Annotated in this window: 83 protein-coding genes and 2 tRNA genes; 46 read left to right on the top strand and 39 right to left on the bottom strand. The window is 68.1% G+C overall.

What is annotated here, in order from left to right:
• Nucleotides 1-40: 40 nt before the first annotated feature.
• Nucleotides 41-520, top strand: coding sequence for a GAF domain-containing protein (locus UK23_RS12520; RefSeq protein ID WP_052684600.1), 480 nt, complete (start codon nt 41-43; stop codon nt 518-520).
• Nucleotides 521-523: 3 nt separating this feature from the next.
• Here UK23_RS12520 and UK23_RS12515 read toward each other — a convergent pair whose 3' ends face one another.
• Nucleotides 524-748 (bottom strand): hypothetical protein, encoded by a 225-nt coding sequence (locus tag UK23_RS12515; protein WP_156213052.1) that lies wholly within the window; start codon nt 746-748, stop codon nt 524-526.
• A gap of 359 nt (nt 749-1,107) precedes the next feature.
• Between UK23_RS12515 and UK23_RS12510 the strand changes: the two genes are divergently transcribed.
• Nucleotides 1,108-2,052, top strand: a complete 945-nt coding sequence (locus tag UK23_RS12510; RefSeq protein ID WP_045311620.1) for a DMT family transporter — start codon at nt 1,108-1,110, stop codon at nt 2,050-2,052.
• Between the two features lie 111 nt (nt 2,053-2,163).
• On the opposite strand, the gene UK23_RS12505 is transcribed toward UK23_RS12510, so the two are convergent.
• Nucleotides 2,164-2,237: transfer RNA gene (locus UK23_RS12505), tRNA-Pro, on the bottom strand.
• A 19-nt stretch (nt 2,238-2,256) separates the two neighbouring features.
• Nucleotides 2,257-3,210 carry a metallophosphoesterase gene (locus UK23_RS12500; RefSeq protein WP_045311619.1) on the bottom strand — a complete coding sequence of 318 codons (954 nt, stop codon included), beginning with the start codon at nt 3,208-3,210 and terminating at the stop codon, nt 2,257-2,259.
• 68 nt (nt 3,211-3,278) lie between these two features.
• Between UK23_RS12500 and UK23_RS12495 the strand changes: the two genes are divergently transcribed.
• A complete protein-coding gene (locus UK23_RS12495; RefSeq protein WP_045311618.1) occupies nt 3,279-3,749 on the top strand; it encodes a GatB/YqeY domain-containing protein in 471 nt (156 codons plus the stop codon).
• Between the two features lie 39 nt (nt 3,750-3,788).
• On the opposite strand, the gene UK23_RS12490 is transcribed toward UK23_RS12495, so the two are convergent.
• Entirely contained in the window at nt 3,789-4,496 is a 708-nt protein-coding gene (locus tag UK23_RS12490) for a haloacid dehalogenase type II (RefSeq protein WP_045311617.1), read from the bottom strand.
• A 53-nt stretch (nt 4,497-4,549) separates the two neighbouring features.
• Between UK23_RS12490 and UK23_RS48560 the strand changes: the two genes are divergently transcribed.
• On the top strand, nt 4,550-5,197 hold the full coding sequence (locus UK23_RS48560; RefSeq protein WP_052684599.1) for a GntR family transcriptional regulator: 648 nt from the start codon (nt 4,550-4,552) through the stop codon (nt 5,195-5,197).
• Between the two features lie 102 nt (nt 5,198-5,299).
• Here the strand turns inward: UK23_RS48560 and UK23_RS12480 are convergent, their stop codons facing one another.
• Complete coding sequence (locus UK23_RS12480; RefSeq protein ID WP_045311616.1) at nt 5,300-7,753, bottom strand: penicillin-binding protein; 2,454 nt, start codon at nt 7,751-7,753, stop codon at nt 5,300-5,302.
• A 237-nt stretch (nt 7,754-7,990) separates the two neighbouring features.
• On the opposite strand from UK23_RS12480, the gene UK23_RS12475 reads away from it, so the two are divergent.
• Nucleotides 7,991-8,281 carry a WhiB family transcriptional regulator gene (locus tag UK23_RS12475; protein WP_045311615.1) on the top strand — a complete coding sequence of 97 codons (291 nt, stop codon included), beginning with the start codon at nt 7,991-7,993 and terminating at the stop codon, nt 8,279-8,281.
• Nucleotides 8,282-8,284: 3 nt separating this feature from the next.
• Here UK23_RS12475 and UK23_RS12470 read toward each other — a convergent pair whose 3' ends face one another.
• From UK23_RS12470 to UK23_RS12460, 3 genes are read right to left on the bottom strand one after another with little or no spacing between them, the layout of a single operon-like run.
• Nucleotides 8,285-9,412 carry an ArsA family ATPase gene (locus UK23_RS12470; RefSeq protein WP_045311614.1) on the bottom strand — a complete coding sequence of 376 codons (1,128 nt, stop codon included), beginning with the start codon at nt 9,410-9,412 and terminating at the stop codon, nt 8,285-8,287.
• Entirely contained in the window at nt 9,409-10,401 is a 993-nt protein-coding gene (locus UK23_RS12465) for an ArsA-related P-loop ATPase (protein ID WP_045311613.1), read from the bottom strand. The genes UK23_RS12470 and UK23_RS12465 overlap by 4 nt, the downstream gene beginning before the upstream one ends.
• Nucleotides 10,402-10,445: 44 nt before the next feature.
• Nucleotides 10,446-10,697 carry a hypothetical protein gene (locus UK23_RS12460; protein ID WP_045311612.1) on the bottom strand — a complete coding sequence of 84 codons (252 nt, stop codon included), beginning with the start codon at nt 10,695-10,697 and terminating at the stop codon, nt 10,446-10,448.
• A gap of 68 nt (nt 10,698-10,765) precedes the next feature.
• Here UK23_RS12460 and UK23_RS51465 point away from each other — a divergent pair, with 68 nt between their 5' ends.
• The 4 genes from UK23_RS51465 to UK23_RS12445 are packed head-to-tail and all read left to right on the top strand — an operon-like array spanning nt 10,766 to nt 13,140.
• Nucleotides 10,766-10,921: a DUF4177 domain-containing protein gene (locus UK23_RS51465; protein WP_156213051.1), complete on the top strand. Its 156-nt coding sequence runs from the start codon at nt 10,766-10,768 to the stop codon at nt 10,919-10,921.
• Nucleotides 10,918-11,373 carry a RidA family protein gene (locus tag UK23_RS12455; RefSeq protein WP_045311611.1) on the top strand — a complete coding sequence of 152 codons (456 nt, stop codon included), beginning with the start codon at nt 10,918-10,920 and terminating at the stop codon, nt 11,371-11,373. The genes UK23_RS51465 and UK23_RS12455 overlap by 4 nt, the downstream gene beginning before the upstream one ends.
• A gap of 1 nt (nt 11,374) precedes the next feature.
• Nucleotides 11,375-11,977: a hypothetical protein gene (locus UK23_RS12450; RefSeq protein ID WP_045311610.1), complete on the top strand. Its 603-nt coding sequence runs from the start codon at nt 11,375-11,377 to the stop codon at nt 11,975-11,977.
• 11 nt (nt 11,978-11,988) lie between these two features.
• Nucleotides 11,989-13,140 carry a hypothetical protein gene (locus UK23_RS12445; protein WP_052684598.1) on the top strand — a complete coding sequence of 384 codons (1,152 nt, stop codon included), beginning with the start codon at nt 11,989-11,991 and terminating at the stop codon, nt 13,138-13,140.
• Here the strand turns inward: UK23_RS12445 and UK23_RS12440 are convergent.
• Both UK23_RS12440 and UK23_RS12435 read right to left on the bottom strand, forming a co-directional pair.
• Nucleotides 13,134-13,940 carry an MBL fold metallo-hydrolase gene (locus UK23_RS12440; RefSeq protein ID WP_231114473.1) on the bottom strand — a complete coding sequence of 269 codons (807 nt, stop codon included), beginning with the start codon at nt 13,938-13,940 and terminating at the stop codon, nt 13,134-13,136. The two genes, UK23_RS12445 and UK23_RS12440, sit on opposite strands and share 7 nt — an antisense overlap.
• Nucleotides 13,937-14,731, bottom strand: a complete 795-nt coding sequence (locus UK23_RS12435; protein ID WP_045311609.1) for an NUDIX hydrolase — start codon at nt 14,729-14,731, stop codon at nt 13,937-13,939. The genes UK23_RS12440 and UK23_RS12435 overlap by 4 nt, the downstream gene beginning before the upstream one ends.
• A gap of 39 nt (nt 14,732-14,770) precedes the next feature.
• On the opposite strand from UK23_RS12435, the gene UK23_RS12430 reads away from it, so the two are divergent.
• Together UK23_RS12430 and UK23_RS12425 are read left to right on the top strand one after the other, a co-directional pair.
• Nucleotides 14,771-15,127: a hypothetical protein gene (locus UK23_RS12430; protein ID WP_045311608.1), complete on the top strand. Its 357-nt coding sequence runs from the start codon at nt 14,771-14,773 to the stop codon at nt 15,125-15,127.
• Nucleotides 15,128-15,141: 14 nt separating this feature from the next.
• The gene (locus UK23_RS12425) at nt 15,142-16,032 is read left to right on the top strand and encodes a Gfo/Idh/MocA family protein (RefSeq protein ID WP_082114599.1); all 891 of its coding nucleotides are present in this window, start codon (nt 15,142-15,144) and stop codon (nt 16,030-16,032) included.
• Here UK23_RS12425 and UK23_RS12420 read toward each other — a convergent pair.
• Nucleotides 16,029-16,451 (bottom strand): HIT family protein, encoded by a 423-nt coding sequence (locus tag UK23_RS12420; RefSeq protein WP_156213050.1) that lies wholly within the window; start codon nt 16,449-16,451, stop codon nt 16,029-16,031. The genes UK23_RS12425 and UK23_RS12420 overlap by 4 nt on opposite strands.
• 57 nt (nt 16,452-16,508) lie before the next feature.
• On the opposite strand from UK23_RS12420, the gene dnaN reads away from it, so the two are divergent.
• The gene (gene dnaN / locus UK23_RS12415) at nt 16,509-17,600 is read left to right on the top strand and encodes a DNA polymerase III subunit beta (protein ID WP_045311607.1); all 1,092 of its coding nucleotides are present in this window, start codon (nt 16,509-16,511) and stop codon (nt 17,598-17,600) included.
• A 97-nt stretch (nt 17,601-17,697) separates the two neighbouring features.
• Here the strand turns inward: dnaN and UK23_RS12410 are convergent, their stop codons facing one another.
• The 3 genes from UK23_RS12410 to UK23_RS12400 all read right to left on the bottom strand — a co-directional run bounded on the left by UK23_RS12410 (nt 17,698) and on the right by UK23_RS12400 (nt 20,557).
• Complete coding sequence (locus UK23_RS12410; protein ID WP_045311606.1) at nt 17,698-18,954, bottom strand: MFS transporter; 1,257 nt, start codon at nt 18,952-18,954, stop codon at nt 17,698-17,700.
• 481 nt (nt 18,955-19,435) lie between these two features.
• Complete coding sequence (locus tag UK23_RS12405; protein WP_030469453.1) at nt 19,436-20,110, bottom strand: Crp/Fnr family transcriptional regulator; 675 nt, start codon at nt 20,108-20,110, stop codon at nt 19,436-19,438.
• Between the two features lie 207 nt (nt 20,111-20,317).
• Nucleotides 20,318-20,557 (bottom strand): hypothetical protein, encoded by a 240-nt coding sequence (locus UK23_RS12400; RefSeq protein WP_045311605.1) that lies wholly within the window; start codon nt 20,555-20,557, stop codon nt 20,318-20,320.
• Nucleotides 20,558-20,693: 136 nt separating this feature from the next.
• Between UK23_RS12400 and nth the strand changes: the two genes are divergently transcribed.
• From nth to UK23_RS12380, 4 genes are read left to right on the top strand one after another with little or no spacing between them, the layout of a single operon-like run.
• Complete coding sequence (nth, locus tag UK23_RS12395; protein WP_045311604.1) at nt 20,694-21,401, top strand: endonuclease III; 708 nt, start codon at nt 20,694-20,696, stop codon at nt 21,399-21,401.
• Nucleotides 21,398-21,958, top strand: a complete 561-nt coding sequence (locus UK23_RS12390; protein WP_045311603.1) for a TlpA family protein disulfide reductase — start codon at nt 21,398-21,400, stop codon at nt 21,956-21,958. Before nth ends, UK23_RS12390 begins: the two co-directional genes overlap by 4 nt.
• Nucleotides 21,955-22,614: an NUDIX hydrolase gene (locus tag UK23_RS12385; RefSeq protein WP_045311602.1), complete on the top strand. Its 660-nt coding sequence runs from the start codon at nt 21,955-21,957 to the stop codon at nt 22,612-22,614. Before UK23_RS12390 ends, UK23_RS12385 begins: the two co-directional genes overlap by 4 nt.
• 15 nt (nt 22,615-22,629) lie before the next feature.
• Nucleotides 22,630-23,817 (top strand): MarP family serine protease, encoded by a 1,188-nt coding sequence (locus UK23_RS12380; protein ID WP_045311601.1) that lies wholly within the window; start codon nt 22,630-22,632, stop codon nt 23,815-23,817.
• On the opposite strand, the gene UK23_RS12375 is transcribed toward UK23_RS12380, so the two are convergent.
• Nucleotides 23,795-24,505, bottom strand: coding sequence for a TetR/AcrR family transcriptional regulator (locus UK23_RS12375; RefSeq protein ID WP_045311600.1), 711 nt, complete (start codon nt 24,503-24,505; stop codon nt 23,795-23,797). The two genes, UK23_RS12380 and UK23_RS12375, sit on opposite strands and share 23 nt — an antisense overlap.
• A gap of 72 nt (nt 24,506-24,577) precedes the next feature.
• Here UK23_RS12375 and UK23_RS12370 point away from each other — a divergent pair, with 72 nt between their 5' ends.
• Nucleotides 24,578-26,062, top strand: a complete 1,485-nt coding sequence (locus UK23_RS12370; protein WP_231114472.1) for an FAD-dependent monooxygenase — start codon at nt 24,578-24,580, stop codon at nt 26,060-26,062.
• Here UK23_RS12370 and UK23_RS12365 read toward each other — a convergent pair.
• The 4 genes from UK23_RS12365 to acs all read right to left on the bottom strand — a co-directional run bounded on the left by UK23_RS12365 (nt 26,034) and on the right by acs (nt 30,659).
• The gene (locus tag UK23_RS12365) at nt 26,034-26,951 is read right to left on the bottom strand and encodes an alpha/beta fold hydrolase (RefSeq protein WP_045311630.1); all 918 of its coding nucleotides are present in this window, start codon (nt 26,949-26,951) and stop codon (nt 26,034-26,036) included. The genes UK23_RS12370 and UK23_RS12365 overlap by 29 nt on opposite strands.
• The gene (locus tag UK23_RS12360) at nt 26,948-27,388 is read right to left on the bottom strand and encodes a phage holin family protein (protein WP_045311598.1); all 441 of its coding nucleotides are present in this window, start codon (nt 27,386-27,388) and stop codon (nt 26,948-26,950) included. The genes UK23_RS12365 and UK23_RS12360 overlap by 4 nt, the downstream gene beginning before the upstream one ends.
• Complete coding sequence (gene nhaA / locus UK23_RS12355) at nt 27,385-28,551, bottom strand: Na+/H+ antiporter NhaA (protein WP_045311597.1); 1,167 nt, start codon at nt 28,549-28,551, stop codon at nt 27,385-27,387. The genes UK23_RS12360 and nhaA overlap by 4 nt, the downstream gene beginning before the upstream one ends.
• Nucleotides 28,552-28,676: 125 nt before the next feature.
• Nucleotides 28,677-30,659 (bottom strand): acetate--CoA ligase, encoded by a 1,983-nt coding sequence (acs, locus tag UK23_RS12350; RefSeq protein WP_045311596.1) that lies wholly within the window; start codon nt 30,657-30,659, stop codon nt 28,677-28,679.
• Nucleotides 30,660-30,918: 259 nt separating this feature from the next.
• Between acs and UK23_RS12345 the strand changes: the two genes are divergently transcribed.
• The gene (locus UK23_RS12345) at nt 30,919-31,647 is read left to right on the top strand and encodes a hypothetical protein (protein WP_045311595.1); all 729 of its coding nucleotides are present in this window, start codon (nt 30,919-30,921) and stop codon (nt 31,645-31,647) included.
• Here the strand turns inward: UK23_RS12345 and kynU are convergent.
• On the bottom strand, nt 31,637-32,737 hold the full coding sequence (gene kynU, locus UK23_RS12340; RefSeq protein WP_231114471.1) for a kynureninase: 1,101 nt from the start codon (nt 32,735-32,737) through the stop codon (nt 31,637-31,639). The two genes, UK23_RS12345 and kynU, sit on opposite strands and share 11 nt — an antisense overlap.
• The gene (locus tag UK23_RS12335) at nt 32,734-33,549 is read right to left on the bottom strand and encodes a tryptophan 2,3-dioxygenase (protein ID WP_045311593.1); all 816 of its coding nucleotides are present in this window, start codon (nt 33,547-33,549) and stop codon (nt 32,734-32,736) included. Before UK23_RS12335 ends, kynU begins: the two co-directional genes overlap by 4 nt.
• 106 nt (nt 33,550-33,655) lie before the next feature.
• Here UK23_RS12335 and UK23_RS12330 point away from each other — a divergent pair, with 106 nt between their 5' ends.
• Nucleotides 33,656-34,096, top strand: coding sequence for an Lrp/AsnC family transcriptional regulator (locus tag UK23_RS12330; protein ID WP_196777713.1), 441 nt, complete (start codon nt 33,656-33,658; stop codon nt 34,094-34,096).
• Here UK23_RS12330 and UK23_RS12325 read toward each other — a convergent pair.
• The 3 genes from UK23_RS12325 to UK23_RS12315 all read right to left on the bottom strand — a co-directional run bounded on the left by UK23_RS12325 (nt 34,085) and on the right by UK23_RS12315 (nt 36,431).
• Nucleotides 34,085-34,996 (bottom strand): N-acetylmuramic acid 6-phosphate etherase, encoded by a 912-nt coding sequence (locus UK23_RS12325; protein WP_045311592.1) that lies wholly within the window; start codon nt 34,994-34,996, stop codon nt 34,085-34,087. The two genes, UK23_RS12330 and UK23_RS12325, sit on opposite strands and share 12 nt — an antisense overlap.
• Entirely contained in the window at nt 34,993-35,913 is a 921-nt protein-coding gene (locus UK23_RS12320; RefSeq protein WP_082114597.1) for a MurR/RpiR family transcriptional regulator, read from the bottom strand. Before UK23_RS12320 ends, UK23_RS12325 begins: the two co-directional genes overlap by 4 nt.
• A gap of 71 nt (nt 35,914-35,984) precedes the next feature.
• The gene (locus UK23_RS12315) at nt 35,985-36,431 is read right to left on the bottom strand and encodes a carboxymuconolactone decarboxylase family protein (protein WP_045311590.1); all 447 of its coding nucleotides are present in this window, start codon (nt 36,429-36,431) and stop codon (nt 35,985-35,987) included.
• A gap of 49 nt (nt 36,432-36,480) precedes the next feature.
• Between UK23_RS12315 and UK23_RS12310 the strand changes: the two genes are divergently transcribed.
• Nucleotides 36,481-37,818: a PLP-dependent aminotransferase family protein gene (locus tag UK23_RS12310; protein ID WP_045311589.1), complete on the top strand. Its 1,338-nt coding sequence runs from the start codon at nt 36,481-36,483 to the stop codon at nt 37,816-37,818.
• Here the strand turns inward: UK23_RS12310 and UK23_RS12305 are convergent.
• The 4 genes from UK23_RS12305 to UK23_RS12290 form a co-directional block, all read right to left on the bottom strand.
• Complete coding sequence (locus UK23_RS12305) at nt 37,801-39,324, bottom strand: serine hydrolase domain-containing protein (protein WP_045311588.1); 1,524 nt, start codon at nt 39,322-39,324, stop codon at nt 37,801-37,803. The two genes, UK23_RS12310 and UK23_RS12305, sit on opposite strands and share 18 nt — an antisense overlap.
• A gap of 7 nt (nt 39,325-39,331) precedes the next feature.
• The gene (locus UK23_RS12300) at nt 39,332-40,537 is read right to left on the bottom strand and encodes an exo-beta-N-acetylmuramidase NamZ domain-containing protein (protein WP_156213049.1); all 1,206 of its coding nucleotides are present in this window, start codon (nt 40,535-40,537) and stop codon (nt 39,332-39,334) included.
• Nucleotides 40,534-42,192: a glycoside hydrolase family 3 protein gene (locus UK23_RS12295; protein ID WP_045311627.1), complete on the bottom strand. Its 1,659-nt coding sequence runs from the start codon at nt 42,190-42,192 to the stop codon at nt 40,534-40,536. Before UK23_RS12295 ends, UK23_RS12300 begins: the two co-directional genes overlap by 4 nt.
• A 630-nt stretch (nt 42,193-42,822) precedes the next feature.
• The gene (locus UK23_RS12290; RefSeq protein ID WP_082114596.1) at nt 42,823-43,617 is read right to left on the bottom strand and encodes an HAD-IB family hydrolase; all 795 of its coding nucleotides are present in this window, start codon (nt 43,615-43,617) and stop codon (nt 42,823-42,825) included.
• Nucleotides 43,618-44,064: 447 nt separating this feature from the next.
• Here UK23_RS12290 and ssd point away from each other — a divergent pair, with 447 nt between their 5' ends.
• From ssd to UK23_RS12250, 9 genes are all read left to right on the top strand, one after another.
• On the top strand, nt 44,065-45,099 hold the full coding sequence (gene ssd / locus UK23_RS12285; protein ID WP_045311625.1) for a septum site-determining protein Ssd: 1,035 nt from the start codon (nt 44,065-44,067) through the stop codon (nt 45,097-45,099).
• A 494-nt stretch (nt 45,100-45,593) separates the two neighbouring features.
• A complete protein-coding gene (locus UK23_RS12280) occupies nt 45,594-46,382 on the top strand; it encodes a hypothetical protein (RefSeq protein WP_045311587.1) in 789 nt (262 codons plus the stop codon).
• Complete coding sequence (locus UK23_RS12275; RefSeq protein ID WP_045311586.1) at nt 46,379-47,494, top strand: TadA family conjugal transfer-associated ATPase; 1,116 nt, start codon at nt 46,379-46,381, stop codon at nt 47,492-47,494. The genes UK23_RS12280 and UK23_RS12275 overlap by 4 nt, the downstream gene beginning before the upstream one ends.
• Nucleotides 47,488-48,258, top strand: coding sequence for a type II secretion system F family protein (locus tag UK23_RS12270; protein WP_045311585.1), 771 nt, complete (start codon nt 47,488-47,490; stop codon nt 48,256-48,258). Before UK23_RS12275 ends, UK23_RS12270 begins: the two co-directional genes overlap by 7 nt.
• Nucleotides 48,255-48,782: a type II secretion system F family protein gene (locus tag UK23_RS51460; protein ID WP_052684597.1), complete on the top strand. Its 528-nt coding sequence runs from the start codon at nt 48,255-48,257 to the stop codon at nt 48,780-48,782. The genes UK23_RS12270 and UK23_RS51460 overlap by 4 nt, the downstream gene beginning before the upstream one ends.
• Before the next feature lie 10 nt (nt 48,783-48,792).
• Entirely contained in the window at nt 48,793-48,954 is a 162-nt protein-coding gene (locus UK23_RS50155) for a DUF4244 domain-containing protein (protein WP_269112271.1), read from the top strand.
• Between the two features lie 10 nt (nt 48,955-48,964).
• Nucleotides 48,965-49,264 carry a TadE family type IV pilus minor pilin gene (locus UK23_RS12260; RefSeq protein ID WP_045311583.1) on the top strand — a complete coding sequence of 100 codons (300 nt, stop codon included), beginning with the start codon at nt 48,965-48,967 and terminating at the stop codon, nt 49,262-49,264.
• Nucleotides 49,261-49,686 carry an Rv3654c family TadE-like protein gene (locus UK23_RS12255; RefSeq protein ID WP_052684596.1) on the top strand — a complete coding sequence of 142 codons (426 nt, stop codon included), beginning with the start codon at nt 49,261-49,263 and terminating at the stop codon, nt 49,684-49,686. The genes UK23_RS12260 and UK23_RS12255 overlap by 4 nt, the downstream gene beginning before the upstream one ends.
• A 197-nt stretch (nt 49,687-49,883) precedes the next feature.
• Nucleotides 49,884-50,504: a bifunctional DNA primase/polymerase gene (locus UK23_RS12250; RefSeq protein ID WP_045311582.1), complete on the top strand. Its 621-nt coding sequence runs from the start codon at nt 49,884-49,886 to the stop codon at nt 50,502-50,504.
• 453 nt (nt 50,505-50,957) lie between these two features.
• On the opposite strand, the gene UK23_RS12245 is transcribed toward UK23_RS12250, so the two are convergent.
• Both UK23_RS12245 and UK23_RS12240 read right to left on the bottom strand, forming a co-directional pair.
• Nucleotides 50,958-51,725 (bottom strand): aminoglycoside adenylyltransferase domain-containing protein, encoded by a 768-nt coding sequence (locus UK23_RS12245; protein ID WP_045311581.1) that lies wholly within the window; start codon nt 51,723-51,725, stop codon nt 50,958-50,960.
• Between the two features lie 181 nt (nt 51,726-51,906).
• Nucleotides 51,907-54,204: a DEAD/DEAH box helicase gene (locus UK23_RS12240; protein WP_045311580.1), complete on the bottom strand. Its 2,298-nt coding sequence runs from the start codon at nt 54,202-54,204 to the stop codon at nt 51,907-51,909.
• A gap of 215 nt (nt 54,205-54,419) precedes the next feature.
• On the opposite strand from UK23_RS12240, the gene UK23_RS12235 reads away from it, so the two are divergent.
• The 12 genes from UK23_RS12235 (at nt 54,420) to UK23_RS12180 (ending at nt 67,768) form a co-directional block, all read left to right on the top strand.
• Nucleotides 54,420-56,732, top strand: coding sequence for a sodium-translocating pyrophosphatase (locus tag UK23_RS12235; protein WP_045311579.1), 2,313 nt, complete (start codon nt 54,420-54,422; stop codon nt 56,730-56,732).
• A gap of 64 nt (nt 56,733-56,796) precedes the next feature.
• Complete coding sequence (locus UK23_RS12230) at nt 56,797-57,369, top strand: hypothetical protein (RefSeq protein WP_045311578.1); 573 nt, start codon at nt 56,797-56,799, stop codon at nt 57,367-57,369.
• A 29-nt stretch (nt 57,370-57,398) separates the two neighbouring features.
• Nucleotides 57,399-57,974 carry a hypothetical protein gene (locus UK23_RS12225; RefSeq protein ID WP_045311577.1) on the top strand — a complete coding sequence of 192 codons (576 nt, stop codon included), beginning with the start codon at nt 57,399-57,401 and terminating at the stop codon, nt 57,972-57,974.
• Nucleotides 57,975-58,120: 146 nt separating this feature from the next.
• Complete coding sequence (locus tag UK23_RS12220; RefSeq protein ID WP_156213048.1) at nt 58,121-58,582, top strand: hypothetical protein; 462 nt, start codon at nt 58,121-58,123, stop codon at nt 58,580-58,582.
• Between the two features lie 69 nt (nt 58,583-58,651).
• The gene (locus tag UK23_RS12215) at nt 58,652-59,251 is read left to right on the top strand and encodes a hypothetical protein (RefSeq protein WP_045311575.1); all 600 of its coding nucleotides are present in this window, start codon (nt 58,652-58,654) and stop codon (nt 59,249-59,251) included.
• Nucleotides 59,251-59,832, top strand: coding sequence for a hypothetical protein (locus UK23_RS12210; RefSeq protein ID WP_156213047.1), 582 nt, complete (start codon nt 59,251-59,253; stop codon nt 59,830-59,832). The genes UK23_RS12215 and UK23_RS12210 overlap by 1 nt, the downstream gene beginning before the upstream one ends.
• 4 nt (nt 59,833-59,836) lie before the next feature.
• Nucleotides 59,837-60,394 carry a hypothetical protein gene (locus UK23_RS12205; protein ID WP_045311573.1) on the top strand — a complete coding sequence of 186 codons (558 nt, stop codon included), beginning with the start codon at nt 59,837-59,839 and terminating at the stop codon, nt 60,392-60,394.
• A 123-nt stretch (nt 60,395-60,517) separates the two neighbouring features.
• The gene (locus tag UK23_RS12200; RefSeq protein ID WP_045311572.1) at nt 60,518-61,090 is read left to right on the top strand and encodes a hypothetical protein; all 573 of its coding nucleotides are present in this window, start codon (nt 60,518-60,520) and stop codon (nt 61,088-61,090) included.
• A 140-nt stretch (nt 61,091-61,230) separates the two neighbouring features.
• Nucleotides 61,231-63,999, top strand: a complete 2,769-nt coding sequence (gene topA, locus UK23_RS12195) for a type I DNA topoisomerase (protein ID WP_045311571.1) — start codon at nt 61,231-61,233, stop codon at nt 63,997-63,999.
• Nucleotides 64,000-64,015: 16 nt separating this feature from the next.
• Nucleotides 64,016-64,441, top strand: a complete 426-nt coding sequence (locus tag UK23_RS12190) for a hypothetical protein (RefSeq protein ID WP_156213046.1) — start codon at nt 64,016-64,018, stop codon at nt 64,439-64,441.
• A 69-nt stretch (nt 64,442-64,510) separates the two neighbouring features.
• Entirely contained in the window at nt 64,511-66,547 is a 2,037-nt protein-coding gene (locus UK23_RS12185; protein WP_045311569.1) for an MFS transporter, read from the top strand.
• Nucleotides 66,548-66,571: 24 nt separating this feature from the next.
• A complete protein-coding gene (locus UK23_RS12180; RefSeq protein ID WP_045311568.1) occupies nt 66,572-67,768 on the top strand; it encodes a DNA polymerase III subunit delta' in 1,197 nt (398 codons plus the stop codon).
• On the opposite strand, the gene UK23_RS12175 is transcribed toward UK23_RS12180, so the two are convergent.
• Genes UK23_RS12175 through kduI form a run of 3 tightly spaced genes read right to left on the bottom strand, consistent with a single transcriptional unit; the run spans nt 67,765 to nt 70,048 of the window.
• Complete coding sequence (locus UK23_RS12175; protein ID WP_045311567.1) at nt 67,765-68,502, bottom strand: IclR family transcriptional regulator; 738 nt, start codon at nt 68,500-68,502, stop codon at nt 67,765-67,767. The two genes, UK23_RS12180 and UK23_RS12175, sit on opposite strands and share 4 nt — an antisense overlap.
• A complete protein-coding gene (locus UK23_RS12170; protein ID WP_045311566.1) occupies nt 68,499-69,224 on the bottom strand; it encodes an SDR family oxidoreductase in 726 nt (241 codons plus the stop codon). Before UK23_RS12170 ends, UK23_RS12175 begins: the two co-directional genes overlap by 4 nt.
• Nucleotides 69,221-70,048 carry a 5-dehydro-4-deoxy-D-glucuronate isomerase gene (gene kduI / locus UK23_RS12165; RefSeq protein WP_045311565.1) on the bottom strand — a complete coding sequence of 276 codons (828 nt, stop codon included), beginning with the start codon at nt 70,046-70,048 and terminating at the stop codon, nt 69,221-69,223. The genes UK23_RS12170 and kduI overlap by 4 nt, the downstream gene beginning before the upstream one ends.
• A gap of 133 nt (nt 70,049-70,181) precedes the next feature.
• Between kduI and UK23_RS12160 the strand changes: the two genes are divergently transcribed.
• Entirely contained in the window at nt 70,182-71,771 is a 1,590-nt protein-coding gene (locus UK23_RS12160) for an L-lactate permease (protein ID WP_045311564.1), read from the top strand.
• Nucleotides 71,768-72,964, top strand: coding sequence for a glycoside hydrolase family 88 protein (locus UK23_RS12155; protein WP_156213045.1), 1,197 nt, complete (start codon nt 71,768-71,770; stop codon nt 72,962-72,964). The genes UK23_RS12160 and UK23_RS12155 overlap by 4 nt, the downstream gene beginning before the upstream one ends.
• Here UK23_RS12155 and UK23_RS12150 read toward each other — a convergent pair.
• Entirely contained in the window at nt 72,915-74,282 is a 1,368-nt protein-coding gene (locus tag UK23_RS12150) for a hypothetical protein (protein WP_045311563.1), read from the bottom strand. The genes UK23_RS12155 and UK23_RS12150 overlap by 50 nt on opposite strands.
• A 108-nt stretch (nt 74,283-74,390) precedes the next feature.
• Between UK23_RS12150 and UK23_RS12145 the strand changes: the two genes are divergently transcribed.
• A tRNA-Thr gene (locus tag UK23_RS12145) sits at nt 74,391-74,464 on the top strand.
• 61 nt (nt 74,465-74,525) lie between these two features.
• Here the strand turns inward: UK23_RS12145 and UK23_RS48555 are convergent.
• The 3 genes from UK23_RS48555 to UK23_RS12130 form a co-directional block, all read right to left on the bottom strand.
• Nucleotides 74,526-75,392 carry a hypothetical protein gene (locus UK23_RS48555; RefSeq protein ID WP_052684595.1) on the bottom strand — a complete coding sequence of 289 codons (867 nt, stop codon included), beginning with the start codon at nt 75,390-75,392 and terminating at the stop codon, nt 74,526-74,528.
• Between the two features lie 32 nt (nt 75,393-75,424).
• Nucleotides 75,425-78,946: an NACHT domain-containing protein gene (locus UK23_RS12135; RefSeq protein WP_156213044.1), complete on the bottom strand. Its 3,522-nt coding sequence runs from the start codon at nt 78,944-78,946 to the stop codon at nt 75,425-75,427.
• A gap of 105 nt (nt 78,947-79,051) precedes the next feature.
• Nucleotides 79,052-79,627, bottom strand: coding sequence for an HNH endonuclease family protein (locus UK23_RS12130; RefSeq protein WP_196777712.1), 576 nt, complete (start codon nt 79,625-79,627; stop codon nt 79,052-79,054).
• 142 nt (nt 79,628-79,769) lie between these two features.
• Here UK23_RS12130 and UK23_RS12125 point away from each other — a divergent pair, with 142 nt between their 5' ends.
• A complete protein-coding gene (locus tag UK23_RS12125; protein ID WP_045311560.1) occupies nt 79,770-81,350 on the top strand; it encodes a DUF885 domain-containing protein in 1,581 nt (526 codons plus the stop codon).
• Nucleotides 81,351-81,357: 7 nt separating this feature from the next.
• A complete protein-coding gene (locus UK23_RS12120; protein ID WP_052684594.1) occupies nt 81,358-82,797 on the top strand; it encodes a DUF885 domain-containing protein in 1,440 nt (479 codons plus the stop codon).
• Here UK23_RS12120 and dctA read toward each other — a convergent pair.
• Together dctA and UK23_RS52610 are read right to left on the bottom strand one after the other, a co-directional pair.
• Nucleotides 82,744-84,021, bottom strand: a complete 1,278-nt coding sequence (dctA, locus tag UK23_RS12115; RefSeq protein WP_231114470.1) for a C4-dicarboxylate transporter DctA — start codon at nt 84,019-84,021, stop codon at nt 82,744-82,746. The genes UK23_RS12120 and dctA overlap by 54 nt on opposite strands.
• 47 nt (nt 84,022-84,068) lie before the next feature.
• The coding region (locus tag UK23_RS52610) for a hypothetical protein (RefSeq protein ID WP_045311557.1) at nt 84,069-84,270 on the bottom strand (202 nt) is incomplete at its 5' end.

Here is an 84,270-nt window from a genome sequence, read left to right as displayed (position 1 = left end):
TCTACTAGGTCCACGGCCTGGCGGGAGTTAACGTTGATGCATGTCCGACACGATGGAACGCCTCGCCGGGGCTGCCACGTTGGAGGAAGTGCAACGGATCGTCCGCACCACGGCCCGTTCCTCGCTGGCTGCTCACGGCGCCACGTTGGTGCTGCTGGATGGCGATCTCTGCTACTACGCGGACGAGGACTCGATGAGCCCTCTCTGGAAGGGCCAGCGCTTCCCCGCGGTGAACTGCATCAGCGGCTGGGCGATGATCAATCGCCAAACCGTGGCGATCAGGGACATTCGCTTCGACGCGAGGATTCCTCAAGAAGCGTATCGCCCGACATTCGTCCGAAGCCTGCTGATGGCTCCGATTCTGCGCCCCGAACCAATCGGCGCGATTGGCTGCTACTGGGCCGTGCCGCACACCGCCACGCCCGCCGAGACCGAGACTCTGGAGACGCTGGCCCTCGAAGCCGGCGCCGCACTGGAACGCTTCCCGGAGGGCCTGCCCGCGCGGGGCTTCTTCAGCTAGATGTTATTGCCGGCCGAGCTCTTCCTCGAAGATCTGGTCGACCTGCTTGCCTGCCCGCGACAACGCCTTGACCGCGGTCACCACGACGACGAACGCGCCCGCCACCGCGGCCGCGACCCACACCGACGTGAGCATGTAGACGATGGCAAGCGCCTGAAGCACCACAATGGACTTGGCGGCTAGGACGATCCACGACCTATGGACAGGCTTGGCGGCGGCGGAATCCATCACAAGCATCTCCCGACTTTTTCAACGAGTGCCGAACCACTGCCTTCGTCGTTTGGATCAAGACAGCCGTTACGCACCGTGAGTTGAACCGTCAACCTTCACTCGTAAGGGTTAACGCTACGTGCACGTTCCGTATAGTTTGGTGCGGAACGGTGGCGCTGCGTCATGCAAACACGGTGACCGCTACGGCCGCTCGTGTCGAGCTACACCACACGATCGGGTGGTATTAGCGAACGGCAGTGACCTTTCGCGTGAATGTCGCCGCCATTCGACCCTGGCCGGATCGTGGTGCGTCCACTCATGAGCCTCATGGCCGATTGCCGCCAGCGCACCGGGTCCCGCACCGCCACCCTGATCGCATGCTCGACCGAACACGCCCCGGGATCGCGCCCAGCGTGCCCGCCAAGCCTCCACACCAGCCAGCTCGATCCGCACGGGTGGTGAGCCAGTTCGTGCTGCTCGCGATCGCCTGGGGATCGAGTTTCCTGCTCATCAAGCTCGGTCTGCAGGGCCTGACCCCGCTGCAGGTGGTCGCGGGCCGCCTGAGCACCGGCGCTCTCGCCCTCGGCGTCGTCACCGTTCTAAGCCGCCAACGCCTGCCGCGCGAGCCGGTCGTGTGGGCACACCTGGCCGTGGTCGCGGTGGTGTTGTGCGTCGTCCCGTTCACCCTGTTCGCCTGGGCCGAACAACACATCGACTCCGGACTGGCCAGCATCTACAACGCCACCACTCCGCTGATGACCGCCCTCGTCGCGCTCGCCGTCCTCCCGGCTGAGCGACCCACGCGCACCAAGCTCATCGGGCTCGCCGTCGGCTTCCTCGGCGTCCTGATCGTGCTCGCCCCCTGGCGGATCCTGCTCGGTGGCGGCGTCGTGGCCCAGCTGGCCTGTCTGCTCGCGACCCTCAGCTACGGCCTGGCTTTCGTGTACTTGCGCCGGTTCGTGTCCCCGCGTGGTCTGAACGCGGTCCCGGTCGCCACCGTCCAGGTCGGCCTGGCCGCGACGATCATGCTCGTCCTGGCCCCTGCCTGGATCGCCACCCCCGGCGCCTTGAGCTGGGTCGTCCTCGCCGCCGTGGGTGTCCTGGGCATCGTCGGGACCGGGCTGGCCTACGTGTGGAACACCAACGTCGTCGCCGGCTGGGGCGCGACCAGTGCCTCCACCGTGACCTACCTCGCCCCCGTGGTCGGTGTCGTCCTCGGCGTCGTCGTCCTCGGCGAAGCGCTGCACTGGAACGAACCCCTGGGAGGAGCCGTCATCATCGCCGGCGTCGTCCTGGCCCAACGCCGCCCGGCGCACCGATGACCGGGAGTTGTTCTTCCCAATTTCTCCCACAACTGCCCGGAAAGGCCATAAAACACAAATCAGCCCCTGTCCACATTGGATGCGAACAGGGGCTGACCTGTGTTATTTCAATCGGGGTGACAGGATTTGAACCTGCGACCTCTTCGTCCCGAACGAAGCGCGCTACCAAGCTGCGCCACACCCCGGCTGGGAACGAGTAGAACTCTACATCATGTCCGCCCCAGCTCCGAATCGGACCCCCTCATTTCGCCCCTGACCAGGCGTGACGGGCCGCGGAACCAGCGTCAGCAGGGAAGCCTCCGGAGGGCAGCAGAACCGCACCGGCGCGTACGGCGAAGTGCCCATCCCGGCGGAAACGTTCATCCACATGTGCGAGCCCCACCGCGAAACCCCGCGCGCACGGCCGCGGTCCAGTTCGCAGTTGGTCACCAGAGCGCCGTAGAAAGGCACGCGCAGCTGTCCGCCGTGGGTGTGCCCGGCCATCACGAAGTCGTAGCCGTCCGCGGCGAAGGGATCCAGCACGCGCGGCTCCGGCGAGTGCGTGACGCCCAGCCGCAAGGCCGCCGAAGGGTCCGGCTCACCGGCGATGTCGGCGTAGCGGTCGCGCTTCAGGTGCGGGTCGTCCAGGCCGGCGGCGAAGATCGTCTGACCACCGACGTCAATCGACCGGCGCACGTGGGTCAGGTCCAGCCAGCCGCGCTCGATCATGCCCGCGCGGAGGTCGCGCCACGGCAGCGTCACGCCGTGGATGCGCTTGGTCTTGGCGGACGGCAGCAGGTAGCGCACCGGGTTCTTCAGCCGCGGCGCGTAGTAGTCGTTGCTGCCGAACACGAACACGCCCGGCTTGTCGAGCAACGGGCCGAGCGCGCGCAGTACGCCAGGGACGGCGTCCTTGTGCGCGAGGTTGTCGCCCGTGTTGACCACGAAGTCCGGGTTCAGGTCGGCCAGGGAGGCGACCCAGCGCTGCTTCGACACCTGGTTCGGCGTCATGTGCAGGTCTGAGATGTGCAGCACACGGATCGGGCGCGCGCCGGGGGACAGGACCGGCACTGTGGCTGTGCGCAGGGTCCAGTGCCTTCTCTCGATTCCCGCCGCGTACGCGACGGTTGCGGCGCCTAGAGCGGTCGTGGCGAGGAGGGCTCGGCCGAGCTTGTTCACGTGTCAAGGGTACGGAAGGCGGTTAACTCGATCGGCGCGGCATCCTGCGGGCGGTACCGTTCTGCGCCATGGCGGAGTTGAAGGCGCGGCTGAAGAACGACCTGACTGTGGCGATGAAAGCCAGGGAGACGGTCACGGCCGGTGCGTTGCGCATGGCGCTCACGGCGGTCACCAACGAAGAGGTCTCGGGCAAGCAGGCCCGCGAGCTGAGTGACGACGAGGTCGTGAAGGTGCTCGCTCGCGAGGCGAAGAAGCGCAAGGAGGCCGCGGAGGCCTTCGACGGTGCCGGCCGGGCCGAGAAGGCCGACCTGGAGCGCCAGGAGCTCGCCGTGCTGGAGGTCTACCTCCCCAAGCAGCTCGACGACGCCGAGCTGGCGTCCATTGTGGACAAGGCTTACGCCGCCGTCGCCGAGCAGCTCGGTGAGGCGCCGGGCCAGAAGCAGATGGGCCAGGTCATGAAGGCCGTCAACGCCGAGGTCGCGGGGCGCGCCGAGGGCGGCCGGGTGGCCGCCGCGGTGAAGTCCAAGCTCACGAACTGACGTTGTGCCGCAGCGGCGAAACCGCTGCGGCACCCACAGTTAGACCACTGCGTCCGCGAACTCGCGCATCGACCCGAACTCCAGGTCGTAGCTGAAGTCACCGGCCGGCTGCGGCGTCGCGCCCCAGCCGGGCTTGTCGCGCCGCCGGTTGATCCACACGGACGGCAGTCCCTCACGACGGGCCGGAACGTGGTCGTGGAACAGGCTCTGCGCCACGTGCAGCAGCCCCGAACGCTCGATGCCCAACGAGTCGAGCGTCGCGTCCAGCGCCCGGAAGTGGTTCTCCGCGGGCTTGTACCCGCCGACGTCCTCCGCCGTGATGATCGCCGCGAAGTCGCCGCGCAGATGCCGGTTGCTGCCCGCGAACCCGTCCCGGTGCACATTGGACAGAATGATCAGCTGGTAGCGGGAAGCCAAGCGCGCCAACGCATCCGCCGAGTCGGGGAACGCGGGCCAGTCCGGTACGGACGCACCGAGCCGCGCGGCCCACTCCGGGCTCACCGAGCGCCCCAGCTCCGCACCGGTCCGCCGGAACGCCTCCGCGAGCACGTCCGGGTACAGCCGGAATGGTGTCTCCGCCTCCACGGCCGCTTCGTGCGAGCTGTACGCGAGCAGCAACTCCTCGTCGGACAGCGAGAGCCCCTCGGAGCGCGCCCAAGGCGAGAGCACCGCGGCGAGACCGCTCTCCCAGTCGATGAGCGTGCCGTAGCAATCGAAGCTGAGCGCCTGGAACTTGGTGAGGTCCATGAGAACGAACTGTAGTACAGTTCAACTGTAGGGCAACCGGTTAAACTGGCCACATGTCAGCCCTCGACGGCCTCGAAGTGCGCCGTACCACCACGGCGCAGCAGCTCGCCGACGGCCTCTCCGAACGGATCATGGCCGGGGCTTTCGGCCCTGGTGACAGGCTCAGGGAGAGCGCGATCGCGGCCGAACTGGGCGTCGCGCGCAACACCATCCGCGAGGCCGTCCGCATCCTGGAGCTGACCGGTCTCGTGCGCTACGAGGTCAACCGCGGCGCCGTCGTCATCGCTCCGACGAAAGAGAACGTCGAGGCCCTCTACACCGCCCGCGAACGCCTCGAAACGGCCGCGGCGGCCCGCACACCGAGCTCAAAGCAGCTCGACGCGATCACCACAGCGTTCGATGAGCTGGTCAAGGCCACCAAGACCGGGGACACGGGCGAGATCGTCGACAAAGACCTCGTGTTCCACCAGAGGATCGTCGAACTGCTCGACAGCTCACGCCTCGACGAGTTCTTCGCCGGCCTGACCAAGGAGCTGCGCTTCTACCTCACCGTGCTCACCAAGGAGGAGAAGCCGGAGGAGGTCGTCGTCGAGCACCAGGTGATCCTCGACGCGATCAGATCCGGCGACCGCGACAAGGCGGTCGCCGAGATCCGAAACCACATCGACGCCAGCGTCCAGCGCCTCGAAGCCATGCTCTAGTGCTGCGACCGCCAACCTTCGCCGCGTCTTCGGCACTCAGCAGGGCGCCTCGCGGCACCGGTCTGAGCACCGAATACGGGGCAAAGGTTGACGGCCACAGCACTAACGAGGTTCGCCAGGCTCGGTCGGAATCGTGATCGGTGGCGGCTCGTTCGGGTTGCCGGGGTTGGGCGGCGGCTGGTTCGGGTTGCTGTTCGGCGGTTCCGTCGCCACCGGCGGCGGCACGTAACCGGAGCTCACCGAGAGCGTGATGATCGTGCCGCGCAACGCGTTGCCGCGCGGCGTCTGGCTCACGACCGTGCCCTTCGGCTGCTCGGAGTTGACCGTCTGCTGGCTCACCTTGTAGCCGGCCTGCTCCAGGATCCGGGTGGCGTCGTTGGCCTGCCGGCCCACCACGTCCGGAACCTGGATCTCCTTGCCGCCCTTGAGGTAGCGCGGCTCGACCGGGGGCAGGTTCGAGACCGGGATCGACCCGTGCACCTTCGTCATCGTGTCGAACCAGGTCTTCGCCGGGATCGTGCCGCCGAAGATGTTGCCGCCGCCGCACAGTCGCGGCTGGCCGGCACCGGCCAGGCAGATCGGGCGTGGCGAGGTGCCGTCGTTGAACGTCTGCACGGCGCCCGCGAAGTCCGGGGTCGCGCCGATGAACGCCGCCGACTTGTACTCCTCGGTGGTGCCCGTCTTGGCGATCATCGGGCGGGTCCACTTGGCGGCACGGGCGGCGGCCGCGGCGGTGCCGTTGCCCTGGTCGTCCTTGCTCATGCCGGTGGCGAGACCGTTCGCGAGACCCTCCGCCACGACCTGCTCGCACGGCGCCTCGTTGACCGGTACGGCCTTCTGGTTGCGGTCGAGCACCTTGGCGATGGGCGTCGGCGGGCACCACTTGCCGCCGCTCACGATGGTCGCGGCGACGTTCGCGAGCTCCAGAGTGGACACCGGCGCCGGCGACAGCGTGAAGGAGGCGTTGCCGCCGTTCTGCTTGTAGAACTCGGTCTGCGAGATGCGGTTCTGCTTGTCCTTGGCCTTCGGGTCCGGCCGGGTGCCCTGGAGGTTCGTCGCCATCGTCTCGCGCATGCCCAGGCGCGAGGCCATGTCGACGACCGCGTCCATGCCGGTCTGCTCCTCGAGGATCACGAAGCCGGTGTTCGGCGAGGTCGCGAGCGCCTGCTGCAGCGACATCGACGACGGGTAGCTGCCGTCGAAGTTCGACAGGCAGTACCAGCGGGTGCCGGGCTCGCCGGTGCTCGGGCAGCGCTGCGCACCACCCTTGAAGACCTTGGAGACGTGGTGGGTGGGCGTCGCCATGACGTTCTCGATGCCCATGCCCTTCTCCAGCGCCGCCGCGGCCGTGAAGACCTTGTAGACCGAACCCGCGCCGAACTTGTTCTCCACACCGCTGGGCAGGTCGAACGTCGTCTGGTTCTGGTCCGCCTTCAGGCCGTAGTCGCGGTTCGCGACCAGCGCCAGCACCTCGTGGCGCTCCTTGCCGGGCCTCACGACGGCCATCGTGTTCGCGATGCCGTCGTTGTTCTTGGCCACGCCCGCCTCGGCAGCCGCCTTCGCCTGCGAGGTGACCGTTCTGTCCAAAGTGGTCTGAATGGTGTAACCGCCGGTGCGCAGCTGCTCCTCGCTGAAACCCGCACGCTGCAAGTAGTTCACGACGTACGAGCAGAAGAAACCGTTTTCCGGACCGGCGCCGACACAACCGTTCGGAGGCGTGCGAACCGGGTTCTGCAGTCCCAGTCCTTCCTTCTTCGCGGCCTCACCGGCATCGCGCGAGAGCTTGTCGTTCTCGACCATCCTGTCGATCACTTTGTTGCGCCGCTCCAGCGCTTTGTCCGGATACGCTTCGGGGTCGAGTGCTGACGGGCTGTTCACCATTCCGGCGAGCATCGCCGCCTGAGGAACCGTCAACTTGTCGGGAGTCGTGCCGAAGTAAGCCTGCGACGCCGCCGCGATGCCGTAAATCGTCGATCCGAATGGAACGACGTTCAGGTAGCGGGCGAGGATCTCCTCCTTGCCGAGCTTTCGCTCCAGCTGCAAGGAGATCCGGGCCTCGCGCATCTTGCGCGCGATGGTCTGCTCCTGCGCCTTGGCCTGCTCCAGCTTGTTGTTCCGCGCCACGACGTGGACCAGGTAGTTCTTGACGTACTGCTGGGTCAGGGTGGACGCGCCCTGCGACACCGAGCCGCTGACCTGGTTCGTCAGCCCGGCGCGGATGGTGCCCTTCCAGTCCACGCCCTGGTGCTCGTAGAACCGGCGGTCCTCGACCGAGATCAGCGCCGCCTTCATGGTCGGCGAGATCTTCTCGGGCGGTGTCAGGACTCTGTACTGGTCGAACAGGTACGCGATCGGCAGCCCGTCCTTGTCGGTGACCGTGGTGATCAACGGAGGATCCGTGGTCACGAGGTCTGCGGAGATGCTGTCCACGGTGTCGCTGGCGCGGTTGGACACCAGGCCTGTCGCACCCACGACGGGGAACAGCATGCCGGCGAGGAGAACCCCAGCCAGCAGGCACAGGCCGAGCATCTTGAGCACGCCATTCCTGACTCGCACGCGGGTCAGCGTACGCCGTACACGAACGGGTGAAGGTGATCAGTAAGGGCCGTTACTCAGCATGAGTAGACATACGCAAGACAGGTAACAACTCGGTGGCCCAGGGTTGGACGTGGAACCGAACGGCACTACAGTCCGTCAACGTCCAAGGAATGCAGCCGTGGCTCGAACGCTACGGCATCCGTGGCAGGGGTGTGGCGGATTTCCACATTTGGACAGCACTGAGGAGTGGGGGATATGAACCAGGGGGATTGGCGTATCAACGCTTCGTGCCGAGATGAGGAGCCGGATCAGCTCTTCGTCCGAGGTGCGGAGCAGCGCAAGGCGAAGCTCGTGTGCCTGGGTTGCCCAGTGCGCATGGAATGCCTGGCCGAAGCGCTGGACAACAAGATCGAGTTCGGGGTCTGGGGAGGCATGACCGAGCGCGAACGCCGTGCTCTGCTGCGCCGCCGTCCGGACGTCGACTCGTGGTTCGAGCTGCTCGACAACGCACGTCAAGAGCACCTCGAAGACACCCGAGTCGGGTAACGGTTACTCCCCGGCGAGGCGCCGGCCTATCTCTCGGAGGCCGTCAAGGTCGTGCACGTCCGCGGGCAACGCGGGCACGCCGACCAGCGCAACACCGGGGTGAGCACGTGTGAACCGGGCCAGCAGTCGCCTTTCCCGATCGGCGACTGCTACCCGGTCCGCATGCAGCCTGAGCACTGCCGCAGCGAGCGGCGCGTCACCGGTGCGGTCCAGATCGTCCGCCGCGGTGAGCGCGTTGGCCGCGGGCAGGTCCGTCGCGATGACGGGGTGAGTCCTGTTCGCGACGAGCCCGCACAACGGCATGTTCTCCGCGCTGAGCCGCTCAACGAAATAGCTCGCCTCGCGCAATGCGTCCGGTTCCGCCGCCGCCACCACGACAAATCCGGTGCCCGGTGAGCGGAGCAGCTCGTACGTGCGCTGGGCGCGTTCGCGGAATCCGCCGAACATGCTGTCGAACGCCTGGACGAAAGTTGACGCGTCCTGCAACAGCTGGCCGCCGACGATCGTCGACACCGCGCGTGTGAAAAGGCTGAAACCGGTTCCGACGATCTTGAGCAGCCCTCGGCCGCTCGCCCGCGCGGGAGCCGAGAGCATGCGGATGAACCTGCCGTCGAGCACCGTCGACAACCGCTGCGGCGCGTCCAGGAAGTCGAGCGCCGATCGCGACGGCGGGGTGTCGACGATGATCAGGTCCCACTCGTCCTGCGCCACCAGCTGGCCCAGCTTCTCCATCGCCATGTACTCCTGCGTGCCGGAGAACGACGAGGAAATGGTCTGGTAGAAGGGGTTCGACAGGATCTGGTCGGCCCGGTCGCGGCCCGCGTGGGTCAGCACCATGTCGTCGAACGTGCGACGCATGTCCAGCATCATCGCGAACAGCTCGCCCTTGGGCTCGAAGCCCTCGACGACGACTTCGCGCGGATGGTTGTCCAGTTCTCGCAGGCCCAGCGACTGCGCGAGCCTGCGGGCCGGGTCGATGGTCAGCACGACGACGCGCCGGCCCCGTTCGGCCGCCCGCAACGCCAGCGCCGCCGCCGTCGTGGTCTTGCCGACGCCACCGGATCCGCAGCAGACCAGCACTCGGGTCGCCGGGTCGTCGAGCAGCGGGTCGAAGTCGAGCTTCTCGGTCACCGCACACCCGCCGCGACCAGCACCTCGGCCAGCTCGTACAGCGCTGCCACGTCCACCCCGTCGGTCAGTTCCGGCAGTTCGAGGGTCGGCAGGTCCGACTCGCTGAGCAGGTCCATCGCCTGCTGTTGTGACTGCACCCTGATGGCGTGCTCCACGGTCTCGTCGACCAAACCTTCGAGCGTGAACTCGTCGAGATCGAGCCCAGCGGCTTTCAGCCCGGCGAGCACGCGGGACGAGTCGACCCTGCCCTCGGCGGCGACCGGGACGGAACGGGCGGGCAGCCGCGCCGGGTGGACCCGGTTGACCAGCACCGCGCCCGGCCGCAGATCCGCGCCGTCCAGCTCGGAGACCGCGTCCAGGGTCTCGCGCACCGGCATCTCCTCCAGCAGCGCCACCAGGTGCACCGCGGTGTCGCCGGAGTGCAGCAACCGCACCACGCCGTCGCTCTGCCCCTTGATCGGACCGACCTTCGCGAGGTCGGCCATGGCCTTCGTGACGTCCAGGAACTTGACCACGCGCCCGGTCGGCGGCGCGTCCAGCACCACCGCGTCGTAGAGGTGGCGGCCGTCCTTGCCGGTGCGGTTGACGCACTCCTTGACCTTGCCGGTCAGCAACACGTCACGCAGACCGGGAGCGAGCGTCGTGGCGAACTCGATCGCGCCCATCTTGCGCAGCGTCCGGCCCGCGAAGCCCAGGTTGTAGAACATCGCCAGGTACTCGAGCAGCGCGGCCTCGGCGTCGATCGCGAGCGCGTGGACCTCACCGCCGCCAGGAGCGGACGCGATCCGTTCCTCGGAGTACGGCAGCGGGGCGCGGTCGAAGAGCTGGGCGATGCCCTGCCGGCCCTCGACCTCGATCAACAGCACCCGGCGGCCTCCGGTGGCGAGCGCCAGGGCGAGCGCGGCGGCGATCGTGGTCTTCCCGGTGCCACCCTTGCCGGAGACCACGTGCAGGCGGGCTCGGGTCAGCTCCTCGGTCCACGACGTCACACGTCCAGACTAGGTGTGAAATCGGTCGAAGGTGGACTGGTCGGTCAATCCATCATGGTGAGGAAGAAGACGGCCATCGCGGTTGCGGCGACCAACGCCCAGGCGACGACGGACGGCAGCCACAGCGCGATGCTGAGCGTGATCACGGCCACGACCACCAGACCGATCAGCCCGGCCTTGACGACGTCCGCGTGGTGACTGTGCTTGCGATCACGTACCTGGGCCATGGCGACGAGCACCATCACCAGCCCACCCACCCCGAACAGGCTGGTAGCGATGATCCGCCACGTCTCCATGTGATCAAGGTAGTCCGAACGGCCGGAACCACGCATAGGTCGTTCGGGTGGCAAGTTAGGCTCCGCGCATGACGAAGTGGGAGTACGCGACCGTGCCGTTGTTGATCCACGCCACGAAGCAGATCCTCGACCAGTGGGGCGAGGACGGCTGGGAGCTGGTCACCGTGCTGACGAACCCGACCGGCGAGCAGCACGTCGCGTACCTGAAGCGGGCGAAGGCATGAGCACCTGGAGCACCCGCCTGAAGGAGCTCGGCATCGAGCTGCCCGGCGTCGCCGCCCCGCTCGCCGCCTACGTGCCGGCCACGCAAAGCGGTTCCTGGGTCTTCACCTCGGGTCAGCTGCCGTTCGTCGACGGCAAGCTGCCCGCCACCGGCAAGGTCGGCGCCGAGGTCTCCCCGGAGGAGGCCAAGCAGTACGCCGCGACCTGCATCCTCAACGCTCTCGCCGCGGTCCACGCGCTCGTGGGGATTGACTCGATCAAGCGAGTCGTGAAAGTTGTCGGTTTCGTAGCCTCCGCCGAGGGCTTCACCGGCCAGCCGGGTGTCGTGAACGGCGCCTCGGAGCTGCTCGGCGAGATCTTCGGTGACGCGGGCAAGCACGCCCGGTCGGCCGTGGGGGTGGCCGAGCTGCCGATCGGCGCTCCGGTGGAGATCGAACTGATCGTCGAGGTGTGACATGTCGGACACGTGCCACGAACTGCTGCTGCGGCTCGCCGGACGCCTTCCGGACGACCTGCTGTGGCGGTACCGGGACTGGGCGGCTTCTGACGCGTATGCGGTGCTCGCGCGGTCTTTGCCGCGAACTCTGCTGCACGGACGCATCCCTCTGACTGATCATGAACTCCGCCTTTTGCAGGACGCGCTGGTGCCCTATGGGGCGGAACCCGGTGCTGTCAGTTCGGTCAAAGGGCTGGACGAACTGCCACCCACCGACTACACCTTTTCCCCGGAATCACCCGATCGGGTGCCGATGGGGGATTCCGCGACCGTCGTGCTCGGTGCCACGCTGCGAGGCCGGCACGGGGTCGGTGAGGTTCGCTCCTGCTGGCGCATCGGTCCCTCCGGGATCAACCGCGTCCTGCTGGTAGCCGCCACCACCGGCCACGCCCGGCTGACCGGCGAGTTGCAGCGCGTGCTGCGGGCATTGGGCGAACACGACCCCTGTGTGGAGGTCGTGCCGTCCGGTCTCGACCTGCCGCCCTATCACCGGGCGGCGCTGGCGGCATCGGAGCTGGTGTGCGCCGGCGCCGAGTCCGAGGAGCACCTGGTGCTCAGCTAAGGAGAGTTGACGTGACGAACGACGGTGTCGGCCTGCCGGTCCGTCTCCACGATCTCCTGCTGTCGATGGCCGGGCGCGTTGATGACGACGCCCTGTCTCAGGCACGAGAGTTCCTCGCCGTCGGAGAGCTCGACCGGGCGGTCGAGCTGCTCGTCGGCACTCTTCTCGCGGGCAGCATCCCGGTGCTGCCGGACGAGAGAGCAGCCATCACATGGGCGCTGCACGAGGTGCGTTCCGACGCGGCGCTGACCGACCGCCTGCCGGTCGTCGAGGTGCTGCCGTTCGTGCGCCACCGCTTCACCGCGGAGCACGACCCGGCCGCGGACCTCGAGGGCGTGCTGACCCGCGCGGTGTCTGTGCTGCCGGACATCCGCTCGGTGCGCTGCGTCTGGCGTTCGTCCCCGGCTGGCTCCACGCCGGGTCCGCTGCCGCAGCGCGTGGTGCTCGTGGACATCGGTCCGCAGGGCTTCGCGCCCGCGACCTCGTACCGAATCGACGCGGTGCTTCGGAAGGCGGGCATCCGTGCTTCCGTCGAGGTTCTGACCGTCGGCACGCAGCTCAGCGACTACCACGCCTCCGCGGTGACGGCGTCGCGTGCGGTGCCGATCTCGGGAGCGCCCGTCTCGGCTCCGCCTCCGCCGCCCAGCGCGCCGGCGATGGCCCACGAGCCGACCGCTGCCTGGTTCGACCAGTCAGAAGAACTTCCCGCTCCGGCGCCGGTGGCCGAGCCGACACCGGCGCCGGAGCCAGTGGAGGAGAAGACCGGCTCACGTCGCACCCGCACGAACAACACGACGGCGCTGGAGGGCTCTCAGCCGTTCCCGCCGAAGCCCGTGAAGCGGATCTCGATGGCCCCGGCCGAGCCGGAGATCGAGGCCCTGCCGGAGCCCATGCCGATCAACCGGGCCGAGGTGACCACGGAGCTGAAGCCGGACGAGCTGGCCGCCCTGCAGGCCGCGCTGGCCGAGACGCCGGAGCCGTCGTCCGTCGACGCGAACCTGAGCGAACGGGAGCGGGCCCTGCTGCAGCAGCTGCACGAGGAGCTGGCGCAGCGGGAGCAGACCGGGGCGAAGGCGACCGACACCGGTCGCTGGCAGATCGACCGGTCCTCGGCGCGTCAGTCGGCGTTCGGCACGTCCAACAACGGACACCAGCCTCAGTAGGTTCGCAGGTACTCCAGCTGGGCCCGCACGGACCACTCCGCGGCGGGCCACAGCACCCTGTCGACGTCCTTGTAGACGATCTCGACGACCTGGCGCGGGGTGGGCGTGCCGCCGAGGTGTTCGACGGCCTTGCGGACCTGTTCCAGGCGTTGGGTGCGGTGGGCCAGGTACATCCGCGCGGCCTCGCCGGCGTCCTTGAGTTCCGGTCCGTGGCCGGGCAGGACCGCGGTGTTCTCCGGGAGCTCGGCCAGCAGTTTGAGGGACTCGAAGTAGTCGCCGAGCTTGCCGTCCGGGTGGGCGACGATCGTGGTGCCGCGGCCCAGGACCGTGTCGCCGGTCAGCACCGCCTCGCCATCGATCACGAAGCACAGCGAGTCGCTGGTGTGGCCAGGAGTGCCGAGGACGCGCAGTTCCAGGCCCGCGCTGGTGATCACGTCGCCGTCCCGGAGTCCTTCCGACCCGTAGGTGAAGGTCGGGTCGAGCGCGCGCACCGGGGCGTTGACCAGTTCCCCGAACTCCTTTGCGCCCTCGGAGTGGTCGGGGTGGCCGTGGGTCAGCAGGATCTCGGCGATCCGGCCTTGTTCCGCGATCTTCTTGAGGTGTGCGTGGTCGAGCGGGCCCGGGTCGATGACGACGTACTCGCCTGCGTCCGGGGCTTTGAGCAGCCACGTGTTGGTGCCGTCGAGCGTCATCGGGCTCGGGTTGTCGGCCAGCAGCACGGCGGCGTGTTCGGTCACCTGACGAAGCTCGCCGTACCTCGGGTGCGCGGCACGGGCGCCGATCAGCGGGGAGCCGCTCACGGGAACACCACCCGGATCGTGTCGCCGTCGCGGATCAGCTTGGGGATGATCTTCTCGACGCTGCGTTGTTCGGCCATGACCTTCTCGACGCTGCCGAGCGCGCCGACCTCGTCGAGGGTGCGCCAGGTCGGCGGCATGAGCATGCGGCGGCCGTCCTGGGCGTCCTGGATGGCCTCGGCGGGCGTCTGCCAGCTCGCGTCGGACGCCTCGGTGGTCTCGCCGTCCGCGCGTTGGCCGGTCGGCAGTGCGGCGACGAAGAAGCGGGTGTCGTAGCGGCGGGGTTCTTCGAGCGGGGTCACCCAGTTCGCCCACGGGCGCAGGAGATCCGCGCGGAGCACGAGCTTTTCGTTCGCGAGGAACTGGGCGAGTGAAATTTCGCGGTCGACCAGGTGCTGACGGGCTGCGGAGTAGGCCTTCGTGTCCGCGACGACCGAGTTCTCGTCCGGGCCCGCGAGCAGGACGCCGGACTCCTCGAAGGTTTCCCGGACCGCCGCGCACACGAACGCGCGGGCCGTCGCGGGGTCGACGCCGAAGACCTCGCCCCACCACTGCGGCGGCGGTCCTGCCCAGGCGACGGATGTGTCGGCGTCACGTTGATCAACGCCACCACCGGGGAAGACGGTCATGCCGCCCGCGAACGCCATGCCCTTCACCCGGCGCAGCAGGAACGCTTCGAGGCCTTGGTCGCCGTCTCGCAGGAGCACCACGGTGACGGCATCGCGGGGCGCGGCGGGTTGAGCTGGTGGCTCGGCGGGTACCAGGTTTCCCGGCAAGGTCATGTCGTCGGGCATTCTCCGAGCGTACGACCGCGCTTACCCGAGGATGGTGTGATGGCGACGAACGTCTCCGGCTGCCTGGTGAAGATCCTGCTGTTCCTGCTCGGAGCGATCCTGGGCACCGGCATGACCGCGGTGGCCGGCGTGGTGATGTTCGTGCCGGACCGCACGACCGTGATCAGCGTCGAGCCGACCCCCACTGCACCCGGCGTGTACGTGAAGAAGGTCGAACGGCTCGTGGGCGGCACCTACTACGAGATCTGGCTGGGCCCTTCCGCAGACCGCGGCCACGTCGTGACGGTGCCCAACGGCTGGGAACACGACCCGGACCGCGAGGTCTCATCCGACGGCGTGCGCCTGAAGTTCGACAACGGGGGCGAGATCTTCGTGCCCAAGGCCAGTTACTCCTGAGGCAGGATGTGCGAGTGGACGAACAGCTGCGCGTAGGACTTGTCGGTGCGGGCCCGTGGGCCCAGATGATCCACGCTCCCGGTATCGCGAACCACCCCGGCACGACGCTGACCGGCGTGTGGGCGCGTCGTGGTGAGGCGGCGGCTTCGCTCGCTGCGGCTCATGGTGCGGAACCGTTCGAGGACTACGCCTCGATGCTGTCCACTGTGGACGCGGTGGCCTTCTGCGTGCCGCCGGACGTGCAGGGCCCGATGGCGATCGAGGCCGCGCGGGCCGGCAAGCACCTCGTGCTGGAGAAGCCGATCGCTTCGTCGGTCTCCGTCGCCGCCGAGCTGGTTTCGGCCGTGGAGGAAGCGGGTGTCGCGTCCCTGGTCGTGCTGACCCGCCGCTACGCCCCGGAGACCAAGGAGATGCTCGCCCAGCTGCACCGCACCGGCGGCTGGACCGGAGCCGACAGCCGCTGGCTCGCGGGCGCCCTGCTGGACGGCCCGTTCTCGAACTCGCCGTGGCGCCACGAGAAGGGCGCGCTGGACGACGTCGGCCCGCACGCGTTCGATCTGCTCGACGCGGCTCTCGGGGAGATCACCGACGTGATCGCGGCGCACGTGTCGGAGACCGGTTTGTGGCAGCTGATCCTGCAGCACGCAGGCGGCGCGACCAGCACCGTCTCGTTGTGCCTCTCGCTGCCGATGCAACCGCCCTTCGCCGATTTCACGATCTTCGGAACCAACGGCCACCGAACGCTGTCCAACCGTGACACCCCTGCTCTGGACTGCTTCACCAACCTGCTCGACGACTTCGTGGCCATGGTGCACAGCGGCACCACGACCCACGAGTGCGACGTGCGCCGCGGCCTGCACCTGCAACGGATCATCGATCTCGCCAGGCGCAAGGCCGGGGCCTAGAAGTACCTGCTCAGAACCGTGCTGAGTGCGCCGACGTCACCAGTCGGCGCTTCAGCCCAGTCCTCGTGCCACGCCAACGCTTCCGGCGTGCCCTGATGGCGGACGAACACGTGCTGGTGGAAGTGCGCCACCTGCCGCCCGGCCACGGCCGAGAACACGAACTCGGGAGCCAACTCCGCCCGCAGTCCCATCGCCACGAGCCGCACCGCCCGAGCCACCGCCTCGACTTCCGGGACCGTGAGTGAATCCAAAGTCGCCACATGCCGACGCGTCTCCACGAACAGATGTCCCAGCATCCCCACGGGCTGGTGCGAGACGACGACCAGCTCGGACGACCACACCACCGGTCCGACCAGCGGTCCAGAACCGCGGTGCTTGGCACAGATCAGACATCCGTCCGTCACCGGCTGAGACGACATGCTTGCGCTCCGTTCCGCCGTCCGAAATTGTCAGACCCTCTCGCTAGCGTCCCAGTCATGGACCTCACCGTCACGACAGCCGAGCTGGCCGGGGCCGCCGCCGAGGTGGCGCGGCTGTTGCCCGCCCGCGTGCTCGACCCGGTCCTGGCCGGGCTGCGCATCAAGGCCGGGACTCACGTCGAGGTCGCGGGCAGCGACCAGGAGCACGGCGTCCGGCTGACCGTGAACGCGACAGTCCACACCGAAGGCGAGGTGCTCGTGCCCGCGAAACCGCTGGCGGCGACCCTCCAGGCGCTGGACGACCCGCAGGTGCGGCTGAAAGTAGAAGGCCAGCGGCTGGCGATCCGCACACCGACGTCGAGGTTCGCGCTCCCGTTGCTGGACCTGAACGACCACCCCGGAATTCCGAACCTGCCGCCCAGGCAGGGCACCGTCGACGCCGGCCACCTCAAGACCATCGCGGCGGTGGCGGGCGCGGCGAGCAAGGACGACGCGTTGCCGATCTTCACCGGCATCCGGATCCAGTCGGACGCGCGGAAGCTGCACGTGATGGCCACAGATCGCTACCGCATGGCCTACGCCACGCTGCCGTGGGAACAAGAAGGTCAACTCGACCTGTTGGTACCGGCGAAGCCCCTCGTGGAAGCGGCCAGGCAGGCCACCGGCAGGGTCGCCCTGCACGCGAACGCCGACCGCATCGGCCTCACCTGGGACCACAACGAGATCTCCACCGCACTGCTGGCCGCTCCGTTCCCGGACGACCGGGCGCGCCGACTCCTGGAGGCAGTCATCGACAGCACGGTGCTCGTCGACGCGGACGCACTCGCCCGCGCCGTCCGCAGAGCCACGCCCTACGGCGGCCCGCACCAGGCGGTGACCATTCAGGTCGAGGACTCGGAACTCCGCGTCAAGGGCAGCGATCCGCAGCAGGGCGAGTCGGAGGAGTTCGTCAAGGCCACGGTCGAAGGCGACCGGCTGACCAAGACGTTCCAGGCCCGCTACCTCGCGGACGCGCTGAAGGCGTTCGCAGGCCGCCGGATCGAGTTGAAGATCCAGGACGGCCTGCGGTCCACCGTGCTCACCTCGACACCGGGCGAAGACGGCGTCGAACTGACCTACTTGGTCGTGCCAATGCGCTCAGTCGCTTGAGGCACGCGGGGCCCTTTCGTGCGCTCACACCGCACGCGGGGACCCCGCGTCCCCTTCCCCGCGTGCGCGGAGATGCCGCGTGTGCAACAAAAAGGGCTCAGCGGGCGGCGAGGTCCATCTCGGAGCGCGCCGGCAGCGGCTCCTCCGAGCGAGGCACGCCGCGGCGGACGGTGCCGCGCAGCAGCCACACGGCCGAAGCGATCAGCAGACCGGCCACACCGGAGGCGACGAACGCCGGGCGCGTGCCGAAGTGTTCGATCAGCTGGCCGGACAGGCCCTGGCCGATGGCGAGGCCGACGGTCACCGAGGTGATCACCCAGCCGAACGCCTCCGCGGCCATGCCGTTGGGCGTGACCTGCTCGATCGCCGCGGAGTGCGCGGTCGACTGCGGCGTGATCAACGTGCCGACGACGAACAACGCCAAGCCGAGGCCCACCAGCGAAGCGGGGATCGCCAGCAGCAGCGACAGCAGACCGAACCCGCCCAGCAGCACCGGCAGGCGCAGGTGCATCGGGCGCGGCCACGGGCGCATGCCGTAGAGCACGCCGAAGATCACCGAGCTGATCGACCACAGCGACAGCATCAGGCCGCCCATCGAGGCGTGGCCCGCGGCCTTCGCGAACGCCGGCACTGCCACCTCGACGAAACCGATCGTCACGCCGAAGCCCAGAGCAGCCAAGGCCACGGTCCGCATGCCGGGGTAGGCGAACGCACCGAGCAGCGGACGAGGCGTGGCAGCAACCGGACCCCAGGCACGCACGACGGGGTTGAAGGCGAACCACAGCGCACCGAAGACCATCATCACGGCCCCGACGACCACACCGGTGCCCGCCCACGGCGCCGCCAGCAGCAGACCGGCGAGACCCGGTCCGAGGATGAAGAAGACCTCCATGCTGATCGACTCGTAGGCGTAGGCCGCCATCCTCGTCGCGCCGGAAGGCACCATCCGCTCCCACAGCGCACGCGACGCCGAGCCCACCATCGGCTCAAAGGCGCCGACGCCGAGGGCCAGCGGAACCAGCACGAACACGGGAGCACCGGCCTCGACCGCGATCACCGACACGCTCACGAACAACGCGAACAGGCCGGTCACGAACATCAACGGGCGGGTGGGGCCGAAGCGGTCCATCAGCCGGCCCTGCACGACGGAGCCGAGAGCCACGCCCACCAGCGCCGCCGCCGAGACCATGCCGGCGACCGCGAACGAACCCGTCGCGCGCTCCACGTAGAGCAGCAGCGAGAGCCCGACCATCGCGATCGGGAGGCGGGCGAGCAGAGACGCGACCACGGGGCCGCGCATGCCGGGGGTCGTCAGAGCAGCGCGGTAGTCGGAGAGACGGGCAGAGTGGGACATGTGTACCAGTATGCCAAATCTGGTACGGAAGTACCAGGTCGGGTGCGCAGGGTCACCATGATTGCGATTGGGTCACGGGAATGGGATGACCGGGTGAAACATGCAACGAATCGGCCACTCATAGGGTCCTTGAGGGTGAAAGGGCTTGAGTGGTCGGGGTGGAGACGTGCGAAAGTTGACTCATCCACCGAGACCAACCTCTGGCTTGAGGGTCGGGGCCTGCGCGCCAGAGGGATGGAAGGCACGGTTCGTCGGGGGATGGGCCGTGCAGCACAAAGGACCGGTGCGCCACGTCGGGGGTGGCGCCCGGTCCTCTGTGTTTGGTCGCTGCTTCGCAGACTCCGTGCGAGTTCGCCGAGGAGCTGATCATCCGCCCGCCGCTTCGCCCTGAATTGGGCTTCGCCGAATCACGACGAAGAGGCGAACGGACGACCAGCGTGAACTCGCGAAGAACAAGCTCGCTCGCGTCTCCGGAAGTGCCTTAACGGGCCCGGCGAGCCAACCGCTCCGGGTCCAGGATCAGCACGCTCTTGCCTTCCAGTCGCAGCCAGCCGCGGTGCGCGAAGTCGGCCAGAGCCTTGTTCACGGTCTCGCGGGACGCGCCGACGAACTGGGCGATCTCCTCCTGCGTCAGGTCGTGCGTGACGCGGAGCAGACCGGCCTCCTGCGAGCCGAAGCGCTGCGCGAGCTGCAGCAACGCCTTGGCGACGCGGCCGGGCACGTCCGTGAAGATCAGGTCGGCCAGCATCGAGTTCGTCCGGCGCAGCCTGCGGGCCAGCGCCCGGAGAAGCTGCTCGGCGATCTCCGGCCGGTTGGTGATCCACTGCCGGAGCGCGGGGCGGTCCATGGACACCGCGCGCACCTCGGTCACCGTCGTCGCAGTCGACGTGCGGGGCCCGGGATCGAAAATGGACAGTTCGCCGAACATGTCGGAAGGTCCGAAGATCCCCAACAGGTTCTCGCGGCCGTCCGGCGACTTGCGGCCGATCTTCACCTTGCCGGACTGGATGATGTACAGGCGATCGCCCGGCTCACCCTCCGCGAAGATCACGTGGCCACGCGGGAACTCCACCGTCTCCAGGGTCTGCGCCAGTGCCTCTGCGGCCGCTGGGTCAACCCCCTGGAAGATGCCCGCTCGCGCCAGGGTCTCGTCCACCTCGTCCCTCCTAATCGACGCGACGGCACGCCTACCACCATCTTTGGTGGAGTCAGCGCCGTGCCGCCGATCACTGCGTTGCAGTCTAAGGGCTGTGTTGTGGATCGCCGCCCGGCTCGCCGTCTTACTAGGAACAACCCGACTGACTCGATCCAGAGCCCAACGAATCAGTTTACGCCATTCGGGTGGCTGCCAGCACAGGGGCCACTAGCGGACGCGCTTGCGCACACCACCGCGGCCGCGACGACGCAGGCGGAACAGCTCGAGGGCGCGACCGATGCCGTGTCCGTAGAGCGCCTTGACCTCATCAGGCCTGGCGGACTCCAGGAACTCCTCGACCTCGTTCTCCTGCACGGCGACGTGCCGGAGCTTCGCTTCGACGCGCTCCATGAAGAGCGCGAAGAACATGATCACGATCGGGACGACGATCACAAACCAGGCAGTCATGATGCTCCGCAGTGTGGCGCATGAGGGATTCGAGTACGCGTCTAGGGGGTCGTGTCGGCGTGTTGACTACGCTGAATCAGTGCCCGCAACCAAGAAGCCGGAAACCAAAGTCGGTCTGACCCGCAGGGCCCGCCGGATGGTGCGCGTGCTTGCCGAGGGATACCCCGACGCGCACTGCGAGCTGGACTTCACCACGCCGCTCGAGCTGGTCGTGGCGGTGGTGCTGTCCGCCCAGTGCACCGACAAGAAGGTCAACGAGGTCACTCCCGCGCTCTTCGCGAAGTACCCGACGGCCGCCGACTACGCCGGCGCCGACCGGGTCGAACTCGAAGAGATGATCCGCCCGACCGGTTTCTACCGGAACAAGGCAACGTCTCTGCTAGGTCTCGGTGCTGCTCTTGTGGAGCAGTACGACGGTGTGGTTCCCGGCACTCTCGAGGAGCTGGTGAAGCTCCCAGGTGTAGGACGCAAGACGGCCAACGTGGTTCTCGGCAACGCGTTCGATGTGCCCGGCATCACAGTCGACACCCACTTCGGGCGTCTCGTCCGCCGTTGGGGCTGGACCGCGGAAGAGGACGCGGTCAAGGTCGAGCACGCCATCGGCGCGATCATCGAGAAGCGCGACTGGACCATGGCGTCGCACTGGATCATCTTCCACGGCCGTCGCGTCTGCCACGCCAAAACCCCTGCGTGCGGGGCTTGTCTGCTGATGAAGGACTGCCCGTCGTACGGCATCGGCCCCGAGGACCCGGTGAAGGCCGCCAAACTCGTGAAGGGCGACGAGAAGCCGCACCTGCTGGAGCTCGCCGACCGAGTCCGGTCCGGTGAGAAGCTGGTGGGGTGAACAACCGCACTCGCTGGCTCGTCCTCGTGCTCGTCCTGGGCGTGGCGGGTGTCGTGGCGCTCTGGCCCCGTGACAAGTCACCGGAGCCGCCCACGCCGACCCGCCCGGCCCAGGACGTTGCCGCGTTGCGCGCGCAGGCCCAGCTGCGGCCGTGCGTGCCCGGCGCACCAGGCGGCGTAGACGTCACGTGCCTCGGCGACGGCACCCGGACGGCCCTCGCGCTGAAGGGGCCGATGCTGATCAACTTCTGGGCGACCTGGTGCCAGCCGTGTCAGCAGGAGCTGCCCGTGCTCGAAACGTATGCGAAGCAACCAGGTGCCGTCCCGGTCGTCCCAGTTCTTGTGGACAGCAGGGAAGCCGACGGCCTGGAGCTGCTCGCGAAGCTCGGCGTGCGGCTGCCCTCGGTGTTCGACGGCGCCGATGAACTTCGCAAGCGCGTCAAGGCGCCGAAGCCGCTTCCCGCCACGTATTACGTATCAGCGGACGGGTTGGTCCGGCAGATCACGGATCCGCCGTACTTCCAGACGCCCGAGCAGGTGGAGAAGGCGGTTCGATGACGGAGGCAGCAGAGCCACCCGACTGGATGCTGCGCCTGGCCAAGGCCACCGAGACGATCGACGCGAGCACGTTCATGCGGGTCCCTCGGGCGCCGTCAGAGGGCGTGCGCGAGGCGTCCGTGCTGATGTTGTTCGGCGAGGACGAGGTCCACGGGCCGGACGTGTTGCTGCTGCGCCGTTCGGACACGCTGGGCTCGCATCCGGGCCAGGTCGCGTTCCCCGGCGGGGCGTCCGACCCGACCGACGACGGGCCCGTCGCCACCGCATTACGCGAGGCTTACGAGGAGACAGGTGTACTTGCGGAAGGAGTGAGACCGCTCGCCCTGCTGCCGGAGCTGTACGTGCCGGTGTCCGGGTTCGTGGTCACACCCGTGCTCGCCTACTGGGAACAGCCGAGCCCCGTCGCACCTGTCGACCCGGCGGAGACCGCCGCCGTCGCGCGGGTGCCGGTCGCGCACCTCGCCGATCCTGCGAACAGGTTCCGGGTGCGTCACCCTGCGGGTTACGTCGGAGCGGCCTTCTCCGCGCCGGGCATGCTGGTGTGGGGCTTCACCGCGGGGTTGATCAACGGCCTGATCGCACTCGGCGGCTGGGAACAGCCGTGGGATGCGACCGATGTGCGTGACCTTGAACTAGCGTTGCGCGCTACACAGTGAGGCGGAGGTTTCGGGTTGAACTGGGTTGACCTGCTCGTGCTGGGCCTTGCCGCGATCGCCGCGGTGTCCGGGGCCAGGCAAGGCATGGTCGTCGCGCTGCCCGCGTTCGTCGGTGTGCTCGTCGGCCTGATCCTCGGCACGCAGATCGCACCGCTGCTGGTGTCCCAGTTCGAGAACGTCGTCACCAAGGTCGTGTTCGCGGTCGGCATCGTGGTGCTGCTCGTGGCGCTGGGCGAGACGATCGGCGTCTACATCGGGCGGACGATCAAGGCCAGGGTCAACGCGTCGCCGTTGCGCGGCGCGGACAACGCCCTGGGCGCCATCGTGCAGGGCCTGGTCGTCTTCATCGTGGCGTGGATGATCGCGCTCCCGCTGACCTCGGTCGTCGGCCTGCCTGATCTCACGTCGTCGCTCAAGCAGTCGGTGATCCTCGGCAAGGTCGACCAGACCATGCCGCAGGCCGCGCGGGTGCTGTCCGGTGACCTGCAGAAGCTCTTCGACGTCTCGGGTTTCCCGGCGGCGATGGACCCGTTCAACCGGACGCCGCTCAAGGAGGTCGAGCCGCCGAACGACCAGCTCGCGAACTCCCCGGTGCCGAAGCGGCTGCAGTCGTCCGTGCTGAAGATCCGCGGTCGCGCGCCGTCGTGTTCGCGTGCTCTCGAAGGCACCGGGTTCGTGATCGCGCCGGAACGGGTCATGACCAACGCGCACGTGGTCGCCGGCACGAACGAGGTGACGGTCGAGGTCGGCCGCGGCCAGTTCGACGCCACCGTCGTCGCCTACGACCCGCGTACGGACATCGCTGTGCTCGCGGTGCCGGACCTGGAGGCCACGCCGCTGCAGTTCCGCAGCGACGAGGTGCAGCCCGGCGAGGACGGCATCGTGCTCGGCTATCCGCTGGACGGTCCGTACAAGCCGTCCCCGGCCCGTGTGCGCGAGCGGATCCCGCTGCTGCGCGGTCCGGACATCTACGACGCCCAGACGGTCACGCGGGACGTCTACACGGTTCGCGCCGAGGTCCGGTCCGGCAACTCCGGCGGCCCGCTGGTGGACACGCAGGGCCGCGTGATGGGCGTGGTCTTCGGTGCCGCGGTGGACGACCCGGAGACGGGCTTCGTGCTGACCGCGCAGCAGGTGCAGTCGATGGCGCAGAAGGCGCCGACGCTGACCCGCCGCGCGTCTACGCAGGGGTGTGCCTCGTAGCGATGCCGTCGAGCACGTAGCTCAGACCGATGTCGAACACAGCCGCCGAGTTGGTGTGCTCGGCGTCGTACACGACCTTGGCGAGCGTCGGGAACTCCCCGGTCGCCAGCATCCGCTCGATGTACGGGCCGGACGCCCGCTGCCACTGCTCCTCGGTCATGCCGGTGGACCGTTCGGCGCGCGCCTCGGTGACCTCGCCGCGGACCGCGCCGTGGACGAACGCCATCACCGTGCCGACCGCGCCCAGGACGTGGTCGATGGTCGGGAACTCCGGCTTGCCCTCGAGCGTGGCGAGTGACGCCTCCATGTGCCGCAGTGAGTTCGGGCCCCGGCGCGGGCGGCCCCCGACCAGGTCGACGAACCACTCGTGCCGCTTCGCCGCCGCGCGGATGCCGGCAGCGATCTGCGTCAGCCCCTCGCGCCAGCCGGTCCCGGGTGGGGGCAGTTCGATCTCGCCGTAGACCTCGTCGACCATCAGGTCGAGCAGCTCGTCCTTGGTCTCGATGTAGCCGTACAGCCGCATGGGGCCGGCGTTCAACGCGGCGGCCACCTTGCGCAGCGACACCTCGTCGAGCCCACCCTCGTCGGCGAGCCTGATCGCGGCGCTCACGATCAGATCCCTGCTCAACGGGGTCGGCGACGGCTTGCTGGGCGGCTCTGGGCGGTCCCACACGAGTTCGTTCGGCATCGGGCTGGACAATACAGCGTCTCCTTGCGATACAGTGTATTGAGCGATACAGCGTATCGAGAGGGGATGCTGGTGAAGACTTCTGTGTTGGTGGTCGGGGGAGGCCTGGCGGGAACGTCGGCCGCGTTGTTCATGGCGTGGCGCGGTGTGGACGTGACGCTGGTGGAGAAGCATCCGGGCAGCTCACCGCACCCGCGGGCGGTCGGTTTCAACGCTCGGGTGGGCGAGCTGATGCGCGCGACCGGGCTGGCGGACGAGCTGCCGCGCAGCAACGTGGGCAAGGGCTTCGGCATCCGGCGGGTCAAGGCGGAGAGCCTGGTCGGGAGGAAGTACGACGAGACGTTCTGGTCGCCTCCGGCCGAGATCTCCGACGTCGAGTACTCGCCGTCGAAGGGCGTCGGGGTGGCCCAGGACCGGATGGAGCCGCTGCTGCGGGACAAGGCCCGCCAGCTCGGCGCGGACATCCGGATGAGCACCCGGATGCTGGAGTTCTCGCAGGACGACGAGGGCGTGACGGCGATCGTGCAGGGCGATGGCGAGCCGTACGAGATCCGGGCGGACTACCTGGTCGCGGCCGATGGCCACCGCAGCCCGATCCGGGAGGCGCTCGGCATCACCCGCACCGGTCGCGGGTTCATGCACACCTCCCGCAGCGTGCTGTTCCGCGCGCCGCTGGACGAGTACCTCAAGGACGGGATCGGCCAGTTCGTGATCGACGGCATCGGCTTCCTGACCACCTACGGCGACGGCCGCTGGGTGCTGATGCTCGAAGACCGCGACTACACCGAGGCCGAGCTGGTGGCCAGGATCTACCAGGCGATCGGCAGGGACGACCTGCCCGTCGAGATCATCACGACGGGGCGCTGGACGATCTCCGCGGGCGTCGCCGACCAGTTCTCGGCCGGCCGGATCTTCCTGGCAGGCGACGCCGCGCACACGTTGCCGCCGAGCCGTGGCGGGTTCGGGGCGAATGTGGGCATCGAGGACGCGCACAACCTGGCCTGGAAGCTCGCCGCCGTGCTGGGCGGCGAGTCACGACCGTCCTTGTTGGACACCTACGACGCGGAACGGCGCCCGGTCGCGACCCTCTGCCACCAGCAGATCTTCGCGCGCAACGACGGCCACAACCGGGACGGCGAGCCCGAGGACGCCGTGCTGTACGACAACAACGCCATGCACTTCGGCATGCTCTACCGCTCGGACGCCGTGCTGGGAGCCGGACCTGAACTGCCGCCGGCGCAGCTCCCGGAGCTGTGGAACGGCCAGCCGGGCACGCGCGCCCCGCACGCGTGGATCGAGCCGGGCAAGTCCACTTTGGACCTCTTCCAGCGCGGCTGGGTGCTCGTCGCCGACCACCCGCAGTGGGAGGAGGCGGCGCAACGAGCGGGCGTGACGTATGAGCGGATCGAGCAGCTGGAGCTGTTCGGACTGTCCGAAAAGGGCGCGTCGCTGGTGCGGCCGGACGGCTACATCGCCTGGCGTTCGGTGGATCTGCCGGACGACCCGGCCGGAGCGCTGACGACCGCGTTCAGGACGTCTTCCGCAGGAACTCGGTGATCAGCCTGCTCGTGGTGTGGGACGCCTCCTGGTTCGGGAAGTGCCCCACCTCGGGCAGGCACCGGAACTCCGACCCCGGCCCGAGCCACGGTCGCGACTCGCGGGCGGAGGACTCCAGGGTGATCGGGTCCAGGGCGCCGTGGATCTGCAGCACCGGCACCTGCATCGGCTTGTCGACCGCCTCGATGAACCGGCGGCCGTCGCTGCGGATCTGCGAGCGCACCGCCCACCGGAAGTACTCCATCGCGCTGTGGGCGACGCCGGGGATCGTCATCGCCTGGCGGCAGCGGCGGATGACCTCGTCGAACTCGGGCGCTGACCGCCACTTCGGCCCGGACCACGCCGACAGCAGCCGGGCGACCTGCAGGCCGTTCTCGCCGGTCAGCCAGCGTTCCGGGTAGATCGGCAGCTGGAAGCGCAGCACGTGCGAGTTGATCCGGGGATGCCTGCGGAACGCGCGGCGCATCGCCAGCGGGTGCGGCGCGGCCAGCACCGAGATCGACGAGACCAGGCGCGGGTGGATCGCGCCGACGGTCCAGGCCGTGGCGCCGCCCCACGCGTGACCCACCAGGTGTGCGCGTTGGGCGCCGAGCGCCTTGATCAGGCCCGCGATGTCACCGGCGAGCGTGAAGCCGTCGTAGCCGCGCGGTGGTTTGTCCGAGTCGCCGTACCCGCGCAGGTCGACGGCCACCGCGCGGTAGCCGGCCTCGGCGAGCGTCGTCAGCTGGTGCCGCCACGACCACCAGAACTCGGGGAACCCGTGCAGGAGCAGCACGAGCGGTCCCTCGCCGAGTTCGGCGACGTGCAGGCGGATGCCGTTGGCCGAGACGTCGCGGTGCGTCCACGGACCCGCGACCCGCACCACGGACGGGTCGGGTTTGCGGCTCAGTTGTCGTCGCCCCGGCTCGTCAGCGCGGCGATCGTTTCCTTCGCCTCCGCGATCGACTTCTCCGGCGCCTTGATCCTCTTCAGCTTGCGCACGCCGAGCAGGGCCAGCGCCCCGACGGCGAGGAGCATCACGACGAACACGAGCCCGAAGCCGGCCCACCTCGGCCAGCCCCACCACTCCGAGAAGCCGAAGCCGAGCGCCATGAAGAGGAAGAACAGGCTGAAGCAGAGCACCGTGAGAGCGGCGATCAGGTAGGCGCTGCCGAAGGCGCCCTTCTTGAGCTCCTTGACCAGCTCACCCTTGGCGAGCTCGACCTCTGCTCTGACCAACGTCGACATGTGCGCGGTCGCATCACGAACAAGACCGCCGATCGAGGCCTCGGCCGTCGGGTCGTCTGCGGTCAGCGGAATCGACGCGATGTGCTCCCTGGTGGTCACCCGGACATGGTGCCATGTGCCCGGCTGCGGCGAATGAGCAACACCGCGGCGAGCAGCGACGCGATCATGGACGCGAGCAGGACGGCGGCCTTCGCGGTCTCCGCCTCGCCGAGGGACAGCTCGGCGATCAGCAGGCTGACCGTGAACCCGACTCCGCCCAGCGTCGCCACCGCGACGATGTCCCGCGGCCCGGCACCGGCCGGCCAGACCGCTGCTTTGACCGCGACGGCCAGCGCCGACGCCCCCACGATTCCGATCACCTTGCCGACGACCAGTCCGACCATCACCCCGATCGCGATCTTGTCCGCGAAGAGCTTCCCGAACGCCTCCGCGCCCACCGGAATCCCGGCCGCGAACAGCGCGAACACCGGCACCGCCACCCCAGCCGACCACGGCTGCAGCAGGTGCTCGAGCCTCACCGCCGGCGCCTCCTGCTCGTACGGGTCGCGCTTCACCCGCGTCAGCAACGCCAGCGCCACCCCGGCGATCGTCGCGTGGATGCCAGACTCGTGCATGAACCACCAGGTGGCGAGCGCGATCGGCACGTAGAGGAACGGCGAGGTGATCCTCTTGTGCTGCAGGAAGGCGTACAGGGCCAGCAGCAGCACGACCGCCCCGGCCGCGAGCAGGTTGAACTTCGCCGTGAACAGGATCGCGATCACGACGATCGCACCCAGGTCGTCCACCACGGCCAACGACAACAGGAACACCCGCAGACTCGACGGCAACCCGGACGCGGTGATCGCCAGCACGCCCAGCGCGAACGCGATGTCCGTGGCGACCGGAATCGCCCACGCTTTCTCGATGCCCGGCTGCCCCCAGCCGATCGTCAACGCGATCAACGCGGGCACGATCATGCCGCCGATCGCCGCCACCACGGGCAAGATCGCGGCCTTCAGCTGCGACAGCTCTCCGACGACGAGCTCTCGTTTGAGCTCAAGCCCGGCCACGAAGAAGAAGACGGCCAGCAACCCGTCCTTGGCCCAGTCCCCAATGGACAGTGGCCCGGCCTGGAGGTCTCTGAGGCCGAAGTAGGCGGGGGACAACGGCGAATTGGCCCAGAGCAACGCTATGGCCGTGGCGCCGAGCAGCACGGTGCCACCCACGGTTTCCGTGCGGAGGTAACGGGCGAACTCGGCGACAACTGCCTTCTTGCGCGACACGGGGCTCCCAAGCGGTCAGCAGGTACGACAAATCCTCGTGCCGACCAGACTTCCCGGCTCACCCTGATGCAACCTTAACGCGAACGGGCGCCCTCTTCCGAGGGCGCCCGTCACGTTTACGCAGATCAGTCCTCGGACTTGCCCGACTGCAGGCCGGCCGAGATGAGATCCATGACCGACGAGTCGGCCAGCGTCGTCACGTCACCGACGGCACGGTTCTCGGCCACATCGCGCAGCAGGCGGCGCATGATCTTGCCCGAGCGGGTCTTCGGCAGCTCCGGCACGACCATGATCTGCCGCGGCTTCGCGATCGGGCCGATCTCCTTGGCCACGTGGTCGCGCAGCGCCTTGATCGCCTCGGCACCACCGGCGTCGGAGCCCGCACCACCGCGCAGGATCACGAACGCCACGATGCCCTGGCCGGTGGTCGCGTCGGATGCGCCCACGACCGCGGCTTCAGCCACGGTCGGGTGCGAGACCAGTGCGGACTCGACCTCGGTGGTGGAGATGCGGTGGCCGGACACGTTCATCACGTCGTCGACCCGGCCGAGCAGCCAGATGTCGCCGTCGGCGTCGTACTTGGCGCCGTCACCCGCGAAGTAGAAGCCCTGCTCGCCGAAGCGCGACCAGTACGTGTCGCGGTAGCGCTCCTCGTCGCCCCAGATGCCGCGCAGCATCGACGGCCACGGCTCGTCCAGCACCAGGTAGCCACCGCCACCGTGGGGCACCTCGACGCCCTCGTCGTTGACGACCTTCGCGCCGATGCCGGGCAGCGGCTGCTGCGCCGAGCCGGGCTTGGTCGAGATGACACCGGGCAGCGGCGAGATCATGATCGCGCCGGTCTCGGTCTGCCACCACGTGTCGACGATGGGGGCCTTGCCGCCACCGACGTTCTCGCGGTACCAGATCCACGCCTCGGGGTTGATCGGCTCGCCGACCGAACCCAGCACGCGCAACGACGACAGGTCGTACTTGGCCGGGATGTCCGCGCCCCACTTCATGAAGGTGCGGATCAGCGTCGGCGCCGTGTAGTAGATCGAGACGCCGTACTTCTGCACGATCTCCCAGTGGCGGCCCTCGTGCGGGGTGTTCGGCGTGCCTTCGTAGACGACCTGCGTCACGCGGTTCGACAGCGGGCCGTAGACGATGTAGCTGTGGCCGGTGACCCAGCCGATGTCCGCGGTGCACCAGTACACGTCGGTGTCCGGCTTGAGGTCGAAGACGTAGTGCTGCGTGTACGACGCCTGCGTGAGGTAGCCGCCGGACGTGTGCAGGATGCCCTTCGGCTTACCCGTGGTGCCCGAGGTGTAGAGGATGAAGAGCGGGTGCTCCGAGTCGAACGCCTCGGGGGTGTGCACGTCGGACTGGCCGTCCACCAGCTCGTGCCACCACACGTCCTTGTCCGACCACGCGACCTCGGAACCGGTGCGCCGCACGACGAGCACCTTCTCCACGGACGGCGCGGCGGCGACGGCCTCGTCCACGGCGGGCTTGAGCGGGAACGGGTTGCCGCGGCGGAACTGACCGTCGGTCGTGATCACGAGCTTGCACGAGGAGTCCTCGATGCGGGTGCGCAGCGCCTCGGCGGAGAAGCCGCCGAACACGACGCTGTGCATCGCGCCGAGACGGGCGCAGGCGAGCATCGAGAAGATCGCCTCTGGGACCATCGGCATGTAGATCGCGACGCGGTCCTCGGCGCCGATGCCCAGCGACTTCAGCGCGTTCGCGGCCTTGCAGACCTCGCGCTGCAGCTCGGCGTAGGTGATGGCGCGGGAGTCACCGGGCTCGCCCTCCCAGTGGATGGCGACCTGGTCGCCGTGGCCGGACTCGACGTGCCGGTCGACGCAGTTGTAGGCGACGTTGAGCTTGCCGCCGACGAACCACTTCGCGAACGGCGCGTCCGACCAGTCGAGCACCTGCGTCCACTTGGTGTCCCAGTGCAGCCGCTCCGCCTGCTTCGCCCAGAACGCCTCGCGGTCGGCCTTCGCCTCCTCGTACAGCTCGGGCTGCGCGTTCGCCTGCGCCGCGAACTCGTCGGAGGGCGGGAACGTCCTGCTCTCCGTGAGCAGGTTGTCCAGAGCTTGGCCCTGGCCTGGCGACTGCGTCATGGTGCGAGACCTCCTGGAAAATCCAGACCGGTTGGGGATGCGGGTACTGACCGTAGTGCGAGCCAGTTCACTTCCAACAGGCTCCTCCCCCGAAAGGTTCAGACCAATCTTGGGAGGTTGGTTACACGGCTGTCATTGTGTAACCCGTTTTGTCTGGTTGAAGCACGTGTGGCGCGATGAACGGGCGAAGTTGCGCGCTCAACGGTCTGGCCAGTGAGCTGGATCACGCGTTTCACCTGGTCAGGTACTCTGCGCGACCGTGACCGATCCGCTTGCTCCGCTGCTTTCCTTGCCTGGTGTGGCCGACGCCGCCAACGCGGCCAAGGACGCCGTCTTCCAGGTGCACCGCCATCGGGTGAACTTGCGCGGCTGGGCCACGACGGCGGCCGAAGCGTCCGTCCGCGCGGCCCGTGCGTCGGCCGCGCTGGAGGGTGGGCCGACCGAGATCCCGTCCTCCGGAGAGGTCACTGATCCCGTGCTGGCAGGGTCTTTGCGCGTTGCCGAGGCACTGGGCGGTCTGGTTGGTGTTTGGCAACGCGCGCCGTTGCAGGCCCTCGCGCGGTTGCACGTTCTCGCCGCCGCGGATCTGACTGCCGACGTCGGACGGCCGCGCGTCTCCGAGCACGTGTCGCAGCGACTCGACCTGCTCGCGTCACTGGTCACCGGCGGAACGTCCGTGCCGGCGCCGGTTCTGGTCGCGGTGGTGCACGGCGAACTGCTCGGCCTGGCCCCGTTCGAGGTCGCCAACGGTGTGGTCGCCCGTGCCGCGGCCCGGATGACGTCGATCTCCAGCGGTCTCGACCCCAAGGGCCTGGGCGTGCCGGAGGTGGCGTGCCTGCGCCGTTCGTCCGAGTACGAAGCGGCGTCCGTGGCGTTCGCGTCCGGCGAGATCGAGGGCCTGGCTCAGTGGATCCTGTTCGTCTGCTCGGCTTTGGAAGCGGGCGCCCGCGAGGCGAAGAGCATCGCGGACGCCGCACTCACCGGGTGATCTCAGCCAGAACTTCGGCGGCCTTGATCGCTTCCTCGTCCGTCACGTAGAGCGGCGCGAACCCGAAGCGGAGGATGTCCGGCGGCCGGTGGTCGCCGATGACGCCCCGCGCGATCAGTTCGTCCATGACCTCGCGGGCGTCCGGGCAGCGCACCGAGACCTGGTTGCCGCGCACCTCGGGTGTGATCACTTCGAGGTTCGTGAGCTTCTCGACGTGCTCGCGGAACAACTGGGTGAGCTTGAGGCCGCGCTCACGCAGTTCGTGCAGATCGACGTCGTCCCACACGTCCAGCGAGGCGTCCAACGCCAGCATCGACAGGATGTCCGGCGTGCCGACCCGCGCTCGCACGATGCCGGGATCGGGTTCGTAGCTCGCCGCCATCGCGAACGGCTCGCGGTGCCCGTTCCAGCCCGACAACGGGTTCTCGAACGTGCTCTGCCTGTGCTTCGGCACGTAAATGAACGCGGGTGAGCCAGGTCCGCCGTTGAGGAACTTGTAGGTGCAGCCGATGGCGAAGTCGACGTTCAGCGCGTCCAGCTCGATCGGCAGCACGCCCGCGCTGTGGCAGAGGTCCCAGACCACCTGTGCGCCAACATCATGCGCCCGCTCGGTGAGCGCCTTCATGTCCTGCAGCTCGCCGGTCCGGTAGTCGACGTGGTTGAGCAGCACTACGGCCGTGTCCTCGGTGAGATCCAAAGAGGACGGACGCGCGGCCCGGATCTTCAGCCCTGTCAACGAGGCCACGGACTGCGCGATGTACCCGTCGGTCGGGAACGTCGACTCGTCGCACACGATCTCCGTGCGGCTGGTCCCTTTCACGGCTCCCATCAACGCCTTGAAGACGTTGACCGACGTGGAGTCACCGACCACGACCTGGCCGGGAGCCGCTCCGATCAGCCGGCCGATGCGGTCGCCGATCCGTTGCGGCGCCTCCCACCAGCCCTCCGACCACGACCTGATCAGCCGGGTGCCCCACTGGTGTTTGACGACTTCCTGCATGCGTTCGGCGACGTGCTTCGGCGGTGCGCCGAGCGAGTTGCCGTCGAGGTAGATGACACCTTCGGGAAGGTCGAACAGCTCGCGCTTCACACGTAGCTCCTGGCAGTCCACAGCTCGGGGAACACCGCTCGTTGGGTGCGCTTCTCCAGCCAGGCAACACCAGCGGACCCACCGGTGCCGACCTTCGCTCCCATCGAACGCCGGGTCGCGAGCAGGTGGTCATACCGCCAGCGCGCGAACTCCTCGGCGATGTCGGTCAGGGCCTCCCCGAGTTCGAGCAGGTCGCGGTCGTCGCCGCGGTAGATCTCCGCCCACACCTGCTCGACCTCGGCCGACGGTTCGTAGGCCTTGGTCAGGTCGCGTTCGAGCACCTCGGCCGGGATGTCGAACCCGCGACGCTTCAACGCCGCCAGCACGTCGTCGTACAGCGAGGGCTTCCCGAGCGACTCCTCCAGTTGCGCGTGCATCGCGGGCACCGCGCGGTGCGGCACGAGCATCGACGCGGACTTCTCGCCGAGCAGGAACTCCATCTCGCGGTACATGCCCGACTGGAAGCCGGAGCCCTCGCCCAGTGCGTCGCGGAACGAGTTGAACTCGGTGGGCGTCATGCGCGCGATCGGCCGCCACGCCGCAGACAGCGCCTGCAGATGCAGATCCGACCTGCGCAGTGTGCGCACGGCGGCTTTCAGGTCGTCCGCTCGGAGTTCGGTCTGGGCCTGCCGCCACTCGAAGCACAGCAGGCCGAAGTACAGCTCCATGACCTGCGTGATGACCAGGAACGACATCTCGCGCGGGTCCTTGGACCACTGCTGTTGAAGGGTGTGCAACACCGACGCGTGCACGTAGTCCTCGTACGGCGTGGTGCCGCCGAAATCCAGCTTGGGGGACACGGGGCAGCTCATGCCTTCAATCCTCCTGCCTGGACCTCGTCACCTGAATGGACGACGAAAGGCGTTCGGCTCGAACTTCTTCTGATTGCAAAGCAGATCGGCGAGTAGCTTTGCGTTCATGTTGGACGAGGTCGACAAGGCCCTGTTGGAGGCCCTCCAAGAGGATGCGCGCCTGTCGTACAACGAACTCGCACGACGCGTGCACGTCTCCCCGCCGACGGTCGCCCAACGGGTCCGCCGGCTCGAGAACATGGGCGCGATCACCGGCTATCGCGCCGTGGTCGACCCCACCGTCGTCGGACGTCCGGTCGTCGCGTTGGTGCGCATGAAGTGCTACGGCCCGCGGTGCATCACGGTCCACCCGGAGCTGCTCGACGACGTTCCCGAGGTGGTCGAAGTGGTGCGGCTGACCGGAGAGATCTGCTCGGTGGTGAAGGTGGTCACGACGTCGATCATCGAGTTGGAACGGCTGCTCGTCCGGCTGGCCGCGCACGGGGAGACGTCGAGCGCGATGGTGCTGTCGACGCCGATCCCGTGGCGTCCCGTCCTACCCGGCTAGCCGGTCCAGCGCGTTGCGGACGTGCCCCTTCGTGTCCTCGAGGGCGGCGGCCGCACGTTCGGTCGGTTCGCCCGACAGCAGGTGCACCAGCGCCACCTTGAGGTCGCCTGCCGCGTCCGCCAACGCCTGCGCGCAGTCGTTCTCAGGCAGCCCGGTGGCCTCGTGCAGGATCCGGATCGTGCGGCCGCGCAGCTTCGCGTTCGTCGCCCGCATGCTGACCATCAGGTTCGAGTAGGTGCGGCCGAGCTTGATCATCACCGCGGTGGAGAACGAGGTCAGGACCAGCTTCTGGGCCGACCCCGCCTTCATCCGCGTCGATCCGGCGATGGCTTCCGGGCCGGTGTCCAACGCGACGAGCACGTCCGGCGTGATCGGCACCGACGCGTTGTTCGACACCAGCACGGTGTGGGCGCCAAGCGCTTGCGCCTCTTCCAGCGCACCGATCACGAACGGCGTGCGCCCGGACGCCGTCACGCCCACGACCAGGTCTTTCGGTGTGGCGTCGCGGCGGATCTGGGCTGCGCCGGAGCTGTCCTCGACCTCCTCGACCGCGCGGACGAGGGCCTCGGAGCCGCCCGCGTGGTGGGCGACGAACCAGTCGGCCGGGACGTTGAACGTGGGCACCAGTTCGGCGGCGTCCAGCGTTGCCAGTCGCCCGGACGTGCCCGCGCCGACGTAGTGCACGCGGCCGCCGGACATGATCGCGGTGACGCCGAGGTCGACCGCGCGAGCCAGTTCCGGCAGTGCCGCGGCGACCGCGGACGGGACCGTGCGGTCCTCGTCGTTGATCATCCGCAGCACGTCGATCGTGGGGACCCGGTCGATGTCGGTCGTGCGAGGGTTCCGTTGCTCCGTCGGAGATTCCACGCGCACCACCACACCGTTCCGGGGGGAGATCATTTAGTCGTCTCCCGTGGCCGTCGGCGGCCGTCTGGTCTCGCGCCGAGCCGGTGGCCGGACACCGCTTCGTAGGTCGCCTCCAGCGCCGTCTTCGCCGAGTCGACGTGGTGCTGGGCGACGCCGATGAACAGGCAGTCGATCACGGTCAGCTGCGCGATGCGGCTGGCCATCGCGCCGGAGCGGAACGTGGTCTCGCGCGCGGCCGTGGTCAGCACGAGGTCGGCGACCTCGGTGATCGGGGAGCGCGGGAAGTTCGTCAGCGCGACCGTGGTGGCGCCGGCCTCCTTGGCCACCCGCAGCGCCTCGACGGTCTCCGCGGTCGAGCCGGTGTGCGAGATGCCGACGGCCACGTCCGCGCCGGTCAGCACGGCGGCGGAGGTCAGCGCGATGTGCGTGTCGTTCCACGCGAAGCAGGTCAGGCCGATGCGGTGCAGCTTCTGCTGCAGGTCGAACGCCACGAAAGCGCTGGCACCGAAGCCGTAGACGTCGACGCGACGGGCGCCCGCGACCGCCTGGACGACCTTGTCGAGCGACTCGATGTCGAGCTGCTCCGCAGTCTCCTCGACGGCGCGGGCGTCGGCGAACGCGACCTTGCCGACGACCTGCTTGAGGTCGTCTCCCGGGCCGATGTCGCCGCCCATGTCGTGGTTGGCCCTGGCCTGGCTGCGAGCGGTGTCGGCGGCGAGCGCGATGCGCAGCTCCGGGTACCCGCCGACGCCGATGGCCTTGCAGAACCGCGTCACCGTCGTCTCACTCGTGCCCGCCTGCTCGGCGACCTCGGTGATGCTGCGGTGCGCGACCGTCCCCGGGTTCTCCAGCACCACCTTCGCGACGCGCTGCTCGGCGCGCGCGAGGCCCGGCAGCAACGACCGGATCTTCACCAGCGGACTGGATTCGGCACTGCTCTCAGTGGACACGTGGGAAACTTACTAACCGCCACTGCGAGGGTCAACGGACTGTGCCCGAAAGTCACTCTCTCGGCGCGAGCTCAGTGAACGTCGGGAGCCATCCGAGTGGACACCGCGATCCGGTTCCACGAGTTGATGGTGAAGATGAGCGCGATGAGCTGTGCGAGCTCCTCCTCTTCGAAGTGCTTCGCGGCCTGCGCGTAGACCTCGTCACTCACGTACTCGTGGCTGCTCATCACCGTGATGGCCTCGGTCAGCAGTAGCGCGGCCTGCTCCTTCTCGGTGTAGATGTCGCCTGCCTCCTGCCACGCGCTGAGCAGGTAGATGCGGGCCTCCGTCTCGCCCTTCTTGCGGGCGTCGGCGGTGTGCATGTTGATGCAATAGGCGCAGTGGTTGAGCTGCGACGCCCGAATCCGGACCAGCTCGGCGAGGTTCTCGTCGATGCCCTCGCCGGCGGCGGCGTCCAGAGCGATCATGGCGCGGTAGACCTTCGGGGCCTTCTTGGCGAGGTTGATGCGGTTCGTCATGCATCAAACCTATGCCGCACATTGGCCCTCGGCATGGTGCAATCCAGTAGTGGAATCGTGGGCCAATCTTGACTTCCACCTGGACTTGTCCGGTCCGGGTGGTCTGCGGCACAGGTTGACGGCGTCGCTGCGGGAAGCCGTCCGCTCGGCTCGCCTGCCTCCCGGGACCCGCCTGCCCGCCTCGCGGTCGTTGGCCGCTGACCTGGGGATCGCGCGGAACACCGTGGCCGAGGCGTACGCGGAGCTCGTGGCAGAGGGCTGGCTGACCGCGCGGCAGGGTTCGGGGACCGTTGTGGCGCAACGGGTTGAGCCGCCGCCACCGAAGACGCGGCGGGTCATCGGCCCGGCTGTGCAGTTCGACCTCTCCGAGAGCGCGCCGGACGTCACCGAGTTCCCGCGCACCGAGTGGATCCGGTCGACGCGCCGGGCGTTGACGGCGGCGCCCGCGGAGGCGTTCGGGCCTGGCGACCCGCAGGGGCGGATCGAGCTGCGGACCGCGCTGGCCGAGTACCTGGCACGGGCACGGGGTGTGCGGGCCGATCCCGAGCGGATCGTGGTGTGCTCGGGGTTCGCCGATGGCATCCGGATGTTCAACCGGCTTTTGAAGCCACCGGTCGTCGTCGAGGAGTACGGGCTGCAGTTCCACCAGTCGTTGTGGACAGCGACGGAACCGTTGTTGGTGGACGAGCACGGCGCGAACACCGAGCAGCTGCCTGATGACCGGCGTGCGGTTGTTTTGACGCCCGCGCACCAGTTCCCGTTGGGCGGCCCTCTGCACCCACGACGGCGCGCGTCGGCGGTGGAGTGGGCACGGCGCGTTGGTGGCGTTGTGCTGGAGGACGACTACGACGGCGAGTTCCGCTACGACCGGCAGCCGGTCGGGGCGGTGCAGGGGCTGGATCCCGAGCACGTCGTCTATCTGGGCACGTCGAGCAAGGCGTTGTCACCGGCGTTGCGGATCGCCTGGATGGTGTTGCCGGACCGGTTCGTGGACCCGATTCTGGCGTTGAAGACGGACCGCGAGCAGTACATCTCGATGTTGGATCAGCTGACGTTGGCCGACTTCCTGGAGTGCGGGGCGTACGACAGCCACGTGCGGCGGATGCGATTGGAGTACCAGCGGCGGCGTGACCGGCTCGTTGAGGCCGTGTCGCCGTACGTGAAGGTGTCCGGCATCGCGGCAGGGATGCACGCGGTGCTGGAAACCCCACACGACGAGGCCATCGTGCAGATGGCACGTGAGCGTGGGATCGAGGTCAGCCCTCTCTCGTGGTTCCGGCACGAGCAGAGCGACGACGACCGCACGGGGATCGTGATCAGTTTTGGACAGCCCGCGTTTCCGCGGGCTCTCCCTCTGTTCACCGAGGTGCTAGCGGCGTGCTGCTGACCAGCCTTCCGCGGTGACTTCGCCACGGGCGTGGACGTAGACGCCACGGCCGTTGTACTGGCCTGCCTTGGTGTAGACGAACCTGGACTTGACGGGTTCCGTTGGCACCCAACGGCGTTCGGTCGTCGTGATGGTCGTCGCGTCCTGCCAGGCCGTGCCGTTCCAGTGCTGGACGGTCAGCTTGTCGCCCTTGTCGACGTCCACGAAGATCTCGACCGGGCGTTCCGCGGTGAGAGTGCCGCCGTTCGTCGTTGCGCGCCATTGCTTTCCGCGCGACTGGACTGCGAGGGCGTTGGCCAGGCCGTCGGCGACAGCGCGGCGAGCCGGGTTGATGCTGCCCCAGTCGCGGGACGGGTGCACGCGGTTGGTCAGCAGGATCGCGATCGACCGGGAGGCCTTGTCGATCACGAACGACGTGCCGGTGTAGCCGGTGTGGCCCGCGGTGCCCGGACTGCTCAGCCCGCCCATGTACCAGCGCTGGTTGAGCTCGAAGCCGAGGCCGTGGTCGTTGTCCGGGAACTGCTGGTTGAAGTTCGTCAGCATCAGCTCGACGGAGTGCTCGCTGAGGATCCTGCGGCCGTTGTACGTGCCGCCGTTGAGGATGGTCTGGCCGAGGATCGCGAGGTCCTTGGCGGTGCCGAAGACGCCCGCGTGGCCGGCGACTCCGCCGAGGGACCACGAGTTCTCGTCGTGCACCTCGCCGCGGACCATGCCGCGTGGTGGTGCGGTCTGGAACTCCGTTGCGGCCGTGCGGTTGCGGGCCTTCGGGTTGTAGCCGGTGTCCTTCATGTTGAGCGGCTTGGTGATGCCGTCTCGCACTGCTTCGTCGAGACGCTTCCCGCTCACCTTGTGGACGAGCTCGCCGAGCGTGATCAGGTTCAGGTCGGAGTAGACGTACGTGGTGCCGGGCGTGGACTTCGGCTTCACGTCCATCACGGCTTTGACGCGGCTCGGGATGTCCGGGTACAGCTTCCACAGCGGGATGAACGGTTCGAGGCCGCTCGTGTGGGTGAGGAGCTGCTTGACGGTGATGTTCTCCTTGCCGTTGACGCCGAACTCGGGCAGGTAGGTGGCGACGCGTTCATCGATCTCGACGCGGCCTTGTTCCACCTGCTGGATCACCGCGATCGACGTGAAGAGCTTGGAGATCGAGGCGAGGTCGAAGATCGTGTCCTTCTGCATCGGGACGCGTTCTTCTTCTGGCAGCTGGGTTTGCTGGTCCTCGTACAGGACCGCGTAGCCGGTGCGGTCGTGCGTGACGATCTTGCCGTCGTGCACGAGCATCGTGACCGCGCCGGCGAACAGCGGTTTGCCGTTGGCCTGGGGTTTCTGGAAGTCGCGGAGCTGGCGCAGGGCCGCGTTGATCGGCTCCGGGGCCAGGTTGGCCCAGTACGGGTTGGACTCGCGCAGGGTTGTCCAGGGGTGCGCGAAACCGTCCTGGGGCTGGTCGAAGTGGCCGGGGATCACGGCCGTCACGACCGCGACGGCCAGTGCAGGGATGAGCATGGCGTCCTCACCGGTAGCGCAGGTAGGGCAGGCGGGTGCGGCGGAACTGCTGGAGCTCCTGGTGCCACGCGCCGACGATCTCGTCCAGTCCGGCCTGGGCGTCGATCATCTTGCGGAGCCTGTCGGAGCCGCTGAGCTTGTCGATCCAGTTGTCCGGCCGCCACGCGAACACGCTGGGGTACAACGACTTCGCGGTGATCAGCATGGCTACGGCCGCTTTGATGGCGTCGAACTCGGCTGCGTTGGTGACGTGCAAGGTGACACCGCCGCAGGTCTTGCCCTGGAACTTGTTGAACGTCGGCGCGAAGTAGGTCTCGCGGAACCGCACGCCCTTGAGGCCGAGCGCGTTGAGTTGTTCGGCCCAGCGCCAGTCGATCCCTGGTGCGCCAACGGTTTCGAACGGGCGGGTGGTGCCACGGCCCTCTGAGAGGGTTGTGCCTTCGAACAGGCACGTGCCGGGGTAGACGAGCGCGGTGTCCTGGGTGGGCATGTTCGGGCTCGGCGGGACCCACGGGAGGCCGGTGTCGAGCTGGTTCCTGCGCCAGCCCTTGACGTTGACGACTTCCAGCTCGGGTTTGAGGTCGAACTCGCCCTTGAAGAAGCGGGCCAGTTCGCCGACGGTCATGCCGTGCTGCTGGACGATCGGCTTCAGGCCGACGAACGTGGCGTAAGCAGGGTCGAGTTGCGGGCCGTTCGCGTTGCCGCCGGTGGGGTTCGGGCGGTCGAGGACGATGAAGTCCAGGTTCTGCGCCGCTTCCATCGCTTGGTACAGCGACCAGATGTACGTGTAGAAGCGCGCGCCCACGTCCGCGATGTCGAACACGACCGTGTCGATGCCCGCCTTGGCGAACATCGCCTGGATCTTCGCGGGGGAGGCTTGGTACGTGTCGTACACCGGGATTCCGGTGCGCGGGTCGGCGTAGTCGCCCTCCGAACCGCCGGCCTGTGCCGTGCCGCGGAAGCCGTGCTCTGGTCCGAAGACGGCTGTCGGTTTGGCGTCGTGGGCGACCATAGAGTCGACGATGTGGGTCTGGTCCCTGAGGATGCCAGTCGGGTTCGTGAGCACGCCGACCTTGCGGCCCTTGAGCTTGCGCCAGCCGTCGTTCGCGAGTTGCTCAGCGCCGGTGGAGAGCCTCGGTGTCGCGTTGGCGGTTGCAGTGCTGACGAGGGGGACGGACAGGGCGCTTGCCGTGAGGAAGCTCCGCCTTCTCACCAGGTCACTCCGTGTCCGAACGGGTAGGGGTTCGGGCCTGGCACGTCGACCGGGAGCTTGCCCTGCGGCTTGGTCTCGCCGAGCAGGATCCTGGCCAGTGCCTCCATGGAGACGGTCGTGGTGGAGTAGGTGGCGAGCCACGTCTTGGCGTTGCTGTACGCCACGTCGTACGGGTTGCCGGTGGCGGCGGCGATGACCGGCTTGCCGGTGGCGACCAGCTGGTTGAGCAGGTCGAGCTGGGCGGGCCTGGTGCTGAGGTTGTTGGTCAGCACGACGATCTTGTCCGCGTTGGCTGCCGCCGCGAGTGCCTGCTGGATCTGGGCTGGGGTGGGGCTGGTCGCCGTGACGACCTTCGAGCCCTTGATCCTGGTCGCGAGCGCTGACGTGGTGGCGTCGCTGGTGCCGATCACCAGGGGAGCCGCGGCGTTGAGCGGGATGGCCTGGGCGTCGTTGCGCACCGCGGTGATGGTGCGGTCGGCGATGCGCTGGGCGTTCTTCGTGTTGGAGCCGACGATCTGGTCGACCTTGTTCACGTCGACCTCGGTGTTGAGCATGACGCCGCGCAGGAGCTTCATCTTGAGAATGCGCAGCACGCTCTCGTCGATGCGCTTTTCCGGGATCTCGCCGCTGCGGACGGCCTTGACGACGCTGTCGATCGCGAGGCCGAGGTTCGGCGGCATCAGCAGCTGGTCGACGCCCGCCTTGATGGCGAGGATCGGGATCTCCGCGTCGTTCGGGTGCAGCTTGCGGACGCCGGCCATCTCGAGGGAGTCGGTGATGACGACGCCGTCGTACTTCAGCTCCTCGCGCAGCAGGCCGGTGATGACCTTCTTGGAGAGCGTGGCCGGTTCGCCGGACGGATCGATCTGCGGCACCTGGATGTGCGCGGTCATGATCGAGTCGATCCTGGCGTCGATGGCCGCCTTGAACGGCGGCGCGTCGATCTGGCGCCACTGGTCGAGGGTGCGGTTCGAGACCGGGAGGCTGGTGTGGCTGTCCTCGGACGTGTCGCCGTGGCCGGGGAAGTGCTTGGCCGTGGAGGTGACCGAGTCCTGGTCGAACCAGCGGTGCCCCTCGTAGCCGGTGACCTGGGCCTTCATCATGTCGGCCGCGAGCTTCGGGTCGCTGCTGAAGCTCCGCACGCCGATGATCGGGTTGGCCGGGTTGGAGTTGACGTCGGCGTCCGGGGCGAAGTTCTGGTTGATGCCCATGGCGCGGAGCTCCTGGGCGGTGATCCTGGCGGCTTCCTCGGCGTCCGCGGTGCTTCTCCCCGCGCCGAGGGCCATGTTGCCCGGCAGCTGGGTGGCCGGCGGGCCGATGCGCGTGACGAGACCCATCTCCTGGTCGGTCGAGATGAGCAACGGGATGCGGCTGGCCTTCTGCAGGCCGTTGGAGAGCTGCGCGATCTGCTTGGGGGTGTCGATGTTGTCGCGGCTCGAGTTGTTGAAGTAGATGACGCCGCCTGGCTGGTACTTGCGCACCATCTCCGCGGCCGTCGCCACTCCGAAGTCGGTCTGGTTCTTGGGGTGCGGGACGTCGGCGGCCTGGCCGTTGACGTACGTGACGAAGAGCTGGCCGACCTTCTGTTCCAGCGACATCCCGCGCAGAGTGGTCACGCTGGCGTCCGCTCTCGCCACCGGCGTGAGGGCGACCATGGCTGTGACCAGCGTCAACGCGGCGAACTTCCGCACTTGTCCGTGCCTCCCGGTGATGTTCCCACAGGTAACTGGCGTATTTCGCAAGTTACTCACGGCTGTGTGGTGGGTCAACGGGCGGACATTCTGCCTTTCGGGGGGTTTTCTTGCCGTAACAAGCAGACGGGGCACCCTCGAAAGGGTGCCCCGTCTTCAGCGCGGGCTTGCGAGTTACCAAGCGTGCAACTCTAGTCGTACAACCCTGGCCTCGGCGTCCGGCGTCCCGGTACGCAGGCCCTAGACGACAAGCCTCCCGCGGCGTGCTGCGCGTGGGTACTCGAAGTCCGCGCACGGAGCTTGGCCGGGGTGGATCCTGACTTCTCTTCGTCTGGCCCCTGGCCGACCCGAGTTCCGCACCACCCATTTAAGTGCGTGGGGCCGGTCACAGCAAGGGCTCGGACGGGTGCACCGTTCAAGCCACGTTCAGTAGTGAAAGTACTGCGGTTTCAGCGTTTGTGAGGTTTTGTACATGTTCGGGTACCGCTGACAGGGCGTGGTCGTGCACTCACGCGGGCACCACGTGTGCACGGCGTTGCCGCTACTCGCCAGTACCGGTCTCCATAGCTTCTTCTTTGGTCTTCGGGCTTGACTTCAGTCGCGGTTGCGCTTGCGCCGCAGGCCGTACCAGGCGGCTCCGGCGGCGGCGACCGCGCCGAGGCTGATGGCCGTGACGGCGACGGTCTTGCCCGACGGGGTGGGGATGCGGGAGCGCAGGCTCACCGGGTCGGAGAACTGCAGCACCGGCCAGCCCTTCTGCACGGCGGTGCGGCGCAGGCCCCTGTCCGGGTTGATGACCGTCGGGTGGCCGACGACCTCGAGCATCGGCAGGTCCGTGACGCTGTCCGAGTAGGCGTAGCTCTTGGCGAGGTCGTAACCGTGCTCGGCGGCGAGCTGCTTGATCGCGACGGCTTTGTTGTCGGCCGCGCAGTAGAAGTCGACATCGCCGGTGTAGCGGCCGTCGTGAACGACCATCTTGGTTCCGACGCTGTAGTCCGCACCGATCATCTGCGCAATGGGGGCGACCAGTTCTTCCCCGGACGCACTCACGATGACGACGTCGTGACCCTCCGCCTTGTGATCGGCGATCAACTGCGTCGCCTCTTTGTAGACGAGTGGATCGACGATGTCGTGCAGCGTCTCGTTGACGATGCTGCGGATCTGCTCGACGTCCCAGCCTGCGGCCAATGCGGTGATGTGCGCGCGCATGCGGTCCATCTGGTCCGCATCCGCACCGGCGAGCATGAACACGAGCTGCGCGTATGCGCTCTTCAGCACGGCGCGGCGGTTGATCAGCCCCTCCTGGAAGAAGGGACGGCTGAACGCCAGCGTGCTCGACTTCGCGATCACGGTCTTGTCGAGGTCGAAGAAGGCGGCGATCCGACTCATGTAGCTCAGCTTAGGTGTACTCGTCAGTAGGCCGTTCGGGCGGCATTTCGTTCGTGTACGAAACCGTTGTGCGACACGGTTACCGAAACTTGGCCCGCAGCTGTTGCCGAAGTTGCGCGCGGCACTGGCGCATGGGGATACAGTAGGAGAGTCCGGTTCGACGGACGGGTTCAGTCCGACCCCCCGGGACTGAACCATTGACGACCCCCGTCCCTCCCCCCTGGCGGGGGTCGTCCCATATCCAGGCCCCGATTCCTCGCGGGTTCGACTGGACCTCTGCTCTTCTTCCTCCGGGTTTCTGCGCCCAACCCTCCAGGCTCGCACACAGGTCTGACACTTCCTGCTGTTGCAGGGCTTCAAGATCGCGACTTGTCCACACCCGCGATTTGTCCACATCTGGATCTTCGCCCGTTGTGTCGTTCATCACGACCCAGCAGCGTGGACCCCATGACCCACCCCATCGCCCTGCTCACGGACCAGGACCTCCTCGACGAGGTCCTCCGCATGGCCGCCGCCGCGGACTGCTCGGTCTCCTGCGCCCCCGACGTCACCTCGCTGCGCTCGCAATGGCACAGCGCACCTCTCGTCCTGCTGGATCCCCCGGCCGTCTCCGCGTGCCTGGACGCGAACCTCCCGCGCCGCTCAGGCGTCCTGGTGGTCCACGGAGGCGATCCGCCCTGGGCTCCGGCGGTAGCTCTGGGCGCTGACCGCGTTCTGGAACTACCTCTCGACGGCCGCTCTCTCGTGAGCGCTCTCGCCGATGTGGGAGAGGGCCCGCCCTCCGACCGAGGGCGAGTGGTGTCCTTCGTAGGCGGCCGCGGAGGCTCAGGCGCCTCGATCCTCGCCATCGCGGCCGGCCGCGAAGCGGTGGCGGCGGGCGGCGAGGCGATGCTCGTCGACTGCGACCCGCTGGGCGGCGGCATAGATCTGGCCCTGGGCACCGAGTCCGACGAGGGCGCCCGCTGGCCAGGCGTCCACTGCAGCGGCGGCCGAGTCCCGATGTCGGCCCTCCGCGCAGCCCTCCCCGTCACCGGCAGCCTGAGCGTCCTGGCCTGCGACCGAACGGGCCCAGACCCGGAACCCGCCGCCGTGGCCGCCGTCCTGGACGCAGGCCGCCGCTCGGGCTGCACCGTCGTCTGCGACCTCCCACGCCACCCGACAGCCGCAGCCTCAGCCGCCCTCGACCGCACCGACCTGACAGTCCTGGTAGTCCCGGCCGAGGTCCGCGCAACCGCAGCCGCCAGCAGAGTCGCCACCCGCCTGCTCACTCAAGGCCGCAACATCCGCCTGGTGGTCCGCGGCCCATCCCCTGGCAACCTCCAAGCCGCCGAGATGGCCGACGTGATCGGCGTCCCCCTGCTCACCCAGATGCGCCCAGAACCGGGCCTGGCCGAGTCGCTCGAACGCGGCAGCTTCCCCCGCAACCCCAAGGGCCCACTGGCAACCGCGGCCCGCCTGGTGCTGAAGGAGCTGCGCCCATGAGGCAGCCGTGCACCGACTGCCTCCGCCGCGCAGTGATCCTCCGCGCGATCGAACGGGCCGGCGCCAAGTCCTCGACGGCTGCCCGGGCCGCACCACCGGAGAGGCGCCCTAGCTACTCCTGCGACAAGTGCGGCCGGCCCGAAACCGCCTCCGCGCCAACGGATCCGCGTCCGTGATCCGCCTTCTCTTCAGCATCTGCTGGCGGATGGTGCGCAACCTCTTCGTCTACGGCCGCCCCTTCCCGCCTCGCTTCGTGTTCAAGGAGGAACCGCCGGAATGAGCCGCTTCCTGGCCTGGTGCCACGAGACCTGGCTCCGCCTCACGGGCCGCGAGATCACCTACGGCCGCCACGCCCAACGCCCAGAGGCCGCCACATGACCCCCTCCACCGCCACCCACAAGAAGAACTTGGAGCCCCTCCAAGTTCTCCACCCGAAATCCGGCAGCTCAGGTCGGCCGACCCCCGCGCCAGCCGTCCCTGACACCGCCAGCGCCGTGGCCGTGGTGCCTGTCCACGTCCCGGTGGAAAGCGCCAACGGCCGGCGCCTCACCGCTGTCGCCAACTGCACCGACGTCCTGGTCACGGCACCCGCGCAGGGACAGGTCGAAGGCACCACTGGCGTACGCCCCGCCGTGGTCTCCCACAAGGAGCCCTTGGAGGCGCTCCAAGGTCTCCGCCAAGAGCTCGGCAGTTCGAGTCCGGTGGACCTGTTGTTGGCCGATTCGACCGATGTCCCGATCGCTGCGCTCTCTCACGTCTTCCGCACCACCGGAATCCCGCGTCGCACCAGCTTCCACGACGACGGCGCATGGCTCCCAGCTTCCGGAGGCCGTGGCATGACCGTCACCGCCGTCTCCCGCGAGGAGAGCTTGGAGGCGCTCCAAGGTCTCCGCCAAGAGCTCGGCGGTTCGGGTCCGGTCGACCTGTTGTTCGCCGATTCGACCGATGTCCCGATCGCTGCGCTCTCTCACGTCTTCCGCACCACCGGAATCCCGCGTCGCACCAGCTTCCACGACGACGGCGCATGGCTCCCAGCTTCCGGAGGCCGTGGCATGACCGCCACCGCCGTCTCCCGCGAGCAGAAATTGGAGGCGCTCCAAGCTCTCCGCCAAAAACCCTGCGGCCCTGGCCCCGTGAACCTGTTGTTCGCCGGGCCCGCCTCCGCCGACGTCCTGGTCGCCGCGCCAGCCCACGCCCGCCGCCACAGCACCGCGCCCCTTCGCCGCGGGACCTTCCACGACACGGCAATCCGCTGCTCGGAGCCTCTGGAGGCTGCGACATGACCGCCGCCCTGATCGACCGCGTGCGCCACCGCCTGGCCGGAGCGGACATGGAGATGACCGCCGCGGTCGTCGCCCACGCAGTCCGCTCCGAAGCGGGTGGCGTGCTCGCCGACTCGGATGTCTTGGAGGCGCTCCAAGTTCTCCGCCAGGAGTTCAGCGGCACCGGCCCGCTCGACCCGCTGCTCGCCGACCCCGGCACCACCGACGTCCTCGTCACCGCGCCGGACCAGGTGTGGGTCGACGGCACCGAAGGCCTGCGCCGCACCAGCATCACCTTCCCGGACGAGGACGCGGTCCGCCGCCTCGCCCAACGCCTCGCGGTTGCGGCGGGCAGGCGACTCGACGACGCCTCGCCGTGCGTCGACGGGTGGTTGCCGGGCAGCGGGGTCCGGCTGCACGCGGTACTTCCACCGATCGCGGACAGCACCTGCCTGTCGCTCCGCGTGCTGAGGCCCGCGACGCACGATCTGAAGGTGCTCCAGGAGCTCGGCACGTTCGATGCCGAGATCGCGGAAGCGCTCACGACGATCGTCCGTGAACGCAAGGCATTCCTGGTGATCGGCGGCACCGGGTCGGGCAAGACGTCGCTGCTGTCGGCGCTGCTCGGTTGCGTCCCGGAAACCGAACGCATCGTGTGCGTGGAGGACGCGGGCGAGCTGCACCCGGACCACCCGCAGTTCGTGAGGCTCGTCGCGCGGCCGCCCAACGTCGAAGGTGCCGGCGAGATCACCGTGCGGTCGCTGGTACGAGAGGCGTTGCGCATGCGGCCCGACCGGATCGTCGTCGGTGAGGTCAGAGGTGCTGAGGTCAAAGAACTCCTCAGTTCGCTCAACACCGGCCACGAAGGCGGGGCCGGCACGCTGCACGCCAACTCGCCCGCCGAGGTTCCGGCCAGGCTCGAAGCACTCGGCGCGCTCGCAGGGCTGGATCAGCAAGCCCTGCACAGCCAGGTGGCCGCGGCCGTCCAACTCGTCCTGCACATGCGACGAGCGGACGACGGCGCGCGGCACCTCGCCGAGATCGGACGGTTCACGCGCACCGGAAGCGGGCTCGAGGTCCGTCCAATCTGGACCAGAGCGCAAGGCTGGTACGAAAAGGGGGCGCTGTGCTGAGCCTCGTGCTGACAGCCGCAGCACTGCTGGTGTGGCCGCAGCTCAAACCGATCCGCAGGCTCAGGCCGAGAGACAAGCGGGAAATCGTTGTTCCGCAATGGCTGTGGCCGGTGGCCGCAGCAACGATCACCTACCTCGCAGCCGGCCTCGGCGGCCTCGTCGCCGGAGCCGTCCTCGCCGCGGTGATCTACCGGATCGTCAAGCAGGGCAAGCGAAGCCGAGCGCTCAGAGCGGCGACGGAAGCGCTCAGCAACGGTCTCGGCGGCGTGGTCGACGAGCTACGCGCGGGTGCCCATCCAGCCAACGCGGCAGAAGGTGCCGCACAGGACACCCCGGCACCAGCCGATGAAGTGCTCAGAGCCGCGGCGGCCACCGCGCGGCTGGGTGGCGACGTCGAGCGGACCCTGAGAGACCTGAGGCAACCGCTCCTCGCCACAGCCACGGATCAGCTGGCCAAGGCATGGCACGTGTCGGCGAGACATGGTGTCGCGCTCGCGGATGTCCTGGACGCGACGAGGCGCGATCTCGACCAGCGGGCCGCGTTCGCACGACAGGTGCACGCCCGCATGGCCGGGCCGAGGGCGAGTGCCGCGGTGCTCGCGGCGCTGCCGGTGTTCGGAGTGCTGCTCGGCGAACTGAGTGGCGCACGACCGCTCCACACGCTGATCGAAACCACAGCTGGGCAGCTTCTGCTCGTGCTGGGCGCACTGTTCCTCGCTGCAGGACTGTGGTGGACGAAGAGGATCACCGAGGTGGAGCCGTGACGCTCCTCCTGATAGCGCTGGCGATCCTCGTCGCACCGGCACCGGGCCGAGCGATCGACCGGCTGAGACCACAAACGCACGACCCGCCGCCGGCAAACCGCGCGAAGGACGGTCCGTTCGAAAGAGCCGCGGCGCTGGACCTCCTCGCCGCCTGTCTCAGGGCCGGCCTGCCGGTACCGACTGCGATAAAGGCGGCGGGCATCGGAGAACTGAGCCACGTCGCCGAACTGCTCGCACTCGGCGCGGACCCGAACACCGCGTGGGCGCAAGCCCTGACCGACAAAACGACAGCCGCGCTCGCGAGAGCCGCCAGAAGGACCGCGCGTTCAGGAGCTGCGTTCGCCGGCCAAGCCGCCGACCTCGCCGAGCGGACCAGAGCCGAGGCGAAGGACCAGGCCGAGGCCGAGGCGCAACGAGCGGCTGTGGCCGTCGCGGCACCGCTGGCGCTGTGTTTCCTGCCGGCGTTCCTGTGCCTCGGCGTCATGCCGGTGGTGCTGGGCCTGGCCGATCAATTCCTCAATTAAGGAGAACGAAGTGGAACTGCTGAAGGACGACAGCGGCATGAGCACGGTCGAGTACGCGATCGGGACGCTCGCGGTGGCCGCGCTCGCCGGGGTGCTGTACGCGATCGCCACCAGCGACTGGATGGAGAACATGTTGCAGGGGCTGATACAGCGTGCGCTTTCGGCGGTCTGACGACAGCGGCATGGCCACGGTCGAGGCGGCGATCGCCGTTTGCGCGCTCCTGATCGTCATGGGGCTGGCAGCCGCAGGTCTCACCGCTGTCGTCGAGCAGATGCGGTGCACCGACGCGGCGAGAGAGGCGGCGCGGTTGGCGGCACGCGGTGAACGGCAGCGCGGTGAGGAAGCGGCCGGCCAGATCGCCCCCGGAGCGAACATCGTGTTCCAGGTCGACGACGACTCCATAAGTGTCGTCGTCACCAAACGCGGACCGTTGGGCGTGCCGCTCGGCGCGACGGCGTTCGCCGCACTGGAGCCGCGATGAACGGTGAAGTGCCAGGTGATGAGAGCGGCTCGGCTGCGGTGAGCGGTGTCGTCGCGATGTTGTTGCTGATCATCGCGACGCTCACCGGCGCGCAGATCGGAGCGGCGGTCGTCGTGCGGCATCGGGTGACCGGCGCGGCTGATCTGGCGGCGCTCGCCGGTGCGGTGGGTTTGCCTGATGGCGAAGAAAGTGCTTGTGAGCAGGCAAAACTCGTGGTGGAACGCAACAGGGCGCGGCTCGAGAGCTGCGAGGTGAGCGGTTGGGAGGTGGTTGTGCGGGCATCGGCCGCTACGCCGTTCGGCCCGGTGAGCGCGCGGTCGAGGGCAGGTCCGGCCGAAGATCGAAGCGTTTGGAGCGCGACGAGCGGTCGTCTCCCGGCGGTGAGCGGACTCACACCGGTGCCGGGACATGCTGAACGGTGATCGAACTAAACGCGCGGAGTTCAGCGGCCCGTTCTCGCCAGGGGCGTTCGCCGTCTCGTAGCTACCAGTTGTCGCGGCGGGGGTTACCAAGCCCAGGGCCGGTGTCGTTAGTTGTAGTAGCGGCACCGACGCGGTGTCCCGAGAACACCGGCACCACGTCGATGTCGAGACAGACTCTGGGAAGAAGGCGACGGAAGATGGATTGGTCGGATAGCTGGCGCGGGGCCTTCCGCATCGAACTGCGTGCCGAGGCCGTCAGCCTCGCGTACCGCGGTTGGCCCGTACTGCCCGGCACCTATCCGGCCGGTACCGAGAACGGCGTGACGCAGTGGGCGGGCCGCAGCGGGCTCGAGCTCCACGGCCCGATCCCGGTGCACCGCGACTGGGTGGACCGCATCGGCACCCGTCCCGACCAGGTCGCCACGTGGTGGACCGGTCGTTCCTACAGCCTGCTCGTCGCGACCGGCCACGTCGTTGACGCGATCGAGGTCGGCACCGACCTCGGCCGCCGCGCGGCCGTCGCACTGCGCTCGATCGGTGTTCCCGTGCCGATCGCCGCGACCCCGTCCGGCCGGTGGATGTTCCTGGTGAAGTCCGGCTCGAAGCTCAACGCCGAGCTGGGGAACAACGCCGACGTCCACCTGTACGGCAAGGGCGAGTACATCCCGCTGCCGCCCACCCCGATGGCGCACGGCGTCGTGCACTGGAGGGTCAAGCCGTCGATCTGCGGCTGGAACCTCCCGGACGCGCACGTCGTGCAGGACGCACTGGTCGAGGCGCTGCACGCCCCGGCCGGCTACCAGCTCGAAACCGTCTGACACAACTAAAAGTAGAGCCCGGCCGTGCTGGGTGTCGTCGTGGACTCTCCCCGACAACCCCGAAGACGATGCCCTGCACGGCCGTTCCACCCCAGCCCGATCCGATGATCGGTCTCCCTACCCCGCACTTGGGGGACCACGGAGGAACGGGCGAAAAGCCGAACACGCACCCCGAAGGACAGCCTCCCGCATTAGTGACCGGACCGAGGAACGTTAGTGGCAGGGCACCCCGCTCTGCCGCGGTCGGTGAAGCCGGCTCCTCCCCGGAGTTCGTCCCGATGACAGTCGACACCGTCGCCTCCCGCGTGTCCTGTCAGAGACGAACAACCAGATTCCACCGATGTTCCAAGGGATCCGGTCGCGAAGCGGTAGCAGGCGGGAAAACAGTGTTCGGCACGTGGAGAGGGCGCGCCGCAGGTACCCGTGAGCCTGCGGCGCGCCCCCACGAAACAACTACAGAAGCTCGCAGTAGGCCGCGAAAGCTCGCGTCTGCTCCATGCTTCCCGGACGCGGGGCAGCGTCGGCGTCCCAGCCGAGCTCCCGGTCCCCGATGACCTGCTCGATCAGCGGGTGCCACCGCTGATCGAGCATTTTCATGCCCCACTCAAGGGCGCCGCGCTTCGACGTCACCTCAGCGGTGTGCAGCGTGTAGAGGGTCCTGCAGTACTGCGCGACGATGTAGCGCTGAGTCCACGCGACATCCATCGGTGCCCAGGACTTGATGCCCTCCCACAGGATTGGCAGGTCGGCTCGCATCGTCGAGCGCAGAACGGACGGCGGGACCTCGTCGACCAGCGAGGTGATCGGTGGGCCGTCGACCACAATCCCTCGGTTGCGCAGGATCCACCGGGCGTGCGCCGAATTGCAGTGGGTGTCCCAGATCAACGTGCGATGGCCGTGGTCGTTGAACAGCCACGGAACCCCGAGACCTGCCACCGAGCGCAGTGACTCGACGTCGGCGTAGGAGCCCTCGATCTCAGTCGACCAGTGGCCTGGCCGCAAGGGAATCTCGTCGTGCAGCGCGCGAAGGCCGGCCTCCGCGGCGCCGGAAGGCAACGAAGTGCACGCGACGATGAAGTCGCAGTCGCTGTGGATGTCGGCGGCGCCGAGGGCGAACGAGCCCTGGACGTACGTGCCCACGTAGGTGGGGCCGAGGATCTCGCGAACCGACGAGACGAGGTCGGCGAGCAGTGCGTTCAGATCAGCAAAAGGCGTGAACAAGGCAACTCCTGAAGAACCCGTGGCCGAAAGGGGACGGGCGCGGCGGAGTGATCGAGCTCAGCCGCGCCTGCGGGCACGGCAGAGCGTCCGGCTCGCCGCGCTCAGAGGCGACGGGTCCGGTCTGTGGCGTTGCAGCTGCATGCGGTCACGCAGCCACCGTAGCCGGGCGAACCCGGACAAGTCAGGCGATTTTGCTCAGCACGACGTCGAGCACCAGCACCGCACCGGCCTTGTCCAGCGGTTCGTTGCCGTTGCCGCACTTCGGCGACTGCACGCACGACGGGCAACCCATCGGGCACGAGCACGAGCTGATCGCCGAACGGGTCGCCGACAGCCACGCCCGCAACGCCGAGTGCCCTCGATCCGCGAAGCCCGCGCCGCCCGGATGTCCGTCGTGCACGAAGACCGTCGGCATCCCCGTGTCCGGGTGCACGGCCGTCGACACGCCGCCGATGTCCCACCTGTCGCACGTCGCGAACAGCGGCAGCAGGCCTATCGCCGCGTGTTCGGCGGCGTGCAGCGCGCCGGGGATCCGTTTGCTCTCAACACCTGCGGCGGCCAGCAGCGACTCGTCGACCGAGTACCAGACCGCACGGGTCTGCAGGGTCTGTTCGGGGAGGTCCAGCGGAATCTGGTCCAGCACCACGCCGGACGGCAGCCGGCGCAGGTAGCCGACGACCTGCGTGGTCACCTCCACCTCGCCCAGGGACACCGACACGCCACCGAACTCGGCGCGTTCGACCTCGCGCACCACCGTGATGTCCACGCAGTCGCGCGGCTGCGTCGTCCACTCCGGGTCTTCGCGGTGCACCATCGCGAGGCCGCTCTCCAGGTCGAGCTCGTCGACCACATACGCCCGCCCCTGGTGCAGGTAGAGGGCACCGGGATGCACCTGCCAGCAGGCGGATCCGGGGTCGACCGTGCCGAGCATCCGGCCAGAGTCCGCCTCCACGACCGCGACCTGGTCACCGCCGGAGCCGCGGATGTCCACCCCGGCGTGCGGCCTGTCGTGCGACGCCCAGTACCAGCCCGCGGGCCTGCGGCGCAGCAGCTTCTCCGCCACCAGCTCGTCCAGCACGGTCTCGGCGAGCGGGCCGCCGAAGTCGTCGAGACAGGCCGGGGTCAACGGCATCTCGGACGCGGCGCACGCCAGCTGCGGCCCTAATACATAGGGGTTCAACGGATCGAGCACCGTCGCCTCGACCGGCCGGTCCAGCACCGCGGCCGGGTTGTGCACCAGGTAGGTGTCCAACGGGTCGTCGCGCGCCACGAACACCACGAGAGCACTGTCGCCGGACCGCCCGGCACGACCCGCCTGCTGCCAGAACGACGCCAGCGTGCCCGGGAAACCGGCCACCACCACGGCGTCGAGCCCGGCGATGTCGACGCCCAGCTCCAGCGCGTTCGTCGTGGCCACGCCGAGCAGATCGCCGGTGGACAGGGACTTCTCCAGCGCCCGCCGCTCCTCCGGCAGGAACCCGCCTCGGTAGGCGGCGACGCGAGAAGGCAGCTCACTGTCCACTTCGGACAAAATCCGCTGGGTGCCCAGAGCGGTCAGCTCCGCACCACGCCGCGACCGCACGAAGGCGAGCGATCGGGCACCCTCGACGACGAGATCGGCCAGGATTCGCGACGTCTCCGCGCCCGCCGACCGCCGGATCGGAGCCCCGTTCTCACCCTCCAGAGAGGTCAGCGGCGGCTCCCACAGCGCGACCGTCCGCGAGGCACGTGGCGAGAAGTCGTCCACGACAGCGGAAACCGGTACGCCGAGCAAACGCTGCGCCGAGGCAGCAGGATCAGCCACAGTGGCCGATGCCAGAACGAAGATCGGATCCGCGCCGTATTTGCGAGCGACGCGCCGGAGTCTTCGCATCAACAACGCCACGTGCGACCCGAAAACGCCGCGGTAGGAATGGCACTCGTCGATCACCACGTACTTCAGCCTGCGGAAGAACCGCAGCCATTTCGGGTGCTGCGGCAGGATTCCGCGGTGCAGCATGTCCGGGTTGGTGAACACCCAGTTCGCGTGCGCCTTGACCCAGTCGCGTTCGGCCATCGGGGTGTCGCCGTCGTAAGCCGCCGCGCGCACCCCCTTGATGCCGAGCTCGTCGAGTGAGCGGAGCTGGTCAGCGCCAAGAGCTTTGGTCGGGGACAGGTACAGAGCGGTGGCTTTCGTGTCCGCCAAAAGAGTGGAAAGCACGGGCAGCTGGTAGGCGAGTGACTTGCCGGACGCGGTGCCCGTCGCGAGCACGACATGTGATCCGCGCCACGCAAGAGAAGCCGCCTCGACCTGATGCCGCCACGGCTCGCGCACGCCCGTCTCGGTGAACGCGGCCACCACCGCCGGCGCGGCCCACGACGGCCATTCGACGTGATCAGCCTGGCGCAACGGCAAATCGCGTGCGTGTGTGAGAGGCGACTCACCGGCGGGTACCCCCGCCAGCACGCGGTCCAGCAACCGCCGTCCCTGATCCACCACGAGGCGAGCTTTGCATACACCACCGACAGTCCTGACTGGGCCGTGCTCGACTTCCTGCGCAGATAACGGTGTGTGCACGGATCGGGACAGTTCGTTGCCTCGTTGCAAGCACCCCCTAGACTCCCCGCTCATCGCATCCAATGAGGGATGCGTCACGTCGCGCTGGGCGGCTGGTCTGCCTTGGCGCTGCACATGGCAACTCACCAGGAGGACGGATGTCCCGGCAATTCCTCGCGGAGAGCCTCGAGCTCTCCGGGGGTGATCGCGGCGTCGTAGCCGTGGTCGCCGTGGTCGCCCTGGCTGCTCTCGCCGTCGGGTACGTACTGCTCAGGGAAGTTCTGGCCGCCGGCCAGGGCACCGTGAAGATGCAGGACATCGCCAAGGCGGTTCAGGAGGGCGCAGCGGCCTACCTCAACCGGCAGTTCCGCACGCTCGGCATTTTTGTCGTGATCGTGTTCGTACTGCTGTTCGCGCTACCGGCGGACGATCTTGCCGAACGGATCGGCAGGTCGTTGTTCTTCATCGTCGGTGCCGCGTTCTCGGCGACGATCGGCTACCTGGGCATGTGGTTGTCCACGCGCGCCAACGTGCGTGTTGCCGCCGCCGCAAACGAAGGCGAAGGCGGTCGCGAAAAGGCGATGCGCGTCGCTTTCCGCACCGGTGGTGTGGTCGGTATGACGACGGTCGGCCTCGGTCTCTTCGGCGCCGCGCTCGTCGTGCTCGTGTACGCCGGTCAGGCCCCGAAGGTGCTGGAGGGCTTCGGTTTCGGTGCCGCGCTGCTCGCGATGTTCATGCGTGTCGGTGGCGGTATCTTCACCAAGGCCGCCGACGTCGGCGCCGACCTGGTCGGCAAGGTCGAGCAGGGCATCCCGGAGGACGACCCCCGCAACGCCGCGACCATCGCGGACAACGTGGGCGACAACGTCGGTGACTGCGCCGGCATGGCCGCGGACCTCTTCGAGTCCTACGCCGTGACGCTGGTCGCGTCGCTGATCCTCGGCACCGCCGCGTTCGGTGCGCAGGGCCTGCTGTTCCCGCTGATCGTGCCCGCGATCGGCGTGCTGACCGCGGTCATCGGTGTCTACACGACCAGTGCGAAGACGGGCGAGAGCGGCCTCACGGCCATCAACCGCTCCTTCTACATCTCCGCGGTCATCTCCGCGGTGCTGTGCACGATCGCGGCGTTCGCGTTCCTGCCGAGCTCCTTCGCGGACCTCAACGGCATCAGCGACGCGGTCAAGGCCACCAGCGGCAACCCGGCGCTGATCGCGTCCGTCGCGGTGATCATCGGCATCGTGCTGGCCGGCGTCATCCTCTGGCTGACCGGCTACTACACCGGCACCGAGCACAAGCCGGTCAAGGAGGTCGGCCAGACCTCGCTGACCGGTGCGGCCACGGTGATCCTGTCCGGTATCTCGGTCGGTTTCGAGTCGGCCGTCTACACCGCGCTGGTGATCGGTGCGGCCGTCTACGGCGCGTTCCTGCTCTCCGGTTCGGTCGTCGTCGCGCTGTTCGCGATCGCGCTCGCCGGTTGTGGTCTGCTCACGACCGTCGGCGTCATCGTCGCGATGGACACCTTCGGCCCGGTCTCCGACAACGCGCAGGGCATCGCCGAGATGTCCGGTGACGTGCACGGCGAGGGCGCGCAGATCCTCACCGAGCTCGACGCGGTCGGCAACACCACCAAGGCCATCACGAAGGGCATCGCGATCGCGACGGCCGTGCTCGCCGCGACGGCGCTGTTCGGCTCGTACAAGGACGCGATCGACCAGGCCGTGATCAAGGTCGGCAACGTCGCCGGCGATCTGCCGATCTCGTTCACCAACGTGGTGTTCAGCCCGAACGTCCTCGTCGGTGTCGCCATCGGTGCGGCGGTCGTCTTCATGTTCTCGGGCCTCGCGGTCAACGCCGTGACGCGCGCCGCCGGTGCCATCGTGTTCGAGGTGCGCCGTCAGTTCCGCGAGAACCCCGGCATCATGGACTACTCGGTGAAGCCGGAGTACGGCAAGGTCGTCGACATCTGCACCAAGGACTCGCTGCGTGAGCTGGCGACTCCTGGTCTGATGGCCGTGCTCGCCCCGATCGCCGTCGGCTTCGGCCTCGGCGTCGGCCCGCTGGCGGGTTACCTCGCCGGTGCGATCGCGACCGGCACGCTCATGGCGGTCTTCCTGGCCAACTCCGGTGGTGCCTGGGACAACGCCAAGAAGCTGGTCGAGGACGGCAACCACGGTGGCAAGGGCTCCGACGCCCACGCCGCGACGGTCATCGGCGACACGGTCGGCGACCCGTTCAAGGACACGGCCGGCCCTGCCATCAACCCGCTGATCAAGGTCATGAACCTGGTCTCGGTGCTGATCGCGCCCGCCATCGTCACCTTCTCCATCGGTGACAGCGCGTCCGACCCGATCCGCATCGCGATCGCCGTGGTCGCGGCACTGATCATCGTCGGTGCGGTGGTCGTGTCGAAGCGTCGCGGTACCGCCATCGCGGACGCTCCCGCGGAGACCGTGAGCAACGGCGCCGCGTAGTTCGGCCTCCGGTCGGGGTACGTTCGGGTCTTCCCCCGACGTACCCCGACCGAGGAGTTACGACATGAGGCTCCGCCTCGTCGCCACTGCCGCCGTCGCCGCCTGTGCGCTGGCCGGGTGCACCATTGGTGGCAACTCCGGCACTTCATCGACGCCCACCAGCGGCGCGGCCAGCCCCCAGGCCGTCGCCTACATGGACAAGGTGTGCGGCGCCGCGTCCGAGTTCGCGAAGATCGACAAGACGACTCCGAAGCTCGACGCCAGCGACCCAGCCAAGCTCAAGGCCGAGATGGCCGCGTACATGGGCCAGCTCGCCACCGCCTTCACCAAGTCGGCAGAGGGCCTCAAGAACGTAGGCCCGTCACCTGTCGCGGGTGGTGAGGAGGCCGTCAACAAGATGGCCGAGACGTTCACCTCCCTCGGCACCGTCTTCACCGAGGCCAAGGCCAAGATCGAGCAGGCCGACGCGAACGACGCCACCGGAGGCCTCCAGGCCGCCGGAGAGGCCATCGCCAAGCTCTCCGAGCTCGCCGACCCGCTGCGGGACCTCAAGGGCGTTCCGGAGCTGCAGAAGGCCACCCAGACCGCGCCGAAGTGCCAGGAGATGCAGCGCCTCAACGTCACGCCGACGAGCTGAGCGAGGCCGTTCGGAGTAGCTTCCGGCCCATGCGCCTGCGTCACACCGCCATCGCACTTCTGACGAGTCTGCTCGCGCTCACCGCGTGCAGCAGCGGAGGTTCGTCCACGTCCCCGACGACGGCCACCCCGAACGAGGCCGACGTCGTGGCGTGGATGGACAAGGTCTGCGGCGCCGTCGACGGCACCGTGAAGGCCATGTCGGACGAGCCGGGCATCGACATGAACGACCCGGCCAAGCTCAAGACGGGCCTGTCGGACTGGCTCGGCACCAAGGTCGCCGCGGTCGACAAGTCCATCGCGGACCTCAAGGCGCTGGAGAACGGCCCGCACCCGAAGTCGAAGGAGCTGGTCACGACGGCCGAGGACGGCATGGGCCAGATCAAGACCCTGCTCGCCGACACCAAGTCGAAGCTGGACTCCTCCACCGACGCCACCCAGGTCGTCGCCGCGTTCACCGAGATGATCGGCAAGGCCGCCACGCTCGAGAAGACGGGCGCCGACGTGCAGAAGAAGTTCGACGAGACGGGTCTCGGCTCGGCCGCCCAGAAGGCGCCGAACTGCAAGGGCCTGGAGATCTCGCCTTCCTCCACGCCGACCTCGTAAACGCCTGCACCGCGGATCGCCCGAACGCGTACTGTTCGGGCGATTCGTGGTTTGAGCTGGGGGTTCCGGTGTTCGCACGCTCGTCTGCAGTGGCCTTGGCCTGCGCACTTCTCGTCTGCCTCACCGGCTGCGGCAACAACAGGTCAGTGCCTGGTCCTCGAACCACCACCGTTCCCTCCGACGAGCTGAGATGGGCGCGGACCTACTGCACTGAGTACGGGTTGTTCATCAGCGCCAGGCGAGAAGCGAAGACGACCAAGGCCGCGGCGCTCGAACTCACGTCGACTGCGACGGAGTCGTTGCGCGACATGGCCGACGCGACCGAGGACCTCGGCGTGCTTGCGCCGGCGGCGAAGGACACCCACGAGCACCTGATCGAGTCTCTGCGCGCTGTCGCAGACGGCTATGCAGCCGCCCAGGACCGGATCGAGAGCCTGCCGGACACGGGGTTCGGCGCCGCCTTCGCGGCAGTGCTCGCGGCGCAGATCGGATCGAAGGAGAACGACGTCGAGGACCTGTTCGAGGACCTCAGCAGCCGGTCCGAGTACGCCCGAGCGCTCGACCAGGACCGCGTGTGCGCGGGCGTCCGCTACATGCAGGGCAACTGAGGCAACGAACCAGATCGCCCGAACGTGTACCGTTCGCCGCCCTGGTTCGACGTTTCTGGGGGATTTACCGTGAATGCACGTCTTTCGCTCATCGCTGCCTGCACGGCGGCCGTCCTCGCCGGCTGCTCCGGTGGCGCCGCGCCGTCCACGCAGACCACGACGCCCACGACCACCTCCGTGACGCCGCCTGCCGGTGACCCGGTCAAGTGGGCGGGCGCCTTCTGCGGTGGCACGACGCCGGTGCTGACCGGCGCGGTCGAGCTGATCACGCTCGCCGCGACGAACGCCGACAACCCGGCGGCGCTCAAGGAGGGCATGCTCAAGATCCTCGAGACGGGCTCGAAGTCGATGGCCGAGGCCGAGACCAAGCTCAAGGAGATCGGCGCGCCCGGTGAGGACGCCAAGGCCGTGCACGACGAGATCGTGAAGCAGTTCGGCACCGCGGCCAAGGAGTACGTGACGGTCGCCGAGCAGATGCGCAAGCTCGACGCCAACGCGCCCGACTTCATGGACCAGGTCCAGAAGCTCGGCGGCGACTCGGCCGACCCGTCGAAGTTCGCCGACGAGGTCAAGAAGCTCGACGCGAACCCGAAGTACAAGGACGCCATCGCGAAGGCGCCCGAGTGCACGCAGATGCGGGAGAAGCTCGGAAAGCTGATCGGTCAGTGATGACGTTTCGCCTGGTCGCGGCCGTGCTGGGCACGGCCGCGCTCGCCGCGTGCAGCACGCCTGCCCAGGCCCCGAAGCCACCCCTCACACCTCCTCCGGCCACTACGACGGCCGACGTGCCCGGTGTCGATCCGGCGGCCTGGTTCGAGGCCTACTGCGGTCCCTTGGGCGTCACCGAGGTCGCGCGGCGTGAGATCCAGGGCAAGGTTCCTGAGGGCAGGGAGGCGGTGAAGGCGGCCGTGGTGCGTTGGGCGTCGACGGCCGCGGCGTCGGATCGCAAGATGGCCGACGACCTGGAGAAGCTCGGTCCGATGAGCTCGGACGTGAGCAACCCGCACGAACGGCTGATCAAGTCGCTGCGCGATGAGGCCAAGCGCTTCGACGAGGCGTCCACGCGGCTGGCGGCACTGGCGGCCGACGACAAGTTCCCCGAGCGCTATCAACAGGTCCTGGCGACCAGTGGTGCCAATGAGAGCGTGCAGATGATGTTCAAGCAGATCGTGGACGTCCCGAAGTACAAGGAGGCGTTCCGCGCGAACAAGGTGTGCGCGGACTGGCAGAAACTGGCCGGTGGAAAATAGGCAGGTGAGGACACGCCTGCTCGCCGCCGTCCTGGCCGGTTCCGTCGCGCTGACCGCCTGCGGTTCCGCCGAGGACACGCCACTCACCGACGCCCAGGGCCAGTGGGTCGACGCGTTCTGCAACGGTGTCCTTCCGGGCATGGAAGCGGGCTTTGAGCTGCGCAAACAGGACGCGGCGAACCCCGCTGCGGTCAAGGCCGCGTACCTCAGGCTCGTCACGGCCAACGCGACTGCGTTCGGCGCGGCGGAGAAGAAGCTGACCGAGCTCGGCACGCCCGAAAAGGACCTCCAACAGGTCCACGAACGGCTGCTCAAGTTCGTCCAGCAGTCGGCCAAGTCGTACCAGGACGCCCAGGCCCCGGTCGAGAAGCTCGAACCGAACGCGCAGTTCTGGGACGAGGCCGAGAAGATCCTGGCCGAGAAGAACCAGGTGAGCAGTCCGGAAGATCTCCGCGCGACTTTCCAGGACCTGCAGAAACGGCCGAAGTACGCCGACGCGCTGAACAAGTCGCAGCCGTGCGCGGAGATCAAGTCGAAGGGGCAGGGCCTGGTCACCGGGTGATGGCCGGGCTTGGGCGCCCTGGCGAATAACTGGCAACGCCCCCTCTGTGCCAGTTACTCGTTCAAGACGCAGTCACACACGCACCACTGGTCACAGTCGAACGTCTGTTCTACTCTGTGGGCCGTGGTTGGGCAGCTGTCCTTCTTCTCGGCCGAGGCGCGCGTGCCGGCCAAGGCGGACCTCGCCGGCTTCCTCTGCGGGCCGGGACAGGCCGTCAGCTTCGCGCGCGGCACGGCCGCTCGCGTGTACGTCGAGCTCAAGGACGAGTGGCGCCACCAGCCCCTCAAGCAGGCCTGCGCCGAGCGCGACGTCACCACCGAGCTGTGCGTGAACGAGGAAGGCACGCGGTTCGTCCGCACGCCGTTCCGCACCGATCTCACCCCTCTGGCCGCCCGCTGGCTGGACGGATCCACGAAGAAGGTCCCGGCCGACTTCGAGCTGAACGGAGCAGTGCTGCGGGTCTGGGCGCTGGCCGCGGGCAGCTGGATGGAGTCGGCGTACCTGCTCGGTTTGGACCCCAACGCACCGCAGACACACCTGCCGTTGCAAAATGCCCTGCTCGCATCCGGACTTCCGTGCACCCTGGTAGGGGCTCCGGCGTTGCGGGTAACCGGCCGACGAAGGCTGGCACGGCTCGCTGAGCTGGTCGGAAGTCCTCCGCACGGGGTGGCGTGCAGCACCTGGCCGGCGGCCTGAGCGGGCGGTCCGGCAAGGTTGTGTCACTCTGTCTCGTCGTACAGGCGTCGCAGAGACACGACGGATGGTGTGCTTTTCGGCCGACGCTGGGCAACACTGGCGGGCCTGGGAACCGGGTTTGGAAGAGAGCGGGACGGCGAGTGGCTGGATCGACACGGACGAGAAAGAGCAGCGGAGGAGCGGGCAGCACCCGGCGACTTGTGATCGTCGAGTCGCCCACGAAGGCGCGCAAGATCGCCTCATACCTCGGCGCCAACTTCGTCGTGGAGTCCTCCAGGGGACACATCCGGGACCTGCCGCGCGGTGCCGCCGACGTCCCCGCGAAGTTCAAGGGCCAGGCGTGGGCCAGGCTCGGCGTGGACGTCGACCACGACTTCGAGCCCCTCTACGTGGTCTCCGCGGACAAGAAGTCGCTGGTCACCGAGCTCAAGGAAGCGTTGAAGGACGTCGACGAGCTCTACCTCGCGACAGACGGTGACCGCGAGGGCGAGGCCATCGCGTGGCACCTCCTCGAGACGCTCAAGCCCAAGGTCCCGGTTCGCCGGATGGTCTTCCACGAGATCACCGAGTCCGCGATCCAGGCCGCCGCCGCGAACCCGCGTGACCTCGACCAGGACCTGGTCGACGCGCAGGAGACCAGGCGCATCCTCGACCGCCTCTACGGCTACGAGGTCAGCCCGGTCCTGTGGAAGAAGGTCATGCCGAAGCTCTCGGCGGGCCGCGTGCAGTCCGTGGCGACGCGTCTGGTCGTGGAGCGCGAACGCGAACGCATGAAGTTCGTGAGCGCGAGCTACTGGGACATCTCCGCGCAGATGGACGCCGGTGCCGAGGCCACGCCGCGTCAGTTCGGCGCGCGTCTCGTGGCCGTCGACGGCACGAGGCTCGCCACGGGCCGCGACTTCGGCTCGGACGGCAAGCTCACCGGCAAGGCCGACGTGGTCGTGCTGGACGAGCAGCAGGCCCGCGCGATCTCCGCCGGGCTGCAGAACGCGCCGGTCAAGGTCGCGTCCGTCGAGGAGAAGCCGTACAGCCGCAAGCCGTACGCGCCGTTCATGACCTCGACGCTGCAGCAGGAGGCGGGCCGCAAGCTGCGGTTCTCCGCCGACCGCACGATGCGCACGGCCCAGAAGCTGTACGAGAACGGCTACATCACCTACATGCGTACCGACAGCACCACGCTGTCGGAGACCGCGATCAACGCGGCGCGCACGCAGGCCACGGACCTCTACGGCGCTCAGTACGTCGCCAAGGAGCCGCGCCAGTACACGCGCAAGGTCAAGAACGCGCAGGAGGCCCACGAGGCGATCAGGCCGGCGGGAGAGACCTTCCGCACGCCCGGTCAGGTCGCCGCCGAGCTGGACGCCGACGAGTTCAAGCTCTACGAGATGATCTGGCAGCGCACGATCGCGTCCCAGATGGCCGACGCGCGGGGCAACACGACCAGCATCCGCATCCAGGGCCGTGCCGCGACGGGCCAGGAGGTCACGTTCGCCGCGTCCGGCCGCACGATCACGTTCGCCGGCTTCCTCAAGGCCTACGTCGAGACCGTCGACGCCGAGGCCGGCGGCGAGTCGGACGACGCGGAGTCGCGCCTGCCGCAGCTGGTCAAGGACCAGGACCTGACGATCGCGGAGCTGTCCGCGGACGGCCACACCACGTCGCCGCCCTCGCGCTTCACCGAGCCGTCGCTGATCAAGACGATGGAAGAGCTCGGCATCGGCCGTCCCTCCACCTACTCGTCGATCATCAGCACCATCCAGGACCGCGGCTACGTCTGGAAGAAGGGCGCCGCGCTGGTCCCGTCGTGGGTGGCGTTCGCCGTGGTCGGCCTGCTCGAGGGCCACTTCGGCCGCCTGGTCGACTACGACTTCACCGCGGCGCTGGAAGACGAGCTGGACGGCATCGCCGCAGGTCGTCAGCAGCGCACGACGTGGCTGTCCGGCTTCTACTTCGGCGGCAGCATCGGCCCGGACGGCTCGATCGGCCGCTCCGGTGGCCTGAAGAAGCTGGTCGGCACGGGTGTCGAGGACATCGACCCGCGCGAGGTCAACTCGATCCCGCTGTTCAGCGACGCCGAGGGCCGCACGGTCGTCGTGCGCGTCGGCCGGTTCGGGCCGTACCTGGAGCGCGAGGTCGACGGTGCCGCCCAGCGCGCGAACCTGCCGGACGACCTGGCGCCGGACGAGCTGACCAGCGAGATCGCCGAGAAGCTGTTCTCGACGCCGCAGGAAGGCCGATCGCTCGGCACCGACCCGGTCTCGGGCAACGAGATCGTGGCCAAGGAAGGCCGCTTCGGTCCGTACGTGACCGAGGTCCTGCCCGATCCCGCCGAGAACGGCACGACGTCGAAGGCGAAGGCGCCGAAGCCGCGCACCGGCTCGTTGTTCAAGTCGATGTCGCTGGACACGATCACGATCGACGACGCGCTGATGCTGCTCTCGCTGCCGCGCGTCGTGGGCAAGGACCCGGAGACGGGTGCCGAGATCACCGCGCAGAACGGCCGTTACGGCCCGTACCTGAAGAAGGGCACGGACTCGCGGTCGCTGACCGACGAGGCCCAGATCTTCTCGGTCACGCTGGAAGAGGCCCTGAAGATCTACGCGGAGCCGAAGAAGCGCGGTCGTGCCGCCGCCGCACCGCCGTTGCGCGAGATGGGCAACGACCCGGTGTCGGGCAAGCCGATGGTGATCAAGGAGGGCCGCTTCGGTCCGTACGTCACCGACGGTGAGGCGAACGCGTCGCTGCGCAAGACGGACAGCGTCGAGTCGATCACCGACGAGCGCGCGGCGGAGCTGCTGGCCGAGAAGCGCGCCAAGGGGCCGGTCAAGAAGAAGGCTCCGGCGAAGAAGCCCGCGGCCGCGAAGAAGCCGGCCGCCGCGAAGAAGGCTCCGGCCAAGTCCAAGAGCTAGCTGTTCGGAGGTGGCGGTGCCGATCAACGAGTTCGGTCCGGACGGGACTCAGGCCCCGCCGCCTCCCAAGCTGTTCCCAGACCCGCTGGCCGGGCTGGTGACGGCCGACAAGTGGCTCGCTCCTCAGTGGACCTCCGGGTACTCCACGTCACGTGTGTCGGTGCCTACACCGCCGGTGCCGACGGAGGAGATGCGGCAGGCCATCTGGCAGGCGATGGAGCAGGAGCAACGGCGGCCGCGCGGGCGTCGTCAGCGAGCGCCTCAGCCGCAACCGCAGCTGGGCCTGCAAGCATTCGCGCCGGCACAGCAAATACAAGGCGTGCAACAACAACAGCCTGCCAAGAAGTCCGGTGGAGTGGCCGCGTTCATCGGTTGCCTGATCGTGATCGGTTTCTTCGTGCTGGTGGTCGTGAACATTCTTGGGGCGATCTTCAGCCCCTGACGCTGAGAGTCGGGCGTTGGGCCGTGCTCGCTCCGGTTACCCTGATCCCACGGGTTGGGCCGATTAGGGGTGACTGACATTCAGGACGCGGACACAGGAGTGACCGAGGCGGGCCTCGCGGGGCCGGCCCAGTCCAGCGTGTCCACGGTTCACCGGCTGCGTTCGGTGCTCGCGATCCGGCCGTTCCGGAGGCTGTGGCTCGTCACCTACCTGTGCAGCGTCGGTGACTGGCTGTCGTTGCTCGCGCTGACCGGCCTGGTCTCCGAGATGATGCACAGCTACCAGTGGCAGTCGTTCGCGTTGTCGCTGGTCGTGCTCACGCAGCTGCTGCCGGGCATCCTCTTCGCGCCCATCGGTGGCGTGCTCGCGGACAAGTTCGACCGCCGCAAGGTGATGGTGGTCTGCGACGTCCTGCGCGGCTCGTTGTTCATCTCGATCGCGCTGATCGGCTCACCGATCTGGCTCTTCGTGGCGAACTTCCTGGTCGGCTGCTGCGCGATGTTGTGGATCCCGGCCAAGGAGTCGGCGGTCCCGAACCTGCTGCGCCGCCCGGACCAGGTGGAGTCGGCGAACCAGCTCGGCCTGGTGATGACCTACGGCATCTCGACGATCAGCGGCTTCGGCCTGTACTCGCTGATCGCGGGCATCCCCGGCTACCTGAACCTGCAGGGCGGGAACCTCGAGTTCCGCATCGCGACCATCGCCGTGATCATCAACGGCCTGCTGTACTTCACCTCCGCGATCCTGATCGCGACCAGGTTGCCTGAGCTGTCCGGCCGCGCCTCGACCAGGAAGAAGGAGGTCGAGGCCGACAAGCCGGGCTTCGTCGCGATGTTCCGCGACGGCATCCGCTTCGCCGCCGCGACACCGCTGGTCCGCGGCCTGGTGATCGGCATGATCGGCGCGTTCGCCGCGGCCGGTGTCGTGATCGCGACCGCCAAGCTCTACGCCGAGTCGCTGCTCGGCGGCGCCTCGACGTTCGGCCTGCTGTTCGTGGCCGTGTTCGTCGGCCTCGCGCTGGGCATGGCCACCGCACCCCGGCTGGCCCGCCGCCTCGCCTACAACCGCCTGTTCGGCGTGACGATCGTGGGCGCGGGCATCACGCTGGTGCTGGTCGCGCTGGCCCCGCACCTGTGGATCGCGCTGCTGATGGTGGCGCTGGTCGGTGCGTGCGCGGGCGTGGCGTTCCTGACCGGCCTGACGATCGTGGGCTCGCAGGTCGAGGACGAGATGCGCGGCCGCACGGTCGCGTTGATCCAGTCCTTGCTCAAGATCGTGCTGTTCGGCGCCTCCGCCGGTGCCCCGCTGGTCGTGGCACTGCTGCAGAAGCGCCAGGTCAGCGTCTTCGGTCACCCGATGGAGGTCGACGCGACCCGCCCGGTGATGCTCGCCGGCGCGGTGATCGCGATCGTGCTGGGGCTCGTCGCGTACCGGCAGATGGACGACCGGCGTGAGGAGCCGGTGTTGTCTTCGCTGTTCGCGGCCATTCGCGGGCGCAGGCAGTCCAAGGGGTTGTTGATCGCGGTCGAGGGTGACACCCGTGAGGACACCTCGGTGCAGGCTCGCCGGTTGGCCGCCGCTCTGCGTGCCGAGGGCGTCGAGGTGCTGCTGGCCGCCGATCCCGAGCACGACGAACGCCGTTTGCGCACGATGCTGTCGTCCGTCGAACTGGCTGGTGTGCGCGCACAGGCGTTGGTCGCTGCCGCAGTCCGTGCCGATGTCGTCGAACGGCAGGTGCGCCCAGCTCTGGACGAAGGTTCCGTCGTCGTGATGGAGCGCTACGTCGACTCGCCGCTCGCCCACTTCACCGCCACCAGCTCGTTGGAACACCAGGAGCTCGAAGGGCTGGTCGACTGGGCCACCGGCCGGCTGCGGCCTGATCTGACGATCCTGCTGGACCGGCCGGTGGCCGACGGCAAGTCGATCGCGCTGGAGCACCACTGGCGGGTGCAGCGGCTGCTGAGCGAGATGGCTGCCGCTGATCCGGACCGGTACGTGGTGGTCGAGGCCGACGGGGATGTCGACGCGGTGGCCGAGCGGGTCCGGACCGCAGTCGTCCCGCTGCTGGCCACCCGCAAGCGGGCGGTCCCCGAAGCCGCGGTCTGATCCCGCGCTGGAAGACTGGTCGTCATGAGCGTGTGGGACGAGGTGGTCGGCCAGCCGGACGCGGTGGCGACCCTGTCTGCGGCCGCTGAGGCGGCTGCCGCGATCGTTGCCGGAGGAACGCCTGCTCCTGGCGCCATGACGCACGCCTGGCTCTTCACCGGCCCGCCCGGCTCCGGCCGTTCGTCCACCGCTCGTGCCTTCGCCGGCGCTCTGCAGTGCGTGGTGACCGACGACCGGCCTGGCTGTGGTGAGTGCGCCGGGTGCCGGACCACCTTGCACGGCACCCACGCGGACGTGCGGGTCGTCGCTCCCGAGGGACTTTCGATCTCGGTCGCCGAGATGCGCGCCCTCGTGCAGATCTCCGCTCGCCGGCCGACCTCTGGCCGGTGGCAGGTGGTGATCATCGAGGACGCCGACCGGCTGACCGAGGGCGCGGCCAACGCGTTGCTGAAGGCCGTCGAGGAACCGCCGGACCGGACGGTGTTCCTGCTGTGCGCGCCTTCCGACCATCCGGACGACGTGTCGGTGACCATTCGTTCGCGGTGCCGGCTGGTGTCGCTGGGCTCGCCACGTCCTGCGGCCATCGCGTCGGCGTTGGAGGCTGCGGACGGCGTTCCGGCCGAGATGGCTTCGTGGGCCGCTTCCGTTTGCGGTGGGCATGTCGGGCGGGCGCGGCGGCTGGCCGTGGATTCGGACGCCCGGGCCCGGCGGGAGGCCGTGCTGCGGATTCCTCTCGCCTTGCGCAAGCCTGCCGACGTGTTCACCTGTGCCGATGAGCTGATCAAGGCGGCTGAGGACGACGCTTCCACCGCGAACGAGTCTCGCAACGAGGCTGAGCGGGAGGCGTTGGAGACGGCCATGGGAGCCGGCGGCACAGGTAAGGGGACTGCTGCTGCCACCCGTGGGGCCAAGGGCGCGTTGAAGGATCTGGAGAAGAGGCAGAAGTCTCGGGCCACTCGGACTCAGCGCGACTCGTTGGACATGGCCTTGGTGGACTTGGCCGGGTTCTACCGGGACGCGCTGGTAACGCACACCGGGTCGGAAGCCGCACTGATGCATCCGGACCGCGCCGGCGACTCCCGGACCGCTGCTGCCCAGTGGTCGCGGGAGTCGATCCTGCGGCGGTTGGAGGCGGTGCTGGCCTGCCGGGAGGCGATCGAGGTCAACGTGAAGCCGCGCATCGCGATCGAGGCGATGGTGACCACGTTGCACCGCGGCTAGGCCCAGCCGAGCGCCGCCGACACCTCACCCGCAGCCTGCACCACCCGCGGTCCGAGCGCGATCAGCTCCTGCAGCGAGTGCTCCATCGCCAGCGAGGACGCGCTCAGCCCGCCGATCACCACACCGGCGTGGTCCCGGATCGCGGCACCCACGCACCGGACGCCGAGCTCGTTCTCCTCGTCGTCCAGTGCGAACCCGGATCGCCGCACCCTCGACAGCTGCGACTTCAGCCGCGACGCCGAGGTGATGGTGTGCGGGGTGCGGCCCGGCAGCCCCGTGCGGGCGATGTAGGCCTCCAACTCCGAGGCCGACTGCGAGGCCAGGACCGCCTTGCCGATGGCGGTCCCGTGGGCCGGTAGGGACATGCCCAGCCGGGACGCCATGCGGTAGGGCTTGTTGGCCTCGATCTTGTCGACATAGACCAGCTCGTCGCCGAAGAGGACGGCCAGGTGCACTGTGCAACCCGTGGATTCCTGCAGGGCGCGCAGGAACGGCCGTGCTCGCTCCACCGTGTCCAGAGGGCGCAGGACCTTGCCCGCCAGCGCGAGGATTCGCGGGCCCGTCAGGTAGCCGTCCGAGCCCATGGTTGCGAAGCCTCGGTCCACCATGGTCTGGAGGAGCCGGTGGACGGTGGACTTGGGCAGGCCTGTCACGCGCGCGATGTCGGTGATGCGCGAGTGGTCGGCCAGGGCCTCCAGCACGGCGAGCGTCTTTTCGACGGCGGTATCGGTCATCTCGCCAGCCAGCCTCCGTCGACCACCAGTACGTGTCCGGTCACATAATCGGACGCGGCAGACGAAAGGAACACCGTTGGGCCGACCAGATCTTCTGGTTTGCCCCAACGGCCAGCTGGGATTCGGGCCCGGATCGATGGTTCGCGGTCCGGGTCGGCTCGCAGAGGGGCTGTGTTGTTCGTTTCGATGTAGCCCGGTGCGATGGCGTTGACCTGCACGTTCGACGCAGCCCACTCGTTGGCGAGGAGCTTGGTCATGCCTACCAGGGCGTGTTTGGAGGCTGTGTAGGCCGAGACCAGGATGCCGCCCTGGAACGACAGCAGTGAGGCGATGTTGATGACCTTGCCGCTGCCCTGGGCGATCATGTGGCGGCCGCAGAGCTTGGAGATCTCGAAGGCCGAGTCCAGGTTCACGGCCATGATCCGCTGCCAGTCGGACAGGGAGACGTCGACGGCGGCGCCGCGGTGGATCGTGCCGGCGTTGTTGACCAGGATGTCCACGCCGTGTTCGGCGAGGACCGGGGTCAGGGCCGGCTCGATCGAGGCCGGATCCGAGAGGTCCAGGGACACGGTGGCGAGGGCTGGGGCCACGTCTTCGAGGTCGCCCCTGCCGACGAGGATCAGCTCGGCGCCGGCTTCGTGGAGGCCCTGGGCGATGGCTCGGCCGATGCCGGTGCGGGCTCCGGTGACGAGGGCGGTTTTGCCGTTGAGCGAAAAGTTCACCTGAGCTCCGTGACGGCGACCGGGTCCATGTCGTCGTAGGCCTGGTTTTCGCCGCCCATGGCCCAGACGAACGTGTACGAGTGCGTCCCTGCTCCACTGTGGACGGACCACGACGGGGAGATCACGGCCTCTTCGTTGCGCACCACGATGTTGCGGGTGTTCTGGGGCTCGCCGCAGAGGTGGATGACGCGGTGGTCTTCGGGGAGGTCGAAGTAGAGGTAGCACTCGGTGCGGCGGTCGTGGGTGTGCGGCGGCATGGTGTTCCAGACGCTGCCCGGCGCCAGCGAGGTCACGCCCAGGACCAGCTGCGAGGAACGGATGCCGTCGGCGTGCACGAACTTGCGGATCTCGCGGACGTTCGCGGTGCTCTGGTCACCCAGCTTGAGGACGTCCACCTCGTCGAAGCGGGCCACTTCCGTTGGGAACGAGGCATGGGACGGGGTGGAGAAGAGGTAGAAGCGGGTGTCCTCGTCGGAGGCGGAGAACTCGACGTCCACGGCGCCCTGGCCGATGTAGAGGCAGTCGCGCGTACCGAGTTCGTGCTCGGTTCCGTCCACGGTAACCGTTCCGGAACCGCGGATCGCGAGGACGGCGAGCTCGCGGCGTTCGCAGAAGTGCGCTGACCGGAGCGGGGGAGCGCTCTCAAGCTTCAGCGGGTGACCTGGTGCCGGGGTCGCGCCGCCGATGACGATGCGGTCCTCGTGCGTGTAGACGGTCCGGATCTCACCCGGTACGAAGAGGTCGTCCACGAGGTAGTGCTGCCGCAGCCCGTCGGTGTCGAAGCCCGGCAACTGCGCCGGATGGGTCGAGTGCCTGATTTGCATCTGAGGATGCCTTCCGATCGGGGCGGCGGAATGACACGATGTGCGCCGACCAACATGGAACTACGTTCCGCGCAATGGAACAAGCCTGAGACCTCCACGCCGCCGGAGTTCAGGCTTATGAAAGGCGGCCTTGGTGTACCAGCAGAATCCGAATCCGACAGGATCGTTGTTCCTGTCGGCTCTGCTCGCGTTGATACCGCTCGTTGCCGTGCTCGTGCTGCTCGGCGGTCTCAAGTGGAAGGCTCATTGGGCGGGGTTGACCGCTCTTGTGCTCGCGATCGGCGTCGCGATGTTCGGCTACTCGATGCCGATCGGGCAGGCGCTCAACTCGGCGGCGTTCGGTGCGGCGACCAGCGTGCTCGTGGTCCTGTGGATCACGTTCAACGCCATCTGGATCTACAACCTGACGGTCCACAGCGGACATTTCGCGGTGCTGCGCAGGTCGTTCAGCTCCATCAGCGACGACCAGCGGGTGCAGGCGATCGTCATCGCGTTCTCGTTCGGCGCCCTGCTCGAGGCGCTGGCCGGTGGCGGTGGGCCCGTCGCGATCTGCTCGGTCATGCTGATCGCGCTGGGCGTCGACCCGATGAAGGCGGTGGCGCTGGCGCTGATCGCCGACACCGCGCCGGTGGCGTTCGGCGGCATGGGCAACCCGATCACGGTCCTCAACACGGTCACCGGGCTGCCGGCTGACACGTTCGGCGCGATGACCGGTCGCCAGGTGCCGATCCTGGCGTTGCTCGTGCCGTTCGTGCTGGTCTTCGTGGTGGACGGCAAGCGCGGCCTCAAGCAGGCGTGGCCGGCGGCGTTGGTGGCGGGCGGCTCGTTCGCGATCACGCAGTACCTCGTGTCGAACTTCTGGTCCTACAAGCTGTGCGACATCATCGCGGCCATCGTCTCGATGCTCGCGGTGATCGTGCTGGCGCGGGTGTGGCAGCCGGAGCGGTCGATCCCGCCGGTCATCGCGGGCGGTGCGACGACGGACTCGCGGCGTGACGTGATCATGGCGTTCAGCCCGTACGCGATCATCGTGGTGATCTTCTCGGTCGCGCAGATCGTGCCGGTGAAGAAGTTCCTCGACTCGTTGACCTACAAGTTCCTCTGGCCCGGCATGCACCTGACGAACGCGGCCGGCAAGCCGATCAAGGTCGAGTACGCGCTGAACTGGGCGTCCGCGACCGGCTCGTTGCTGTTCCTGTCCGGCCTGATCACGATGGTCCTGCTCGGGATCAGCGCTCGCAAGGGGCTCGAGATCTACGGCCAGACGATCAAGCAGTTCAGCTGGGCGATCGTCGCGATCCTCGCGGTGTTCTCGCTGTCGTACGTCATGAACTACTCCGGCCAGATCACGACTCTGGGCCTCTGGCTCGCGGGGACCGGCGCGTTCTTCGCGTTCCTGTCGCCGGTCGTCGGCTGGTTCGGTGTCGCGATCACCGGTACGGACGCGGGCTCCAACGCGTTGTTCGGCGGTTTGCAGGTCACCGCGGCGCAGCAACTCGGCACGTCGCCGTTCCTGTTCGGCGCCTCGAACAGCTCGGGTGGCGTGATGGCAAAGATGATCTCGCCGCAGAACCTGGCGATCGGCACCGCGGCGGCAGGTCTCGTGGGACGTGAGGGCGACCTGTTCCGCAAGGTGTTCGGCTGGAGTCTGTTGCTGCTGCTGGTGACCTGTGTGGTCGCGTACCTGCAGTCGACACCGGTGCTCGGATGGATGGTGCCATGACGTTCAGTCGCAGAACCCTGCTCGGTGCGGCCGCGGCGGCGCCGATCGTCGCCGGAGCCGCGGGTGAGGCGTCGGCTGCCTCCTCGCGGTTGTTCCGGGAGTCGCTCGACTTCGCGTTGCAGCGGCTGCGTCAGGTCGCGCCGAACGTCACCTCGTTCCCCGAGGAGACGAAGTTCGAGAAGTGGACCTACGTCAACTCCGGTGGCTGGGTCGGCGGTTTCTGGCCGGGCATGCACTGGCTCGCGTTCCTGGACAGCGGCGACGAGCAGTTCAGGAAGTGGGCCGTGGAGTCTGCGTTGAGGCTCTCGCCGCGGCGCACCGACACGTCGATCCACGACCTGGGCTTCCTCTTCTACCCGTCGTGGGTGACGGCGTACCGGCTCACGAACGACGTGTCGTGGCGTGACGGCGCGGTGCAGGCCGCGTCGTCGTTGATCCAGCGCTACAACGACAAGGGCCGCTTCATCAGGGCGTGGGGAGCGCTCGGCACGCCGACCAACGCGGGCCGGGCGATCATGGACACGATGATGAACCTCGACCTGTTGACGTTCGCGTCGGAGCAGACGGGGGAGTCGCGGTTCCTGGACGTCGCGGTGGCGCACGCCGAGACCACGCGGTTGAAGTTCATCCGGCCGGACGGGTCGACGCCGCACGTCTTCGACTTCAACCCGGACACCGGCGAGGACATCGGGCCCAACACGAACCAGGGCTACAGCCCGACGTCGTGCTGGTCGCGTGGTCAGGCGTGGGGCATCTACGGCTTCACCACGATGTACCGGCGTTGTCATCGTCGTGAATTCCTTGAAGCTGCCCGGAAACTCGCGGACTTCGCGTTGGACGCCCTTACGCCAGACCACATTCCGGTGTGGGACTACCGCTCACCGTTGGCGCCCAACGACGTCAAGGACTCGTCGGCGGGCGCCATCATGGCGTGCGGTCTGCTCGACCTGGCCGCGGTCTCTGGCCGGTTGTCGTACCGCGTTGCGGCGTTGCGGATCCTGGATGCGTTGTGCCGCACGTGTTTGACGACCCGTGCCGAGAAGCACGAGGCCGTCCTGGCGCGCGGCACCCGCAACCGCCGTACCGAGACCGGCATCGAGGTTTCCCTGCCCTACGGCGACTACTACCTCATGGAGGCGTTGCTCAGGGTCCTGAAACCCCGGGAGCTCGGCCGCGCGATCGGCCTGTCCTGACCGGCAGCGCGGCCACCAGGACCACGCCCGCGAGCAGCAGTCCCGTGCCGACCCAGAACAGCGGGATCGACTGGTACGCGGCGTTGGTGTAGGCGAGCGGCGGCGTCTTCTGCTTGGGAGGCGCCGCTGGTCCGCCTGGTTCCTGGGTCGCGGGCGGCTGCGCGGTCCCGCAGACCACGCCACCCTGCGGCGCCGCGGCCCGCACGATCTGCTCGCCGAGCGAGATCTGCGCCAGCGCCGTGGGCAGGTTCGGCAGCTTCAGCTTGTCCGTCGGCAGCAGCTGCACGTCGAGCATCCGTGCCGTGGCCCCCAGCTGGAACCCGCTGAACCCGTTGCCGCTGAAGCCCGCCTTCTTCTCGTTGAGCCCGGCGATCTGCAGCTTGACGACCACCAGGTCGAGCAGCAAGGGGATGTCCAGCGCCGGGTGCGCGGCGTCCAGCGTGCCGAGCTCCTTGCCGTTCTGGCTGACCTTGAGCACCGGCGCGGTGTACGTGATCTTGGAGGTCGCCTCGTCCCCGGTGGCGGTCGCCGTGAGCGTCGGCGGCGTCGCCACGTCGATCTTGATGCCACCCGCGATCTCCACGCTGACCGCGCGCATGGTCGACGTCGACTCGACCGCCTTGTTCTTGCTGCCGGGCAGGTCCACGAGCTTGACGTTCGAGTTCGCCTCGAACGTGTCCGGGATGCTGATCAGGCTCTTGGACGGCAACGGCACCTCGGCCGGCAGTGCACTGAGCACTTCAAGGCCCGCGAGGCTCGTCTTCGCCGTGGCCAGCGGGCTGACGCACGGCCCGAGCTTCTCGTCCCACCGCGCCTGCACGCTGCCGTTGAGCACCTTGAGCTTCCCGAGCGGCGTCTCGGGAATCGGCAGCCCGCCGGTGGTCGGCTGCGGGTTGTCCGGAATCGCCGTCTGCACCAGCGTCCCCGGCGACTGCGGCGACCGCCCGGCCACCGCGAACCCGAACGGGTTGGCCTGCGTGACCACCCGCTCGGTGCTCAGGAACGCCTCGGTGTTGACCTGCGCACTAGCCAGCCCCAGCCCGAACTCGGTGACCGACTGCTTCGGCAACTGGTCGCTCAGCCCGGGCAGGATCGTGTTCGTGGGCACCCCCTGCGGCCCGAGCCTGACCACTGACAGCCCGGTCCCGGCATCCCCGACCGCGTGCGCCAGCGACTGCGGCCCGTTCGGCGCCGAAGCGGGCGGCTGGTTCGGGTCGCGCGGCCCCGGCACCGGTGTGGTCGGAGGCTGCGCGAGCGCGGGCGCCGCGACGAGCGCGAGCAACAACCCGGCCAGCGGCACGGACAACGATCGGTGCATGAACCACTCCTCGGCGGCTAGGAGGTGGTGACCTCGGTCACGGTCCGTACAACGAAGCCGACCCCCGTGAGTAACGCGGTTGCGGGTCGGTTATAGTTGTCGCGTCTCGCCGCCTTAGCTCAGTCGGCCAGAGCGGCTCACTCGTAATGAGCAGGTCATCGGTTCGATTCCGATAGGCGGCTCGGTGAGACGGAAGGGCCAGGTCACTCGTTGACCTGGCCCTTCCTCTGTTTCACGGCGCTTCTACTGCGGGCTGATCTCGCAGCGCGACTCGAACTCGACGCCCTTCTCCTCCCAGGTGAAGGCGAGTTGCCACGCGCTGGACGTGTCAGCGGTGCGGTAGACCGGAAAGTGGAGCTGTCCCTCGGGATGCAGCGCGGAGACCTGCTCGTCCTGCAGCCGGTTGAGCGGCGGAGTGCCGAACTCGGTGGCCGACTGGAGGCTCATGCGCAGGTTTTCCGCGACTCCGAGGCCGCTGTTGCGCACGGTGACCGAGATCTGCTCGTTCTGGCCGTCGCCGGGCCCGCCGCCGACGCGGCATTCGGCCACGAGATGCGCGGACGGCCTGATGGGGCGGTGCCGGTGGACGGCAGGGGCGCCGGTGCGGACGAGATCGGCCACGTCCTTTTCGAGCGCGCTTCGTACCTGCTTGGCGAGGTCGTTGAGGCCCTGGAACGAGCCGACGAACCCGTCGCGCTGTGCCTGCTCCTCGAACGAGCGCAGCGCGATGAGCTGTTCGACGTTCAGGTCGCGTGGCAGCGAGCCCTTGGAGAAGTACACGTGCACCTTGGCTCCGCGATTCACCCCGCGCGCGAGTTCCTCCGCTGTTCCCGAGGGGTGCCGGGGAGTCGGCGTGCCAAGCCGCGAGTCGAAGATGCCGATCACGATGTCGGCGTGGTCGACGATCTGCTCGTTGATGGCGCGCTGGGCGTCCATCCGCAGGTCGGGAACGGCGTTGAGCTCCCATCTGAGCGGCATCAGCACGATTCCGCTGGCGATGGCGCGGTCGGCGTTCCAGGATCGGATGACCGATTCGATGGTGTCGCGCTCGTCCGGGACGTCTCCTGGCGACGCGATGAGAACGGTGACGACCAGTGCGGAAAAGCTCATGGATCTCCTCGTCGAATGGTGTCGCCGGCGCCTCAGCTGCCGCCCAGGTCCACCCAGTAGTTCAGGTCGTGACCGTCGAGCTCGTAGCCGGGCTCGTAGATGACCGGGCATCGGCGTTGCAGACGGCGGATCGGTGCCTCGTCGAGTCCGAAGCGTGTGCCGGACAACCGGACCGTGCAGCCGTCCGGGACGAGGTCGAGATGGTCCAGCGACTCGATCGAACCGTTGTCGTGGATGTCGATCGACCGGAGCGCCGGCGTCGCCCTGAGGAACCCGAGGTCGTTGAGCTGCCCGCCCTTCCAGGCGAACGACCTGAGGTTCGGCAGTTTCTCCACCTCGCCGCGGTTCGCGGCGTAGTGGTAGGTGCCGGAGAACCTGCATCCCGAGATGGACACCGCAGCGACGCTGTGCGGGATGTGCAGAAAGCCGGACCCCAGGTCGCTGTCCTGCACCGACAGTTCCCGAAGCCGGGGCAGCCCGATGATCTCGCCCATCTGGTCGCGTGAGATGTCGAAGACCTCGAGCGACCTCAGGTTGTGCAGCTGGCTCAGGGTGGAGATGTTCGCGGAGCTCGTCGCAATCCTGATCTTGAGGGTGCGCAGGGAGTGGCAGCGGGCGATGTCCCAGACGTCCTCCTCGCCGAGCAAGTACCCGAGCTTGAGCATGCTCAGCTTGGAGTTCCTGCGGAGGAAGCCCAACGTCTCGCACCGCAGGCCGCCCTCGACGACGACCGTGTTCAAGCTCGTCAGCGTCGAGATGTGGCCGGTGGGAAGGATGTCGAGGTTGGCGCCGATCGCCGTGGTGTTCGGGTTGGCGACGATGTCCGTCAGCGAAATGACGCGGAGCTGTCTCTTGTTCTTCAGCACGTCGATCCAGTCGACGTTGTTGAGCTGGGTGCTCTCGAGGTGCAACGCCCACAGCTCATCCGGGCCGACTTCGTGCAACGAGTGGACATCCGTGCAGTTGACCAGCGAGATCGCGCGCAGGCTGCGAATTCTGGTCGTCCACGAAAGGTCCTGCAGATCACCGCAGTTCCTCAGCTCCAAGCGGCGGAGGTTGGGCAGCCGGGATGCGGCCGGGAGGTATCCGTCGACGTCCTTCCGAACGCCGTGCACGGTGAGCTGCGCGACGTTGGTCAGACGGCTGATCGGCGGGATTCTCGAGGCGTCGCGCACGGTCAGCGTCAGATCGCCCTTGATCACCTTCAGCACGCGCTTGGCGTAGGACTCGGGGGAGAAGCGGGCGAACGCCTCGGTGAGCGCCGCTGTGTCGCTCGCTGCGCCATCTCGCGCGTAGCTGCTCAGCGCGTCGAGTGCTTCTTCGGTGCCGATCCTCCCCAACGTCTCGATGGCCAGCCGTCGTGTGCTCGCACCTTTGATCCGGTGGCTCGACAGGTAGGAGACGGCGGCGTTGCCGAGGCTCGCGAGCGCCTTCATCTCGGCTTCGTCCTGCGGCGGGAAGATGGTCTCCACCGCGCTTTCCGCGCGTGCGCGGAGCTCGGGAGACATCGTGGTGGCCGCGCCGAGGCATTCCACCAGCACCGACAGGACAAGTCGTTTCTCGGGTCCGTGGTGTTCGGCCACCTTGCCGACCAGCCACTCGACGATCAGGTTGACCGTGTTGAGATCGGCTTCGTAGCAGGCGAACGGGAGTATCGACCACTGGCCGGCCTCCGCGAGCTCGCACATCTTCATCACAGATCCACTGGCTCGGAACGACTTCGACGCCAGATAGTCCTGGATGCTGCGATGCGCGAACTCCGCCTCGTTGGTCGACACGCGTTGGAGGACGATGCTGCGGGCCAGGACGATCTCGGTCCACGTCGATGCCTCCATGCGCGCCTTGCCGAGCAGGGGGAGGGTGTCGGCCAGGATGTCGCGAACCGTCGGCTTGCGGGTCTTCTGCCTGCTGTCGACCTGCACGGTCATCAGGCTGTTCTCCGCCATCGCCCTGGCGACACCGCCGACCAGCATCTCCTTCTTGCGGACGTCCAGCGACTTCCACTCCGGAGGGCATTCGCCGCGTTCACGTTCACGGGCGTCCAACAACGCCGTCACGACGAGGTCGTAGAGCTTGCCGCGTTGCTCGGGAGCGGTCGTGTGCCCGTCCGCGTAGAGGCAGCAGAGCATCGCGGTGAGCAGGGGGCTGTCCGCCATGTCGCTGATGGTCGGCGTGGTCAGGTCCTGCAGCAGTTCCTGTTGCGCCCGGTCGACGTCGCTGGTGTCGATGTTGCTCGCGAGCAGGTACTTGGTGAGGCCGCGGAACCACCTGCGGGCGAGCTCCGAGGACTCGCCCGGTTGCAGAGGGAGCATGGTGACCTGCTGGAAGGCCAGTCGCTGGAACAGGTCCTCCGACAGGCCTTCCGGCCGGGACGTGATGATCAGGTGCGCCGACGGGTAGCGCTCCGCGAGGGACTCGACCCACTCCTCCGCGGTTCTCCGCTGGTCGGACGCGATCTCGTCCCAGCCGTCGAGGAGGATCAACGGGGTCACCAGGTTGCTGCACTCCTGCAGCCACTGCGCTGGCACCTCCTCGCCGAGCTGCGGCAGATAGAGCAGTGACTGATCGGTGAGGTACCTGGAGGTGACGACCTCGCGCAGCCGGACGAACAGGGGGAGGACCGGCCGGTTGTCCGACGACAGGCCGTAAAGCCTCCCCTGTGCGGCGGTGAAAGCGAGCCACTGCACTGCGGTTGTTTTTCCGGATCCCGCCCGGCCGGTCATCACCAGGCGCATTCCGTGACCCGACTTCGCCTCGCGGGCCTCGTGAGTGAGTGAGCCGAGAAGACGGTCCATCGGCATTTCTTTGGACGACGTGGTCTCTTCTTTGTGGCGCAGCCTGCCGGTGAGGTACGAGATGGAGATCGGCACCCTTTTGTGCCACTTCTCCACCGGCAGTCCGAACAGCTCGATGTCCTTCAGCGCTGCGGATATGTCCATTCGCTGCATGTTGACGACGTCGGACGTGGTGCCGGTGCCGGGATCTGCTCGGCGTACCTCGTCCAGGGCGGTTCTGGTGTCCTCGGCCATCTGCGAGGTGTTCACCAGGGTTTGCCACGCCGCTTTGGTCCTGCTCAGCGGAAAGATCTTGGTCCAGGTCAGCAGCAGGTGGCAGCACAGCATCAGAGCGCTGCGAGCGCAGGCGCGGGTCGCGCGGTTGACCCTCGCGGTGTCCCACCCTGGTTCGACCGAAGGCAGGAGCAGTCGGTAGAGCTGGCTGGGGAGTTTGTCATGGATGTTCGGCAGCGAGTCGACCTGCGGTATCAGGTTGGCGAGCGTCGCGGTCGGCGATTCCAACGCGCTCAGGTAACTTTCCAGGACGACGTTCTCGAGGCTGATGGACGGTATTTTGTAGAGTTCTTCGGAGACCTTGTCGATTGCGCTCTCGAATTGTCTCGCCATCTCCCTGGTGGTCCAGTCGACGCCGTGCCTGGAGAGAATTGCCTCGGGCCATTTGTCCACGGCGTCCGGCACGAGGTTGATTGTGTTCCTGCGGTAGGCGTAGGAGATCGCCAGTCGAAGTGCAGTCGTGGCCAGTACATCGGTGGGATTCACGACAATCACCTCGTGCGCTATCGATTCGTGTATACGACATCGACAGGTCAGGGCGGTCTGTTACGAGACAGTCGGCAAGTTACTCCAACTAGGTTGATTGCGGGCTCAGCCGCAGCTGGTGAGGGCCTGCTCCAGCGCTGAACGTTCCGCTGGCGCCACGCTCAACCCGTACGCCACCTTCACCGTGACGTAGATCCGCGAGTAAGAGCACGCATACGACGCGTTGGGCGGCATCCACTCGTCGGGCGTCTTGTCGCCCTTCGACTGGTTGACCTTGCCCGAGACCGCCACGAGGTTCCGCAGGTCGTTCGCCGCCGCCACGCGCTTCTCTGCAGGCCACCCGGCCGCTCCGCTGCGCCACATCTCGGCCAGCGGCACCACGTGGTCGATCTGGATCTTCGAGACGGTGGTGACGCGGGTGCCGGTGTACGGGTCGTCCAAACTTCCGGACTGCACGGAGCACCGGCCGGGTTTGCGCGTGACTCCGGAAAGATCGCGGGCGAGGACCTGGCTGCGCTGGTCGCAGCCGTCGCCGTCGGTGTCGAACCACGGCTGGCCGAACACACACGCCTGACCATCAGCGCAGTCGCGTACGTAGCCGTCCAGACGGCCTGGCGTCGCAACGACAAGCGCCGCGAGAGAGGTGCGGGCCGAAGCGGCGTCGAGGGTGCCGGTTGGCACGCGGTCCACCTGAGGACCGGGTGACAGGGGTAGAGCGGAACAGCCGGCAAGCAGGATGATCAGCAACAGCCACCGCATGAGAGAGACGTACCCGCCGGCAGAGCACGCGATGGCCGCTCAACGGCGTAACTCTGGGGGACAGATGTCCGAAGTCAACGCGCTCGCCGACCGCCTCTTCGACACCATTCTCGACCGCTATCCGCTCGATGCCAGCCTGATGGGCTTCGATCTCGACCACGCCTCGCTCGTCGATCACAGCGAGGACGCCGAACGGCAGTACGCCACCAGGTTGCAAGCCATCGCACAAGCAGCGCAACGGCTCCAGCCCGCGGACCTCTCCGAGCGCCTCACGCTCGGGATCGTGCTGCACGAGGTGCGCACGCAGTCCAGCCAGATCGACGCGAGGCAGATCGAGTTCGGCATCAGCGGCAACCTTCGCGGGGTGTTGCCGGGGACGCTCGCGTTCCTGCCGCGCGTGCCGGTCGCCACCGAGGAGCAGAAAGCCGGTTACTTGCAACGGTTGCGGGGGCTCGAAGGGTTCTTCGCCACGATGATCGAGCGGCACCGCGCGGGGTTCGCGAACGGCCTCACGCCGGTGAAACACCTGGTGGAGCAGGCAATTGAGCTGATGGACGGTCATCTCGAGAACCTCGACGCGTTCGACGTCCTGGACGGCGCGCGCGAAATGATCGATGCACACGTCAAGCCCGCCATCGAGAACTACCGCGCTTTCCTGCGGAACGAAGCGTTGCCGCTCGGACGCGACACCGAGCACCCCGGCCTGTGCTGGCTGCCCGGCGGTGACGAGGTGTACCGGGTGGCGGTTCGCGAGCACACGACCGAGGACCTCGACCCGGAAGAGCTGCACGCCACCGGTCTGAGGCTCATCGAGGACCTCAAGCGCGAGTTCGCCCAGTACGGCGATGACGTGTTCGACCGCATCCGCAACGACGTCGGGTTCCGTCACAGCAGCGGCGAGGAGATGCTCGAAGCCGCGCGAACCGCCGTCGCGAAGGCCGAAGCCGTTGCGCCCCGGTGGTTCCGCACGATGCCGGACCAGAAGTGCGCGATCGAGGAGGCGCCGCCGTCGGTGCCCGCACACGTGCCGCCGCACTACTTCGGCGCCTCTGAGGACGGCAGCCGGCCCGGCACGTACTTCGTCAACACCAAGGAACCGCAGAACCGGCTGAAGATCGAGGACGAGGCCACGGCGTACCACGAGGCCGTGCCGGGGCATCACTTCGAGTACTCCAAGGCGGCGCTGCTCAAGGACCTGCCCGTGGTCCGTCGCAAGTCCCCGATCAGCGTCTTCGGCGAGGGCTGGGCGCTCTACTGCGAACGCCTCGCCGACGAGATGGGCCTGTACAGCAGCGACGAGTCGAGGCTGGGGATGCTCACGATGGACGCCATGCGCGCGGGACGGCTCGTCGTCGACACTGGTCTGCACGCCAAGGGGTGGAGCCGGCAGCAGGCCGTCGACTTCCTCGTCGAGAACACCCCGATGGCGCTCATGCAGATCGAGTCCGAAGTGGACAGGTATCTCGGCGAACCGGGTCAGGCGCTCGCGTACATGGTGGGGCGCCTCAAGTTCCAGGAGCTGCGCAGGAAGGCCGAAGCGCAGGGCCGGGACGTCCGCGACTTCCACGAGGTCGTGCTCAGCCAGGGCAGGCTCACGCTCGCGCTGCTCGACGAGGTCGTCGACGCGTGGCTCGCCGATGCATAGCTCGCCGATGCGTGACCTCGCGGACCAGCTGTCCGGCCTGATGTTCGACCACCACACCCTGAGGGCGAACCTGCTGGGGTTGCGCGACGACGGCGTGCTCGAGGACCACAGCGAAGAAGCGGACCAGAGCCATCTGCTGCGCTACCGGGAGATTCGCCGAGAAGCGGGCCGGCGAACCGCGGAGACCGAGGACGACCGCATCACCAAGGATCTCGTGCTGCACCTGGCACAGGCGGAAATCGACACGATCGAGTCGAAGATCGTCGAGTTCGGCGTGAGCGGGTACCTCCAGTCCGCGGTGCCGGAGCTGCTCTACTTCCTGCCTCAGCTGAAGAGCCATCACGCCGTGCCGCAGTTCCTCGCCACAGTCGCCGAGCGGCACCGCGCGGGCGTCGCCGCGGGCCGGATGCCGGTCAAGCACCTCGTGGAACAGACGATCGCACTCGTGGACCAGCACGACGTGCCGGGGTTGCGGCACTATCGCGACGTGCTGCGGAACGACGTCCTGCCGTTCGGCCGGGACACCGAGCACGCCGGGCTGTGCTGGCTGCCGGACGGCGAAGCGCTGTACCGCAAGATGATCCGCACGCACACGACGCTGGACCTCGACCCGCGCGAACTGCACGCCACCGGCCTCGCGCTGGTCGAGAACCTGAAGAGCGAGCTCGGTGACCATCGAGGTGTCAGGTACAGCAGCGCCGAGGAGATGCTCCACGACGCCGAGGCGGCCCTGCGAAGGGCGGAAACCGTTGCCCCGCAGTGGTTCCGGACGGTTCCCGACCAGCATTGCGCGATCACCGAGGTCGCGCGGGAAGCGCCCGCCAGCACGCCACCGCACTACGTGCCCTGCGCGCTCGACGGCAGCCGGCCCGGCACCTACTTCGTCAACACCAAAGAACCGCACACCCGGCTGCGCGACATCGCCGAGGCGACCGCGTTCCACGAGGCGGTACCGGGCCATCACTTCGAGAGCGAAAGGATTCTGCTGCTCCAAGACCTCCCCCTGCTGCGTCGCAAGGCCCGCGTCACGGCGTTCAGCGAGGGCTGGGCGCTCTACTGCGAACGCCTCGCCGACGAGATGGGCCTGTACAGCAGCGAGGAGTCGAGGCTCGGCATGCTCACGAACGAGGCCAAACGCGCGGGCAGGCTCGTCGCCGACACCGGCCTGCACGCGCTGGGCTGGAGCCGGGAGCAGGCCGTCGGCTACCTGCTCGCCAACACCCCGATGCCGCGCGAGCTCGTGGAGGGCGAGGTCGACCGCTACCTCGCCCAACCGGGGCAGGCGCTCGCGTACATGATGGGCCGCCTCAAGTTCGACGAACTGCGCACCAGATCCGACGAGGCGGGCAGGGACGTCCGCGACTTCCACGAGGTCGTGCTGAGCAGGGGCCGGCTAACCCTCGCGCTGCTCGACCAGGTCGTCGCGGACTGGCTCGCCGAGGGCTGACCGCATCGCATCCACGTCCAGCAGCCCCTCCCAGCGTGACACGACGAACGTCGCCACGCAGTTGCCGAGCAGGTTCGTGAAGACGCGCATCGAGTCCATGATCCGATCCGCGCCGAGCAGCAACGCGACCGCCGCGGCCGGAATGGAGCCGACCGCGGCGACCGTCGCCGACAACGCCAGGAACGCCGAGCCGGGCACGCCCGCCATGCCCTTCGACGTCAGCACGAGCACCAGCACGATCGTCAGCTGGTCGCCGAGGTCCAACGGCACGTTCAGGGCCTGGGCGAGGAACACGGTGGCGAGCGACAAGTAGATGGAGGCGCCGTCGAGGTTGAACGAGTACCCGGTAGGCAGCACCAGACCGACGGACGCGGGTGCGCACCCGGCCTTCTGCAGCTTCACCATCATCCGCGGCAGCACGGCCTCCGACGACGCGGTGCCGAGCGCCAGCAGGAACTCCTCCCTCGTGTAACGCAGGAACCGCAGCAGATTCACCCGCGCGAACGTCCACGCGATCACCCCGAGCAACGTGCAGAACAGCAGCGCCGCGCCGTATGCAGACAGGATCAGCCACAGATACGTCCGCAACGAACCCAGTCCGTACTGTCCGACGAGGAAGGCCATCGCGCCGAACGCACCGAGCGGCGCCAGCTTCATCACGTAACCCAGCACGGTGAAGAACGCCAGGTTGACGCGTTCCAGGAGATCCACGACGGGCGTCCCGCGCTCGCCGAGCTGTGCCAGCGCGCAGCCGAACAGGACCGCGAACAGGAGCACCTGGAGCAACGCGTTGCGCGCCAGTGCATCCACGATGCTGGACGGGATGAGGTCCAGCAGGAACTGGACGACGCCGGGGAGATGACCGCCCTGCGTCTTCGTCTCCACCGCAGAGGTGTCCAATGTGGACGGATCCACGTTCATGCCGGAACCCGGCCGCACGACGTTGCCGACCAGCAGGCCCAGTGCTAGTGCGGCGGTCGACACCACCTCGAAGTAGATCAGTGCCTTCACGCCGATCCGGCCGACCGCGCGCAGGTCGCCGACCTTCGCGATGCCCGTCGCCACCACGCAGAAGATCAGCGGCGCGATCACCATCTTGATCAGCTTGATGAAGCCGTCGCCGATCGGCTTCAGGTCGGCGCCGAACGCCCGGAAGAAGTGACCCACCAGCACGCCGGCGACGACCGCGACGAGGAGCTGTAAGAAGAGCGACCGAGTTTTCACATCCCGGAAGCTAAATCTCATTTGTGAGCTATGAAGTGCCCTGGGTGTTACGCCTGCGCCAGCGCCTGGGCTAGGAACGCCTGCCACTTCTCGGCCTGCCCGGTCGCGTCACCGAAGAGGTGGTGGCCGACAGCGCGGGTGCCGTGGAACCGGTACAGGCCATCGGTGCCGCGCACGCTGAGGAACACCCCCGGCAGGTCGTAGGCGAAGTCGACGACCCCGGTGATGCCGAACGGCTCCAGCGTGACC

It is taken from the genome of Lentzea aerocolonigenes (assembly GCF_000955955.1).
Lineage (GTDB): Bacteria > Actinomycetota > Actinomycetes > Mycobacteriales > Pseudonocardiaceae > Lentzea > Lentzea aerocolonigenes_A.
Note: the sequence above shows the minus strand (reverse complement) of the source record. Positions and strands in the feature narration are given on the sequence as shown.

What these genes read in the sequence shown, in the direction of transcription:
- UK23_RS12250 (WP_045311582.1), top strand. Translation starts at nt 49,884, where the DNA reads ATGGATTGGTCGGATAGCTGGCGCGGGGCCTTCCGCATCGAACTGCGT.
- UK23_RS12230 (WP_045311578.1), top strand. Translation starts at nt 56,797, where the DNA reads ATGAGGCTCCGCCTCGTCGCCACTGCCGCCGTCGCCGCCTGTGCGCTG.
- kduI (WP_045311565.1), bottom strand. Translation starts at nt 70,048, where the DNA reads ATGCAAATCAGGCACTCGACCCATCCGGCGCAGTTGCCGGGCTTCGAC.
- UK23_RS51465 (WP_156213051.1), top strand. Translation starts at nt 10,766, where the DNA reads ATGACGAAGTGGGAGTACGCGACCGTGCCGTTGTTGATCCACGCCACG.
- UK23_RS48555 (WP_052684595.1), bottom strand. Translation starts at nt 75,392, where the DNA reads ATGAGCTTTTCCGCACTGGTCGTCACCGTTCTCATCGCGTCGCCAGGA.
- UK23_RS12520 (WP_052684600.1), top strand. Translation starts at nt 41, where the DNA reads ATGTCCGACACGATGGAACGCCTCGCCGGGGCTGCCACGTTGGAGGAA.
- UK23_RS12225 (WP_045311577.1), top strand. Translation starts at nt 57,399, where the DNA reads ATGCGCCTGCGTCACACCGCCATCGCACTTCTGACGAGTCTGCTCGCG.
- UK23_RS12150 (WP_045311563.1), bottom strand. Translation starts at nt 74,282, where the DNA reads ATGCACCGATCGTTGTCCGTGCCGCTGGCCGGGTTGTTGCTCGCGCTC.
- UK23_RS12495 (WP_045311618.1), top strand. Translation starts at nt 3,279, where the DNA reads ATGGCGGAGTTGAAGGCGCGGCTGAAGAACGACCTGACTGTGGCGATG.
- UK23_RS12460 (WP_045311612.1), bottom strand. Translation starts at nt 10,697, where the DNA reads ATGGAGACGTGGCGGATCATCGCTACCAGCCTGTTCGGGGTGGGTGGG.
- UK23_RS12375 (WP_045311600.1), bottom strand. Translation starts at nt 24,505, where the DNA reads ATGCCGAACGAACTCGTGTGGGACCGCCCAGAGCCGCCCAGCAAGCCG.
- UK23_RS12290 (WP_082114596.1), bottom strand. Translation starts at nt 43,617, where the DNA reads ATGAGTCGGATCGCCGCCTTCTTCGACCTCGACAAGACCGTGATCGCG.
- UK23_RS12515 (WP_156213052.1), bottom strand. Translation starts at nt 748, where the DNA reads ATGGATTCCGCCGCCGCCAAGCCTGTCCATAGGTCGTGGATCGTCCTA.
- UK23_RS12430 (WP_045311608.1), top strand. Translation starts at nt 14,771, where the DNA reads ATGGCGACGAACGTCTCCGGCTGCCTGGTGAAGATCCTGCTGTTCCTG.
- UK23_RS12175 (WP_045311567.1), bottom strand. Translation starts at nt 68,502, where the DNA reads ATGACCGATACCGCCGTCGAAAAGACGCTCGCCGTGCTGGAGGCCCTG.
- UK23_RS12255 (WP_052684596.1), top strand. Translation starts at nt 49,261, where the DNA reads ATGAACGGTGAAGTGCCAGGTGATGAGAGCGGCTCGGCTGCGGTGAGC.
- UK23_RS12210 (WP_156213047.1), top strand. Translation starts at nt 59,251, where the DNA reads ATGACGTTTCGCCTGGTCGCGGCCGTGCTGGGCACGGCCGCGCTCGCC.
- ssd (WP_045311625.1), top strand. Translation starts at nt 44,065, where the DNA reads ATGACCCACCCCATCGCCCTGCTCACGGACCAGGACCTCCTCGACGAG.
- UK23_RS12400 (WP_045311605.1), bottom strand. Translation starts at nt 20,557, where the DNA reads ATGACTGCCTGGTTTGTGATCGTCGTCCCGATCGTGATCATGTTCTTC.
- UK23_RS12155 (WP_156213045.1), top strand. Translation starts at nt 71,768, where the DNA reads ATGACGTTCAGTCGCAGAACCCTGCTCGGTGCGGCCGCGGCGGCGCCG.
- UK23_RS12475 (WP_045311615.1), top strand. Translation starts at nt 7,991, where the DNA reads ATGAACCAGGGGGATTGGCGTATCAACGCTTCGTGCCGAGATGAGGAG.
- UK23_RS12510 (WP_045311620.1), top strand. Translation starts at nt 1,108, where the DNA reads ATGCTCGACCGAACACGCCCCGGGATCGCGCCCAGCGTGCCCGCCAAG.
- UK23_RS12410 (WP_045311606.1), bottom strand. Translation starts at nt 18,954, where the DNA reads ATGTCCCACTCTGCCCGTCTCTCCGACTACCGCGCTGCTCTGACGACC.
- UK23_RS12490 (WP_045311617.1), bottom strand. Translation starts at nt 4,496, where the DNA reads ATGGACCTCACCAAGTTCCAGGCGCTCAGCTTCGATTGCTACGGCACG.
- UK23_RS12295 (WP_045311627.1), bottom strand. Translation starts at nt 42,192, where the DNA reads ATGGTCGCCCTCACGCCGGTGGCGAGAGCGGACGCCAGCGTGACCACT.
- UK23_RS12450 (WP_045311610.1), top strand. Translation starts at nt 11,375, where the DNA reads ATGTCGGACACGTGCCACGAACTGCTGCTGCGGCTCGCCGGACGCCTT.
- UK23_RS12120 (WP_052684594.1), top strand. Translation starts at nt 81,358, where the DNA reads ATGCGTGACCTCGCGGACCAGCTGTCCGGCCTGATGTTCGACCACCAC.
- UK23_RS12275 (WP_045311586.1), top strand. Translation starts at nt 46,379, where the DNA reads ATGACCGCCGCCCTGATCGACCGCGTGCGCCACCGCCTGGCCGGAGCG.
- UK23_RS12330 (WP_196777713.1), top strand. Translation starts at nt 33,656, where the DNA reads ATGTTGGACGAGGTCGACAAGGCCCTGTTGGAGGCCCTCCAAGAGGAT.
- UK23_RS12325 (WP_045311592.1), bottom strand. Translation starts at nt 34,996, where the DNA reads ATGATCTCCCCCCGGAACGGTGTGGTGGTGCGCGTGGAATCTCCGACG.
- UK23_RS12335 (WP_045311593.1), bottom strand. Translation starts at nt 33,549, where the DNA reads ATGAGCTGCCCCGTGTCCCCCAAGCTGGATTTCGGCGGCACCACGCCG.
- UK23_RS12235 (WP_045311579.1), top strand. Translation starts at nt 54,420, where the DNA reads ATGTCCCGGCAATTCCTCGCGGAGAGCCTCGAGCTCTCCGGGGGTGAT.
- UK23_RS12420 (WP_156213050.1), bottom strand. Translation starts at nt 16,451, where the DNA reads ATGTCGTCTCAGCCGGTGACGGACGGATGTCTGATCTGTGCCAAGCAC.
- dnaN (WP_045311607.1), top strand. Translation starts at nt 16,509, where the DNA reads ATGGACCTCACCGTCACGACAGCCGAGCTGGCCGGGGCCGCCGCCGAG.
- UK23_RS12125 (WP_045311560.1), top strand. Translation starts at nt 79,770, where the DNA reads ATGTCCGAAGTCAACGCGCTCGCCGACCGCCTCTTCGACACCATTCTC.
- UK23_RS12385 (WP_045311602.1), top strand. Translation starts at nt 21,955, where the DNA reads ATGACGGAGGCAGCAGAGCCACCCGACTGGATGCTGCGCCTGGCCAAG.
- UK23_RS12305 (WP_045311588.1), bottom strand. Translation starts at nt 39,324, where the DNA reads ATGCTCATCCCTGCACTGGCCGTCGCGGTCGTGACGGCCGTGATCCCC.
- acs (WP_045311596.1), bottom strand. Translation starts at nt 30,659, where the DNA reads ATGACGCAGTCGCCAGGCCAGGGCCAAGCTCTGGACAACCTGCTCACG.
- UK23_RS48560 (WP_052684599.1), top strand. Translation starts at nt 4,550, where the DNA reads ATGTCAGCCCTCGACGGCCTCGAAGTGCGCCGTACCACCACGGCGCAG.
- UK23_RS12260 (WP_045311583.1), top strand. Translation starts at nt 48,965, where the DNA reads ATGGCCACGGTCGAGGCGGCGATCGCCGTTTGCGCGCTCCTGATCGTC.
- UK23_RS12180 (WP_045311568.1), top strand. Translation starts at nt 66,572, where the DNA reads ATGAGCGTGTGGGACGAGGTGGTCGGCCAGCCGGACGCGGTGGCGACC.
- UK23_RS12435 (WP_045311609.1), bottom strand. Translation starts at nt 14,731, where the DNA reads ATGCCCGACGACATGACCTTGCCGGGAAACCTGGTACCCGCCGAGCCA.
- UK23_RS12455 (WP_045311611.1), top strand. Translation starts at nt 10,918, where the DNA reads ATGAGCACCTGGAGCACCCGCCTGAAGGAGCTCGGCATCGAGCTGCCC.
- UK23_RS12315 (WP_045311590.1), bottom strand. Translation starts at nt 36,431, where the DNA reads ATGACGAACCGCATCAACCTCGCCAAGAAGGCCCCGAAGGTCTACCGC.
- nth (WP_045311604.1), top strand. Translation starts at nt 20,694, where the DNA reads ATGGTGCGCGTGCTTGCCGAGGGATACCCCGACGCGCACTGCGAGCTG.